Here is a 96,622-nt window from a genome sequence, read left to right on the forward strand (position 1 = left end):
CCGTTCGTGGCACAGTCCCCCTATGGGTTTGGTCAAGTGGGGGCTGGTCGAGGTTGGTAGGGAGTTTTGTCGCGGAGCATGGCGAATAGGACGTCGCAGCGGCGTCGAGCTAGGTAGATGAGGGCGGCGTTGTGGCGTTTGCCTTGGGCGCGCTGGCGGTCGTATTAGGCGCGGCTGACCGGGTCGGCCAGGGCGGCGAACGCGGCGAGGAAGAATGCGCGTTTGAGCTGCTTGTTGCCGCCGCGGGCGGGATGCTCGCCGCGGATACTGCTGCCGGATCGGCGGGTGACCGGCGCCAGTCCGGCATAGGCGGCCAGATGGCCCCGGGGTGGCGAACGAAGTGCCGTCACCGACCTCCAGCAAGATCCTCGCGGCGGTCCTGACGCCGATGCCGGGCATCGAGGTCAGGACCTCGGCAAGAGGGTGCGCATCAAGCATCCTGTCCACTTCGGCGGCGACCTGGTCCCGCTGTTGCAGCACGTCGCGAAGGCTGTCGGCCAGCCTCGGCAGGATCGTTTCGGCTGCGGCACTGCCCGGGACGACGACGGTCTGCTCGTCCAGCGCGGTCATGATCCGCTCGATCAGGCGTTCACCCATGCGCGGCGCGTTCTTGGTGGTGATCGAGAGCAGTTTGCGGCGGCCGGCCTTGCGCAGCCCGGCTGGTCCGCCGCAACGCGACAGCACCTCGAGGACGGCATGGTCCGGGCCGCGTCGGCGATCGCGTAGGCGTCGCGGGCGTCGGTCTTCGCGCTGCCGGGGTGCAGGTCGGCGATCCGGCGCATCGCCAGGCCGGGCAGGTAAGCGACCTGCAGGCCGCAGGCGCGAGCGACAGCGACCGGCAGTGCACCGATCGAGGCCGGCTGGTCGACTACGACCAGCACCGGGCCGTGCTTGGCGAGTTTGCCGAAGACCTGCCGCAGCTTCGCCTCGGTGTTAACCAGTGCGGCGTCGTGCAGCCGCTTGCCGCCCCGATCCAGAGCGACGGCGTGGTGACCGTCCTTACCGACATCGAGATCGAGGAACACCTGGTAGTCGTCGTGCACCGCATCGCCTCCCCGCGACATCGCCCGCTGGCACGATCGCCGATCTGGCGTCGACTGCCGGCAGCCACGTTACGAAGAGACCAACCCCAACCCTGCGGGCGGCCATGTCCCTATCAGCGGTCCATCGACGCCACCTGGCCCGGCGACAACACCCCCCGGATCATCCGTACGACAGGGGCGGTAAGTCATACCGGGCCGGGCGACCGAGCAGTCCCCGGCTGGGGACGATCAAAAAGGTAACGGGGCCAGCGCGCCCGGCGCCTCATCGCGGGTTTCGGACTCCACCCCATCGGAACCGAACGGAGTCGCATTGCAAGTTGTAATTGCCCACGATCGTTCGAATTTCCAACGCGCTCACATCCTCTGACGACGGCAGCTCTACGCCGTAGAAAGTCTTAACCGTTCGTGGATCCCATAGGTTCGCACCAAAAGTCAACGAATCCTGCTCGAACACCAGGCCCTTGACACCCAAAAACTCAAGGTAATACTCTCGGCCACTCCCACAGTCGACGAGAAGAAATGACAGAGTGGGCACGGAATCGCAGGTAAACGTCGCAGACAGCAGCATGGAGTCGTTGTACATGTCGACCACACCGTCTGGAGTATCACACTCGATGACCTCGATTCCGACAGCCCACGGCGCAAGTCCCACGAAGCTGAGCATCACTGTCACCTAAGCTTCCACCAGAGACGGAACAGGGACAACCATGACGTCGCCCTAACCGGGCCGAAGGCACCGAACGGCGAGGGCGAATTCGGATGCGGATTGCTGAGCCGAGGCTGCCGCTTCTGATGCGGCACCGGGACCTCCTGGCCGGTCTTCTTCTCGAAGTGAGGCCGGTTGTTCTTTGACGCCACATCGTACAAGGTGCGACCGTCACGGTCTTCGACGGGGATACGATTCTTGTCACCATTCATTTTCTTCAGGTACAGTCCGAACCGCTGCTTGAGACCCTGATTGTATGACCTGAATCTATCTAGGTATCCGCCACAATTGTGTACAAGCACCGGGATGTCGCCAGCAAGTACATAGTACGTGTGCAGGTCGTCAACGGTGAGGTTGTGGACGGTGGAAACATCGCCGTAGGCCTGAACGGCGCGGACCGTGACCCGGGTGCCGTCCGGACGCAGCAGTTCCATACCGGGCTTCAGCTGGTCGGCGTGAAGCCAGGTCTGCTCGTCGGCGACCCAGAACGGATGCCCGTCCGTGGCCGTCATCGTTCCGCCGTCGGTGCTGATCCGGACCAGATCTTTGTCGCCGTGGCCGGTGATCAACGCCGTCACCGGGCGGGCGCCCTGGTCACCGGTGACCGGATCGTCGGCCACGACCTCGTCGTCCAGTTCGATGTCCTCGATCGGCTTGGCGCTGCCGTCGGCCATCAGGACCCGGGTGCCCGGCAAGAAGCTGTTCGGCGTCAGGCAGGATTCGCCGACGTCCTCCGCCAGTTCCTTGACCGAACGACGCTCGGCCTGCCGCGCTCCGGTCTTCACCACGCCCTTGAGCGCGCCGGCCCCCCGAACAGCTGTCTTGGCCTGGCGGACGCCCGGGACCAGGCTGGCGACGCCGACCGCGCAGTTGAGGGCCTCGCCCTTCGCGCAACTCTTGGCGGTGTCGATCGCGCCGGCCACCGCCGCTACCGCACCGGCGGCCACCGCGACCACCTGGGCCGGTGGTGGCAGGAAGGCTGCGACGGTGGCGATCGTGCCGGCGACCGTGGCGATCGTGCCGGCGTTGTTGACGACGGCCTTGGCCGCGGTGGAAACGCCGCTGGCGACCGCGCTCGCCGCCTTCTTCAGGGCGCCCCAGAACAAGCCATCCGGGTCGGCGAAGGTGGTCGGGTTGTTGTTGGCGTAGGCGTACGGGTGCAGGCGCTGTGGGTCGTACTCGTCGACCTCGGGGTCTACCGAGATGAAAGCGCCGATGCGCGGGTCGTAGAAGCGAGCGCCCAGCAGGGTCAGGCCGTTCGGGTCCGCCACTCCGCCGACGAAGCCCTTCTGGCCGGCCGGCCACGGTGCCTGGGTGGAGCGGGCGTTGCCGTACGGGTCGTTGTATTTGATCGTGTCGACTCGGGTTACCGCGTTGACCGCCCAGGTCGCGGAGTCCTGGGCATCCGACGCCAGCCAGATGATGTCGCCCTTTTTGCTGGTCGAGTCGGTGCGGGAGGCGATCGTGTCGCCGGCGTGCTCGTAGTAGCGGGTCGCGGTGGTCCCGGACGTCGGGGTGGTCGTGTATTCATGGCCGTAGACGAAGACGGTGGCCGCACCGTTGGGGTCGACGCGGGCGATGCGGTTGCCGTCGACGTCGTACACCATGGTGGTGTCGCCCTCGGGGGCGTTGATCTTCGTCAGCTTGCCGTGCGGGCTCCAGGTGAAGGTCTCGGTGCGGTCGCCGACCTTGCGGTAGGTGAGGTTGCCACGGGTGTCGTAGTCGTAGTGGTCGACCTGGTCACCCGTGGTGACGGTGCGGGCCGCGTGCGAGCCGTCCTGGTAGTGGTAGTCGGAGACCGCGCCGGTCAGGTGATCGGTGACCCGGTCGCGCGAGCCGTGCTGGTCGAAGGACCAGGATTTCCAGTACGGCGCCTTACCGCCGGCCGCCGCGGTGCCGCAGGTGGCCGACGCTTGGGACCAGGCTTGGGTGAGGCGTCGCAGGTAGTCGTAGTCGAAGCACTGCACGTCCTGCTCACCGGCGCGCGGGGCGTCGTCGGCGTCCTGCGGCTGGTTCGCGATGGACCGGACGTTGCCGGCGTCGTCGTACGAGTACTTGAGCGCGGCGACGTTGGTGACGCTGGCGTCCCGATCGAAGTAGAAGCCGGTCAGCCGGCGGGTCACGTCGTCGTACGTGTAGGTCTGGTAGGTCTGCGGTGCGGCCGCGCCGAGGGTCCGGCTCAGCGTCTCCCCGTACGGCGAGAAGGTGGCCGCGTTGACGTAGGTGCGGACCGTGCCGGATGGCGACGACGTGCCCGCGAGTTTGACGACGTTGCCCAGGTCGTCGTAGGTGCGGGTGACGATCTCCCGCTCCATCGGGCCGACCTTCGGCTCGCTGGTACGCCACGGCAGACCGTTGACCGTGTACGAACCGGTCCGCGTGTACGTGCCGGCCAGCGCGGTCAGGCCCGGCATGGCGGGAACGACCGACCGGTCGTCGATGACCTGATACGCGTCGTTGTACTCGTAGATCTGCCGACTGAACGTGTAGCCGTTGACGATCGAGGTCGTCTTGGTCAGCTGGCCCTTGGCGAGAGTGTCGTACTCCCAGGTCGCGGCCTTGACACCGTTGAAGTAACGCTCGATCTGCCGGCCCAGGTCGTCGTACGTGGTGGCGACGACGTCGCCGTTGGCGTCGGTCGACTTCACCACGTCGTCGGCGTTGTTGTACTCGACCGTCGTGGCGCCCTTGTCCGGGTCGGTCGTCTTGACCTCGCGGCCGCGCAGGTCGTACTCGTACTTCCAGGTGAACTCGCCCTTGGCCACCGTGGCCAGGTCACCGCGCGGGGTGTACGTGTACGTCGTGGCGTCGTAGTCGCCGGTGGGCGCCGCCCCGTGGAACTCCCGCTTCTCGACGACATCGCCGTCGGCGTTCTCGATCTCGACGGTCGGGGTGCCCCCGGCCGGCGGGGTCACCGCCGTCTGCCAGCCCGCCGCGTTGCCGCCGTAAGCGGTGGTGGTCGCCCACTTGCGCGTGTTGTGCGACCAGAGAGCCTCCTCGACCACCCGGCCGAGCCGGTCGTAGGTCGAGACCGTGCGGTTGCGGTCCTCCCCCGGCGTGACCTCCACCAGAGCGTTCCCGGGCGAGCCGGAGAAGTAGTTCTGGTCCGACTCGTAGTCGACCTGGCCGCGGTCGTTGTAACCGGTAGTGGTGACCAGGCGGGCGCCGCCGAGCGCATCCTCCTGGGTCTGCACCGAGCGGTAGAGCGAGTCGAACAGGCCGATCTCGGTGACGTAGTTGCTGTTCGGGCCGAGCCGCTTGGTGGTGACGGCGAGCGGGCCGTCGTTGCGGACCAGGTAGCCGAACTCCAGGTTGGGGGTGGCGGTGGCCTTGGCCCGACCGGGCAACCACACCTTGGCGAGCCGGCCCACGGCGTCGTGGGTCAGGTCGGTGCGTTTGTTGTTGGCGTCGAGAATCGAGGCGGGTTCGGCCCAAGCCGGGTTCTGGTCGGTGACGATCTTGTGACCGAGCGGGTTGACGGTGGTGGTCTGGGTGACCGGGCCGGGGCCGGCCGGCACGTACGCCGTGGTGGTGACCTTGCCGAGCGCATCGGTGGCGCTGGTGACGCGACCGAGGGCGTCGTAACCGGTGCCGGACGTGGTCGCGTAGGTGGACCCGTTGCTCAGCGTGTCTTCCCTGGTCGGGTGGCCCTTGGTGGGTGCCGCGCCGAACGTGTCGGAACCGTCGTAGAACGTCCTGACGTCCGAGACGACGTCCGCGGGCCGCGAGGCCGTCTCGGTGCAGGCCTTGGCCACCGTCTCGGTGCGGGACACGAGGCCGCGCAACCACGGGTCACTACTTCCGACGTACGTATAACGGGTGCACTTCTCGTCGCCTGCCTTTGCCGTGTCGCCGAGGTCGTTCGACGTCTCGGCCAGGCCCTCGTCGTTGTAGTCGGTGCGCACCTCGGTCTGCCGCCAGACCCCTGCGGCGATCAGCTTCCGGGCCCGCTGCACGCTGGGCGCGATCCGGAATGCCTGGTCACTTCCGCCGGTGCGGTCCCGCTCGGCGGTTTTCTTGATCCAGTACGCGGTGATCGACGTTTCCGCCACCGCGCTGCCGTCGAGGCTGGTCTCCTCCAGGGTGGAGCCGGCCAGGGCCTGGTGGTCGGCGTACGTGGCACCGGTGCTGTCGGTGACCTGAACATTGCGCTTGGTGCCGTCGGGCAGTGGCTGGTCGTCGAGGCCGCGGTAGAAGCGCTTGCGCGTGGCCAGTACCTTGCCGGTGTCGGTCTGCCCGACCAGCGTGGTGACCTGGGTATAGCCGCGCCACTGGCTGTAGGTGCGGTACTTCTTCTTGGTCAGCTCGGCGTCATCCCAGCCCCACAGAACCGTGGTGCCGCCGCCGTCGGCGGAGTACTGGTAGCGGGTCAGGATCGGCGGCTGGTTGGCGGTCCGCTCGGACTGGGTGATCTCGGTGACCACGTACTTACGGAACCAGTCCATGGTGGGCTCGTAGTAGCCCTCCGGCGTCCAGTACACCGGGTAGCAGAGCCGGGCATTGCTCTGCGGGGTGGGCAGATCGCCGTAGTCGCAGTCCGGGGCGGAATAGCTGACCGTGATGTCGGCGCCGGACTCGGTGCGAACATTCTGGACTCGCCAGCGGGAGAACAGCTGGGCGCCGGCGATCGCGTTCACCTGGTTGGTCAGCTCGACACCGGTGAAGACCACCGGCGGGTCGGTGATGGTGCCGCCGACCAGACCGGCATGGGTGATCTGCTTCAGCCACAGCGACGCCGAGTGGGCCGCCTTGGGTGCCTTGAACTCGTGGTCGAGCGTCCACGACTCGACCGGCGAGAACGCCGTCCCCGACCGTACCTCGGTCTGGATCTTGGTCAGTCTTTTGATCGAGAAGAACGTGGGCGCGAGCTTGTCGGTGCAGGGTTCGGCCGCGCACTCCCGGTCCCAGGGCACGTCCGGCCAGTTCGCGGTGACCGGCTTGCCGTCGGTGTAGCAGGAGGTCGCGAAGCAGCGGTCGGCGGTGCTGAACACGACCCGCGCGGTGGCCGCGACGTCGGAGTAGGCGGTGTTCAAGCCGTACTCGATGCGGTCGAGGTTGCCGCCCCGGTCGAACGCGACCCGGTTGTCCTTGGCCCCGGCGGCGCCGTAGTGGCCGGTCTCCTTGGTGTAGTAGTAGCGGGTCATGTTGCCGTCGGTGTCGACCTGCTTGTCCAGCAGCCAGCGCCAGGCCTGGGCGCACGACGAGTCCTTGAACGCCGTCGCGTGGCAGGACTCGCCGTCGTGGTTGCCGAAGACCGGCACGGTCCAGCGCGAGTTGGCGGTGCCCGGCTCGGCGGCGAAGTAGTTCTTGGTGCCGTCCGGGGTGGTGATAACCCAGCGCTCGGTGGTGGCGGCGTCCTTGGTGGCGGCCGCACCGGCGAACTCAACCTTCCAGTTGCCGTCCTGCGCCGGGCGCCAGGCTCCGGTCGCGTCGTCCTTGACCAGGCCGACGTTGGCGCCGCCGAGCGAGACCGTGATGTTCGGGGAGGTCCCCTTCCAGCACTGGTCGGCGGTCTTGGAGTCCTTGTTGTTGGGGTCCTTGTCGGCGACCTTGTCCAGGTCCTCCGAGCAGGTGGCGTAGGTGCGCTCGACGAAACCGGGCGAGTAGTCCCAGCCGTCGCCGGCCCAGGACGCCTGGTTGTTACGGCCCGCGGTGCGCCCGTCGACCATCTGCGAGGAGTAGTTGAGCGCGATCTCCGGGGTCGGGCCTTCGGCCGGTGGCAGCCGGATCGCGTTGGTGTAGGTGAACGCGCCCGAACTGTCGCCGGCCGACCAACTGCCGGACGCCTGCAGGTCACTGGCCTTGTAGTCGCCCTCGCCCGACTCGTCGGTGGCGGCCACGGCCACCAGCGTGGTGGCGGCCGACACCGACAGCGTGGCCGACAGCGTGGACGTGCCGGCGTCGCGCTCGGTACCGACCGGCGTGGTTGCCTGGCAGTCGGAGCGCTCCGGCGTGCTGAGCGCACAGCCCGGCAGGGTGACCAGGCCGAGCCGGCTGGCCCAGTCACCGCCGTACAGGCCGGCGAACTCGTCGTAGCCCAACGAGGCGTCGACCTCGCCCGGCCCGTCCGCGGTGATCGTGAGGGCCGGACCGCTCAGGCCCAGGCTGGTGGACTGCTCCTGGGGCAACGTCGACACCCATACGCGATCGGGGGTCTTCTTGCCCGGCACCGCCGCAACCGTGACCTTCATGGCCCCGGCCTTCCCGGTAGCCGACCGCCGGTTGGCGGAGGCCAGACTGAGATCCACCGATCCCGTTGCCGGCCAGCCCGCGGTGGAGCCGGTCCAGTGGCCGCCGTCATCGGCCAGCGGCACCACCGTGGTCCGGGCCGTGTGGGCATCGGTCGCGGCCACCTGATCCACCGCGCGGCTGCCGGACAGCTCCGGCGCCACCCAGTGGTAGATGAGGAAAGACGTTGCCATCAGGGCCGACACACTCAAGGCCAGTCGGCGACGGGCCGGGGAGAAGACGTTTCGCTGCTGTGACATCGAAGACTCCGTCAGATCGTCGCGCGGTCAGGCCGAGGCGAGGTTGGCGACGATGTCGCCCTCGACGGCATTGGTCCAGATCCGGGTGTCGTCAATGAGGCCGCCGAGATAGCCGGACAACTGGCCACCCTTGGTGGCGGCACAGCCGATGGTCAGCGGGCCGTCCGCGTGCCAGGTCACGGGCGGCCCAGCGACATCGGCTGCGCCTTGACGGACACCGTTCACGTACAGGCGAAGCGAGTTCGTCCCGAGGTCGTAGGTCGCCGCGAGATGGGTCCACGCGCCTGGCTCCGCCGCTGCGTCGGAACGCACTTCGGAGAGCGTCGTGCTCCCGTCGCTGTGTGGCATCACGAACCGCCAGCGGGCCGCCGTGCCGTCGTACTCGAGCCGGAAGGCCTGCCCGGCCGCACCGGACTGGGCCAGCAGAGTGCGGGTGCCACCGAGTTCGTCGAGCAGCACCCAGGTCGCGACCGTGAAAGAGCCGTCGGTGCGGACCGCCGGCCCGGACGACGCGGCACACGAATTGCCGGTCAGGTCGAGGCTCAGCGAGCTGTCCGGGGTGTTGCCCCGGTCATCGCCCCATCCGTACTCGCCCGCGATGGTGAGGTCACGGTGGTTACCGGACAGGTCCTGCAGGTAGGTCGGCTCGTCGGAACTCGGACCGTCGAACGGCCAACGGCCCTCCAGTTTCACCGGCCTCTTGTTACCGCGCACCGCCGCGATATCCGCGTCGGTCAACGCGCCACGCCACACCTGCACGTCGGAGATGGCGCCGGCGACCAGGTCGGCCGGGCCGTCGTTGAACTTCGAGCAGCCGATCACCAGCGGGCCGGTGGCGTCCCAGAGGGCGGGGGCGCCGATCCGGGTGACCAGCTTGCCGTCGAAGTACAACGCCATCGTCCGGCTGGTCGCGTCGTAGACCGCGGCAAGGTGGATCCACTTGCCGACGTTCGCGGCGAACGAACCCTCTGCGGTATAGGCGTTGTACGCGGTGCTGTCGTTGCTGTCGCCGTTCTTCAGGTGAAAGGAGAAACGGCCATCGCGGGCGCCTAGATACCAGGAACCGATGTGCTGACCTTCCTGGCTGACGAAGGTCTGGAACTGGGCGTCGCCGCTGGTGATCCGGCCCCAGACCGCGACGCTGAACGACTCGTCGGTGTGAATCACCGAACGGGAGGTGCGGACACACTGGTCGGCGGTGTGGTTCATGTCGAGCGCCGAGTTGGTGTGGCCGAACTGGTCGTCGGTGTAGGTCGCGCCGTCCCGGACAGTAGCCGGGTTGTCCGCGACGACCAGGTTGGTTCCGGCGGGCCGCTCCTCATCCTGCTTGAATTCGAAAGCGGCGGCCGGCCCCGCGGGCAGCTCGGTGGCGGCCCGGCGGATCTGCTCCTCCGAGAGCAGCCCCTGCCACACACCCACGTTGTCGATCTCGCCGTTCATCTCGTAGCCGCCGAAGCCGGTGGAGCTGCCGGCGCAGCCGATCCGGAGGCCGTTACCGTTCCAGAAGCCGTTCGGCGCGGCCGCTTCGGCCGCGAGTGTTCCGTTGACGTAAAGACGCACCAGCTTCGCGACCGGGTCGGCGGTCATAGCGAGGTGCTGCCAGGTGTTCAACGGTGGGCTGGACGGGGCGATGGCGTTCAGCCAGCCCGGCGAGTCGGAGTCCGCCGTGGTGTACGAGACCTCCCATCTGTCCAGTAACGGGTTGTATTCGATCATCAGGCTGACCATCCGGTTGCCGGTGATCGCCGCAAGGGTGCGGTAATTGCTCTTGTCGTGGAGCTTTGCCCAGCCGGCGATGGTGAATTCGCCGTCGCTGCGGACCACCCCGCCGGTGCCCGTGCACCCCGCGCCGGTAACCCCGAGGGCCGCAGTCGGGTGACCGGCGCGGTCCGGCCCGAAGGTCGCGTCTCCATGCAGGGTGAGATCATGGCCGGCGCCGGAATCGTCCCGCGCGTCCTCGTTGAACCGGTACGCGGCGACCGGTTCAGCGGCGGTGATCCGCCCCGTGAAGAAGTTGAACTCGGTGCGGTCGGAGATGTTGCCGGCGTTGTCCCGCGCCCACACGTACACGCTGGTGCGCCCGGCCGCGACCGCGAAGCTGATGCTCGCGGTGCCGGTCGAGGTCACTGAGGCCTGCTCGGCGTCGACCCCGATCCCGTACGCGAAACGCTGCATACCCGAACCGGCATCGGAGGACGAGAACTCGAGGGTGACGGTGTCACCCTCCTTCGGCGCGCCCGTGGAGGTGCGCCGGACGTACGGCGCTGTCGGTTTGGTGGCGTCGACCCGGAAGTAGCAGGTGCCCGACCAGCCGGTCGAGTCGACGTTGTCGGTGCCGAGGACGTGCCAGTTGTAGGCGCCGTCGTTCAGGTTGCCGGTGGTCCAGCCCGCCTCGGTGTTGGCGGCGACGAAACCGGAGGTGTACGTGCTGGTGGTCGGCCCGGTCACGCCGAACTTGACCCGCACCGTGCCGTCGGCGTCGGCCGCCTTGCCGTACAGCAGCGGGGTGTTGTCGTTGATCCACGGCCCCGGCGAAGCGGAGCAGTTACCGCCCGGGCTGGTGCGGGTGGCCACCGGACTGGACGGCTTCGACTGGTACTCGGCGAGCAGTTTCACGTCACCGGGCTTGAGCTTGATCCAGTTGCCGCCGCTCTCGGTCGGCACCCGGAAACCGAAGCCGATGGCGGCCCCGTTCGCGTCCGCGACCGACTGCAGCTTGGTCTTGACGTCGGTGGTGAACTTGACCCAGTTCGGGTTCTGACCGCAGCTGCTGCCGTTCGCCTTGACCGTCACCGTCTGCAGGCTGTCCAGCCACTGACCGGACATACCGTCCCAGGTCGGGGTGTGCCCGTCGATCGTGCCGGTGTGCCACAGCGTCAGCGACTCACCCGCGCAGGACGCGCTGTGGGTGGCGTACGCCTCGACGCTCGGCGTGTTGATCACCCGCTTGCCCTTGAGCGCGGTGACGTTGAACTGGGTGACCGCGCGCCAGAGGTCACCGTTGTTGTCGTAGTTGGAGCCGACCCGGATGTCCTCCCGCGGCCAGGCGCTGCCCGACGTCCAGCTGGTGTCCGGGTTGCTGTCGTTCAGCGGCGCCCACTTGGCGTAGGCGCTCGAGTAGGTCGGGTCGATGTAGATCGGGTAGGCCGGTTTCCCGGCGAACAGCGCCGGATCGGCCTTGACCGTCAGCGTCCGGCCGGTCAGCGAAACCTTGACGTCGCGCGGCCGGGCCGCGTCGCCCGGGGTCCGTACATTGGCTTTCGCCCGCGAGTCCCACGCCGTTGCCCGCGCCGACCGGGCCAGCCGGCCGGACGGGCCGGCGATGGTCAGGACACCGGCCGACTCGGTCACGCCGGCCGTGCCACCGACCAGATACCGCGACTCGCGCACGGCCGGGTTGCCGGCCGCCGCGGCCGTCCGCACCACCAGCGTGTGCGAGAAACCACCGGCCGCCGCGCGGACGACCAGGTCGACGTCGGGATAGACGTTGGGGTAGGTGACCGTGTCGCCGGCCGGCACCCCGGCCGGCAGAGGCGTCGGCCAGGACAGGGAGAACTCGGCGCCGGCACCCCGATAGGTGGCGAACGGGCCCGACCCGCCGGCCGAGAACGCCACGTCGGCGGCCGCCTGCGGGCGGAACTTGCCGTCAGCGGCGAGCTGAAGCCGGGTGTCCACGGCGATCCACCGGCCGCCCCGCTGGACCCGCTGCGGCTCGGCGAACGCCTCCAGGACGAAGTTGCCGGACGGCAAGGCCGTGACCTTCGTCGTCTCGTCAGCCTCGGACAGCACCTCGACCGGCACATCGCAACGGATAGCGAGCTTCTGGGCGGCGAGCTCGTCGGCCGCGACCGCTTCCGGACACACCGCGGCTTGCGCGGGCGACGACAGAATGGTGCCGACGAGAACGGTAGAAAATGTGGACAGGACGATTAAGCCCGCAATTCGGGCATGCGCCGATAACACCGAGTGCTCCCCCGTGAAGCCTCAAGCAGACTATGTGGACACGGGGAAACCCACTGCGGCAAACAGCATCGGCACCCGATCGGCCCCGCTCGATCAAGTACGTGTATGTACGCTAGAGCGGAGTGATCAACTCAGTCAATGTCTAATTAGACATGCATCGGTCAGGCCGGCTGGGCGCGCCAGTAGGCGAGTGTGTCCGACAGCGTCTGCTCGATCGGGATCTCCGGGACCCAGCCGGTGTCCAGCCGGATCTTGGTGGCGTCCCCGCGCAGATCGGGGACGTCGGCCGGCCGCATGCGGGCCGGGTCCGGCTCCGTCCGGATCCGGGCCTCCGATGCCGTCAGCAGCAGGTCCAGGATCTCCTGCCCGGACCGGGACCGGCCGGTGCAGACGTTGTAGACCTCGCCGACCGTGCCCTTGGCCGCCAGCAGGATGTAGGCCCGCACGACGTCCCGGACGTCGGTGAAGTCGCGTTTGGAGCTCAGGTTGCCGACCCGCAGCACCTCTCCGCCGTCGCGCTCCAGCTCGGCGATCTGCTTGGTGAGGTCGGCGACCAGGTAACCCGGTTGCTGGCCCGGTCCGATGTGGTTGAAGGGCCGGGCGATGACGGATTCGACGCCCAGCTTCGCGTACATCGAGACCAGGTTCTCCTGGCCCACCTTGGCCACCGCGTACGGGCTCGGGAGGTCGAGCGGCGTGGACTCGTCCAGCGGCAGCCGCGCGGCGTCGGTCATGCCGTAGATCTGACCGCTGCTGACCACCACGATGCGCGGCTTGATGCGCAGGGCGAGGCAGGCCTGGAACAGGTTGATCTGCATCGCCAGGGTGGACGTCACCGCCACCACCGGTTCCTTGAACGACAGTGCCGGTGAGGCGAAGGCGGCCAGGTGGAAGATGGTCTCCGGCCGGAGTTCGTCCAGCAGGGCGACCACCGCGTCGTAATCGGTGAGGTCGGTCTGCCGGATATGGCCGTCCGCGCTTCCCGACAGGGAGGTGCCGTAGGCCTCCGCCTCACCCGCCTGCCGGAGCGCCGCCATGAGGTGGGCGCCGGCGAACCCGGTGGCCCCCGTCACCAGCGCCGTCATTGCGGCGCACCGTACTTGTTGATCACGGCCAGAAGTCGTCTCGCGCTCTCGTCCCAGTTCGAGGTCCGCGCGCGTTCCAGGCCCCGGCGGCGCAGCTCGGCGGCCAGAGCCGGATCACCGAGGACCTTCTCCAAATACATCACCAGGGAGTCGACGTCATAGGCGTCGACCAGCACGCCGGCGTCGCCGACGACCTCGGGCAGGGAGGAGTTGTTCGCCACGATAACCGGAGTGTTGCACGCCATGGCCTCCAGGGGCGGCATTCCGTACCCCTCGTACAACGACGGGTACACGAACACGGTCGCGCCGCTGTACAGCGCCGGGAGATCCTCGTCCGGGACGTAACCGGTGGTGATGATGTCCATGTGCTGCAGCTCGTCGAGCCGGTTCTTGATGTCCTGGTCGAGCCAGCCCTTGCCGCCCGCGAGCACCAGGGAGTGCGTCTCGCGCACCTCGGCCGGCAACTTCGCGTAGGCGTCCAGGATGCTCCGGATGTTCTTCCTCGGCTCCAGCGTCCCCGCATACAGGATGTAGGGCTTGGTGATCTTGTACTTCGCGGCTACCGCGTCGACCTCGTTCACGGGGCGCGGGTAGAAGAAGCTGTGGTCGATGGCCGGGCTGACGATCGAGATCTTGTCCGGATCGGTCCCGTAGAACTCGATGATCTCCCGCTTGGAGTTCTCCGAGATCGTGACGATGTGCTCGGACTTCTCGATGGTCAGCGGCACGTACCGGGTGAGGAACTCGCGATTGCGCCGGGCCACGTGCTCGGGGTGCAGCACGAAGGAGAGGTCGTAGATGATCGCGACCGCGCGGCTGCCCATCGGGAGCGGGTAGCGCACGAAATTGGGGAACAGGAACAGATCGGGCTTGCTGCCCAGCATGACGTCGATCGGCGGTGACGTCACCTTGCGGACGACCGCGTTGAACATCTTCAGGTGCATGTACCGGATGAAGCGGTAACTGAGCCGAGGAGACTCCGGGATGGGCCGGACGTCCGTTCCCTTCCCCAGGAAGGCGAACGAGAAGATCGTGTAGTGATTTTCCTCGTCCAGCCGGAAAAGGGCTTCGAGCAGGTTCTTCGTGTACTGGCCCACGCCCGTGCGCTGGCGGAAGAGGGGCGTTCCCTCGATGAACACTCTCAACGGCGCCACTGAACGGCCTCCCTGTCGTATCTGTTGATGGTGTGACGCCTACTGCTGAGCAGCATCCAGGTAGATCTGGTGGGTCGCCTCCGCGGTCGCCCGCCACGAGAACAGCGGCAGGCGCGCGCGTCCCCGGGCTGCCATCTCGGCCGCGAGTTCCGGCCTCGACAGCAGTTCGGCGATCTTCTGCGCCAGATCCCCGGCCGCGTGCGGGTCGAAGTACACAGCCGCGTCCCCGTACACCTCGGGCAGGCAGGTCGCGGTCGAGGAGACGACCGGCAGGCCCTGCGCCATGGCCTCCAGGCCCTGCAACCCGAATCCCTCGGACAGCGACGGGTAGACGTACATCGCGGAGTTCCGGTAAAGCCAGGTGAGCTGGCCGTCGCTGATGAAGCCGGGCATGACGACCCGGTCGGCCACGTTCAGCGACTCCGCCAGCGCGAGCAGGCCCTCCTGGTAATCGCCGGCCTTACCGGCCAGCACCAGCTTCACGTCCGGCCGGCTGCGCGCCACGAGGGCCAGGGCCTCGATCAGGACCCGGACATTCTTGTACGGGAAGTAGTTGCCGACGTAGAGAATGAGCGAGTCCGACGCCGACACACCGTCGAGAGTCTCCTCCCGGGCCTCGGTCAGCTCGGCCGAATCGGCGGCGATCCACACGGCCGAGACCTTGGCCGGGTCGAGACCGAAGCGTTCGATCAGCTGGTCCCGGACGTAACCGGTGTCCGTCACGATGCGCGTGGCGGTGGCCAGTTGCCGCTGGAAGATCAGGCGGAACGGGAGACGCTTGGCCTTGCCGGCGAGACGCTTCGGCAGCGATCCCCGGCTGGTGTCGAAGTCCAGCAGGGTGAGGTCGTGGACCGTGACCACCTTGGTGCCCCGGTAGAGGGCGGCCGCGTTGGGGGTCACGAAGTGCACGACGTCCGGCGCCAGGTCGCGGAGAACCTTGGGCAGCGTGGTCTGCTCGGCCGGCGAGTACGGGTCGATGTTGCACTCGACCCGCCGGAAGTTGGCCTCCTGCGGCTTCCACCGCGCCCAGTCGTCCTGGCGCATCAGAACCACGTACTCGTTGGTGCGGTCGATCGCCTCCAGCCCCTCCAGCAGAGCGGCGGTGTACCGGCCGATGCCGGTCCAGGACAGCATTCGCCCGTCGATCACGATTCTCATGCGGTCTTCGACCCAGCCGATCCGAGGTTGAGGATTGCGGTCTCTTCCAGCGCCGGGTTGAGGACGACGGTCTGGGCCAGGTCATCCGTGCGCCGGGACCGAGCCTGCTGCTCCCGCACCAGCCGCGCCCCGGCGATCAGCAGCCCGATGACCACCCAGGTGCGCAGCAGCGAGAACGACTGGAAGAAGTTGGCCTCGACGGCCATGCCCACCAGGGCGAACGCGTACGGGCTGGACGGATGGTCGAGCCGGGTCCGCACGACACCCCACAGCGCCCGCAGGATGAGCCAGAGAAGGGGCAGCGCCAGCAGGACGCCGACCAGACCCAGCTCGCTGAGGAAGGTCAGGTAGTCGTTGTTCACCGGCTGCAATGCGTTCGCCTCGGCCGGCGACGAGGTCGAGGTGCCGTCATGCAGCAGCAGGCGCGCGTTGTTGAACCCGACGCCGGTGAACAGGTGCTCCTTGATGATGTCGACGGTCGCGGGCCAGAGCTCGTACCGGGTCTGGGCCGACGGGTCGTTCACGTCCATGGCGTGCCCGGTGAACGAGCCGACCACGCCCGGCTTCACCGGCTCGCCCACGGGGGTGGACGGTGCGGAGGAGGGCGACGACGCGTCCGGCGCGGTGGCCGACGGGGCCGTCTCGGCCAGGCGGGCGTTGTGCTGGGCGCTGGCGAGCAGCAGCATCCCGGCCACCACCAGCAGGGTCAGCACGCCGGTGCGCACCAGGAAGAGCAGGGGACGCCAGGCCCGGCCGACGGCGATCAGCACGAGGACGGCCAGCCCCAGCCCCGCGATGGCGCCCCGGGACAGCGTGAGCAGGAACAGGGCGAGAGCCAGCACCAGCAGAACCTGCTCGAAGATCGAGGCCTTCCGGGTGCGCCAGTACCGGGTCAGCAGGATGCCGAGCGGCAGGAACATCCAGTGACCCAGATAGAGCGGCTCGAGCGAGAACGACTGCACCCGCGGGAACGGGTAGGCGCCGGTGGAGCTGTTGTACTGCGGGAGGAGCTGCGTCCAGGACTGGGAGAGGCCGTAGGCGTCACCGATGAACTGGAAGTAGCCGAGCGCCAGCACCACGACCAGCACCCACAGCACGACGTTCTCGAACATCTTGAGTTCGCGTTCGCGAATGTACTGCGCCAGCAGCCAGCCCCGCCCGAGTGCGAAGCAGAAGATCAACGACGCCAGGACCGCGACCTTGAAGTTGAAGGCGGTCAGGGCGGCCACCCCGACGGCGACGGCCAGCAGGCCGAACGCCAGGGCGATGCCGGTGCTCGGCCAGGCCCCGCCCTTCTTCCGAAGCCGATCCCAGGCCATGACCAGACCGCGCTGCAACAACAGCAGGAACGCGAGCAGTTCCTGCGGCGCGAGCCCGCGGCTGTCGACCAGCGAGACGTAGGGGAAGCTCGTCGCGAAGTGCGGCACCCGGTCCCAGGACATGATCACCGCGGTCAGTACGAGACCGGCCACGAACAGTGCGTCGGAAATGATCGCCGACCGACTGCGCCCCGAGGTTGGAACCGCCGAGCGAAGCTCTCGCACCATTGATTTCAACACTGCAGTCCAATCATCTCGCCGCAGCTCCGCTCCGGCGCAAGGGCAGCGCCGCCCGCAGGACTTCCTTGTCCTGCTCGGAGAACCCGCGCAAGGCGTACAGGGCGACCACATACACAGCGATGTAGACGGGCACTAGCCAAATGCTCCGATAGAACAGCATGCTGGCCGCCATGACCAGGCTCGCCAATATCGGGCGCCACAGGACGCGCCAGTACGGGAGCTCGAAGACGTGGCGATTGATCATTATCGTGCCGATCACGAGAACGATCAGTTGGGTGGCGACACTGGTGATCGCCGCCCCGGCCAGGCCGAACATCGGGATGAGGAGGAAATTGACGGAAACGTTGAAGACCACGCTGAGCAACGCGATGTAAGTGTTGAGCTGCGGCCGGGTGCTGGCGTGGAAGATATTGGCGGTGATGTGCGCGATGAACGTCGGAATCAGGCTGAAGCTCATCAATTGCAGGACCAGAATGCTGTCCGGGTACTTGCTGCCGTAGAACAGCGTGATGACCTGAGCGGCCAGTAACGACAGCCCGACCGCCAGCGGGAAGCACAGGTAGCTGAAGTACTTGACCGCCCGCATGGTCAGCGCGTGCGCCGCGGCCTTGTCCGAGTGCAGACGGGCCGAGGTCGCCGGCAACAGCACGCCGGCGAAGATGGCCGGCACGATCAGGAAGAGCTCGAAGATCCGGTACGCGGCCGAATATTCGCCGACCACGTCCGTCGTCTCGAACAGTCCCAGGATCAGGGTGTCCACCCGGTAGCTGATGGCCACCAGCACCGCCAGCGAGGCGAACGGCAGAGCCAGCTTCAGGAGGTTGGTGTACTCCTGGTTGGACGCGGGCCACTGGAAGTGGAAGAGCTTCCGGTAGCTGTTAACCGCCTTCATGTACAGCGCATTGACGATGGTCAGGGCGGATGTCATCGCGACGATGACCACGATGCCGTAGCCCAGCGCCAGCAGCAGCGCACCCAGACCGGTGGTCAGGAACGCGATGCCGATCCGGCCGTACGCGTCGTACTGCATGATCTCGTATCCGCGGAAGATCGAGGACATGCTCGTCGTGTACGCGGTCGTGATCAGCGTCAGGGCGCTGAGGATGTACATCCAGGTGAGGTCGGCCGGCATGTGCGATACCAGCACTACCGCGATGATGGCCAGGCTCGACAGGAAACCCACCGCGACCTTGATGACCAGCATCCCGGAACCGATGCGATTGATCGACTGCGGTTCGGCGGCGATCAATTTGACACCGAGGGTGCTGAAGCCGAAGTCCGTCAGGTTCGCGGCAATTGCCATAACCGACAGGACGAGAGCCTGCTTGCCGTACTCCCCGCTGCCGAGCGTCCGGGCCACCAGGACCAACTGGATCAGCAGCGTCGCGCGGGCGACGAACTCGGCCACGTACAACGCGGCCGCGTTCTTCAGGATTCGCCGGTTCTGGCTCATGCGGTGATGCGGTGGAAAGAGGTGCCGACGGCGAACATCGACCTCACCGAACGAGGCTGGTTGGCGGCACGAACTGTCGCGGAATCCGGGTGCTCTCGATCTGCAGGTCGTTCTCGACCATCATTTCCACGAGTTGCGGGAATGAGACCTCGGGCTCCCAGCCCAGGACCTTCTTGGCCTTGGTCGGGTCGCCGTGCAGGAGGTCGACCTCGGCCGGCCGCATGAATCGCTGGTCCTGCTTGACGTAGGGCTTCCAGTCCTCGATGCCGACCGCCGCGAAAGCGAGGTCGAGGAACTCGCCGATCGAGTGGGTCTCCCCGGTCGCCAGCACGTAGTCGTCCGGCTCGTCCTGCTGGAGCATCGCCCACATGCCGCGGACGTAGTCGCCGGCGAAACCCCAGTCCCGCTTCGAGTCGAGGTTGCCGAGCGAGAGCGAATCCTGCAGCCCCAGCTTGATCCGAGCCACCGCGCTGGTGATCTTCCGGGTCACGAACTCGTGGCCACGACGAGGGGATTCGTGGTTGAACAGGATGCCGCAGGAGGCGTGCAGGTTGTACGACTCGCGGTAGTTGACCGTCATGTGGTGCGCGTAGGCCTTGGCCACGCCGTACGGGCTGCGCGGGTGGAACGGGGTCAGCTCGGTCTGCGGGGTCTCCCGGACCTTGCCGAAGAGCTCACTCGTCGACGCCTGGTAATAGCGGATCCGGCCCTTGCCCTCGTCCACGATGCGGATCGCGTCGAGCAGGCGCAGTGCCCCTAGCCCGGTAATGTTTCCGGTGTGTTCCGGCTGCTTGAACGAGAACGCAACGAACGAAATGGCAGCGAGGTTGTAGACCTCGTCCGGCTGGCAGTAATTGACAGCCTCGACCAACGAGGTCATGTCGCCGAGATCGCCTTCGAGCAGCTCAACGGCCGGGAGCAATTGCTCGACCATTTCCCGCTTGGGGTTGTTCTGCCCTCGGATCAATCCGAAAACCTGATATCCCTTACCGACCAGAAGCTCGGCGAGATAGAGCCCGTCCTGGCCCGTGATGCCGGTAATCAGGGCCCGCTTCTGCACTGGTGCCATCCCCGCTGGTTCTCCGTCCGGTCGGTTCAATTCCTCGAATTGCGGCCCCGCCATTGGCACGGCAAGGCGCGGTCATGCTACGCGAAGTCTGTGATCCCATCTACCCGGGTCCCGACGGGCTGCCGTACCGGTTTGTGCAGTTCCTGACCTCGATCACGCCACGAGTGAGCGGGACAATCCGGGCTGTGACCGAACGCGTCCGGAGCCACCCCGGGCGGGGTGGGGTTCGGGCTACTCGTCCGTATTATTCGGTTTACGTATTTACCGGCACGCATGCCGAAATGGAACAGGCCCGGCTTCCCGGTCCCGGTCGGCATATTGTCCGAATCCGCGCCGCCGCAGGCCCCGGACCTCGGGCGGAGGCGACCGCCCGGTTGCCCCGTACGCCCCGATTCACCTTTGGGTGACAAACCTCACAAGCGGGTGACCGAGGAGTTCCGGCGATCGGTCGTCGGATGGCGCCGAAACTCACCCCTTGTCCAAACGGAACTTGCGATAGAGTCACGGAACTTACGAACCGCGACGCCGGGAGTTCTGAAGGCATGACGAGCACCGAGACCGCGACCGCCGGTCAAGCGGAGGGCGTGGCCGGCCGGGCCATCACCAACCCCGTGCTGACCGGGTTCCACCCCGACCCCTCGATCCTGCGGGTCGGCTCCGACTACTACATCGCCACCTCGACGTTCGAGTGGTTTCCCGGCGTGCGGCTGCACCACTCGACCAACCTGGTCGACTGGCGCCCGCTGGGCGGTGCCCTCGGCGAGACCCGGCTGCTCGACCTCACCGGGGCCGGCGACTCCGGCGGCGTGTGGGCGCCCAGCCTGACCTTCGCGCACGGCGAGTTCCACCTGCTCTACACCGACGTCTCGACGTTCGCGGGCGGTTACTGGGACCCGCAGAACTACTTGACGACCGCCAAGGAGATAACCGGTCCGTGGTCCGACCCGGTGGTGCTGCACGGTCGCGGCTTCGACGCCTCCCTGTTCCACGACGAGGACGGCGAGACCTACATGCTGTCGATGGTCGCCGACTGGCGCCCGGGCCGGAACCGCTTCGGCGGCATCTCGATCCAGCGCTACGACCGCGCGACGAAGACGCTGACCGGCGCCGAGCACATGATCTTCAAGGGCACCGAGGCGCGGGTCACCGAGGCACCCAACCTGTACCGCAAGGACGGCTGGTATTACCTGGTCACCGCCGAGGGCGGCACCAGCTGGACGCACCAGGTCACGGTCGCCCGGTCGAAGGACCTCCTCGGACCGTACGAGGCGGACCCGGCCGGCCCGCTGCTCACCTCGAACGGGCACCCCGAGCTGACCCTGCAGAAGGCCGGTCACGGCAGCCTGGTCGAGACCCCGGCCGGTCAGTGGTATCTGGCGCACCTCGTCGGCCGGCCGTACTCCACGCTCGGCCGCTGCGTGCTGGGCCGCGAGTCGGCGATCCAGGAGGTCACCTGGACCGAGGACGGCTGGCCGCGGATCGCCGGCGGCGTCCCGGCCGACATCGTGCCGGCCCCGCTCGGCGTGGCCGTGCCGGCCGGTCGCCCGGTTTCGACGGAGGATGCCGAGGACGACGACTTCGACGCCGAGAAGCTGGGCGTCAACTGGTCGACGCTGCGCCGCCCGGCCACGCCCGACTGGGTGTCGCTCACCGAGCGGCCGTCCCACCTGCGCGTCTACGGCGGGCAGTCGCCGATGACCCGGCTGCGGCCGAGCCTGGTCGCCCGCCGGGTGACCGCGCGCCGGCTCACCTTCGACGCGGTGATGGAGTTCCAGCCCCGCAACTACCGGCAGCTCGCCGGAATAACCGGCTACTACAACACCCGGAACTGGTATTACCTGTACGTCACGGCCGAGGACGACGGCACGCCGGTGCTGGGCATCCTCGCCTGCGACAGCGGCAAGGTCCGGGTGGTCCCGGACGTGCGCCGCGACCTGAGCGGTGTGTCCCGCCTGGCGCTGCGCCTGCGCTTCGACGGGCCCGAGCTGACCTTCGCGTACGCGACGGAGCCCGGCGCCGAGCCGAAGTGGGAGGACCTCGGACCGGCGTTCGACGCCACCACGCTGTCGGACGAGTACGCGGCCAGCGTCGTCGACGGCGAGCCCGAGGCGTGGGGCTTCACCGGGGCCTTCGTCGGCCTGTGGGTGCAGGACCTGGGGCGCGAGGGCGGTTTCGCCGACTTCGACCGCGCCACCTACAAGACCTCTGGGTGAAGAGGGGTGCCCGGGCCGGGCAGGGTGCGCCCGGCCCGGGTATTTAACCGAACACGTTCGTTACCATCACCCGGTGACCCCGCGCCCGGAGCCCGTCAGCCGCCGTGACCGTCCGGCGAAACCGCCGCTGAGCAGGGCCGGCATCGTCGAGGTGGGGCTGCGGATCATGCGCGCCGAGGGCCTCGAGAAGGCCACCATGCGGCGGCTGGCCGCCGAGCTGGACACCGGCCCGGCGTCGCTCTACGTCTACGTCGAGAACATGGCCGAGCTGCACGGAGCCCTGCTCGACGAGCTGCTCGCCGGCCTCGACCTCGAGCTGGAGCTGATCGACCTGCTGGTCGGCTACACCGAGCTGCTGCTCGGGCAGCCCGCGCTGGCCCGGTCGGTGCTGACGCTGCGCCCGGCCGGCCCACGCTACCTGCGGTTGATCGACGTCGTGCTGGGCCGCCTGCACGACCTCGGCGTACCGCCGCGCGCGGCCGCCTGGGGTGTCGACCTGCTTCTGCAGCAGGCCACCGCGGCGGCCGCCGAGCACGGCGCCGGCGACGACGACCGCGGGCAGGTGGCCGCGGTCCGCGATGCCGACCCGGCCGGCTATCCGCACATCCACACGGTCCGCGACGAGCTGTTCTCCGGAACCGGCGAGGAGCGCCTGCGCTGGGGATTCGCGGCGCTCCTCGACGGGCTCAGGCAGCGCTGACTACAACGCGGCCGCGGCGGCGCGACCCGCCTGGCGACCCGAGAAGAGGCAACCGCCCAGGAACGTACCCTCCAAGGAGCGGTAGCCATGCACCCCGCCGCCGCCGAAACCGGCGACCTCGCCGGCCGCGTAGAGGCCGGGGATCGCCGCGCCGGAAGCATCCAGCACCTGGCCCTGCAGGTTGGTCTGCAGGCCGCCGAGGGTCTTGCGGGTGAGGATGTTGAGGCGCACCGCGACCAGCGGCCCCTTGCTCGAGTCGAGCAGCTTGTGCGCGTCGGCGGTGCGGCTGAGTGAGTCGCCGATGTAGGACAGCGCGTTGCGGATGCCCATCACCTGGGCGTCCTTGCTGTACGTGTTGGTGATCTCGCGGTCCCGGGCGTCGATCTGCCGCTTCAGGTCGTCCAGGTCGATCAGGTTGGTGCCGGTGATCCGGTTCATCCCGGCGACCAGCTCGGGCAGCGTGTTGGCGACCACGAAGTCCTCGCCGTACTTCTCGAATTTCTGCACCGGTTCGGGCGTCTGCCAGATGCGGGACAGCAGCTGCCAGACGTTCTTGTTGGTGAGATCCGGGTTCTGCTCGGAGCCGGAAAGCGCGAACTCGGCGTCCACGATCTCCTGGGTGGCGACGAACCAGGAGTAGTCGTAGCCGGTCCCGGTGATCGTGCCGAGCGTGTGCAAGGTGTCGTAACCGGGGAAGTCGGGGGCGCTGAACCGCTTGCCCTTCGCGTCGAGCCACATCGAGGACGGTCCGGGCAGGATCCGGATGCCGTGGTTGGGCCAGATCGGCGCGTAGTTCTTGATGCCCTCGGTGTAGTGCCACATCCGGTCGGGGTTGACGATCCGGCCGCCGGCCGTCTGGGTGATCGCCAGCATCCGGCCGTCCACGTGGGCCGGCACGCCGGTGATCATCTTGGTGGGGGCCTTGCCCAGGCGGGCCGGCCAGTTCTGCCGGATCAGGTCGTGGTTGGCGCCGATACCGCCGGACGTCACGATCACGACGGGGGCGCGCAGTTCGAAACTGCCGACCGCGGTGCGCGAGCTGGGCGTGCCGCGTGCGGCGGTGCTGGGTTCGAGGATCGCTCCGCGTACGCCGGTGACCGCTCCACCGGTCTTGACCACCTCGTCCACCCGGTGCCGGAACTTGAAGACCACCTTCCCGGCGGCCACCCCGGCGCGGACCTTCTTCTCGAACGGTTCCATGACGGCCGGCCCGGTGCCCCACGTCACGTGGAAGCGGGGCACCGAGTTGCCGTGTCCGGTGGCCAGTCCCCCGCCGCGCTCCGCCCAGCCGACGATCGGGAACCACTGCACACCGAGACCGGACAGCCAGGACCGCTTCTCACCGGCCGCGAACTCCACGTACGCTCGCGCCCACTTGGCCGCCCAGTAGTCCTGGCCGGCCGGATCGTCCACCCCGCGGTCGAACCCGGCCGTGCCCTGCCAGTCCTGCCAGGCCAGGTCGACCGAGTCCTTGATGCCCATCAGCCGCTGCTCGGCGGAGTCCACCAGGAACAGCCCGCCGAACGACCAGAACGCCTGCCCGCCGAGGCCGGCCTCCGGTTCCTGGTCGAGCAGCAGCACCTTGCGCCCGGCCGCGACCAGCTCGGACGTGGCGACCAGCCCCGCCAGCCCACCACCGACGACGATCGCGTCGGCGTCGTAGGCGGCCGCGGCCCCGAAGGCGGGCGACGCGACCTGGGCGACGGCGGTCGCGGCCACCGCACCACCGGCGACCGCCAGTGCTCGGCGACGACTGATACCTGACTCCATGTGCCCTCCCGGGGGCCGGTGACGTGGACCACATGGAAGCAGTTCGATCGATCGCGGCGATAGTCGCCGATCGCCAAGCCGGGGCCGACTCGTTGTAGCGTCCGGACATGATCGTGAACTGGAGCGCCACCGAGCTGTCCGCGGCCATCCGCCGCAAGGACGTCAGCTGCGTCGAGGTGATGACCGCCTACCTGGACCAGATCGAGCGCCTCAACCCGTCGGTGAACGCGATCGTCGCCCTGCGGCCGCGCTCTTCTCTGCTGCGCGCGGCCGCCGCCGCCGACCAGGCCGAGCCCACCGGCTGGATGCACGGCTTCCCGTTCGCGGTGAAAGACCTCGCCGACGCGGCCGGCCTGCCGACCAGCGCCGGCTTCTTCCGCGACCCACCGCCGGCCGTCGCCGACTCACTGCACGTCGCCCGGATCCGCGCGGCCGGCGCCATCGTCATCGGCAAGACCAATGTGCCCGAGTTCGGGCTCGGCTCGCACACCTACAACAACGTCTACGGCACCACGCTGAACGCCTACGACCAGACCCGTTCGGCCGGCGGCAGCAGCGGCGGCGCGGCGGTCGCGGTGGCGTTGCGGATGCTGCCGGTGGCCGACGGCAGCGACTTCATGGGCTCGCTGCGCAACCCGCCCGGCTGGAACAACGTGCTCGGCCTGCGCCCGTCGGTGGGCCGGGTGCCGAGCATCGCCGACGAGGTCTTCGTGGCCCAGTCCGGCGTGGAGGGCCCGATCGCCCGCACCGCGACCGACCTGGCGGCCCTGCTGCAGACGATGTCCGGCTACCACCCCCGCGCGCCGCTGTCCCTGCCCGACGCGTCCTTCACGTCGCTGTCCGCCGACGTCCGCGGGCGGAAGGTGGCCTGGCTCGGCGACCTCGGCGGCTACCTCCCGATGGAACCTGCGGTGCTGCAGGTGACCCGGGCCGCGCTGTCCGATTTCGCCGGCCTGGGCATCACCGTCACCGAGGCCCTCCCCGACTTCCCGCTCGAGGACCTCTGGCCGACGTGGCTGACGCTGCGGCACTGGCTGGCCGGCTCGGACGCTCCCGCACCCATCGAAACCCTCAAACCCGAGCTTGTGTACGAGCTGGACGGCGCCCGTGGCCTGACCGCAGCCGACGTGCTAGCGGGTTCGGTCCGGCGCAGCGCCCTGTACCAGGCATTCCGCAAGCTTTTCGAGACGTACGACTACGCGGTGCTCCCGACCGCCCAGGTAATGCCGTTCGACGCGGGTTCGCACTGGCCATCCCGCATCGGCGAGGTAGAGATGTCGTCCTACCACCGCTGGATGGAGGTCAGCACCCTGGCCACCCTGATCAACGCCCCGGCCCTGGCGATGCCGGCCGGCTTCAGCACCGACGGCCTGCCGATCGGCCTGCAGGTGATAGGCCGCAACCACGACGACCGCTCCCTGCTGGAGCTGGCCCTGGCCTGGGAGCACCAGACCGCCTGGGTAGACCGAGTACCCCCACCCCTGCTGACCTAGATCCACCCACAGCGCCCACCAGCCACCGCGGGCGCATCGCCCGCGCAGCCGTGGCGCTTATTGGCCTTGGGTTACGCCCTGGGTGTGGCCGGGGGCGATCGACGCCTGCACGACCAGGGCGGCGGCGCCGATGCTTGCGGCGTCTCGGGGCTGGGCGGACAGTTCGACGACTACCTCGTGGCGGTGCCGGGCGTGGGCGGTCTCGGCCAGGTGGGTGCGCAGGCGGCGGGCGTAGATCGAGCCGGCTATCGCTACGCCGGGGCCGGTCAGAACCAGGCGGCCCAGGTCCAGCAGGTTGACCATCGAGGTCACCGCCGCGGCCAGGTAACCCGCTGCGGCGTCGATCACCTGGAAGGCCTCGGCGTTGCCGCTGACCGCGGCTCGGGCGATCGTGTCGTAGCCGGCGCCGGCCAGGGACGGGACGGCTCGGGCCGCCTCCACCGTGGCGGCCATCGACGCGTAGCGCTCTACGCAGCCTCGATTGCCGCACGGGCACGGGCGGCCGTCGTAGGCGATGGACAGGTGGCCCAGTTCGCCGGCGTCGAAGCTCGCGCCGCGGAAGAGGGCTCCGCCGAAGACCAGGCCGGCGCCGATTCCCTGGGAAAGATAGACGCTTCCGAACGCTTGCTCCCGGGAGACCCGGCGGCTCCAGAATTCGCCCAGCGCGGCGGCCGCCGCGTCGTTCTCCACCAGGATCGGAATGCGCAGACTGTCGGCCAGCGCCGAGCGCACGGCTCCCCATTCCGGGGCGGTGGGCGCCACGATCGCGAGGCCCTCGACTCGGTCCCGGGGCAGGTCGAGACCGGCCGTGAAGTCGTCGAAACGGCCGGCCAGGAACGTTTCCAGGGGGCCGGGACCGAGCGCGACCACCTCGCGGCCGACCACCCCGCCGGTCAGGTCGACGGCCACGCAGGTGACGGTTTCCGGGCCGACCTGGAAACCGATGCCGAAACGGTTCGCCGGGCGGATCGCGAGCAGTTTTCGGGGCTTTCCGCGAATGGAGTCGACCGAGCCGGTCTCGTGGATGACACCGTCGGCGATGAGGTCGCGGACGATGTTGGAGATGGACGCCTGGGTGAGGCCGGTCAGTTCGGCCAGTTCGACCCGGCTGATCGAGGTGGCCGATCGGATCACGTCGACGACGAGGGCACGGCTGCCCGGCCCGGCTACCGGCGTTTCTCGACGTGCCATGCCCGTACAGTATCGCTGGTGAATGGAGCGCAGCGGCGGGTCGGGCTCGTTCTGGCGCGCGCCGCGCGGGTGCTGGGCGAGGAGGCCTACTACCACGAATTTCTCGACGGGCTTGAGCGCGTGCTCACCCCGGCGGGGGTCTCGGTGCTGGTCAAGGTGGTCACCGACCGGGCGGCCGAGGCCGAGACGTACGAGCGGTGGGCGGCCCGGCAGGAGATCGACGGGGTGATCCTGGTCGACCTGCTGCCGGACGACGACCGGGTCGCGCTGGTCGGGCGGCTCGGCCTGCCGGCGGTGGTGCTCGGCGCGCCGTCGACCGCGTCGGGGCTGCCGACGGTGTGGACCGACGACGCCGGCTGGGCGCGGGAGGCGATCCGGTTCCTCGCCGAGCGCGGGCACGAGGTGATCGGGCACATCAGCGGGCCGCTCGCGTTCGCGCACACCCAGCTGCGCCAGGCCGGGGCCGATGAGGAGGCGGCGGCGCGCGGGGTGACGCTGCTGCGGGCCGGCGGCGACTACTCGTACGAGTCGGGGGCGGCCGCGACCGGGGAGCTGTTGGCGAGAAAGCCGACCGCGATCGTCTGCGACAGCGACGTGATGGCGGTCGCCGCCCTCGACACCCTGCGCGGGCACGACCTGGCCGTACCGGGCGACGTGTCGGTGGTGGCCTGGGACGATTCGGCGCTCTGCCAGCTGGCCGTGCCGGCGCTGTCGGCGATGAGCCACGACGTGAGCCGGATCGGCGAGCTGGCGGCGTCCGCACTGCTCGACGCGATGGCCGGGGCGGCCCCGGCCGTCTACGAGGCACCGGCCGCCCACATCGTCGTGCGGGAGAGCACGCGCTAGAAAAAGCCTGCTCAGCAAGGGGAGAACGCAGTCTACCGAGTGCTTAAATTATTAATCTAAGCTTGACATGGCGGCAACAGCCGTCCCATGCTGGCCCGCAACCCCCACCCGAACGACACAGACGGGCAACCGGCATGAATAGACGGCATCTCCTCGGCATGGCCGCCACGCTCACCCTCGTCGCCGGAAGCGCCGGCTGCACCGGCGGCGCGAGCGACGAGGCCGAGCAGGGCGGCGGCGCGATCACCGGCGCGATCACGGTGCTGACCAACCGCACCGACCTGGTCGACACCGCGCTCCCGGCGTACGCGAAGGCGTTCGAGGCGAAATACCCGGGCACCAAGGTCAGCTTCGAGGGCGTCACCAACTACGAGGGTGACGTCACCACCCAGCTCAGCGGCGGCGACTACGGCGACGTCCTGCTGATCCCCAACACGGTCACGGTCGACCAGCTGTCCCAGTTCTTCGAACCGCTCGGCAGCGTCGACGCGCTCAAGGCGAAATTCCGATTCACCGACGAGAAGGCCTACGACGGTCAGGTCTACGGCCTCTCGGTGGGCGGCGTGGCCAGCGGCGTAGTGGTGAACAAGCGGGTCTGGGCCGACGCCGGGATCACCGCTCCCCCGAAGACACCCGAGGAGTTCCTGGCCGGCCTGCGAGCGATCAAGGCGAAGACGCAGGCGACGCCGTTCTACACCAACTACAAGGACGGCTGGCCGCTGAGCATCTTCAACAGTCAGCGGGCGATCCTCGCCGACCCGGCGATCAACGAGAAGTTCCCGGCCGACCCGGCGCCCTGGCAGCCCGGCAAGATCGAGTACGTCACGGACGGCCTGCTCTACGACATCGTGCACGCCGGTCTCAGCGAGAAGGACCCGCTGACGACCAACTGGGAGGGCTCCAAGCCGATGCTCGCGAGCGGCAAGGTGGCGACCATGCTCCTGGGTTCGTGGGCCGTCCCGCAGATGAAGGCGCCCGACGACGTCGCGTTCTGGCCGTTCCCGTACCAGAGCGGCGGGAAGTTCCACTCCCGCATCGAGGGCGACTACAAGGCCGGCGTCGCCCGGACCAGCAAGAACAAGGCGACCGCGCGGGCCTTCCTGGACTGGTACGTCACCGACTCCGGCTTCGCCCGCGACCAGCAGGCCATCCCGACCGCGGTCGACCAACCGCTGCCGCCGGCCCTGCAGGACTTCCGGAACACCGGCGTCGAGCTGCTCGAGATCCCCGCGGCGACGACCAACGCCGGCAAGGAGGACATGATCATCAAGGACTCCGAGATCGACCTGACCGGCAACATCTACCGGCAGAAGCTCATCGACATCGCCCGCGGCGCGGCCAAGGGCGACAAGGAGTCGTACTTCGCCGAGCTGAACAAGCGGTGGGCCGCATCCCAGGCCCGGGTCATGAAGTGAAGCCCTGGCTCTACGTCGCCCCGGCGCTGGCCCTGCTGATCACCTTCACCTACGTGCCGGTGGTGAACATGATCTGGTACAGCTTCCACTACTGGGACGGGCTGTCCACGGTGATGGAACCGGCCGGCTGGGACAACTACGTCCGGGTCTTCACCGACGAACGCTACTGGCAGGTCTTCCGGGTCAGCCTCTACTACTTCGGGGCGTCGTTCGCCCAGATCGCGATCGCCCTCTACTTCGCGACCGTGCTGTCGTTCAGCACCCGGTTCCGCAACCTGTTCAAGGGCATCCTGTTCTTTCCATATCTGCTCAACGGGGTCGCCGTCGGGTTCGTCTTCCTCTATCTGTTCCAGCCCGGCGGCACCCTGGACACCATCCTCGGCGGCCACACCCCGCTGTGGCTCGGTGATCCGGACGTCGCGAACTTCTCCCTGGCCGGCACGTCGGTGTGGCGGTTCACCGGGCTGAACTTCGTGCTCTTCCTGGGGGCGATCCAGTCCATCCCGGGCGAGATCTACGAGGCCGCCGAGATCGACGGCGCGAACCGCTGGCACCAGTTCCGGCACATCATCGCGCCCGGGATCCGCCGGATCATCAGTCTCTCGGTGATCCTGGCGATCTCCGGCAGCCTGAGCGTCTTCGAGATCCCGTTCATCATGACCGGCGGCGCGAACGACACCCGCACATTCGTCATCCAGGCCTACGACACGGCCTTCCAGTTCCGGCAGATCGGGCTGGCCTCGGCGATGGCCGTCGTGCTGCTGCTCATCGTGCTGGCGGTCACCTGGTTGCAGCGGCTGCTGCTGCCCGACGAGGAGGTGGCGCTGTCGTGAGAAGCGTCCCGAAATACCTCTCGCTGATCGTCGCGAGCGTGATCGTGCTGGTCCCGATGGTGGTGGTGCTGTTCGCGGCGTTCAAGACGCACGCCGAGTACAACTCCACCGGACCGCTGACGCCGCCGCGCGACTGGCTCAACCTCGACAACTTCGCGACCGCGTGGACGAACGGGCACATGCTGCGCGGCTTCTGGAACACCACGATCATCCTGGCGATCTCGCTGACCGGCACGGTATTCGTCGGCACTCTGGCGGCGTACGCAATCAGTCGTTTTGCCTTTGCTCTCAAGCGTGTCGTCCTGGGGCTGTTCCTGGTGGCGGCGCTGGTGCCCGGGGTGACCACGCAGGTGGCGACGTTCCAGATCGTCAAGTCGATGGGCCTGGTCAACAGCCTGTGGTCGGCGATCGTGCTGTTCCTCGGCACCGACATCGTCTCGATCTACATCTTCATCCAGTTCATGCAGTCGATCCCGAAGAGCCTCGATGCGGCCGCGATGATCGACGGTGCCGGCCGGTTCACCGTCTATCGGCGGATCATCCTGCCGCTGATGCGCCCGGCCATCGCCACCGTCGTGATCATCAAGGGCATCGCGATCTACAACGAGTTCTACATCCCGTTCCTCTACCTGCGCTCGCCCGACCTGAGCGTCATCTCGACGGCGCTGTTCCGCTTCAAGGGCCCCTACGGCGCGCAGTGGGAGACGATCGCCGCCTGCACCATGATCGTCATCCTGCCGACCGTCGTGATCTTCCTGCTGCTCCAGCGCTTCATCTACAACGGCATCACCGCCGGAGCGACAAAGTGAAAGGATCTTCGATGGATCTCGCCGGCGGTTGGACGCTGTCTGGCCCTCTCACCACCGACGCCGTCGTTCCGGGTTGCGTGCACACCGACCTGTTGAACGCCGGGCTGATCCCCGACCCGTTCCTCGACGACAACGAGAAAGCGGTCGCCTGGGTGGGCCGGGCCGACTGGACCTACACCCGGGACATCGCCTGGGACGGGCCCCGGCCCGACCGCATCGACCTGGTCTTCGAGGGCCTCGACACGGTCGCGGACATCTCGCTCGACGGCGTCGCGCTGGGCGCGACCCGCAACATGCACCGAGGCTATCGCTTCGACGTCACCGACTTCGTCGATGCCACCCCGCGGCCCCTCGCGGTGAAATTCACGTCCGCCTACACCGAGGCCGATCGCGTACGGGCGGAGCTCGGTCCCCGCCCCAACGCCTATCCCGAGCCGTTCAACTTCGTCCGCAAGATGGCCTGCAGTTTCGGCTGGGACTGGGGCCCGACGCTGGTTACGGCCGGCATCTGGCGCCCGGTGCGACTAGAAGGCTGGAGCACGGCCCGGCTGCGGTCGGTGCGCGCGCTCACCACCCGCCACGGTCTCGACCTGCGCCTCGCCGTGGAGCGCACCCGGCCCCAGCCCCTGAAGGCCCGGATCCGGCTGGACGGCAACGAGATCGCGACCGTCCCGGTCCACGGCGACGACGCCACCTGGACGGCCGAGATCCCCGGCGTCGCGCCGTGGAGCCCGGACGACCCGGCGCTGCACGACCTGAGCGTGGTGCTGCTCGACGGCGATCTCGAACTCGACCGCTGGGAACGGCGGATCGGTTTCCGCACGGTCGAGATCGACACCACCGGCGGCGGTTTCGTCTTCCACCTCAACGGCTCGCCGACGCTGATCAAGGGGGTCAACTGGATCCCCGACGACATCTTCCCGTCCCGGATGACCCGCGCGCGATACCGGCAGCGGCTCGGTGAGGCGGCTGCGGCCGGCGTCAACCTCGTGCGCGTCTGGGGCGGCGGCATCTACGAGAGCCGCGACTTCTACGAGGTCTGCGACGAGCTCGGGCTGATGGTGTGGCAGGACTTCCTGTTCGCGTGCGCCTGCTACCCGGAGGAGGAGCCGTTCTACTCCGAGGTGGTGGCCGAGGCGCGGGAGAACGTGGTGCGGCTGTCGTCGCACCCGAGCCTGGTGGCCTGGAACGGCAACAACGAAAACCTTTGGCTGTACGGGGCCGGTGGCTGGGACAAGCAGCCGGGCGGCGACCGGAGCTGGGGTTCGCGGTACTACCTGTCCACCCTCCCGTCCATCGTCGCCGAGCTCGACCCGTCGCGTCCCTACATGGCGGGCAGCCCCTGGTCGGGTTCGTGGGAGCACGAGCCGAACTCGGTCGACCACGGCACCTTCCACTCCTGGGAGGTCTGGAACCGCGAGGACTACCTCCACTACCGCGACTCGGCGCCGCGGTTCGTGGCCGAGTTCGGCTGGCAGGCCCCGCCGGCCTGGCGCACGCTGCGCGACGCGGTGTCCGACGACCCGTTGCTGCCCGACTCCCCCGGCGTGCTGCACCACCAGAAGGCCGAGGACGGCAACGGCAAGCTGGCCCGCGGCCTGGCCCCGCACTTCCCGCCGCCGGCGTCGGCCGAGGCGTGGCACTACCTGACCCAGCTCAACCAGGTACGGGCGATCCGCACCGGCATCACCCACTGGCGATCACACTGGCCGCACACCGCCGGCACGATCCTGTGGCAACTGAACGACCTGTGGCCGGTCACGTCCTGGTCCGCGATCGACGGCGCCGGCCGGTACAAGCCGCTCTACTTCGAACTGCGGCAGCTCTATGCGGCGCGCACGCTGTCGTTCCAGCCGCGCTCGGGTGGGCTGGTCGTGGCGGTGGCCAACGACAGCGATGTCCCCTGGACCGGCCGGCTGAACATCGACCTGGCCTCTTCATACGATATTTCGGAAATATCGGTCTCTGTGGCGCCGCGAACCGTGGCGTTGGTCCCCGTGCCGGACCGGCCGGTCGCATCGGAATTCCTCGTCGCCCGGCTCGACGGTGTCCGTGATCTCTGGTTCGCCGTCGAGGACAAGGACTTCCGGTATGCCGACGCCGGCCTCACGGTCACCGCGGAACCCGTCGACGGCGGGCTCGACGTGCTGGTGCACGCGGCCGGTCTGGCCCGCGATCTGCTGCTGCAGCCGGACCGGATCCATCCCGAGGCCGTCGTCGACCGCGGGTTCGTGACGCTGCTGCCCGGCGAGTCGGCCACCTTCTCCGTTCGCGCACCGGTCGAGCTCGATGCCGGCCTGGTCAAAGCCCCGTGGGTCCTCACCGATCTGGCGACGGCCCTGCGGTCGTAAGGAAAGTCCGTCCCCCAACGGAGGTACGCATGAAGATCCCCCGCCCGGCCCTGGCCGTCGGCGCCGCTGTGGTGCTGCTCGGCGCGGGCATGGTCACCAGAGCCTCGACCGCCGAGGCGTTCGCGGCCACCCCCAAGGCCACCGTGATCAACTACCTGAAGTCGATCACCGGCACGTCGATCGTGTCCGGTCAGCACAACAAGGAGCCGGCCACCTCGCCCGGCCAATACACCCAGCAGGTGCACGACGTCACCGGGCAGTGGCCGGGCCTGTGGGGCGGCGACATGATGTTCCGCTCCGACGACATCGCCAACCGGCAGCGCGTGATCGACCAGGCCAAGACCGAGTGGAAGAACGGCTCGCTGGTCGCGCTGACCTGGCACGCCTGCTCCCCCACGGTCGGCCGCACCTGCGAGTTCGACGGCGGCGTCAAGACGAGCATCACCGCCGCCCAGTTCCAGCAGATCGTCACCGGCGGCACCGCACTGAACACCACCTGGCGCAGCCGGATGGCCGAGGTCGTGCCCTACCTGAAGCAGCTCAAGGACGCCGGCATCCCGGTGCTGTGGCGCCCGTTCCACGAGATGAACGAGACGTGGAACTGGTGGGGCGGCCGCCCCGGTACCAACGGCGGCGCCAAGATCTACCAACAGATGAGGGACTACTTCGACAGCCAGGGCCTGGACAACCTGATCTGGGTGTGGAACGTCCAGGACAACCCGGCCGGCGGCTGGTCGCAGTACTACCCCGGCAGCAACTATGTGGACGTGGTCTCGCTGGACGCCTGGTACAAGAACTACCCGTCCACCGCGGACTACCAGCAGATCCAGTCGATAGCGGCGGGCAAGCCGATCGCGATCGCCGAGATGGGCAAGCTGCCCGACGCGAGCCTGCTGACCGGCCAGCCCCGCTGGGCGTACTTCATGATCTGGTCCGAACAGCTGCGCGGCAACAACACGAACGCCGAGATCCAGGCGGCCTACTTCCACCCGCGGGTCCTGAACCAGGGCGAGGTCCACTTCTGAGCCGAGGCCGCCCGGGGCGAAGGCGCCGGGCGGCCCGCCGAGTCTCTGTCGAGGATCCGACTCGGTGCCCAGGCCCGGCTGCCAGCAGGATGGCGAGGTGCGAAACAACTCGCGGCTCCCGTCGGCGGCGATCGCCGTGGTCGGTGCGGCTCTCGCGGTCTACGCCACCAGCGTGGGGGTGGGCAGCCCGATCCGATGGATCGGGTTCGTGGCGGCAACCGCCGTGTCTCTCCTCGGGATGTGGTTCTCCAGATCCTGGCGTGCCCGGCAAGAGCGCACGCCGTGGGACCTCGATATCGCCATGACCCAGCTGGCCGATGCCGAGCGGAACCGTACCGAAGCCGATCGGCGCGGCCGGGACCAGGAGGCGAGCCTGGTCAAGGCTTTCTGGCGCGGTCAGTCGGGCCGGCTCGGCCCTCGGCGGCCGCTCAAACTGCACGACGATCCGGGCACGCAGATGGTCCATGAGTTCCGGCAACTGTCGTCGCGGCGCATGTGCATCCTCGGCGCGGCCGGCTCGGGAAAGTCGACGCTGGCGCTGGCGCTCATCGAGGGTCTGCTGCGGGAACGGCAGCCCGACGAGCCGGTGCCGGTCCTGCTGCCGCTGGCGGGCTGGGATCCGCGTTCGGAGCCGCTCGAGGCCTGGATCAGCCGCCGGCTGGCCGAGTTGTTCCCCGTGCTGGTCGCGTCCGGCGAGCAGACGGCGTCGATGCTGGTGTCGGACGGCCGGGTGCTGCCCGTGCTCGACGGCCTCGACGAGCTCCCGGCCGATCTGCGGACCGCGGCCCTGGCCCGCCTGGCCGGTTCCCGCCTGGCCCGGCGCCCGTACGTGCTGACCAGCCGAACCGAGGCGTTCGACCAAGCGATGGAATCGACCGGCTACCCGCTGGACATGGCGATCCTCGAACTGCGGCCGATCACCCCGCGTGCGGTCGCCGGCTACCTGAGCCGGCATCAAAGTGCGGACGATCGACGCTGGGATCCGGTGCTGCTGGAACTGACCAGCCATCCGCACGGGCTGCTCGCGCAAGCGCTCTCCGCGCCGTGGGCGGCATACGCCATGCGCATGGCCTACTCGGGTCGCTCCACAGATCCGGCCGAACTGGTGGACTACGACCGGTTCCCCTCGGCCGCGGCGATGGAGGGCCATCTGCTCGACGTCTGGCTCGACAGCCTGGTCGACGGTCCCAGGACGGATGTGGTGCGCCGGGGTCGGGCACGATTCGAGCCGGCCGCGACCCGGCATTGGCTGGCCTGGCTGGCGAACCACATGCGGGACACCGGGCAGCGGCAGGTCGCCTGGTGGGATCTCGGACGGACGCTGCCCAGGCCTCTCCGGCTGGGCACCTATGCGGTTCCTCTTACCGCCCTTCTGTTATTTCTCGACCAGCGGGTCGGCGTGGCGGTCGTGATCACGGCGGCCCTGACCATTCCCCTCGATCAGGCCCGCGGACCGGAACCGCGCCAGCTGACTCGACCGGCTCTCCGGCGAGGTGTTCTCCGCACGGCCGCCGGGCTCGGCGCCGCTGTCGCCCTGGTCACATTCCTGACCCTGGTGCTCCGGCCGTTGCCGATCCGTCCATGGGCGCTGGCCCTGGCGATGGTGCCGGTGCTCGTCGCCGCGATCCTGTACGTAATTGCGGACAGCGTCACCGTCCCGGTGAAGGAGCCCGGCGGAACCTTCACGGAGCAGCTGCACCGCGACCGCCGCGCACTCTGGACCCGGGCTGCTGCCGCCGCCACGGCGGCCGGCGCGTGGACCTCGGCCATGGTGGTGGACACCCTCTCGCACCGCGTGCTGACCGTCTGCGTGGCCGCCGCAGCCACATTCCTGATCGTGGCGATGACGGGCAACGCCTCCGGGCCGTTCGGGATCGCCCGGATCTGGCTGGCTCTTCACGGCCGCATGCCCTGGCGGCTGATCACCTTCATCGCGCACGCCAACACCATCGGCGTGCTGCGGTCGGAGGCCGGGCACATCGAGTTTCGCTACGCCAGCCTGCAGGACATGCTCGCCTCGCCGCAGGCAGTCGATCGCGGGCCGGCCATCGAACCGGCGCTGGCCCGCGCGATTGTCGAAGAGGTGTGCGTACTGCCCGAGGTGGCGGTGCGGCTCGCCGCGGACGACTCGGCCCGTAACGAGATCGAGGATCGGGCTCGAATGATCCTCGCTGAGCGCCCGGATGAGGTGCTCGGCCGGGGCCAGGAGGACCTGGCCCGCTATCGGCTCGCCCACAATCGGTTGGTGCTTGCCGTCGGACGGCCGGGCTGGACCCGGCTCGCCCCGATGTACCGGATCGTGGCCTGGCTCTCGCTGTCGCTGGCCGTCCTCGGGGCGGGACTGCGGTTCCTGCCCCGCCTCGGGTTCGCCGTGGTCTCGGCGGTGGCACTGGTCGGTGCCGCCGTCCTACTCACCCGGGCCCTGCGGCACCGGCGGCGGCTGTCCACATCGGTGAAGCGGGCGCCGCGATGGTGGGACGCGGGGTGGCCGGTGCTGGCCGCGATCGTCGCCGGGATCGCCTTCGCCGTACCGGAGAGGCACGCACATGGCCCGGCGGTTCTGGTCGTCCTGTTCGTCGTCGCCGTCTGCTGGCCGCTGGCCGTCGTCGCGTTGCTGCTGAGCCGGCCGCACGAGCGGGTTCAGCGACGGTTGGCGGGCGACGACCCGACCTACTGGCCGGATGCGCCCGGCACCGGGCAGCTGCGCACGGCCGCGGAGCAAGCACGACAGGACTGGATCACGGCACTCGCCCGGTTCGGGGTGATGCCCTTGCTGCGCTACGAGCTGGCCGCGAACACCGACCTGTTCAGCACCGTGCTGCCCCGGTTCGACCCGAGCCGCCTCGGTGGGGTCAGCCGGGTCGACCAGCTCGTCGAGACCGCGGCGACCCGGCAACTCAGCCGCTATCTGCGGGATCTGAGCAGCGTCAGCGTCGGGATCAGCGGCTCGCGCGGAGCGGGCAAGAGCACGGTGCTGCAGCGGTTCTGCACCGCCCAGTTCACCCGGACCACGGAGGACCTGTTGCTGCTGGTGCCGGCGCCGACGGCGTACGACCGGCGAGAGTTCTTGATCCACCTGTTCGCGGAGATCTGCGAGAAGGTGGTGGGCGATGACGACAGCGACCGGCCACCGCGGCGACGGGTTCTGGGCGCGGCGACCCGGGCGCTACCCGGCGCGCTCGTCGTCGGCGGCCTGGTCACGGCGTTGCTGGCCTGGGCCTGGCCTCGGGTCGTGTCGACCGCGCAGCTGTTCGCCATGGGCAACCGCACGGCGGTCATCGTCGGCGGGCTGGCCGCCACCGCCCTCGGCCTCGCCCTGGCGCTGCTGGGCAGCCGCAGCGGGGACCGCACCGCGCAGCGCTCGGTCACCACCCAGCAGATGGCGGCCGCTCAGCTGCGCCGGCTGCGCTACCAGCTCAGCACCACGGCCATTCGCGGCGGCAAGATCGGGCTGGCGGCCGGCGCGGAGTTCAACGCTTCGGCGAACACCCAGCGGACCGAACTGCAGCGCAGTTACCCCGAGCTGGTGGCCGACTTCCGCGAACTGCTGCAACAGGTCGCGCTCGAGCGCCGCAGCGTCGGCCGCCGGGTCATCATCGGAATCGACGAACTGGACAAGATCGCCTCGGCCGCCGACGCGGAGCGTTTTCTCAACGACCTCAAGGTCATCTTCGGCATTCCGGGTTGCTACTTCCTGGTCGCCGTGTCCGACGACGCGCTGGTGGCGTTCGACCGGCGGGCGCTGGCCGTGCGCACCACGTTCGACAGCGCCTTCGATCAGATCATCTCGGTGCCGCCGCTGGCTCTCGACGAGGCCCGCGAGCTGCTGAGCCTGCGCGGGGTCTTCCTGCCCGAGCCGTACCTGTGGTTGTGCCACGCCCTGTCCGGCGGGCTGCCCCGGGACCTGCTCCGGTCGGTTCTTCAACTCGCCACGACGTCGACCGACCAGCACGACGATCTGCCGGTGCTGGCCCTCAGACTGATCGAGAGCGACGTCCGGTCGGTCTTGCGCGCGCAGCTGCATCAGGCCGAGGTCTCGGCCGACCTCGAGCGGCCCGTGGTGACCGCATGGCTGGCCCTGGGCGCCGACGGTGAGACGTCCAGCGCGATTTTGGAACGGATGGCCGAGTCGGCGCCGGTGCTCGATGCCAAGAGCACCCTGACGCACCTGGTCGCCCAGTCGTGCGGCTACGCCCGCTACGCGGCGACCCTGATCCGCACCTTCGCCGACGAGGCGCCGGGCGCCGTCGACTGGCTGCGCGGGCAGGGCGCGAGCGTCGACCTGCTGGCATCGGCCCGGTCCCAGCTGTCGACCAGCACGGACTCGGCGCTGACCCGGGTGCAGCGGTTCCGCGAGAAGGCGCCGTTCCTCGCCGCGACGGCGCCCGCCGACGGCCAGGTCCAGGCGAACGGAGCAGCCGTTCCGCCGGGCCTCAACTGATCGCGCTCAGGCCTCGCCGAGGACGTGCTGGACGCCGGTGGTCACCGGGATTCCGGCGCCGGTGCTGCTTCCGGAGCGGCCGGTGCTGCTGCGAGCATCGCTCTGACCTCGGCGGCGTCGACGTTCGCGCCGAAGATCGGGGTGCCGGGCTCCATCCGTACGCCCGCGGTCAGGGGCCCGGCCACGACGGGGTCGAAACCGAGCCGGTCGACCAGGACCGACACCTCGTCGGTCTGGTCGCCGGCGATCGCGATCGCCTTGCGCCCAGGCGTTCCGGCCGGACGGGCGCCCTCCTCCAGGTCGTGATAGCCCATGTGGTTGAAGGCTTTCACGACTCGCGAGCCGGGCAGGAACGCCTGCACCAGCGAACTGGAGTCGGCGAGGTCGTCGCGGACGCCGTCGACCTCCCACCAGTAGTTCATGGCGTCGACGACCAGCTTGCCGCGCAACTGCTCGGCCGGGATCGTGCGGAACTTGCCGAGGGGCAGCGCGAGGATCACGATGTCGGACCGCTCGGCCGCCTCGGCCGCCGTCACCACCTTGGCGCCGGGGGTCAGCACCTCGACGATGAGCCGGATCTTCGCGGGGTCGCCGGAGCCGGCCATCAGGACCTCGTAGCCGGCGGCCAGCGCGAGCCGGGCCAGCACCGTGCCGACCTTGCCCGCGCCGAGAATGCCGATCGTGGTCATCTCAACCCGCCAGGATGTCGCGGACCATGGGCATCACCTTCGTGCCGAAGAGTTCGACCGCGCGCATCCGCGCGGCGGCCGGCTGGGCTCCGGCGGTGTAGATCAGATCGAAGCGGCCCACGCCGAGTTTGTCCACCGCGCGGGCGATCTTGCGGGCGACCGTCTCCGGCGCGCCGATGTACAGCGAGCCGTGCTCGACCTCGGAGAGGAACTCCTCGCGGCGCAGCGGCGGCCAGCCGCGCAGGGCGCCGATCCGGTCGCGCATCACCTTGTACGGGGCGTAGAAGATCTCCTTCGCCTCCTCGTCGGTGTCCGCCACGAAGCCGGGCGAGTGCATGCCGACCGGCAGCGCGGTCGTCCCGAGTTGCTCGGCGGCCCGCCGGTACAGATCGACGTAGGGAGCGAAGCGGGCCGGGTCGCCGCCGATGATGGCCAGCATCATCGGCAGGCCGTAACGCGCGGTGCGAACCACCGACTGGGGTGAGCCGCCGACGCCGACCCAGGTGGGCAGCCGGCCGGACTCGGTCTTCGGGAACACGTCGGCCTCGTCCAGCGCGGCGCGGGTGGTGCCGCTCCAGGTGACCGGTTTCTCGTCGAGCAGCCGCACGAACAGGTCGAGCTTCTCCTCGAACAGCACGTCGTAGTCGCTCATGTCGTACCCGAACAGCGGGAACGACTCGGTGAAGGACCCACGCCCGAGAATCACCTCGGCGCGACCGTTGGACAGCGCGTCCACGGTCGCGAACCGCTGGAACACCCGCACCGGGTCGTCCGAGCTCAGCACGGTGACACCGGAGGCGAGCCGGATGCGGTCGGTCTTCCCGGCGATGCCGGCCAGCACGGTCTCCGGCGTGGAGATCGAGTACTCCGGGCGGTGGTGCTCGCCGAGCGCGATCACGTCGACGCCGAGCTCGTCGGCAACCACCGCCTCGTCCACCACCTGGCGGATCGCGGCGGCGTGCGACGTTCCCGCCGGAACGTCGCCGAAGGTGTCGAGGCCGAACTGCAGGTCTGTCATGTCACCCCTCCTATGATTGACACGTCAACCACAGGGGGTGGGAGTTTATGCCCGGGTCACGGAGACTGCCGTCACGTCCGGAACTGGACGTGTGGCGCGACTTCATCGAGACCACCGAGGCGCTGCGCACCCGGATCGGCGGCCGCCTGCTGCACGACACCGGCCTGTCGACCGGCGACTACACCGTGCTGCTCGCCCTCAGCGAGGCCCCCGGCCGGCGCGTGCGCTCCTCCGAGCTGGCCGCCGGCATCGGCTGGGAACGCAGCCGGCTGTCCCACCACCTGGCCCGGATGGAACGCCGCGACCTGATCACCCGCGAGGGCCACACCACCGACAGCCGCGGCGCCGTGGTGGTCCTGGCCCCGGCCGGCGCCGCGGCGTTCCAGGCGGCCACCGTCCCGCACCTGCGGGCCGTGCGCGAACTCTTCGTCGACGCCCTGACCCCGGCCCAGCTGACCGCGGCGGGTGAGATCGCCGCCGCGCTACGGGAGCATCTGCGGTTACCGTGACGACGTGGATGCCGCGGAACTCGCCGAACGGTTCGGGCTGGGCCGCGCCGTGCGACTGTCCGACGGGGCGGTGGCCCGGGGCAAACAGGGCGAGGTGTGGCGGCTCGACACCGTGGACGGGCGCTGGGCGGTCAAGGTGCCGTTCCACCCGCCCGGTCCGGCCGGGGCCGAACTCCAGGAGGCGGCCTGCGCGGCCGGCGTTCCGGCACCCCGCATACGCCGTACGCTCGATGGTCAGATTTTCGCCCTGGTCGGTTCCCACCGGGTGCGGGTCTATGAGTGGGTCGATCTCGGGCGGCCGGATCCGATGGTGGATCCGGCCCTGGTCGGCGCGATCGTGGCCGCTGTCCACCGGGTGCGCCTGCCCGCAGATGGTCCGGTCGAGCCATGGCACACCGCCCCGGTCGGCGCTCTTGCCTGGGACGAGCTGATCGTGCGGTTGCGGGCGGCCGGCGCGCCGTTCGCGGGCCGGCTCGCCGATCTGCGCGACGAGCTGGTCGCCCTGGAGGCATGGCTGGAGCCGCCCGCCGACCTGCAGGCCTGCCATCGCGACCTGTGGGCCGACAACCTCCTGCCCACCCCGGGCGGCGGCCTGTGCGTGATCGACTGGGAGAACAGCGGGCCGGCCGACCCGAGCCAGGAACTGGCCTGCGTCCTGTTCGAGTTCGGGCGCTCCGACCCCGGGCGGGCGCGGGCGCTGACGTCCGCCTACGCCGAGGCGGGCGGGCCCGGGGCGGTCACCCGGGCCGGGCACTTCTCGATGCTGATCGCGCAGCTCGGGCACATCAACCAGCTGGCCGCCGAGCGCTGGCTCGAGGCGGACGACCGCGCGGGCGACGCGGAGTGGATCGCCGAAACCCTGGATGACCCGCACACACGGGAGCGTCTCGCGGCGCTGCTGCCCTAGACTCACCGGCATGCAGGGACGGAAGTCGATCCTCTCGTACAAGTCCGAAGGTTCTGTGCTCAGCCTCTGGTCGAACGGTTCGGTACTGTCGATCGGCTCGACCGGGTCGGCGCTGTCGATCGGGTCGATCGGGTCGTACGGCTCGATCCTCTCGATCGGGTCGTTCCTCAGCGTCGGTTCGGTGCTGTCGGCGGTCTCGATCGCCTCAGTTCTGGCGTGGCGCTCGCGCGGTGCTCTCCTGGCCGCCGGCACCCCCGGCGACCGTCGCCGCAAAGCTCGCAAGTAACCGCAGCGCGTCGGCCGCAGGCGTGCCCGGCTCGGCGCTGTAGGCGGTGAGGGTCAGGCCCGGGTCGGCCGGCATCGGCATGGCCTCGAAACCCAGCTCGAGCCGGCCCACCACCGGGTGGTGGAAATACTTCACGCCGGTGTGGTGCAGGCGCACGTTGTGCGCACCCCAGCGGGTGCGGAACTCGTCGCTGCGGGTGGCCAACTCGCCGATCAAGTCGGTCAGACCCTTGTCGTACGGATCCCGGCCCGCCTCGGTGCGCAGCAGCGCGACCGTGGTGTTGGCCGCCTCGTCCCAGCCCGGATAGAGCTGCTCGGCGCGCGGATCCAGGAAACAGAAACGGGCCAGGTTCACCGGTTCCGCTTCGAAGGCGTACGCGTAAAGGGCGCGCGCCAGGCGGTTGGCGGCGAGCACGTCGAGCCGGCCGTTACGGACGAACGCCGGCGCGTCGGTCATCGCGTCCAGCAGGTGCTGGGTGGCCGGGCGGACCTGCTGCTTGGCGGGGCGGCGGCGGCTTCGCGGGCGGGCGGCGGCACGAGCCAGGTCGTACAGGTGGGAACGCTCGGCCTCGTCGAGGCGCAGCGCACGGCAGAGGGCGTCCAGGACGCTGTCCGACACCCCGGACAGGTTGCCGCGCTCCAGCCGGGTGTAGTAGTCGGGGCTCACCCCGGCCAGCATCGCCACCTCGGCGCGGCGCAGCCCGGCGACCCGGCGGCTGCCGCCGAAGTCCGGCAGGCCGGCCTGCTCGGGGGTGATCCGGGCCCGCCGGGAGGCCAGGAACTCGCGAATGTCGTCCCGGTTGTCCACGTCACCCACGCTACGGTTTCGCCCCGCGGTGAAGGGGGTCCTGCCATTACCTGCTTCGCCAGGCACTCCCTACTGCCCGATCGGCCCGCTTTCATGGAGGACATGCGACAGGCAATCATCCACGCCCCGGGCGACGTCCGCGTCGAAGAGCGCGACCGCCCCACCGTCCTCAAGCCCACCGACGCGATCCTGCGGGTGTCGGCCGCCTGCGTGTGCGGCTCGGACCTGTGGCCGTGGCGCGGCATCGAACCGGTCGGTGACGCCCACGCCATGGGCCACGAGTACGCCGGGATCGTCGAGGAGGTCGGCAGCGAGGTCACCACGATCAGGCCGGGCCAGTTCGTCGTCGGTTCGTTCTTCGCCTCCGACAACACCTGCGAGATCTGCCGGGCCGGCTACCAGAGCCGCTGCGTGCACGCGGAGCTCGTCGGCGGCGCCCAGGGCGAATACCTGCGTGTCCCGCTCGCCGACGGCACCCTCGTGGCCACCCCCACGCTCCCCGACGACGACCTGATCCCGTCCCTGCTGACCGCCTCGGACGTGCTCGGCACCGGCTGGTTCGGCGCGGTCGCCGCCGAGGCCGGCCCCGGCCGGACGGTCGCGGTCGTCGGCGACGGCGCGGTCGGCCTGCTCGCCGTCCTCGCCGCCAAGCAGCTGGGCGCCGAGCGGATCATCGCGATGAGCCGGCACGCCACCCGGCAGGAGCTGGCCCTCGAGTTCGGCGCCACCGACATCGTCACCACCCGCGGCGACGCCGGGGTGGCCGAGATCAAGGACCTGACCGGCGGGCTCGGCGCGCACTCGGTGATCGAGGCGGTCGGCACCCAGGAATCGATGATGCAGGCCATCCGCGCGACCCGCCCCGGCGGCCACGTCGGCTACGTCGGCGTCGCCCACGGCGTCGAACTGCCCGGCATGGAACTGTTCTTCTCCGTCGTGCACCTGCACGGCGGCCCGGCCCCGGTACGGCGCTTCCTGCCCGACCTGATCGACCGGATCCTCCGGCGCGAGATCAACCCGGGCAAGGTCTTCGACCTGACGCTGTCGTTGGACGAAGCGGCCGAGGGTTACCGGGCCATGGACGAACGACGCGCGATCAAGACCCTGCTCAAGCCCTGAAGGTGGCTCCGATGGAACTCAAACCCGTAAGCCCTACGGTGAAGACGCCCGCCGCGTGGTTCACCGGCGACGTCTACCTGACACCGATCCACAGCGGCACCGGCCCGTCGCGGATGACCGTCGGGCTGGTGCGCTTCACCCCGGGTGCCCGCACCAACTGGCACTCGCACGCGGTCGGCCAGACGCTGCACGTCACCGAGGGCGTCGGCCTGGTCGGCACCCGGGACGGCACGGTGTTCCGGATCCACGCCGGCGAGACCGTCATCTGCCCACCGGGCGAGGACCACTGGCACGGCGCCGGCGCCGACACTTTCATGAGCCACCTGGCGATGCTGGAGGCCACCCCGGACGGCGGCGACCCCACCACCTGGCTGGAGCCGCTGACCGACGACGACTACCAGGCCGCCAACCGGGCCTGACGGTGGCCCTCGCGCCCGTGACCCGCAGTCTCACGCTCACCCGATCGCAGGTGGCCGGCGCCCGCGTGGACGGCCCGGTCAGCCTGCAGGACACCCACCTCGGCCGGCACGACGATCGCCCGCCGGCCGCCGACGGCCTGAAACGGAGAGCACCACAGAACGGGAAAGCATGATCGGCTCACTCATTTGGCTCCTCTCTGTGTCAAGACGTGGTCTGCATCGAGGTTCTAAGCTTGCTGTCGGCGGGTTCGGGAAGTGACTTCTCCGAAGAGCCGGTGTGGGGATGAGAGCCGGTCACGCTGGAGTTCGTTGACGTTCCCTGGTGTCCTCCCGAACCCGTCGCCATCGCCACGGTGGCGTCGTTGACCATCTGCCGGTAGACGATGTCGGACAGACGCCGTTTCAGCGCCCGCATCGCTTCCATCGACGTCTTCCCGGCTGCTTTCTTGCGGTCGAAGTAGGCGCGGCCTTCGGTCGGATTGCGCAGCTGGACGGTGGCCATGATGTGCAGGACCCGGTTGATCTGCCGGTTCCCGGCCCGCGACAGCCGGTGGCGGACCTGGTCGCCGGAGGATGCGTCGATCGGTGCGGTGCCGTTCCAGGAGGCGAAGTGCCCGCGGTCCGGGAAGCGGATGATCACACCGACTTCGATCAGCAGCCGGGCGGCGCCGGACGGGCCGATGCCGTGCAGGTCCATCAGCCTGGTGCCGGTAGCGGCGACCAGTTCCTTGAGCTCCTTGTCGGCCTGCTTGGACCGCTGGTAGACCCGCTCGAGGTCAGCGATCAGCTCCGCAGCCACCCGGCGGCGGGCCTTCCCCGCAGCGTCCGCGGCCGGACCGTGGCCAGCAAGACCTTGGCCTGAGCGGCGGACAGGCTCTTCTTCGCCCCACCGGGGACCAGCTCCAGCAGCAGTTGGTGCAGCTGCGACACCATCCGCGTGTGGTCGTCGCCGAGCGAGCGGCGCCGGTCGGCCAGGATCCGCAGCACGGCCAGCTGTTCATCGTTGACCAGCGGCCGCAGCCCCGCCATCCGGGTCCCGACCAGCGCGATGGAATGCGCATCGGTGGCGTCGGTCTTGCGGCCCTGTCCGGTCGCGAACACCCGTGCCCGGGCGGACAGCTTCGGGGGGACGTCGACGACCTGCTCGCCGTCGGCCAACAGTCGGGTGGCGATGTGCCGGCCGATGCCGTGGCAGCCCTCGACAGCCCAGATCCGGTCCGTCCACTGTTGGGCGTACTTGACCATCGCCCGGTAGCCGTCTCGGTCGGTGCCGAACCGGCCAGTGCCCAGGATGGTCTCGTCGCCGGCCATCACCTCGATGGTGGCGGAACGCTCGTGTGGATCCATGCCGATGACCACACGCTGCGACGGGCCCATATGCCCCTCCGTTGCTCGTCCGACGGGTTCGTCGAGCGGGGAGGGCATCGCTACTTTGAGCTGCGCAAACCTCTCTTGAGCCTCTCCCTGCCCTGTAGCGACGCCCGGGACTGCGCAGGCCAAATGAGAGCCACACCAAGGTGGGCAGCCGAAATGAGAGCGACAGCCCGGACGTCTAGACCGCAGCCTGGCCGGGCCGCGGTCCTAGGGCAATAAAACAAGTAGCCGAGATGAGTGCGTCGGATCATGTCAACAGCGTGCGCCATTTCCATGAATCCCGCGCCTTTCAGCGCAATCCCTCCAATAAGCTGGCTCCGGATGTCATCGAAGCATGTACGCGTATTTGGCGCATATTTTTACAGGTCACTCATCCGCCACCCCACTAACCTCGCGCCTTCATTAAGGGTGGCTGCGGGAGGCGGGCCGAAAACGTGAAAGTGCCCTCTGATCTGGGAAGATAGGACTTGTCGAGGGTAATATGCATCCGCCACGGAGGGCACTTTCCACATGCAGGTTGCCGGTCCCCGTCCGAAGATCGTTGCCGCTGCTGACGGTCAGGGTGTCGTCGGGCATGCTGGTGCCCGGCTGTTGGTGGTCGACCTCGCTACGCCGGTTCCGACACGTCACTGCCCCACGCGGTGCCGGTGTAGCCGAGCGTCGGATCGACACGCCAAACCGGATGTCGTGGTAGGCCCCGGGCGGGAAGACACCGGACGATGTCACGGGGTCATCGTCGCAACCCCGGCGCCGGGAGGACTAGATTTCGGGGCCCGCCGCCGCCGGCTGCGGCTGATCGGCGTCGTCGCATGATCCAGCTCGCATAGCAACCACTACCAGGCCGGGCGTGAACCCACCTACGAGTACGCCAGGAGATTCCCTTTGTTCGCGTCGGCCCAGGGCCCACCCGCGCGTCATCCGCCGCCTGGCGGGTTGACTGGCGCGCCGGTGATGGCCTCGGCCTCCTTCAGGAGGATGTCCAGTAGTGGAACGTTGTCGTCGTTGCTCAAAACAACACCGACCCAGCCGGTCTGCGGGTAGATGCTCCAGTCGGCGCCGATGCCAGGGCCCCCGCCACCGCGGCTGAACACCCACTGGCCGTTGACGATGCTGACCGGCATTGTGTACCCGTCGAATGACGTGGGATCCGGGCCGGGGAGCTTGGCCCCGGCGAACAATTCGGCCCAGGGCCGGTCCAGCACAGTGCCATTGCGCAGCGCTTCGGCGAATCGGAGCAGGTCCGGCGCGGTGGCGAAGCCGTCGCCCGAGGCGTGACCGATGAAGCTGCGGCCCGGATTCCTGCCTCGTGTATTCGGGTCCAGGCTGCTCTTGTCCAGGTGGCGGACGGCGTCCACCAAGCTTCCGTCGGCTTGCAGCATGTACGGGTGCGCGATGTGTTTGTCGGTGAGCCACTGGTCCCTGGTGTAGTACGCCGAGCCGGTCATGCCGGAACGCCCGAAGACATGCTCGTGCACGTAGTCCCAGAACGTCATACCGGACACGGTCTCGACAATCTGCGCGGCCATGGCCAGGCCGACGCCGGCACCGGGAAGGTGACCATTGGAGCCCGCACCGGGTACCCCCACCAGGGTCGCCTGCCGGGCCCACCGCTCGTTGTACTTGCGCACCTCCTCCCGGCTGTGGAAGACGCGTTGCCAATCCGGCATCGGAGCATCCATCCCGGAGGTCCCGGTGAGCAGGTGGTGGATGTTCACCCTCTCAGTGATCTCCGCACCAAGTCCCGTCAGGAATGTGCCCACCTTGTCCGACAGCGCCACCCTGCCCTGCTGCGCCAGCTGCAAGACGGCCACCGCCAAGAAGGGCTGGCTCGCCGAGGATAGGTTGAACGCGGTGCGCTCGTGGTTGCGGATCCCCTTTTCCCTGTCGGCCATGCCGTAGGCGCGCGACAGAACCGTCCGCCCGCGGTGCGACAGCATCACGACGCCGGAGAACTTGCCCTCGGCGGCCAGCTTCGCCACGTACCGGTCGTACGCTCCGCCGGGCCGGGTGTCCGGTGGGATCCGGGCGTGCCCGGACGAGTCGGCCGGGGGCGAGTCGGTATGGGTGAGCTTGGCGCTCGCCGGTGGCACTCCGGGCGCCGCCATGCCGGCGGCAGCGAGCCCGCCCCATTTGACAAGTCGTCGCCGGTCGATGCCCTCTTTCGGAACGGGAGCCGAGTCCATGATCACATGCCTTCCTGGTCAGCAGACCGGGCGCGCGGTGATGCGCTGTGGTCCATACCTCCACTGAAGACGAAGGACTGTTGCGAGGCCGTAAGCGATTTTGGATATGCCCGCAATACACCGGATTCCCGCCGGGGCTAGCCTCGCGCCTTCATTAAGGGTGGCTGCGGGAGGCGGGTCGAAGACATGAAAGTGCCCTCTGATCTGGGAAGATAGGACAACAGAAGATCAGCAAGCCGCCTCAACGGCCATGATCAACTGTTAGCGAAAGACCGTCAACTGAGCCCATGCCGTCCGCTCCGCCAGCCGGTGCTCCCATCGCTCATCGGTCAAGAGCAGCAGGTGCAACCACCAGTTCGCTTCCTGCGGTGTCGGCTGATGGTGGTCGAGCCACCGCCGACGCGCCTCCTCGTCCGACCGCAACAGCCGATCGAGTTCCCCGCCAGGGACCATCTCGTCTCGCACCGCGTCAACAGTGCCGCCGCGCACGACGAGAATCAAGAACGCGAACGCGGAGACGTCCCAGCAGCGACACGACGTCCTCGTTATCCGCTGGGCGAGAACAATCCGTTCGGGCGACGTGCCACGGCCGTCAGGGATCGGCTCGTCCTGTGGTCGATCGTCGGCGTGCCATGATCTCCCATGTGACGACCGAGCAGCCCTGGTTCATCGGTAGTTGGATCGGCGTGGTCGAACGGCCGGACACGGTTGACGAGGCAGTCGACCGGAACGACGAATACGCCGGTGTCGCTCTGCTCGCTCTGGTGCTTAACCATCCTGAATCCGCAGTCGTGCTGCCGCGGATCAAGCGGGCGCTCGCGTCACCCAACGCCCGGACGAGGGCCAACGCGCTGCAATCGTTAGGCCACTACGCCCGCCTGCACAGATCGATCGATGGCGAGTTGGTGAAGCGGCTGCGTTGTGCCTTGAATGACCGGACTCCACTACATCGCTCCCAAATCCGTGGTTACGCATTTCACGCGGCAAGCGATGTCGGCATGTTCGTGCGTCGGCGCGACCTTCCTCGGTGGTTGCGCCGACGGTATTCGGGGCCGCGTCATGAGACGAACCGATAGCGTCGTACGGATCATGCGTCGGGGCACTCATTTGCCGCAGAGAGGGGCGCGGGGGGTCGATGAGCATGTCGTCGCCGACCATGTCCTGCACCATGGTGCAGCGAGGTACGAAACTGGACGGGCGGGCGACCGACGTTGACCCGAGCAACGTCGGGACGCGCGATGACTTCGCCTGTTTCCTCTCAGCTGTGCTGGCTGACTTCCGGTCGACCGGAGAGGCCGAGTGGGAGAACGGCACCCTGGATCGCTTCTTCGACGGGGCTGGCGGCGGTCACCGACGCCCATGTTGTCCAAGCGTCGGAGCCTGATCAAGAGCAAGCCTCCTGGCACTTGTTCGCCGAGATCGTTCGGGCCGCATCCGGCTACGAGTAGGACGGCCTCATTTGCCGCCGTCCGTATGCGGACCGCTGCGTTGGCCCTACGTTGTTGGCATTCGGCTGTCTACGGCCTCTCGTTGGTCGTTTCCGCCCGTTGGTGTTCTTGGGCGCGCCAGGATGATGCGATGCGGCAAAGCGAGTGGGCGCGGCTGGCCAGGAGGTGGCTACTCCCAGCCCTGCCAGGTGCATGGGGTCACCGTGGGAGTCTGGTCTACCGCAAGCCTGTCGGATGGGTCTTGAGTTACGTGGTGGCGCACTCGCACACTGGCAGCAAGAAGTTCCACCTGATCGCCGGGACGCAACTGTTGGCGCAGCCCTCTGCCGGCCTGGTCCTCGACGTATCGCTGTACGTTCAACAAGCGACCCTGCCACACCTGAGTTCGACGGAGCTTCACACTCTGCGGGATTTGCCGACCGACACCAGCCAAGCCGAGACGGTGATGTCGGAATGCGCGGACGCCATCCTCACCGAGGCGGTGCCTTATCTCGACGAATACGGCACTCTCCAAGGTCAGGCTAACGCCCACGAAGCGCTCGTTGGCCACAATCCACTTAACAGTAACGCCCACCAGCGCCTTTGCTACATACGGCTGCTGCTAGGCGATATCCATGGCTGCCTTGCCGCCGCGGACGTCGCCCAGCGCACCGCCCGTGACGACGGACGCGACTGGGCACTTGAGATCGCTGACCGAGTCGATCAAATTGCCGACCTAGCGAGCCACAGCCTCAAAGGGCCGTCGACGTACTACGTGAAAACGTCTACCACACATGTACCCAGCTACACCTTCCGACTCGATGACCGCCGGACCGCGATGTTCTCGCCGACGTGCACTGATCTGCCGCCGAGCGGGCGCGTTCGCCAGCACGCAACGGTGACGCAAGGTGATCAGGAGCTTTGGTCCGTCAGTACACGCTCGTGCCGATGAGCGGATGCTCTGCGTCTACGAGGAACCCTCGAATGTCGCTACGGCCGCCTCCGCGGCCCTGCGAGTCGTCGACGACGCTGCAAGGAGAGACTGAGCCGTGATGACGATGAAGTGATCAGCCTGGCACGGCATCATCCAGTGCGCCTGCCACCACTGCTCATCGTCATGGAGATAGCTCAGCTCAAGGCTTGCGACGCCGTTGTCGTCTGACCTCCGGGTCAGGACGGACTGGCCGGGGGCGACCAGAGCCTCGGGATCCGACAGCCGTGCTCTCGGCACCGGCCCTTGCGTGAAGATCGTCGCTTCGCCCGGCCCTTGCAAATAGAAGGGCGTTTCATCGCCTGGGTCCTGCGGCGAGTTGATGGTGAACCCGACCGGCCACTGCACACTGAAGATAGACGTCTCTATCAGCCAATACGGGACGTCGAACCCGTCTGTCACATCGACGACGTCATTACCGTCAACTGGGTTGCCGGGATCAAACTTCACGTGCGCCAGCCCTGAGGGAGTCCAACGGGTCACGTGCACGATGTTCGAGCTCTCCCCTTCCCGCTCGAAGGAGTAGGGCCAGTTCGGGATAAGGGTTACCCCGAAGCCGTTCAGCCGGGCGAGTACATGGGCCACGACCTCAGCGTAGTCAATCTCCGCTGAGCGCCCGGCGACGGACAACCCAGCATCCGCTTCTGGCGCAGATAACGCGTGCCGATTCTGTACGGCCCGGCAGTCCAGGGAGCGGTCCGGCTTCCGGCGGTTGGTGGCTGCCTACCGGCTTGTCACCGCTGACTTGGCCGTCGTCATCCGCCGTAAAGGTGAGCGCGGTGGTCGACTTCGTGGTCTGGCTTACGCGAGAGGGACCCGTCGCCTGGCAGCCAGGCATCCGGTCAACGACCGGCTTCGAAGTGGCGAGGCTCAGGTAGGACAGCTGCCCCACCTCGCTGACCGTATTCGCGCACACCGTCGCCGACGCATCGATGTCAGGCTTCGCCGATAGGACGATCAACTGTATATTGGCGGCCATGGCGAGCATGCGGCGACCGAGCTTTCTGATCCTGTCGGCGCTCGCTCCGGCCCCGCTGCACGGGTACGCGGTGATCAAGGAAGTGGCGCGGCTGTCGGATGGCAGGACGCGCCTCGCCGCCGGCACGTTGTATGCGGCACTCGACCGGCTCAACGACGAAGGCCTCGTCGAGGTCGACCGTGAGGAGACTGTCGACGGCAGGCTCCGCCGCTACTACCGGCTGACCGATCCGGGCATCGCCGCACTGGTCGCCGAGGCCGAGCAGATGCGCCGCGACGCACGGATGGTCACCCAACGGCTGAGCGGAGCTCGCCCCGCCGGCGTTCCCCGCCCTGCCTGACTCGACCCTCGGTGCCATCGCCGACCCCTGAAGGGATCAACATGCCCGACGACATCCGCACCAGGCGTCTGGCCCGCAGGTACCGGCGGTGGCTGTTGGCCTACCCACGGACGTATCGGCACGAGCGTGGTCCGGAGATCCTCGCGACGCTGCTCGACGCCGCTGATCCCGGGCGATCGCGGCCGGCCGCACGCGAGGCCGCGCTGCTGCTGCGGCACGGCCTCGGCCGGCGTCTCGCCGAGTTCGGGCGCCGGGCGTTCGTGATCGCGGCGTTCGCGGCCGTGCTCGGTGGGCTGAGCGGGATCGCGCTCGGCTCGTGGCTGGCCTGGCGGGACGTGGACCCGATGGCCCCGGACAAGACCACAGCGATCGGCCTCGCGCCGACGGTCCTGCCGGTCCCCTTCGACGATCACGTCGACCAGTTCGGGCGGCGAACCTTCTGGAACCCGTACAGCAACAACACTCTGCACGGCGGTACCGGCGTGCGTGTCGGCCGGACCAGTGTGACCGGCATGATGCCCCCGCAAACCAGCGTGGAGCAGGTCGCCGCCGCCGTCACCCGGCAGATGCGCGCACACGGCTGGCAGGACGTGCACACCAGCGTCCAGCACCATGGTCCGCAGACTGCGCTCGCCGCGTTCGCCGAGGTGACCGGCGTGCGCACCGGCTATCTCGCCGCAGTGCAAATCACCCAGGCCGAGTCCAACCCGTCCGCTCTGAATCTCGACCTGATGTGGGCCGAGCCGCCCGGCCACCTGCGCGACACCATCGGCGGCGGACTGGCCGGAATCCTGTTCGGCGCTCTGTTCGGGCTTTACACCGCGAAGCGCATGCGCCGCTTCGAGCCCGGCCGGCAGCGGGCGTACTCGAGACTCTGCATCGGCGCGCTACTGATGCTCGCCCCGGCCTGTCTCGGCAACATCCCCACCTCGACCGGCTCCCTGCTGGCCAACACCCACCGCAACGGCCACGGTCCCTCGGTGTACTGGGGCGGTTTCGTGTTCTTCGGTGCCGAGCCGCTCGCCATCCTGTCACTGGTCCCGATCCTCGCGATCGTCGTCTGCTGCGTCTGGCCACAGCGGGCAACCGTCCGCACGCCCACCATCGCCTGAGATGCCGAGCCCCCTCTGGATCCTGCACCAGATCTCCAACGCCACGGCATAGCGACGAAACTCATCGGCCGCGATCCGATCGCTACGTGAGTGCCGAATGGGACACGCGATGAGTAGGTGAAGGTGCACTGTGGAGGCACGAATCCGTGAGGTCAGGCCGACCTGCAGGAGATATCACGGAGGTATGAGACCACTGCTGCTTCTGCTGGCCGTGCCGGTCCTGTTCGTCACCGGCTGCACGACCTCATCGCACCGCACAGCCACAGCCACAGCCACACCCACGACCGCGCCCGCTGCCCCGACGTCCGCAGCGAGCGCCTCCGCCGGCCCGGTGGACACCGGCACGCCGTCCGGCCCCGCAAGAACCGGCACGCCGTCCGGCCCTGCGAAACCCGGGTCGCCGACCGGCACGAAGAGCGGCGGGGGCGCCGCGGGGACTGCTACGCCCCGCTGCCACACCGGAGACCTCAAGCTGACGCTCGGCAAGCGCGGGGGCGACACCGCCACCAAGTTCCAGCCGCTGTACTTCACCAACGTCGCCCGTCACGCCTGCACGCTCCACGGCTTCCCGGGCGTGTCCGCGGTGGCGGGGGACGACCGGCACCAGGTCGGTGAGGCGCTCGACCGCGCCACGTTCAACCCGAAGGTGACACTGACCCTGGCGCCGGGCGACATCGCGTACGCGATTCTCGGCCTCCACGACGTCGGGATGTTCCCGGCCAGCCGATGCAAGCCGGTCAGCGTACGCGGGTATCGCGTGTACCCGCCCGACGAGACCAAGTCGGTCTTCGTCGCCAGTGCCACGAAGGTGTGCTCGGCGAAGGACGTCAACGTGGGCAACGTCGCGGCGATCTTGATACACCCCGTCGACTGATCCTCGCTCCAGGTCGCCGTGCAGGCACACCACCAGCACGACAGCGGCCGGCACGAGTCCACCGACGGCCGGTCGACAGGAGTGAACTTTGGTAGACAGGCGATCGACCTTGGGCTGATGCGCCGGATGGGCCGTTGCTGGAAGGTTGGCGCCATGACGGCCAACACCGGCGAACCGCGAAGACTTCGACGCACCGTCACCAACCCGGTGCTGCTCATTCTTCTCATCGCGCCGTTCTTCGGCGAGGGCCTGTCGGGCTCCACCCCGCCCCTGGATCTTCTGATGCCTGGGAACTTCGCTTTCATGGCCGCCCTGTACGGCTGCGGCGCACTCGTCTGTCGCGAGGTCGCCCATCGGTTCGGCTCAGGGTTCGCCGGCCTGGTCCTGCTAGGTGTCGCCTACGCCGTGTGGGAGGAGGCGCTGGTAGACCGATACTGGTTCTTCCCCCAGTTCTGGCAGGACTCCGGCGTCGGCACCTACAGCGTCGTGTGGCACACCAACGTGCTGCTCGCAGGTCACCTCACGGTGTTCCACGCAGCGATCAGCATCTGCGCATCGGTCCTCGTGGTCGAGTGGCTCGTTCCTCGGGCGAGATACCGTCCGTGGGTTGGTCGCCCAGGCCTCATTCTTGCTGGTCTGGTGCTCTCCGTGACACCGGTCGTCTACGGGGAGTTCGACCAGCGCCCGCCGACTACCGTCCTCGTCGCCGCTACGGCACTGCTCGCCGCGGTCGTGGTGACCGCTTGGCTGATCGGCCGCGGCCGACGCCCGGTTCCTTCACCGTTCGGCAGTGGTCGGCCCCCACCGCGGCGAGGCCTCGGATTGCTCGCCTTCACCTGCGTGTCCGCGCACTGGGTCCTGACCTACACGGTCGCGAAGACCGGACTGAGTTGGCCCCTCGGCGTAGCGCTGTCGATGCTTCCCGTTGCCGCCGGTGTCTTCCTGGTACGGCGTCTTGCGGTGACCGGTCCGCAGGGAAGCGACGGCGTCCGTGTCGTGGTCGGCCTACTCACGTTCTTCGTGCTCCTCGACCTGCTGGTCGCGCTGCTCGGCCGATACGACATGATCCTCAGCGCCATTTTGACCGCATGGCTCGCGCGACGACTGTACGCACGACGCGCCTCCATCGCGTTCGAGCCGGACGGCCATGCATCGGAACCCCCTTGACAGCACGGCGGGCGCGGCCCGCGGAACTACCGCGCATGCCGCCGCCGGGGCGAGGTCGGTGACGCACGGGGCGCTGGGTGCGCGTCAATGGCCGATTTGAGGGCACAGAAACAACGCCGACACGATGGTTCAGTTGTCCGGAGACGCGGGCAGCTGCCTGATCGGCGTGTTCTGGGCGGCGGCCAGCCACCATCGCCCTTCGCGTTCGATCAGCACGTAGAGCGCCATCTCGGAGAAGCCGTCCGCAGCGAGTGCCTGCCGGCGGATATGTGTCACGACGACGCCGGGCGCGGGCGCCAAGACCGACACGACTTCGAACCGTGAGGCCGGCGCCGAGGCCTCGGCCGGCGGCTTCGATCGGTCCATCAATCGATGATGAATCTCGTTCAACCCCTGGAACCCGGTCAGAGTCGCCCCGTACGGACTCCCCCAGAGGATGTCGGAGGCGAACCAGGCGTCGTAGACGTCGGCGTCCAAGGTATCGCCGCCTCGCTGCAACTGCGCCGCCAGATCTGCGGCGACCTTCTCTGCGGTCGGACCGGCCGCTGGGTCGTTCAGCACCACTCGCTGGGTGATCTCGGCCATCATCGGCTCCTGGTTATCGATGCGTTGCATGCCAGGGACGTTAAGAGTTCAACCAAGGTTGAGGTCAAGCTCGTTCCGCTACACCCTGGAGGTTCTCATCACGGTGCTGGATCAGCCGCGAGGAAGCACTCGGCTGAGGGCCAGCTTCGCGAAGCGGTCGGCGATGCGGCGGTGGGCGGCGGCGTCCGGGTGCAGAGCGTCGGGCAGCGGCAGGTCGGCGTGGTCGGCCTCGCCGTACAGGTCAAGGCCGTTGATGTAGTGCAGTTGAGGGTCGGTGGCGGCGCGCTGGGCCACGATCCGGGCGAGGTGCTCGCGGATCACCGTCAGGGTCAGCTTTCCGGCGGCCCGCTCGGCCGGGTCGCCGGTGGCCCGGAACCGCACCCGCCCCTCGCGCAGCGCCTCCGGGTCGAAGGCGCCCGGGCCCGGCGTGTCCTCGTGGATCGGGCAGTAGATCGGCGAGGCGACCAGCAGCGGCGTGTCCGGGTGGCCGTCCCGGATCGTGTCCAGGAAGCCGTGCACGGCCGGGACGAACGCGCGGAGCCGCATCACGTCGGTGTTCACCAGGTTGATGCCGATCTTGACGCTGATCACGTCGGCCGGGGTGTTGCGCAGGGTGCGGGCGGTGAACGGGTCGAGCAGGGCGCTACCGCTCAGACCCAGGTTGATCAGGTCGAGGCCGCTCTGCCGGGCGGCCAGCGCCGGCCAGGTGGTGGCCGGGCTCGCGGCGTTCGAGCCCTGGCTGATCGAGCTGCCGTGGTGCAGCCAGACCGGCCGGCTCGCCGGGGCCGCCTCGATCGGGGCGTCGGCCCGCAGCGCCACCAGGTCGGTCGCCTCGTTGTGCGGGAGCCAGATCTCCACCTCCTTGCCGGTGGCGGGCAGGCCGGTGAACGCGATCGTGCCCGGCTCACCGGCCCGGTGCTCGGTCGTGCCGGTGGCCATGTCGACGGTGTGGACGGTGCCGCCGGGGATGCTGCCCTGCGCGGTGAGCCGGCCGTCGACGAGCAGGTCGTAGACGCCGTCCGGGCGGGCCGGGACACCGCGGTAGGCCCAGCGGGTCGGCAGGGCGACCAGCTCGATCGCCGTGGCGGCGGTGCGGAACGCCAGGCGTACGCCCGAGGGTTGCGCCTCCACCATGGCCGGCTGGGGGTCCTGGGTCTGGGCGCGGGCCCAGGCCGGCAGCCGGTGCGGCCGCAGGCCGGACCCGGTGCGCTCCAGCTCGAGCGCGCCGCGCAGCAGGTCCGGGGTGATTTCGATGTCGTGCATGGTTCCCCTACTCATCGGGCCAGTGGCGCAGCAGCGCGTCGAGCGCGTCCATGGCACGGGACCAGGAGCGCTCCGAATCCGGCGAACTGTGGTCGAAGCCGCCGGCCAACTCCAGGCTCACGTAACCGTGGAAGGTCGCGCCGAGAAGGCGTACGGCATGGGTCTGTTCGGTCTCGGGCAGGTCGTAGCCGCGCAGGATCGCCCTGATCATCTCGGTGTGCCGGGGACCGGCACTGGCCGCGGCGGCGGCCGGGTCGAGCGGCATGCGGGCCGCGGCGTAGCGGCCCGGGTGGGCGCGGGCGTAGTCGCGGTAGACGTTGCCGAGCGCGGTCAGCGCGTCCTTGCCGGCCCGGCCGGCCAGCGCGGCCAGTCCGCGGTCGGCCAGCTCGGCCAGGGCCAGCCGGGCGATCCGGGTCTTGAGGTCGTGTGAGCCGGCCACATGCGCATAGAGGCTCGGCACGGACACCTCGAACCGCCGCGCCAGGGCCGACAGGCTCACCTGCTCGAACCCGGCCGCGTCGGCCAGCTCCGCCCCGGCCTCGACCAGCCGATCCGCGGTGATTCCGGCTCGCGCCATCGGCCACCTCCCGTTTCCTAGGCTATCTAAGCAAAAACCTAAAGGCTTTAGGAAGGCGTACGGCGGGTAAGCCCGATCACGTGCGAATGCGCTTCGACGGCTGGATCGCCGGCCTCGGTACGGCCACCGGAACCCGGCTCGTGCTCGGGCACTGGCCGGACTCACCGTTCGGCCCGGTCAGCGACGTCATGATCGAGCAGGCGGACGGCCACCGCGTGCTCCTCGCCCCGACCGAGGAGCTGGGCCGGTTCGTCGCCGACACCTACGCGTTCGACGAGGTGCGGGTGGTGCCGGTCGCGGTGAACCGGGCCGGACCGGCCTGGACCGTCACGGCCGGCCCGCTGACGCTGCGATTCACCACCGGCGGCCGCGGCGCGCTGGGCCGGCTGCTGCGCGCGGTGCCGCCACCGCTGGCGCGGCACCCGCTCTGGGTGCAGCTGATCGACCGGCCGGCCCGACTGCTACAGAGAGTCCGCACCTACGGCACCGCCGGAAACGGCCGCCGCGAGTGGTACGCGGTGCGGGACCTGCACCGGATCACGGCGGCCACCGCGGCGCTCGACGGCGTGGACCTGGGACCGCTCACCGACGTGGACCCGCCGGTGCGGTTCGGTTTCGGCTCGACGCCACGTTCCCCGGCGCTGGCCCGCGTCACGACAACGGTCCGGTCTTGAGCGCGCTTTCGGCCGTGGCCATCTCGGCGACGGCCGCCGCGCCCGCCGCCGACGACACCGCGGCCGCCCGCAGCGACGTGGCGGCACCCGGGTCCTGGGCGGCGGCGGGTGGTTTGGCGCCGGTCGTGCGCAGGGAGACCAGCCGGGAGAGCACGTCGAACCAGAACGGTGCGCCGAGCATCAGCAGCAGGGCCGTGACCAGCCAGCCGGCGACGTGCGACACCGTCCACGCCGCGTCGCTCCAGTGGGTGCCGTGCTCCCAGCCGACCGGCATGCCCAGGCCGGCCAGGTCCTGCACGGTCTGAACGTTCTTGGTGACCAGGCCGTCCCCGGTGGTGCTCTTCACGGCGGCCTGCTCGGCGGCGTCCAGGGCGGCCTGCCGGACGGCCGGCTGCTGCCACAGGGTCTGGGCGGTGTGGAAGGCCGAGACGTTGCCGGCCACGGCCAGGCCCAGCCCGACGAGGAACAGCACCCCGGTGGCCCACCGCTTGTAGGCGCCACTGAGCCGGCCCATCGTCTCGTCGTACCAGTTCTCCAGGGCCGCCTTCGCGTCCAGGGCGAGCGTCTCGCCGTCGGTCCTGAAGTTCTTCAGGCGCTTGTTCACGCCCTCGACCGGCGTCTCGGTGAGCCGGTCGGTCAACTCGTCGATGGCGTCCGCGAACGATCGGGCGGACAGGTAGGCCGGGCCGACGTCCTTGCGGAACCAGCGCCGGCCCCGGCTCGCCGCCATGTCCGCCGACGCGTAGATGGACGTGCCCTTGAACATCTTCAGGGCCTGCTCGGCGGCGTCGTCGAACGTCGTGCTGCCGCTGAGCATCTGGCCGATGGTCTGTTCGAGGTCCCGCGCGCGCTTGCGCAGCAGCCGCGACGTGCCCTCGACGATCGCCGAGGCCAGCGAGGCCACGACGAAGAAGACCAGGGCCAGACCGATCGTGGTTTCCAGTGCCAGTGAGCCGAACATGGGTGGACCGTAACGGTCCTAGTTGGAGAAGGCGAGATACAGAAGGGCGATCAGGGCAACCACCATCAGGGCGATGAGGCCACCGACGATCAGGGTCACCGCGGTGCCGCCGCCGTCCTTCTCGTACGGGATGTCCTCGTTGTCGTCGGCCACGGTGGAACCTCCTGCGTCCGGAAGTGAACGCCGGGAGGTTAACTATCAAGATCCGCTGTCGGCGAGGCTTCATTCCGCAGCGCGAAACGCGTCACCGGACGTCATCGGGTGGTCGCGGTCAGGACGCTGCGGACCAGCCGGCCGGCCCGGTGCAGTTCGGGCCCGGGGTAACGCATCGTCGAACCCAGCACGGCCAGGGCGCCGACCACCCGGCCGGAGACGTGCACCGGCACCGCGGCGCCGGACATGCCGGGCAGGAACTCGCCGGACTGGATGGCGTAGCCGCGCGCCCGGCTGGCCGCCACGTCGGCGGCCAGCGCGTCGGGGTCGACGATGGACGAGGTGGTGCGCGGCGTGAGCCGCAACTTCGGCACGACCGAGGCCAGGCCGGCCGGCGGCAGGCCGGAGAGTACGGCCTTGGCCAGGCAACCGGTGGCGATCGCATACCGGTGCCCGACCGGGGAGGTGGCCGCCGCCGGCTGTACGGGGTGCCGCTTGCCGATGATGAGCAGCGACAGTGACGTCCAGTCGACCTCGGCGATCAGCACGGTCTCGCCGGTCATCCGGGCCAGCTCGTCGGCGGCCGGCCCGGCCCGGTGGGTGATCGCCGAGCTGGCGGTGACCTGGCTGCCCAGTTCCAGCAGGCGCACCCCGAGAAGGTAGGCACCGTCCGGGTCCTGGCGCAGGAAACCCCGGTCGATCAGGGTGACGGCGAGCCGGCGGACACTCGGGCGGGGCAACCCGACCGCGTCGGCCAGCTCGGACAGGGTCAACCGGGGGTGCGCCGAGCTGAACGCGCTGAGGATGTCCAGCGCGCGCCCGACGGACCGAACCTCCCCGGTCACAGCTTGCGCGCCACCGCCCCGTACGCGTCGATGTGCTCGACCTCGCCCGGCTCCGGCCGCCACGACGTGATCTCGGTCAGCCCCGGTTCCACCAGCTCGAAGCCTTCGAAGCAGGTCAGCAGGGCGGCCGGGCTGCGCAGGATGTAGGGCACACCGCCGCTCTCGGCCAGTTTCTCGGCCCCCGCCACCACCGCGGGAGTGGTGTCGGTGCCGTCCCACAGCACGACGAAGCTGCCGGGCGCGGTCGCCGCCATGATCGTGCGGACGATCCGGTGGATCTCGTCGATGGACTGCTCGTAACCCATGACGCCCATGAACATGACCGCGACCGGCTGCGAGAAGTCGATCGTCGCGGCCGCCTGCTCGAGGATCGCCTCGGGGTCGTGGTAATCGGCCGGCACGTAGTTGGTGGCGCCCTCGGCGGTGGTGCCGCGCAGCAGGGCGCGGGCGTGCACGAGCACCATCGGGTCGTTGTCGACGTAGACGATGCGCGCGTCGGGCGCGATGCCCTGCGCGACCTCGTGGGTGTTCTGCATGGTGGGCAGGCCGGTGCCGACGTCGAGGAACTGGCGGATGCCCGCCTCGGCGGCCAGGTAGCGCACCACCCGGATGAGGAACTGCCGGGAGAAACGGGCCATCAGCGCGATCTCCGGGTAGACCGAGACGACCGCATCACCGGCCGCACGGTCGGCGGCGAAGTTGTCCTTGCCGCCCATCCAGTAGTTCCAGATCCGCGCGGCGTGCGGGATGTCGGCCTGGAGCTCTTTCGACAGGTCCTCGTCCGTCATGGCGCTCTTTCTATGTCACCGGCAAGATTTTGTCCAACGAGGACTCAGTGAACGCAGCGTACATATCCGGCCTCGGCCTTGCGGTAGTTCGTGTACCCGTCGTCGTAGTTGAGCGCCCACCGTCGCGCCCGGTCCGGCGCGGCCTCGGTGGAAGTCCAGTACCAGCCGTTCTTCACCGTGTTTGGAAATGCGTCGAGATCGATGGCGGGGGCCACCCGGGTCTCGTCGACGGTAGTGGAAAGTTCCCGCAGGGTGGGCAGCCGCATCCCAAGATCGGCACACTCCGTGTCGGCCGCGGCCGCGCTCATGGCCGACGACGACCCACTCCGCTGCCAGGTCAGCCCGGTCGCCGGATCAGTCACCTCGTCGCCCGAAATTTCGTACTTCGGCGGCCCATCGCCCGCGGCCGAGCGCACGCACCGGACCTGATACGAACCCGACTGATAGGCGCCGTTCGAGGCCAGCCCCTCGGAGAAATTGATGATCCAGGCCCGCAGCGGCTCCTTCGTGACGGCCCACGGCGACGACGTCCAGAAGAACTGCGCCGGCGTACCCGGAAAGGCGGTCCGGTCGATCGCCGGCCCCGACCGGGCCGGATCGATGATCGAGGTCAGCTCGATCCGGCTGGGCAGATGCCACCCGCCACCGTCCAGATCGAGCCCGGCGCAGTAGCTCTTGGCCTCGGTGAACGTGTGCGTCGAGGGCGCCACCGCCCGCTGCCACACCAGGCAGGTCGATTCGTCCCGCACGGTCCCGTTGCCCAGATCGCGGTAATCCGGCGACGCCACCATCGGCCAGCTCGCCCAGATCCGATCCAGTCCCGCTCCACAGCCCGCCTGGACGGCCTTCTTGTTCGCGGCCTTGGCGGCCTTCGGGGCCTTGGCAGCGGTCGGCGAAGGCTTCGCAGAAGAGGGAGTGGGCGAGGGCGACGAGGAAAGGGCCGGCACCGCCGACCTCGCGGCGGAGCCGGGCGCGGCCACGATCTGGGCGGTCGGCTGCGGCTCCGCGGCCGGCATTTGCGCGTACGCGAACCCGCCGCCCGCCAGCACGACGACCGCCGCAGCCGCCGCCAACAACGGGTTCGACCACACCGATTTGCCCACCGACCCACCGCCGCCGCCGACCGGCCCGCTGAGGGCGCCCGGCAGCCCGGCGGCGGCCAGCCCGGTCGGCACCGGGACCAGCGCGCAGCCCGCGAGCAACCGCTCGACGGCCACCTGCTGCCGCGACCGGGCGAGGCAGGCCGGGCAGTCCCGCACGTGCCGGTCGATCCGCTTGCGCCACAGCGGGCCGGGCCGCTCGTCCCACCCCGCGACGGCCTCGGCGAGGCCGGCACAGCGGGGCCGGGCGGCCAGGGCCGCCACGATCACCCGGGAACGGTCCAGCTGGGCGCGCATCCGCTGCACGCGGACCGCGGCGTACGCCATGGTGGTCCCCAAGGCCGCCGCGATCTCGCCGCGGGTCAGCTCGCCGGCGGCCTCCTGCCACCAGAGCGCAAGAACCGTCCGGTCCTCGTCGTCGAGCCAGCGCGCCGCCTCGGCCACCTGCCGCCGCTCGCCGGAGAGCCGCAGCCGCAGGATGGCGAGCTCCTCGAAGTCGGCAGCGCCGTCCGGCATCCGGTCGGCCACGACCGCCGGTGGCTCGGCCCGGTGGCGGCCGATCTGGTGCGTGGCGATGGTCAGCACCCAGGCCCGGAAACTCTCCGGCTGCCGCAGCGACTCGAGGTCGCGCACCACCCGCAGCATCGTCTCCTGCACGACGTCCTCGACGTCGGGATGCGTGCCGAGCGCCCGGCCGACCACGTTGTAGACCAGCGGCAGGCATCCCCGGACGAGTCGCTCGCGGGCCCGCCGGTCACCACGCTGCGCCGCGGCGACCACATCCCGTTCCCGCATCGCTTTCCCCTTTCGGCCGAGCGAGACTAAATTGCTTTTCACTCCCCTGTCAAACAGCGGTCGAATGGACACCAGGCAAATATCACTTTTGCTGCATTGGGTTCGTCACAACATCCTGACCAGCGGATACGGGTAATTATCGGCGGACTGACCGGCGTACGCAATTAAGATTTTCTTAAGGGCTTCGGCATTTTGTAATCACGCGAACGGACGGCATTTGCGCACGATCACAGCCGGGCGCCCTAAGGTAGGGACCATGGACCTGTTCAGCGAGGAGCGCTCGGCCGATGTGGTCGCCGCCAGCTTCGGCGAGACCGCCGATCCGAGGCTGCGGCAGGTGATGACGTCGCTGGTCAGGCACCTGCACGCGTTCGTGAAGGACGTCGAGCTGACCGAGGCCGAGTCGCCGCCGCGCGCGCTGGGCGAGTCGATCGCGCTCGACGAGAAGGGTACGCCGTGCCCGGTGTCCGGTCAGGTCACCGGCCCGGGCCGCGCCGCCGCGGCCGGCCTGGAAAATCCGTTCCGGACGCTGACCTTCGACATCGGGTTGCTGCGCTCATGATCGACGGGTTCACCTATTCGGCGCTGCCGATGCGGGTGGTGTTCGGGGCCGGGTCGCTGGCCGAGCTTCCCGCCGAGGTCTCGGCGCTCGGGCTCAGCCGCGTGCTCGTGCTGTGCGGTCCCCGGCAGGAAGACACGGCCAAGCAGATCGCGTCGTCGCTGGGCGACCGGGCCGTCGGCATCCTGCCCGAGGCGACGATGCACGTGCCGGCCGCGACCGCCGCGCGGGCCGTCGCGCTGGCCACCTCGCTCGGCGCCGACGGCTGCGTCGCGGTCGGCGGTGGTTCGTCGATCGGCCTGGGCAAGGCCGTCGCGAAAGAGCTGGGCCTGCCGGTGGTGGCGGTCCCGACGACGTACGCCGGTTCGGAGATGACGCCGGTCTGGGGCCTGACGTCGGACGGGGTGAAACGCACCGGCCGTGACCCGCGCGTGCTGCCGGTCAGCGTCGTCTACGACCCGGCCCTCACCGTCTCGATGCCCGCCTCGCTCTCGGTGACCAGCGGTTTCAACGCGATAGCCCACGCCGTCGAGGGTCTCTACGCCCCCGACGCGTCGCCGATCGTGTCGCTGATGGCCGCGGAGGGCGCCCGCTCGCTGGTGTCGGCCCTGCCCGGGGTGGTGGCCGACGGCAGCGACATGACCGCCCGCACGGCGGCGTCCTACGGCGCGTGGTTGTGCGGGGCGGTGCTCGGCGCCACCACGATGTCCCTGCACCACAAGCTGTGCCACGCCCTGGGCGGCACTCTCGGTCTGCCGCACGCGGAAACCCACACGGTGGTCCTGCCGCACGTGCTGGCGTTCAACGCACCGTTCGCACCGGCCGCGGTCACCGCGCTGAGCCGCGCCTTCGACACCTCCGACCCGGCCCGCTACCTGTGGGACCTGGCCGACAGCCTGAACGCCCCCGGCTCCCTGTGCGAGCTGGGCATGTCCTTCGCCGACATCGGCGAGATAGCCGACGCGGTGGTGGCCACCCCCTACGCCAACCCACGCCCGGTAACCCGCGACATCGTGGCGTCCCTGCTTCGGGCAGCCTGGGAGGGCGCCCTAACCTGACCCCGGGTTCCATTGTCGAGCGGCCGTAACATCGCTCAGTGACTTGACGTAGTACACCAGCGTCCAGGTCCAACCCGGCTGGTGTTCGCGGCCGACCTCGCGGTAGCCCAGGTCCTGGTAGAAGGCCATGGCCGCCGGCTGGTTGGTCGCCGTGTCCAGGTGCATCGACCGCAACCCGTCGGCCGTCGCGCGCCGTTCCAGCTCGGCCATCAGGGCACGCCCGATCCCGCGGCGCCGTGTCGCCGGATGCACCCGCACCCGGAGGACCTCGGCCCGCTCGCCGGCGTCCGGCCGGTAGCCGCCCATGCCGACGACATGTCCGTCCAGCTCCACGACGAGGAATTCCCCGCCGGTCGCTAGGAAGGTTCCTTCGATGTCGGCCAGATCGGGAAAATTGGCCGGCGCCTCGGCCGCCGCCGGCAACGGGATCGGGACGGCCGGGTCGGCTGTCTCACCGATGTTCGGCAGCGCGTTCAGCGCCCAGAGCACGCCGGCGTCCGTGTCGCGGAATCTTCGCACTGTCAGCACGCCGCCCAGGAAAGCACGTATCGGCTGGTGACGGTGTGACTACGCCGCGGGTGCGCACTGGAGTTGGGGCTCCGCGGTGACCAAAGTACCGGGCATGCCGACCACACAAGCCGACCCGATCGACGACCGCGAGACCCGGCGGCCGGACATGGAAGTGATGCTGCGCAGTCTCCCGGCTCCGCACCAGGAGATCATTGTTGCGACATATTTCGGCCACCGGACGGCACACCAGGCGGCGGAGCATCTCGGTCTCAGCCCGGCCGTGGCCAAGGCGCGACTCTACGAGGCGATGCGCAGCCTGTCCGGCATGGTGGACACCTGCTGGCCTGGTCCGGCCGAACCGTCCGTTGCGGGAAATACCGCTCGCCGGATCTGGCGAATGAATATTCCGAAACGCCGAACGGCGGCCCGCTGAAAATCAGTCGAGCCGCCGTTCGGGAGAGTCTGGATCAGACCGGGCGGATGTTCTCCGCCTGCAGGCCCTTCTGGCCCTGGGTGATGTCGAACTCCACCCGCTGGTTCTCCTCGAGGCTGCGGAAACCGCTCGACGCGATCGCGGAGAAGTGGGCGAAGACGTCAGCGCCGCCGTCGTCCTGGCTGATGAAGCCGAAACCCTTGTCGGCGTTGAACCACTTCACGGTACCTGTAGCCATGTCTGCTCCCTAGCAGGCCTTTCGAGATCGCACTGTGCGATCTCCTTGCCGCCGCGTTGATAACCCGCGTCGGAACCGACACGAAAAACGAAAAAGCGCCCGCCGGGTTTCAGATAACCCCATCAGGCGCCGAAAACGTCTACGGAAATCAAAACTGCAACGAGGCCAACCGTAGCACACAATCGGGGACGGGGTAGCGGATCGGCCTTCGGAGTGTCCGGCGCTAGGGAAACACCGAGATCGCGGCGGCCGGGCACATCGCCACGGCGTTCTCGACCAGTGGCAGCAGCACCGGCGGCGGGGCCGGGTCGAGCAGGACGACCACGCCGTCCTCGTCGCGCTGGTCGAACACCTCCGGCGCGGTCATCACGCACTGCCCGGCGCCGCAGCAGGCATCCTCGTCAACGGTGATCTCCACGGAGGTTCTCCTCACGGTCGAAACGATCGAATCACGGTCGAATCGATCGAACGGTCAGCAGGTCGGCGATCGCGTCGATCAGCAGGCGGCCGGTGCGCGGCCACGAGCCGGGCGGCGCGTTGCCGGCGGCCAGGTCGCGCTCGTGCTCGGCGCAGGTGTGCACGATGAGGTGGCCGACCATCTCGACCCGTGGCACGGCGACCGGGGGCACCACGGCCAGCAGGGCCTGCATGGCCCGGCTCATCGCGGGGGTCGAGGTGGCCGCCTGGATGGCCACCGTGCGCAGGACCGGGTCGATCAGGATCTGGGCCGAGCAGCGGGCGTACCAGCTCGGCGTGCCCAGGTCGGCGAGGTGCCGGGTGAGGGGCAGGACCACGGCGGCGATCAGGGCGCGCGGGTCGGTGCCGGCCCGGTCCAGCATCCGTGTGCGGAGCCGGTCCATCGGGACGGCATGGGTCCGGATGATCGCCGCGACCAGGTCGGCCTTGGTGCCGATGTGGTAGCCGACCGCCGAGTTGCTGCCCTGGCCAGCCGCCTCGGCGATCTGACGGTTGGAGACGGCATGCACGCCACGCTCGGCGAACAGCCTCTCCGCCGTACGCAGAAGAAGCGCTTGGGTCGCCGCGGCGTCGGACCGCACCCGCCGGCGCGGCGAAGCCGCGGCTACCACCGGACCGGAACCTTCTCGATGCCGCCGACCACCAGGCCCTCCCGGCGTCGGAGATCGCCGGGCTCGACGTCGAGCCGCAGGCCGGGCAGCCGATCGAGCAGAACGGCGAGGACCGTCTGCAGCTCGACGCGGGCGAGCGCCTGGCCGAGGCACGAGTGCGGGCCGGCGCCGAACGCGATGTGCGGGTTGGGCCGGCGGTCCAGCACCATCTCGCCGGCGTCGGCGAACGCGCAGGTGTCCCGGTTGGCGGAGGCGAGGTTGGTGATGACCGTGGTGCCGGCCGGGAGGGTCTCGCCGGCCACCTCGTACGGCTCGGAGAGGTAACGCGGGATGCCGATGTTGGGGTTGGCGTCGAAGCGCAGCGCCTCCTCGACGGCCGACGGGATGAGGCCGCGGTCGGCCAGCAGGGCCTCCCAGCGGGTGCGGTCGGCCAGCAGCATCGCGACCATCTTGCCGATCATGTTGGCGGTGGTCTCGTGGCCGGCGACCAGCAGGCCCTGGGCGGTGATGATCAGCTCGACCTCGGTGAGCCGGCCGTCCTGCGCGTCGACGATCGTGGCCAGCTCACTGAGCAGGTCGTCGCCGGGCTTCTCCCGCTTGCCGCGCACGTGGGCGGCCATGAACTCGTGGAATTCGCGAGCCGCCGTGTCCAGCTCGTCCTGCCGGAACTTGGTGAGGTTGAGCATGGCGTCGGACCAGTGTGCAAACCGGTCGCGGTGGTCGGCGGGGACGCCGAGCAGCTCGCAGATGACGAAGACGGGCAGCGGGAAGCCGAGGGCGGAGACCAGGTCGGCGGGTGGTTCCATCTCGTCGATCAGCTCGTGGGCGATCTCCTCGATGCGCGGGCGCAGCGCGTTGACCCGTTTGGCGGTGAACGACCGGCTCATCATCCGCCGCCAGCGCAGGTGGCCCTCGCCGCTGGTCATGTCGGAGACGAGGGACGCGTCGTTGAACACGCCGCCGCTCTCCGAGTCGGCGATGCGGGCGGCGCCGGGGCGGCTCAGGTTGTGGGTGAAGCGGGGGTCGGCGAGCAGGGTGCGCACGTCCTCATAGCGGGTGAGCAGCAGCGCCTCGTCGCCGCTGGCCATCCGAACGCGGGAGACCGGGCACTCGTCGCGCAGCCAGGCCCACTCCTCGGGCGGTTCCAGGGCGCTGGGCTGGGGAAACGGATAGTCCATTGGATTCTCCCGTGATCGACACAGTGACCGTCCTCAATGGAACCTAAGTCAAGTGACTGATCAACAGCAACCCCGATCATCCAGGCCGCCGTTCATTCTTTCGGTCAGACCATTTCGGAATTGCCGCCCTCCGCCGCTAAAAGCCATTTTTGTGTTGCTAGCAGATTTCGGCGGCCTCCTGGGATAGTCCCGGGATGGATCGCAAATGGATTTTCGCCGCCGGCGTGATCGCGGCCCTCATAGCGACGCAAGCCGGAACTCCGGCCCAGGCCTCGGCCGCCAAACCGGTACAGGTCACGTTCACGTTCGACGACGGCGTCGCGGACCAGCTGCAGGGGAAGCAACTGCTGGAGAAGTACGGCATGACCGGCACCTTCTTCATCAATTCCGCCCTCATCGGACTGTCCGGCCACATGACCCGCGCCGATCTCGACGCGCTCAAGGCGGCCGGGCACGAGATCGGCGGACATACCGCGACACATCAGAATCTGCCGGCCCTTTCCCCGACCGAACAGAACCGGCAGATCTGCCTGGATCGCAATACGCTGCTGTCCTGGGGATATGCGGTCACGTCGTTCGCGTACCCATTCGTGGAATTCGATTCAACGACGAAAACGATCGCGCAGACATGCGGATACAACTCGGCCCGCGCGGCCGGCGATCTGCGATCACCGTTCAGCTGTACGGACTGCCCGGTCGCCGAAACCGTGCCCCCGGCCGACCGCTGGGCGATCCGCACTCCCGACGACGTCGAGAGCAACTGGACCCTCGCGCAGCTCAAGAGCGTCGTCACCCGGGCCGAGGTCACCGGCGGATGGGTGCCGCTGAACCTGCACCACGTCTGCGCGGGCACCGGCTGCCCGGCCGAATCGGTCTCCCCCACCATCCTCGACCAGTTCCTGGCCTGGCTCCAGCCGCGATCCGCGCCCGGCATCCGCACCACCGTGCGGACCGTGCAGCAGGTGCTCGGCGGGGCGGTCAAACCCGCGGTGCCGCCGACCCCGGCACCGGCGCCGGGCGCATCGGGCGTCAACACGGTTCGCAATCCGTCGCTCGAGACCACCGACTGCTTCACCTCCGCCGGGTACGGCACCAACACGGTCACCACCACCCGGGTCAGCGACGCGCACACCGGTTCCTGGGCGTCGAGAATCGCCATGACCAGCCGCACCGACGGGGACGCCAAGCTGGTGCCGACCTTCGACCTCGGCCAGTGCTCGTCGCAGGTCGCGCCGGGCCGCACCTATCAGGCCAGCACCTGGTACAAATCGACGGTCCCGGTCTTCTTCACCCTCTACCAGCGCAACGCGATCGGGCAGTGGAGCTACTGGACGCAGAGCCCGCGGTTCGCCGCCGCCGGCGCCTGGACCAGGGCGGTCTGGCTGAGCCCGGTGCCGCCGGCCGGGGCGGTGGCGGCCAGTTTCGGGCTCACCATCGACAGCGTCGGCACCCTCACCGTGGACGACCACGGCTTCGCCGACACCACCGCCACACCCGCGCCGGTCGGGGTGAACGCCCTGGTCAACCCGTCACTGGAGACGGCCGGCGCGGACGGTTTCCCGCAGTGCTGGACCGGCACCGGCTACGGCACCAACACCCCCGTGTGGACCCGGGTCACCGACGCGTTCGACGGCACCTACGCCGAGCGCCTGCAGCTGACCAGCCGCACCGACGGGGACGCCAAGCTGATCCCCGGCTGGGATTCGGGCAACTGCGCTCCCCTGGTGCTGACCGGTCACACGTACACGTTGAGCGTCGCCTACAAGTCGGACGCGCCCACCTTCCTGACCCTGTACCGGCAGGACAGCGCCGGAAACTGGTCGTGGTGGACGCAGAGCCCCACGTTCGCGGCGGCCACCGCCTACACGACCGCAACCTGGACGACCCCGGCGGTTCCGGCCGGCACCAAGGCCGTCACGTTCGGCCTGACCCTGGACAGTGTCGGGCAGGTGACCACGGACAAATACTCGATGGTGGCAAACTGACGGCAATCCAGGGAGATCGATGTCACGAGTCTTCGAAGAGGGCCCTAGAGCTGCTTGTTGAAGATCAGGAAGTCGCAGGGGGTGGCCAGGTGGGGCGCCAGCGCCGGGTAGTCCTCGGCCAGGTCGGTGACGCGCACGACGCGGTAACCCGCCCGGGTGTACCACTCGCGCAGGAACTGCTTCACCGGGTGGGTCCAGGTCTTCGGCACAAGCAGTTCCAGCTGCATGGTGTGCAGTTCGAGATCGCGAGCCCAACCCTCGGCGTACGCCAGGAGGTTTCGCCCGATGCCGCCGCCGCGCCGCTTCGGGTGGGCCACCAGCATGCCGACCTCGCCCACGCTGTCCTCCGACGGCAGGCGGCAGACCCGCGCCACGCCGGTGATCTCGCCGTCCTCGCGGGCGACCACCAGCTCCCCCGTCGCGATGATTCGTGCGATCTCGGTGACGTCGGTGCGATCGGTCGGGGCGGCCCACAGGCCCTCCTCGGCGACCGCGTAGACCTCATTGACCAGGTCGGTGACGGTCGCCACGAAGGCAGCGTCGGAGGCGGCGGACGGTGCGGCGAAGGAAATCATGTCTTTCCCGAGTCGAGAATGGGGGCAGGTCAGCCCGGGTGCCCCGGCTCCGGGCCAGCGTAGCGGTCAGCCCCTCGACGATGGGGTCGTGCGGTCGTGATCCGGTTCACCTGGCGAGACCCTGAAGTTTTGAAAAAGCGGATTAGGTTAGCCTCACCTCATGAACAGGGAGGCCGCGCTCACCGGCGCTGATCTGACGCTCGCCTATGACGGCCGGACCGTCGTGCACGGGGCCGGCATCGAGCTGCGGGCCGCCACCGTCGTGGCGCTCATCGGGCCGAACGGGTCGGGCAAGTCGACGCTGCTGCGCTCGCTCGCCCGGCTGCACACGCCGCGGTCCGGCACCGTGGACCTCGGCGGGGAGGACGCGTTCGCGTTGCGCCCCAAGGACTTCGCCCGGCGGGTCACCCTGCTCACCCAGTCCCGGCCGACGCCCGGCGGGGTGCGGGTGCGCGACGTCGTCGCCTACGGACGGCACCCCTACCGCGGGCGCTTCGGCGCCGGCGACCCCGACGGCCCGGCGCAGGTGCAGCGGGCCATGGAGCTGACCGGCGTCGCCGAGATGGCCGACCGGGCCGTCGACGAGCTGTCCGGCGGCGAGCTCCAGCGGGTCTGGCTGGCCACCTGCCTCGCCCAGGACACCACCGTGGTGCTGCTCGACGAGCCCACCACCTTCCTCGACCTGCGCTACCAGATCGAGACCCTGGACATCGTGCGCGACCTCGCCGACTCGCACGGCGTCGCGGTCGGTGTCGTGCTGCACGACCTCGACCAGGCCGCCGCCGTCGCCGACCACCTGGTGCTGCTGCAGCAGGGCGTCGTGCGGGCCACCGGCGCACCCGCCGAGGTGCTCACCTCCGAGCTGCTCACCGAGATCTACGGCCTGCGCATCGACGTCCACGTCGACGCCGACGGTCACGTCCGCACCCGGCCGGTCGGCCGGCACCACACCCGAAAGGTCACCATTTAAATGGCCATCACCCGCCGCGCCTTCGCCACCTCGGCGGTCGCGCTCACCGCGATGCTGATCGCGGCCTGCGGCACCACCGAGGACACCACCGACACCGCCGCCCCGGCGTCGTCGGCGCCGGCCGGGCCGGTCGACCTCACCGACGAGCGCGGCACCGTCCACCTGGACGCGCCGGCCAAGAACGTCGTCTCCCTCGAGTGGGGTCTCACCGAGAACCTGGTCGCGCTCGGCGTGAAGCCGGTCGGCGAGGCCGACGTCAAGGGCTACAACATCTGGGACACCAGCGCGCCGATCGACGCCTCCACCCCGGACGTCGGCCAGCGCGGCGAGCCCAGCCTGGACGCCATCATCGCGCTCGACCCGGACCTGGTCGTCACCACCACCGACCTGCAGGAGACGGTGATCGCGCAGCTCGCCAAGAAGGTGCCGGTGCTCGCGCTGCGCGGCTCCGACGGCACCGATCCGATCGGCTACATGCGCAGGACCGTGACCACCCTGGCCAAGGCCACCGGCACCGAGGCGAAGGCCACCGAGCTGCTGGCCGGCTTCGACGCCAAGGTCGCCTCCGGCAAGGACGCCCTGGCCAAGGCGGGCAAGACCGGGGCGCCGTTCACCATGTCGGACGGCTGGGTCGACTCCGGCACCGTGTCGATCCGGATGTACACGCCGAACTCCTTCTTCGGCGGGATCGCCAAGGAGCTGGGCCTGGAGAACCAGTGGACGACCGGCGGCGACAAGGACTACGGCCTGGCCACCACCGACGTCGAGGGCCTCACCAAGGTCACCAACGCCCAGAACACGTTCGTCTACGTGGCCAACAAGTCCGACGGCGGCGACTTCACCGACAACCTGAAGAGCAACGCGGTGTGGAAGCAGCTGCCGTTCGTCACCGCGAACAAGGTCAAGCGCATCCCGGACGGCATCTGGATGTTCGGCGGACCGGCCTCGGCGAACCTCTACATCGACGCCCTCGTCACGGCGCTGACCGCCTGACATGACCAGCACGATCGCTCCCCCGGCCATTTCGAGGACCGGAAGAACCACTTCGAAGACGTACGGGATCATCGCCGTCTTCGCCGGTGCGGTCGTGCTGCTCGCCGTCCTGGCCGCGGTGCACCTCACCCAGGGCACCGCGAGCCTGGGCATCGGGGAACTGCTACGGGCTCTGTGGCCGTGGGGCGCGGACGACGGCAGCCGTTCGCAGGCGGTGGCCGTACTCGTGGCAAGCCGCCTCCCCCGCCTCGCCGCCGCCCTCCTCGTCGGCCTTGCCGTCGGCGTCGCCGGTGGCGTCCTGCAGTCGGTGGCCCGCAACCCGCTGGCCTCGCCGGACACGCTCGCGGTCAACGCCGGAGCGTACGTCTCGGTGGTGGCGGTGGCGGCCTTCGGCGTCTCGCTGCCGTTCTTCGCGGGCGGCCTGGTCGCGTTCATCGGTGGCCTGCTCGCCTCCGGGCTGGTGCTGCTGGTGGCCCGGGGCGGCGCGGCCGGCCCGACCCGCCTGGTGCTGGCCGGCTCCGCGGTGGCGCTCGCCCTGAACGCGCTCACCACCGTGCTGCTCATGCTGTTCCAGCAGAACACCGTCGGGCTGTTCGCGTGGGGCAGCGGCACCACCGTCCAGTCCGGATCGCACCAGGTCACCATGGCCGCCCCGATCATCGCCGCGGGCCTGGCCGCCACCGGTCTCCTGGCCCACCGGCTCGACGTGCTGGCGCTCGGCGACGACCCGGCCCGGGTCCTGGGTCTCGACGTCCGCCGGATCCGGGTGAGTGCGGTCGTCCTGGCCGTCCTGCTGGCCGCCATCTCGGTCACCGTGGCCGGTCCGATCGGCTTCGTCGGCCTGGCCGCGCCGGTCATCGCCCGGCTGATCGCCCGCCGCGTCCCCGGGCTCGGCGCCCACCTGCTGCTGCTCCCGTTCGCCGGGCTGGCCGGCGCAGTCATCGTGGTCGGCGCCGACGTGGTGCTGCGCCTGGCGTTGCCGCCGGACCGGGCCATCTCGGTGCCCACCGGCGTCGTCACCACCCTGCTCGGCGCGACCGTCCTGGTCTGGCTGGCCCGGCGGCTGCGCGACGGCGGACCGGCCGGGGTGCCGGCCCGCGGCGCGCACGGCTCGGTGCGCTCCCGCGGCTGGGTCACCGCGGTGGGCATCGTGCTGATCGTGGCCCTGGTCGCGGCGTTCGTCGCGGCGCTGCTGCTGGGCGACCGGATCGTGCTGCTCGGCGACGTAGTCAACTGGATCAAGGGCGACTCCGGCCGGACCGTCAGCTTCGTGCTCGACCAGCGCTGGCCACGGGTGCTCGCCGCGGTGCTCGGCGGCGCCGCCCTGGCCCTGGCCGGCGCGATCGTGCAGGCCGTCTGCCGCAACGCCCTGGCCGAGCCCAGCCTGCTGGGCGTCACCCCCGGCGCCGGGGTAGGCGCGGTCGCCACCGTCATGCTGCTGCCCGGCATCGGCGTCTGGCCGGTGATGGCCGCCGCCACGGTGGCCGCGCTGGGCACGTTCGCCCTGGTCTACTGGTTGGCCGCGGGCCGCGGCCCGGCATCCGACCGGATCGTCCTGATCGGCATCGGGGTCAGCGCCGCCGCCACTGCCACCACCACGCTGATCGTCGTCCTGGTCTCCCCGTGGAACGTGAACACGGCCCTGACCTGGCTGGCCGGCTCCACTTACGGCCGCACCACCGGCCAGATCGTGCCCGTGGCACTCGCCCTGCTGGTGGCGCTGCCGCTGGCCCTGACCGGAGCCCGCACCCTCGACCTGGTAGCCCTGGACGAGGACGTGCCGCGCCTGCTGGGCGTGCCATTGAGCCGGGCCCGCCTGGGCTTCCTGACCATCGCCGCGGTGCTGACCGCGGCCGCGGCGGTAGCGGTGGGCGCGCTCGCCTTCGTCGGTTTGGTCGCCCCGCACGCGGCCCGAGCGCTGGTGGGCGCCCGGCACAGCCGTTCGGTGCCGATAGCGGTAGGCCTGGGCGCGGTCCTGGTAAGCGTGGCCGACACGGTGGGCCGCACGGTGATCGCCCCGTCCTCCCTGGCCGCCGGCCTGGTGACGGCGTTGATCGGCGCCCCCTACTTCGTCTGGCTCCTCTGGCGAAGCCGCTCCACGGCCTGACCCACGGCAGCCCGAGCCACGCGGTCTCCTGATGCAACCGGCCCACCCGGTTCGCCGACCAACAACGGCAACGACCGACCGGTCCGACTTGGTCAAAACTATGGCCGGCCACCGTGATCACCTATGAGCGTCTGACGATTTGGTGCGCCGGTCAGCCTGACCACAAGGCATTGTCGTCGCCCGCCGATAATTGTAATTCCGCACTCCCGAATGACGCTACCCGAAAGCAAATCCTTCCTTCCTTCCCTTTACTTTTCGGGTGACGCCGGGTAGTTCAGCAGCGGCAATGCCGTCAGCGGACGGCCGGGTTCAACGGACGGCCGGGACGTCAGTGGTGCGCCGGTAGCGGGCGGTCGATGTCGTTCGCCGGGCTGCGCCGATCCGCCACCGTGGGCGGGCCCCGGTCCACCGCGTCGGCTCGACGCGGTCCGCGCCGTCCCCGCGGCCTGCTCTGCCCACGGCCGATGGTGTGCGCCCGGCGCGCAGAAGCAGCCGATGTCACTGCCACGGTCGGCCCTGTGGGCACGGTCCGGGCAGTGATATCCGCCCGGCGTGCGGGCTCGGCACACGCCGGGGCCTGCGGTCGGTGGCCGAGGGCGGCCTGATCGGCAAGGCTCGGCGGCTGCGCGCCGGGTGACGCCAGGCCGGCCTGCACTGGGACGTCACGCTCGGGTGACGGCCGCTGGGTCAAGGTGGCCTCGTCGAGCCAGAGCAGCGGCGGGACCGGCTCGGCCTCATCATGCAGGCCCAACTCGCCACACTCGCGGGAGCAGCCATGCAACCGGCATTGCTTGAGCGCGTGCCGCCGAGCAAGCGCCCACCGCCGCCGACGCGCATGCTCCCGCCAAAACTCCGCATTCGACGGCGAATAGTTACGCGCCCGGGTGCGATCACGCATCGCGGCGGTCACCGGCCGGGTGAATAGCTGAAGCTGCTGGTACCGCATAGGATATATTCTCTCGCGCCAAGAACGCCGTCCGCCAATAAGCGATCATGCCAACCTCGGAGCAATTTCAGAGCCTGGTTGATAAGTTGCGTGACCAATCAAAGAAACAATTCACTGTCGGGCGCCGAAGGCGGTTTCTATGCCGCAAATAGCGCTCGCAGGCCTACGGTGAGCTGTCACGGCCTTGACGACCACGCAGCCAGGACGTCCATATCGGCCGATGGGCTGCGCGGCCCGGCGCGTTTGCCGGGCCGCGCCCAGAGGCGGGCAGAGCAAAGGCCTCGGCGAGAATGCCGCCCGGGCGACAACGCCGAGCGGCACAGGCTGGCGACAGAGGCCGGCGGCCGGATCGCGGTGGTGGATTCCGCCGGGAGGGCCGGGAGGCACGGGCGGCGCCGATACGGAGAAGGAAGCGATGGTCAGCAGGTGGCGCCGGTCAGGGCGCCCTGCTGGAGAGTGATGTCTTCGCCGGTCAGGTGGATTCGTAGGCCGTCGGGTAGGACCTCGACGCCCGCGTAGGTCAGGCCCTCCGGGAGTTTCTGCAGTTCGTATGTTGTCTCCTGGGGGGCCACCTGGGCCAGGACGTTGGTGGCGGGGAAGCGTACGCCGAACATCTCGATCTGGTCGGGAGAGATGTCCAGGGTGCTGTCCTTGATCACCGGCTTGCCGTAGAGGACCACCGGGGTGTCCTTGCCGGAGCCGCCGGTTGCCGTCGCGGTCAGCAGGCCGCCCTCCGCGCTGAACAGGGTCGGGTTGCCGGGTGGCTGCTTCAGCACCGAGAACGGCTGGGTCGTGCTGCCGCCGATCACCACCTTGATGCCCTGCGGATCTACCGTCACCGAGCGGTAGCTCACCCCGGACGGCAGGGTCGGCAGGGTCTGTTGCAGGTCGTCCTGGTTGATCTGGTTCAGGACCAGCTTGCCCAGCGTGCTGTCCGGCTTGTGGTCGGCGCCCAGGATGTGCACCAGCTTCGGCACCAGGGTCAGCGCGCCGGGGCCCAGCACCGGCTGGGTGTGGATGGTCAGCGGGACGCCGATCGCGGTGGTGTTGATGCCCAGCAGGCCGTTCGCCGCCGAATAGGACACCGTGCGGCCGCCTACGTCGGTGGGCAGCGTGTTCAGGGCGGTGGTGGACACGCCGCCGATCTGGATGTGCACGCCGTCGGTGCGCGGGGTGATCGACTGGTAGCGGACTCCGGCCGGTAGCGGTGGCAGCTGCTGGCTGCGTACGCCCCCGGCCAGGTCGCCGACCTGGGAAGCCGGCAGCGATTTCCCGAAGATCTCCAACCGCTGCGGGACCGACTGTGCGGTCTCGCCGCGCAGCCGCATCTTCATGAACAGCTTGGCCTGCACGTTGTCGGCGGCCGCGGCCGGCATCGTCACGTCGACCGACAGGCCGCCGTCGCCGGCCTTGTGGTAGGTGCGTTTCGGCGTGCCCGCCGGCGTCGGCAGGTAGCCGAAGTTGACCGTGATGGTGGCGTCCATGCTGCCCACGTGGGTGCCGCCGGACGGCTGGGTGACGTCGCGCATGGTCGCGGTGAAGCGGGCGTGCGGCACGCCGCTCAGGGTCGCGTCGGGGACGATCAGCTTCACCTCGGTGAGGCGCTTGTGCAGCGCCTGCGGCACGAGCGGGCCGCCGCCGACGGTGACCTCGGTGCGCACGGCGGCCGCGTTCGGGCAGGAGACCTGGCTGCTGACCTGCTTGACGATCCGGTCGCGCAGGATGCCGTCGAGGATCGGCACGGGTACGGCGTACGCGAGCATGCCGGCCGCCAGGAGCAGCACGCCGCCGGTGACGGCCGCGGCGATCCAGCGACGGCGGGTGGGCCCGGCGAGGTGCAGCGGTCGATGGGTCTCCGGCTCCATCAGGGTCATGACTTTGTTTACGTGTCGGTAACCTCTCCGGGTTCACTGATAAGAACCTTTTCGGCACGCGGCGCGACTGAACCGGGTGGAGGAGGGCAGATGACCGACGAACCGCTGATCGTCCGCTGCCGGCTCGGCGAGCGCGCGGCCTTCGCCGAACTGATCCGGGCCTGGCACGACCCGGTGTGGAACTACGTGCGCCGGATGCTGGGCCCGGACCGGGCCGAGGACGTCGTCCAGGAGGTGTGGCTGGCGGTGTTCCGCGGCCTGCCGAGGCGCCGCTGTCGCTGCGGCGGCGGCTCGGCTACCTGGCCGTGCTGCTGGCCGGTCTGGGCGGTGCGGTACTGGTGGGAGCGCTCTGGGCGACCGAGCCGGCCCTGCCGGCCCACACCGCCACCGCGTTCGCCCTGCTCACCCTGGTCGGTCTGGGCTGGGCGGGGTACGGCGGATGGGCACTGACCCGCCGTACCCCGCTGTTCGCCCGCGACCGGGTGATCGCCGCCTGGATCGCGCTCGCCGCCTGGCTGGCCGGCGGGGCGGGGGTGGCCGTGCTGGCCGCTCTCCGCCACCGCCTCCCCGTTGGCCTGGCCCTGGTCGTCGGCGCGCTGGGCGTCGTCGCGGCGGCGAACCTGGTCGCCGCCCGCCGTCACCACCGCCTACTGCGGCACCAACTCGGCGACTGAGGCGGCGGGCACGGCGGTGGCCGGGCGCAGGACGGCCATGGTCACCGCCAGGCCGGCGGCAACCATGACGGCGGCGGCTACGAAGGCGGTTCGGTAGCCGGACTGGTCGGCGGCCAGCGTGGCCAGGACGGCGAGGCCCAGCGACGAGCCGACCTCGGCGGTGGTGTTGAAGACGCCGGAGGCCAGGCCGGCGTCGTCGGGGGTGGCGGAGGCCATCGCGAGCGACGCCAGGGCCGGGAACGCCAGGCCGCCGCCGACGCCCAGCAGCAGCATGGACGGCAGGACGTCGGCCAGATAGGAGCCGTCGGCCGGGGTGCGGGCGAAGTACAGCAGGCCCACGGTGACCAGGGCCAGGCCGGTGACGACCAGGCGCCGGGCACCGAAGCGGGCGATCAGCCGGTCGGTCCAGCGCAGGGACAGGCCACCCATCACCACGGTGACTGGCATGAAGGCCAGACCGATGCCCATCGCGTCGTAGCCAAGGACCTGCTGGACATAGAGGACACCGACGAAGAACATGCCGAACATGCCGGCCGCGCTCAGCAGCTGGGCCAGGTTGGCGCCGGTCAGGGTGCGGGAACGGAAGACACCCAAGGGCACGAGCGGGGTACGGGCGGTGGCCTCCCGTACCACGAAGGCGACCGCCAGGCCGGCAGCCAGCCACCAGGTCCAGCCGTACGGTGCCGGGGGTGAAACCACGCTGTAGACCGTGACCATCAGGGCCGCCGTGATCAACGCGGCGCCGGCGGCGTCGGCGCCCTGCCGCAGGCCGGGCCCGCGATCCGGGGCCAGGAGCCGCCATGCGGCGACGCCGGTCGCCACCCCTACCGGAACGTTCACGAAGAAGATCCAGTGCCAGCTGACGACCGACGTCAGCACGCCGCCGAGGAGCAGCCCGACCGCTCCCCCGGCGGAGGCCACGAAGCTGTAGACGCCGATGGCCTTGGCCTGTTCGCCCGGCCCGGGGAACATCGTCACGATCATGCCGAGGATGACCGACGACGTGGCGGCGCCGCCGACACCCTGCAGGAAGCGGGCCGCGATCAGCATCTCCTGGCTGGTCGCCAGGCCGCACAGCGCCGACGCGGCGGTGAACAGCACCAGGCCGCCGAGGAACATGCCCCGGCGGGACACCAGGTCACCGACCCGGCCGGCCAGCAGCAACAGGCTGCCGAACGGGATCAGATAAGCGTTGATCACCCAGGCCAGGCCGGACTGGCTGAACCCGAGTTCGTGCTGGATGGCGGGCAGGGCCACGTTCACGATGGTGACGTCCAGGATGATCATCAGCATCCCGGCGCAGAGCACGATCAGGGCGAGCCATCGGCGATCGGTCATCGTCTTCCTCCAGGTCATTACCATTCGCCAGGACAGACCTGGGCGCGGCGCGAAACTCATCGGCCTTGTGGCGATGAGTTCCGGCCGGGATGGTGGTCGGTACTCAATGAGGAGGTGGCGTCGTGGACACCGAGTTCGTTCAGCAGGCGGATCCGTATCGCCGGGAGCTGCTCGCGCACTGTTACCGGATGCTTGGGTCGGTCTACGACGCCGAGGACCTGGTGCAGGAGACGTACGTGCGGGCCTGGCGCTCGTACGACCGTTTCGAGGGCCGCTCGTCGATGCGCACCTGGCTGCACCGGATCGCCACCAACGCCTGCCTCAACGCCCTCGAGTCACGCACCCGCCGCCCGCTGCCGATCGGTCTCGGAGCGCCCAGTTCCGACCCGGCCGACGATCTGGTGGAGCAGCGTGAGGTGCCGTGGCTGGAGCCGGTGCCGGACGCGTTCCTCGACCCGGCCACGGTGGTGACCGGCCGGGAGAGCGTGCGGCTCGCGGTGATCGCGGCCATGCAGTCCCTGCCTCCCCGGCAGCGGGCGGTGCTGATCCTGCGGGACGTCCTGCAGTGGCCGGCCGCCGAGGTCGCCGAGATGCTCGACATGACGGTGGTCTCGGTGAACAGCGCCCTGCAGCGGGCCCGCACCCAGCCCGCCCTGAACGCTGACGAGGTCGCCGAGCCGGACGATGTCGCCGTGCGTGACCTGCTGGACCGGTTCGTGGCCGCGTTCGAGGACAAGAACATCCCGGCGATGGTCGACATCTTCACCAAGGACGCGGTGTGGGAGATGCCGCCGTTCACCGGGTGGTACCAGGGACCGGCCACCATCGCGCGGCTGATCGACACCCGCTGCCCGGCACGCGGTCCCGGCGACATGAAGCTGGTTCCGACCAGGGCGAACGGCCAGCACGCGTTCGGCCTCTACATGCGCGACGGGGACGTCTACCGGCCGTTCAACCTGCCGGTTCTCACCCTGACCAAGGACGGCGTCAGCCACGTGTCGAGCTTCTTCGACCTGCGCCTGTTCGAGACGTTCGGCCTGCCCGAATCCCTGCCGGTGACCTGATGGACGTGGCGCTGCGGGCCGGGGTGGCCGTGCTGGAACGGGCGGTCGCGTACTGCCTGGGCAGCCTGTCCCTGGTCACGCCGGCGCTGCTGGGCGCGCCCACGCCGTGTGCCGGCTGGGACCTGGAGTGCCTGCTGGAGCATCTGATCGATTCGATGGCGGCGCTGCGGGAGGCCGCCGAGGCCGGCCGGGTCACGCTGGCCGCTCCCCCGCCCTCCGGCGGGGTGATCCCGCTGGCGCGGGATCAGGCGGTGCTCCTGCTGGGCGCCTGGGTGTCAATTCGCGACAATTCACCCGTACGGGTGGACCGCGCGACCCTCAGCGCGCCTCTGGTCGCCGGTGCCGGAGCAATCGAGGTGGCCGCCCACGGGTGGGACATCGCCCGTGCGTGCGGTCACCTCCGGCCCATCCCGGCCGACCTGGCCGACGAACTGCTCGACCTGGCCGTCGTTCTCATCCGGCCGGGGGACCGCCCGGGCCGCTTCGCCCGCCCGCTCCACCTCGTGGGAGGCGGAACGGCGAGCGAGCGGCTACTGGCGTTCCTGGGCCGCTGAGGGCATCAGAACGGTGCTGGTCCCCGACCGGCGAGCGACATCAGGACCTGCGTGGCCAGGAGCTTGCGGACGCCGGTCACGGCGACCTCGCCCACCTGGTCATAGGGCAGTTCCAGGGACAGCCCGTCGGCCGCGTCGCGGACCTCCGCACTGACTTGGTCCGGACGGAAGGTGCCGCCCCAGCCGTCGATGCCGCCGCGCTGGTTGGTGCTGAGCGAAGCCATGCCGGATACGCGTGTGCCGTCGACGAGGGTCAGCCTCGCCGGACCGGAATAGGTCGTCATAGTCGTCAACGGTATCCGGCTCGGTCAGGTGCGTGCGGTCCGGATCTCGCCCACGCGATGCTGCGCGACCCCGGTGGCCACTCCGGCCACCAGGAGCACCGCCAGCAGAGCGAGGAGGACCGGCGGGCGAAGATCCACCAACAGAAGACCGACAGCGAGGGGTACGCCGAGGCCGGGCCAGAGCAGCGCGGGGCGGATCTGCCGGGACAGCCCGGCCTGGATCACCGTGGCGCTGAGCAGGTATCCGGCGACTCCCGCGGCGAGCACGACCCGCGTCCCGGCCGACAGATGATCCTCGGCCCCGTGCAGGATGGCGTGCTCCAGGCCGACCGCCACCGCGGCCAGGCTGATCGCGACCGGCAGGTGCGCGTACACGTAGAAGTCGTGCACGCCCTGCCGGGTCCGATCATGGCCCTCCATCAGCAGCCGGCGTTTCGCCGCGCCGCCGGACAGATCGAAGTACGACCACCAGAGCGCCGCGATTGCGACGAAGGCGAGCGTCGCGGTCAGCACCACCCCGCCCGTCCAGCCACCGTCGTGCACACCGGTCACCGCGGCCGCCACCGACTCGCCCAGCACCAGGATGACGAACAGGCCGAAACGTTCCGGCAGATGCTCCATGTGCAGCGGCAGGGCGTCCTTGAGCCGCGCGGACAGGGTGGGTCCCAGCAGGTCCACCGCGACCCCCACACCCCACAGCACATAGCGGGCCGGACCCGGCACGGCCAGCGAGACCGCCCAGAAGACGGCACCGGCCGCGTGCCCGATCAGGTAGGGCCGCACGGTCGGCCGGGCGTCCGGCACGTGCCACCAGGCCCGCAGATAGCCGGCGATGAGCACCAGCCGCAGCAGCACGTAGGCCAGCGCGAACCACCGGCTCCCGGGCTTACCGACCTGGTCGATGGACGCCGCCATGCCGATCACGGCGGCCATCCCGACCAGCATGAGCAGCCGGAACACCGCGTCGTCGGTGTCGAACCGGTTGGCGTACAGGGCGGTGCCGGCCCAGGCCCACCACCCCACCGCCAGCACGGCGGCGAAGGTCAGGCCGCCGACCCAGGTCTCGTCCTTGGCCAGCAGGTCGGCGCACCGGGCGACGAACAGCACGAAGGCCAGGTCGAAGAAGAGCTCCAGCCGGGTGGCCGACCGGTTCGTGTCCTGGTTGTGTTCGGGCGGCCGGACGATCTCCCGCTCTTCCGCGTCTTCTCGATCAAGCTCGGCCATCTCGTCCCGCGTGGCACCCATGACCCTCACAGTGCCCACCTCGGCCCGCTTGATGTCAGGTGGCGACGGTGACCTTCACCCCGCCGGAGAGCAGGGAGTCGTGCAGCTCCAGACGGGTCAGCTCGACCTGCTCCGGAACGTCGAAGACCAGCTTGCCGGCCACCCGCTCGCCCGGGTCGAGCTTCTGCAGGAACGTCTGGGTGTCGTGATTGGCGTAGACGCCGGCGATCTCGTCGTTGCCGAACTCGGTGCCGGCCGCGTCGAACGCCTTCTGCGCGCGGCCGAGGAAGTACTGCGAGCCGTCGGCGATGTTCCGCACCGACAGGCTGACCACGCAATACTTGCCCTTCGCGGTGCGCTCCAGGTGCTCCAGCCCGACCTTCGACCGGGAACAGTCCACCCGGGAGACCACGAACTCGAACTTGCCGTCGCGCACCGCGTCACCGACCCCCGGCGGCGGCTTGCGGCTGGGCGTGGCCTTCGGCTTCGCGCCGGCCGCGGTGGCCGTGGCGGCGGCCGGCTCCTGACCGCCGTAACGATGCGCCGCCAGCCCGGCCAGGAACAGAACGGCCACCGCACCGCATGCGAACAGAACGGCGAGCAGCGGGTTCAGCGGCGCCCTGCGCTGCGTCTGACGGTCCTGCGACATGGGCCCGGCCCCCTTCCCTCCCTAACTGTCAGGCAGCGGGCCGGGCTGAACCACCGATTTCGCCGGATCAGCGACGGGCTGCGCGTGATCGGACAAGTGCGACACATTCCGCCGGACTCTCCACGTGGGCGTTGTGCCCCAGCCCCGCCAGCGTGACGACCGGAACACCCAGCCGGGCGAGCTGCTCGTCGGTGTTCATCGGGTCGTGCTCCCCGCGGGCGAGACTGACCGGCGCCGCCGACCGCGCCACCAGCCCCGCCATGTCCGGCGCGCCCACCCCGAAAGCGCGCGGGTCCAGCGCGAGCCGCCATCGGCCGTCCTGCTCGCGAACGCCCTCCTGGACCGCCGCGTCGTCCTCGGCCAGCAGGCCGGCCAACCCGGACACCCGCAGGTGCCGCGCGACCGCCTCGTCCCGCGACCCGAACCAGCCCACCGACCGCGCGGCCAGCGCCCGCGCGCGGCTCAGCTCCTCGTCACTCCAGGCGACCTTGATGCCCAGCCCGACCACCGCCGCCACCGGGGCCCGCGCGGCCAGTTCCAGCGCCACCACCCCGCCGAGCGAGTGCCCCAGCACGACGGTGCCCGGCTCCACCAGCGGCCGCACCGCCGCGGCCAGCGCCTCGAACGTGTACTCCGGCAGCGCCGCCGACCCGCCGTGCCCCGGCAGGTCGGGCGCCAGCCACCGCCCGGACCAGCGCTGCGCGAGCACCGGCCCCCACTCGGCCCAGACCCCGCCGGAGGCACCCAGCCCGTGCAGCAACAGCAGCAGTGGCTCGCCGTCCCCGCCACCTCGCACCCGCAGATCCACGACCATCGTCAAAGTCTGCCATCCCTGCCGGGCGCCGGACCGGCGTCGCTACGCTCTCTCCTATGACGACCCTTGCCAGCCGTACGATCTCGGCACTGCGCAGCGAGCACGACGACCTTGCCCGCCTGGTTCCCTCGCTCTCCGCCGAGCAGCTCAGCGGACCGTCCGGCGCGTCCGACTGGACCGTTGCCGACGTTCTCTCGCACCTCGGCAGTGGCGCGGAGATCACGCTGGCCGGTTTCCGGGCCGCCCTCGGTGATGCGGAGGCTCCGGGGCCGGACTTCAACCAGAGCGTGTGGGACCGGTGGAACGCGCTGAGCCCGCAGGAGCAGGCGGCCGGCTGGGTCGGGTCGGACGAGGCGCTGGTCGCGGCACTCGAGGCGGTGCCGGAGTCGCGGCACGACGACCTGCCGGTCAAGCTCGGGTTCCTGCCCGAGCCGCTGCCGCTGGCCGGGTTCACCGCGATGCGGCTGAGCGAGGTGGTTCCGCACGGCTGGGACGTCCGGGCCGGTGTCGACCCGGCGGCGGCGCTCACCGAGCCGTCGGCGCAGCTGCTCGCGGAGCACCTCAGCGGGGGGATCGGCTTCCTGCTCGGCTTCATCGGCAAGCCGGCCGAGGTCCGCGAGAACGCCGTGATCGAGATCAGCAAGACGCCGTACCGGATCGTTTTGGACGACGCGGCCCGGCTCACCACCGAGACCCTGCCGGCGAGCGCGACGTTCGCCGGGCCGCTGGAGGCGGCGGTGCGGCTGATCTACGGCCGGCTGGGCCCGCGCTTCACGCCGGCCGGCGTCGAGGTGTCCGGCAACATCACGCTCGACGAGCTGCGCACCGCCTTCCCCGGTTTCTGACCAGCTCGCGGCGAGCTACGGCCGGTCGTCCAGCTCGTCCTCCCAGAAACGACGGAGTACGGCGGGCAGGTCGCCGCGCAGCGCCGCGCGCACCGGCTCCAGCTCGGCGGCGGTCAGCGGCAGGGCGGGGAAGGACCGGCCGACCGCGGCCGCGAAGGCCGAGCCGCGCCGGGCCAGCGACGGTGCCGCCTCGACGTACGCGGTGAGGTAGGGCGCCACGAGGTCCCGCTGGGACAGCGACCACAGTCCGTCGGCGAGCGCGCGGAAACGGCGTACGGAAATGTCGGGGTCACCGGTCATCTCCGCCCACGCCGCCGATTTCGCCTCGGCCGTAGGCCGGGCGGCCAGCGCGGTGGCCGCGCCGAGCTCGCCGGTGGCCGTGCCGTCCCGCCGCCGTTCGGCCTCGATCTCCTTCTCGTCGAGGTCGCCGAGCTCGGCCAGCCGGTGCACGACGGCCCAGCGGAGCCGCGGGTCGAGCGGCAGCCCTTCGCCGGCCAGCCGGCGGCGCAGCATCGCGGTGTCGCTCGTGCTCCAGGCCAGGCCGCCGGCCAGGGCCACCGCGCGTTGCTCGTCCGGCTCGCCATCGATCGCGCAGGCCGCGGCGATCACGTCCAGCGCCGGTGGCAGGACGCCGCGCCGCACGTCGTGCCGGGTCCGGTCGAGGGCGGCGGTGATCAGAGTGGGTGACGGCTCGCCCGGCAGCTGCCGGGCGAGCAGGGAGAGGTCCAGGGCGGCCGTCCACAGCACCGCCCGCACCAGCGGGTCGGGCAGGCCGGCGAGGCCGTCCGAGACGGCCGCGCGGGAGAACGGGTCCAGCTCGAGGCGGGCGAAGGTCTCGCCGTACGCGTTGGGCACCACCGCCAGGCCGGCCCACTCCGGCAGCTCCAGCGGCTCGCCGGCCAGGTCGACCAGCCGCGAGCCGACCGGTTCCAGCGAGGCCGTGTACGCCGCGACGGTGAACCGGTGCGGCCGGACCCCGTCCCGGGTCAGCACCGGCACGTCGCCGCGGCGGGTGACCCGGATCGTGTCGTGCCCGGACCGCCGCAGCCACACCCCGGCCCAGCCGCGCACGTCGCGCGGGGAGGCCGCGTCGAGCGCCGACAGCAGGTCCTCCAGGGTGGCGTTGGCGAACCGGTGCCGGTTGAGGTGCTCGTTCACGCCGGCCAGGAAGTCCCGCTCCCCCATCCAGGTGACCAACTGGCGCAGGACCGCGTTGCCCTTGCCGTACGAAATGCTGTCGAAGTTGTTCGTCCCGGCGTCGACGTCGGGCACATCCTCTGCGGCCGGTGCCACCGGATGAGTGGATCGGCGCAGGTCGGCGCGGTAGGCGCCGGGTTTGAAGGCCGCCTCGAACGACACCCGGGCGCCGGTGAAGCCGGCCGCGGTCTCGGCCACCTCGAAGCCCATGTACTCGGCGAACGACTCGTTGAGCCAGGCGTCCTCCCACCACACCGGGGTGACCAGGTTGGCGAACCACATGTGCGACATCTCGTGCGCGATCACCATGGCCCGGTGCCGGCGGTCGTCGTCGGTGACCCGGCCGCGCGGCAGCATCGACTCGTTGAACGTGACGCAGCCCGGGTTCTCCATCGCACCCCAGTTGAGCTCGGGCACGAAGACCTGGTCGTACGAGTCGAACGGGAACGGCTCGTCGAAGATCACGGCGTAGTGGTCGAAGCACGCCTCGGTCACCCGCCGCAGCTCCCCGGCGTCCCGGTCCAGCTCGGCGGCCAGCGACCGGCGGGCGTGCCAGCCCATCGGCACACCGCGGTGCTCCCAGCGCACCGAGTGGTAGGGCCCGGCGACGACGGTGAACAGGTCGCACGGGATGGGCGGGGTGGTGGCGAGCTCGTGTCCGTTCGACAGGACCGTCCACGCCGGGTCGGCGGCCACGCTCAGCGTGATCGGTGCCTTCAGGTCGAGCTGGTCGAAGCAGGCGAACAGGCGCTGGGTGATGTCCAGGCCGAGGTACGCGCCGACGTACCGCTCGCCGTCCACCGGGTCGGTGAAGGTGTGCAGCCCCTCGCCGTCGGTGACGTACCGCAGCCGGGCGTCCACGACCACCTCGTGCCGCCCGGCGGTCAGGCCGTCGAGGGGAATCCGGCGCCCGTCGTAGGCCGGGGTGACTACCTCGCCGTCGATCGTCACGTGGAGCGAGAGGGCCCGGTGCAACTCCAGGAACGTGGAGCCGCCGCTCGTGCGGAACCGCACGGTGACCCGGCTGCGGAAGTCCTCGGTGGCGGTGACGTCGAGCGCGAGGTCGTAGGAGACCTCGGACAGCAGGGCGGCGCGGGCGCGGGCTTCGTCCAGAGTCAGTGACACCCGCCTATTCTCTCCGCATGAAACGCGCGCTCGGTGTCGTCGCCCTCACCTACCTGGTGGCCGGGCTGGCCGCCTGGGCGTTCGCCGCCGCGGTCGACGGCCCGCACCCGCTGGTGATCACGCTCGGCGCCGATCTGGTCGCCACCGTCGTCGTGTTCGCGGCGAGCCTGATCGTCGCCAACGCGAGCCTCTACGACCCGTACTGGAGTGTCGCCCCGCCGGTGATCGTCCTGGCCTGGGTGCTGGGGCGGGACGAGATCACCGGGCGGCAGCTGGTCGTGCTGGCGCTGGTGCTGATCTGGGCGGTCCGGCTCACCGCCAACTGGCTGCGGTCGTGGCGCGGTCTGGACCACGAGGACTGGCGGTACGTCCAGATGCGCGAGCAGCGGCCGTCCTGGCTGCCGTGGTGGCTGGTGAATCTGGCCGGCATCCAGGTCATGCCGACGCTGGTGGTCTTCACCGGGCTGCTCGCGGTGTGGCCCGCGGTGACCGTCACCGACCGGCCGCTGGGCTGGCTGGACGCCCTGGCCGTGCTGGTGACCGGCGGCGCCGTGCTGCTCGAGGCGGTCGCCGACCGGCAGATGCACCGCTTCTCGGGTGACCCGGCCAACCGCGGCCGGATCATCGACCGGGGTCTGTGGCGGTTTTCGCGCCACCCCAACTACCTGGGCGAGATCGGCTTCTGGTGGGGCCTGTGGCTGTTCGGCCTGGCCGCCGCACCGGGCTGGTGGTGGACGGTAGCCGGCCCGATCGTCATGGTGCTGCTCTTCGCGCTGGTGAGCGTGCCGCTGATGGACCGCCGCTCGCTGGCCCGCCGCCCGGCCTACGCCGAGCACATGAGCCATGTCCCGGCCCTGCTCCCGTGGCCGGGCTGGACCAGGAACGGCCCAGCCCGGCGACAGAGATAGCGTCAGCGCAGGGCGTACGCGCGGATCACCGTCTGGGACACCGTGTTGCCCTTGGTGTCGGTGGAGGCGACCCGCAGGGACGCGAAGCCGGCGCCGCGCGGGTGGTGGACCGTCGCCACCCGGTGGTTGCCGGAGCCGCGCACGTCGGCCCGCTGCCACGTCTTGCCGTCGTCGTACGAGACCTCGACCTTGACCGACTTCGCGGTGCCGGCCGTCGAGCCGGGCTGCTGCTCGACGGTCACCGGGATCTCGAAGCGGCGGCCGGCCGTGGCCGCGTTGTGGTCGTCCAGGTTCGGGCTGAACCGGACCGTGGACAGGGCCAGCCGCTGGTAGCCCTCCGCCGGTGCGTGGCCGGACTTGAACGTCCAGGTGCCGCTCACCGAGGTGGAGAACAGGTGCGGCGCACTGCGGGTGGCCGACACCTCCAGGCGGTACTTCGCGGTGGCGGCCGGCAGGTCGTACTCGCCGCCCTCACCGATCTTGGTGCTGCCCTGGTAGAGCTCCGAGGTGTAGCTGTCCGTCGTGGAGAAGCCGGGGTGGCCGGCTCCGTCGCCGAACAGCGACGGGTAGGCGCTCAGGTGGTCACCCTGCCGGGTCACCCAGTCACCTTCCCACAACGGCTGGGTCACGTTCGGCCCGAAGACCGCCGTGTTCCAGTCCTGGTGGTAGGTGCGGCCGGCGCGCAGCGGGGCGCGGGCGCCGAGCTGCTCGCTGATCAGCTCCGGGAAGTCGTCGCCGACCGCCGGCAGCTGCTGGTAGAAGTCGGTGGACCACTGCGACTCGGTGTTGACGTACTCGGTGCGGTGGAACGGCAGGGAGAACGGCAGCGCCACGGACCAGCCGCCGCTGTTCTCGGTGTACTGGGCGAAGTTGGCCTTGGCGCCCTCGGCCCCGGTGGCGGCCACCGCGTAGTCGGCCTTGATCGTGGCCAGGTCCCGCAGGCGCGGCGCCTTGTTCAGCCCGTTGAACATCTTGCCGGGCTGGAAGTACGCCAGGTCGGTGGTCCACGGGCTGTTGCGGTAGGTGCCGTCGGCGCCCGGGTCGGCGAACGACCCGTTCACGCTGGCCAGGAAGAAGTCCTTGGACACCGGGGTGGCCGGTGCCGCGGACAGCTGGTCGAAGGTCAGGCCGAGCGCGCTCGCCCCGATGCCGAAGTCCTCGCCGGTCCAGTCGGCGTTGATCGCGGCCAGCACCGTGCCCGCGTTCGCCTGCGGTGCCTTGACCTTGATCGGTTTGGCCAGGCGGCCGTCGAACGTGATCGTGGCTGCCTTGTCGACGACGAACTCGCTGATGGTCAGCATCGCGGTCGACTCGGTCTCGGCGTTGTTGATCCAGACGAACGCGCCGTAGCGGCCCTTCGGCAACCGGACCGTCTCGGAGCCCTGCGCCTGGTAGACGTCGAAGCTCTGGAACGTGTCGAGGTTGAACAGGCCCGCGTAGTGGTCGAGCGACGGCGTACCGTCCGGGTTGATGGTGTTGACCGTGACGTCGTAGCTCTCGACCTCGCGGTCGACGCCCAGCGGCGTGGTCACCTTGAGATCGCCGGCGGTCGCCACCAGGTAACCGCTGAGCAGGCCGTCCGACAGCGACGGCGAGCTGGTGTCGGCGGTGACCGTGGTGGAGGCCGTGCCGCCGGCCGGGACGGTCAGCTGCGTGGCCGCGACCGTGAACGGCGCACCCGGCGCGGACAGCGCCAGCGTGACCGCCGCCGTACCGGAATTGCGGTAGGTGATGGTCTTGGTGACCGGCTGGTCGTCACCGTGCGGCCAGATCGCCAGGCCGAAGCTGAGGCTGCCCTCGTCGGCGGCGACCGTCTGGGTGATCTCCCGGGCCACGTCGACCCGGCCGGCACCCTGTTCGAAGGCGTCGAAGCCCTCGATCGTCTTGGCCGAGCCCATCAGCGTGCTCTTGCGCAGCTTCGACGACCAGGCCGGGTGCTCCTGGGTCAGGATCGCGGCCGCGCCGGCCACGTGCGGGGTGGCCATCGAGGTGCCGGAGAGCGCCACGTAGCCGTCGACCGGGGCCGGGTCGCCGATGAAACCGTTCTTGGCCTTGGCCGCCACGATGTCCACGCCGGGCGCGGTGATGTCCGGCTTGATGGCGTGGTCACCGGCCCGGGGGCCGGTGCTGGAGAAGTACGCCAGCTGGTCGTCGCGGTCGACGGCGCCGACCGAGAGCGCGGCGTCGGCGGTGGACGGTGAACCGGCTGTGTTCGGGCCGGCGTTGCCGGACGCGATCACGAACAGCGTGTTGAACTGCGCGGTCAGGTCGTTGACGGCCTGCTCGAGCGGGTCGATCTCGGGGGTGTCGCCACCGCCGAGGCTCATGTTGATCACCGGCGCGCGCTCGGCCGCCCAGGCCATGCCGGCCAGGATCGCCGAGTCGTCACAGAACTCGGTTTCGCACACCTTGCCGATGAGCAGCTTGGCGCCGGGGGCGACGCCCTTGTAGCGGCCGCCCGACGCGGCACCGGAACCGGCGATGATCGAGGCGACGTGGGTGCCGTGCCCGACCTCGTCGTCGGCGGTCGGCGCGGTGGTGAAGTTCTCCGCGGCGACGATCTTCCCGGCCAGGTCGGGGTGGGTCGCGTCGATGCCGGTGTCGAGGATGGCGACCGTGACACCGGTGCCGTCGTAGCCGGCCTGCCAGGCGGTGGGCGCCCCGATCTGCGGCACGCTGTGGTCGAGGCTGACCTTGCGCTTGCCGTCCAGCCAAACCCGCTGCAGGCCCGGCTTGAGCGAGCGCGCGTTGGCCGTACCGCTGGTCAGGGACGACCAGAGGGTGGCCCGCTCGGCCAGGTTGGCCCGTGCGGCCAGGGTGCCGACCGACGCGATGTCGCGGGTCACCCGCGCACCACCGGCGGTGAGCGCGCTGCGTGCGCCGCTTGCGCTGTTCTTGGGGTACGAGATGAGCAGTCGAAGGTCGCCCCCACCCTGCGCGGCGAGCTCGGTGAGGTCGAACAGCCGCTTGTCGAGACGTCCCGCGCGCAGGAGCGCGAGCGCGTCGGTCGGGATGACGTAGCGGTGGCCCTGGATCGTCTGGCTCAGGAAGCGGATCTTGCTGCGACCCGGTCCGGGCTGGACGGTCGCGCCCTTGCCGTGCGTGGTGACCCGGTCGCCGGTGAGCAGCGTGACCGAGATGGGTTTCTGTGCTGTCGGCGTTCCGGTGGTCGTGGACGGTGCGGCTGCCGCCGGTGCCTGCATTGCCCCGAGAACCAGGGCTGAGGTGAGCAGTACGGCGGACAGTCTTCGTCGACGCATCTGGGTGCCTCCCCGTGCCGGGACCGTCCCGGCTCCGGGATAGACACTTGCAAATCAGCGCAACCTGCCACACGTCATATTTAAGAAAACGTTTTCCTTCGAGGCACTTCGATCCATTGACGCGCACGGCCGCCTCTCCGTAACGTGGCCGAAACCCCCGGGTTTCATCGCGATCGATGAGGTGGACCGAGTTGAGAAAAGCTTTTCCGGTAATCACTCTGATGAGTTTGCTGGTCGTCGCACCGGCGTCCGCGGCCTCGGCGGCGACCCCGGCACCGGTGGTCGCCTACACCTTCGACGCCGACGATCCGGCGACCGGCGTGATCGCCGACTCGTCCGGCCACGGCCTCGACGGCACGCTGGTCAACTCCTCGACGGCGGTGTTCGCCGACGGTGCCCTGCAACTCCCCGGGGGTGCACCGACATCGAACGGCGCGTACGTCACGCTGCCGAAGGCCATCCTGGACGGCCGCACCGACCTCACCCTGTCGATCCGGGTGAAGTGGGACGGCACCCTCGCGCCCTGGCAGTGGATCTACGCGCTCGGCAAGGACACCACCAGCCGGCTGTTCACCACGCCGTACAGCGGCGACGGCAAACTCCTCACCGGGGTGGCCGCGAACGTCGCCGGGGCCGGGGCCGAGGTGATCGGCTCGGCCGCGCTGCCCGCCGATGCCTGGAAGACCATCACGGTCACGCTCGACACGGCGGCCGGCCGCCTCACCACGTACCTGGACGGCGCCGCCGTCTCCTCGGCCGCCACCACGGTCACCGCGGGTGGGCTCGTCGACGCCGCCACCACGTCGTCCGGCTACCTCGGCAAGTCGTTCTACGCCGACCCGCTCTTCGACGGCGCGATCGACGACTTCCGGGTCTGGGACACCGCGCTGACCGCGGCGCAGGTCGCCACGGAGGTCGGCGGGACGCCCACGGTCACCGGGATCGCGCAGACCGCCTTCACCGTCGGCACCACGATCGGCACCGCGCCGGCCCTGCCGGCGAGCGTTCGCGGCACCTTCTCCGACGGGTACGACCGGGACGTGCCTCTGGTCTGGGCCACCGTCGACCCGGCGAAGTACGCCCAGCGCGGCACGTTCACCGTGACCGGCACCGCGGCCGGGACCGCCGTCACCGCCACGGTCACCGTCATCCGCGAGGGCGAGATGACCATCGACCTCGGCAAGTCGACCGGGAAGTTCCACGGTGGCGCGTCCGGGTCGCTCTACGGGCTGTACGGCGAAGGCGTGCCGACCAACAACCTGATCGAGGGCATGAACCTGCGCACCGTGTCGACCAAGGCGCAGGACGGGCCGCAGCACCCCGGGGCCGACGCGCTCGAGGTGGTCAAGCCGCTCGCCGACAGCACCGACGGGGACGTCTACATCTACATGACCGACATCCACCGCGGCTTCCCGTACCAGTGGCCGGGCAGCACGCCGGCCGAGAAGCTGTCGCTGTTCGAGCAGAAGATCGCCGTACAGGTGGATCAGGTTTTGACGTTGCCGTCGAAGTACCAGGACAACATCGTGTTCGTGCCGTTCAACGAGCCCGAGGGCAACATGTTCGGCACCGGCGAGTGGAGCTACAACGGGGTTTCCTGGCTGGCCGACCCGGCCGACTACTTCCGGGCCTGGGACGAGGTCTACCACCTGATCAAGGGCAAGATGCCGGCCGCGCGGATCGCCGGCCCCAACACCAGCGTCCTGTTCGACCAGGTCAAGGGCTTCCTCCAGCATGCCGACGCGGCCGGCACCCTGCCCGACGTGATCACCTGGCACGAGCTGAGCCACCCCGAGGCGGTGCGCGAGAGCGTCGCCGAGTACCGCGAGTGGGAGGCTGCGTTGCTGCCCGGAAAACATCTTCCGATCAACATCAACGAGTACGCCTTCAACTACCACACCTCGGTACCGGGCCAGATGATCCAGTGGATCTCGGCGATCGAGGAGTCCAAGGTCGACGCGGACATCGCGTACTGGAACATCGACGGCAACATCTCCGACTCGGCCGTGCAGGCCAACCGGGGCAACGGCCAGTGGTGGCTGTTCAACGCGTACGGGCAGATGACCGGTAACACCGTGGCGGTCACGCCGCCGTATCCCGGCCAGAACTACACGCTGCAGGGCGTCGCCACCCTCGATCGGGCCAAGCAGCAGGCCCGGGCCATCATCGGCGGTGCCGCCGGTCGCAGCTACCTGCAGTTCACGAACGTGCCCGCCGCCTTCGGCCGGAAGGTCCACGCCACGGTACGGGAGATCCCGTGGACCGGGCAGATCGGCGACTCGGCCCAGCCGCGCCTGCTGACCGAGAAGGACGTAGCGGTCAGCGGAGGGACGGCGGCGGTCGAGCTGTCCGGGCTCACCGAGTCGTCGGCTTACGAGATCGTGCTCTCCCCCGGCCCGGCCGGCTCCCGGGCCACCCCGCAGTGGACCGGCTCCTACGAGGCCGAGGCGGCGGTCTACACCGGCGGCGGCTACAGCAAGAACGGGCCCGAGGGCTCGACCGCGGACGTGTCGAAGTTCTACACCTCCGGCGGGTACGACGTGGGCGGCCTGCGTACCGGCAGCGACGGCGTCCTCACCTTCGACGTCGACGTGCCGGTCACCGGCCAGTACGACCTGTCGGTCTTCGCCAACTCGCTCAACACCTACCCCCAGGTGCGGGAGCAGGGGCCGACCAACGTGTTCCTGCGCGTCGACGGGGCCGCCGAGCAGGAGCTGTTCCTGCCGCTCGGCTACAAGTGGGTGGTCTGGGACCACACCGACACCACCGTCCAGCTGACCGCCGGGAAGCACACCATCGCCCTGGCCGCCAGGAGCCTCGACGGCACCCGGGCCACCAAGGGCGACACGATCCTCGACCGGATCACCCTGGCCCTGCCCCGCCCGGCCACCTCCACCTACGAGGCCGAACTCGCCGATCTCGACCGAGGGCTGCCCCGGGCCGGTGGTGCCGCGCTGGTCCGCGGCGGCACCGCGACGTTCTGGGTCTACTCCAAGGCCGACGCCGAATCCACGCTCGACCTGCGCGTCAAGGCCGGCACGGCGAAGCTGGCCGTCAACGGGGTGGACGTCGGCTCCGGCAAGGTGGCGGTGTCGCTGTCCGGCGGCATCAACAAGGTCACCGCTACGGCGACCACCCTGGCCGCCGTGATCGATCGGCTGGACGTCACGCCGACCAGCACCCTGCCGGTCACCACGGTCGAGGCCGAGAGCGGCGGGGGCACCGTCGTGGCGAAGAGTCTCGCCAGTGGCGGCCGGGCGGTGACCGGCATCAGCGGGGCCGACACGCTGACCGTCACCGTGCCCGCTTCGCAGGCCGGCCGGTACGCCCTGCGGATCCGCTACTCCAACCCCGAGCAGGCCGAGGCCACCCACTACAACCCCGACCCGCTCGCCCGGCACGCCGACATCGCGATCAACGGCGGCGCGGCGAAACGGGTGCTGTTCCCACACAGCTTCCACGACAACAACTTCTGGGAGCTCACCGTCCCGGTCCAGCTGAAGAAGGGCAACAACACGATCCGGTTCTCCTCGGCCGAACTACCCAACTTCGACGGCACCACGTACGCGTCGAACGTGTGGCCGGACATCCTGCTCCGCTCGGCGTACGCCCCGGTCCTCGATCGGGTGACGGTGACCCCCTACAGCAGGCAAAGTCACTGATCCGACCGGCCTCGTCCGCACCCGGGGCACCGTCCCCGGGTGTATACGTGGGGTGTTCGTCAATGTCCCCACAGTGACGAGATTGAGGTGCAACGTGACGGTTCCCTTCGAGAAGCTGAAGTTCTTCGATTGCTATGTGGATCAGGTCGGCCCGATCGAGGACGGCTCGATCGCGATCCTCCTGTCCGACGTCCAGGGCGAGTTCACCCAGGTCTGGTTCGGGGTGCTGGAGAACATCCGGCAGGAGGTGCTGCAGACGGCACTGGCCGCCGTGCAGAACAACCTGACCTGCGGGGTAGCGCTGACCGGAACAGAACCGGACAGCATCCTCTACCGCATCCACGCCACGAACGCGGCGGCGAAGGGCGGCCGGGGCCGCTACTAGCAGGTCGGCGGTCCCCGGCGCTCGAATCCGCCGGGGGCCCGCCGATGAGTTTCGGGCGCCGCGCCGGTCTACCCTCGCGACGACACCCGAACGAAGGGATCACCGCCATGGCGAAGATCATCTCCACCCTGTTCATCTCGGCCGACGGGGTGGCCGAGATCGACCCGGACTGGCACTTCCCCTACTTCGACGAGAACATGGGGCGCGCGGTCGAGGAGGACTATCAGACCGCTGACGTGCTTCTCATCGGGCGCGAGACCTACGACAGCTTCGCCGGGGCGTGGCCCGGGCGGGAGGAAGCCGGCGGTGAGGACGCCGGGTTCGCCAAGCAGCTCGGCGACGTTCGTAAGGTGGTCGTCTCGCGGCAACCGCTGGAGTTCACCTGGCGCAGCTCCGAACTGATCGACGGCGACCTGGTCGAGGCGGCCGCCGCCCTCAAGGCCGACCCCGGCGTCAAGGGCATCCTCATCCCCGGCTCGATCTCGGTGGTGCGGCAGCTGCTCGCGGCCGACCTGATCGACGAGTTGCGCCTGCTCGTGCACCCGGTCGCCGCCCGCAAGGGCCGCCGGCTGTTCGACGACGGCGACACCGCGTACCACCTTCGGGTCGCCGCCACCGAGGCGTTCCCGACCGGGGTCATCCGGGTGATCTACACGCCGGCCGAGAACCCGGCCAAGGTCGGGTACGACGAGATCAAGGACCGCACGCCGGGCAACGCGTAACACCGCCGAAACGGTTGCCGTTGATCCTGCACCGATGAATCGGCGCGGCCACATCATCGTCTGCGGGCTCGACGACGTCGGGCTGCGCACGGTCGAGCAGCTCCACCTCGCCGGGGTCCAGGTCGTCGTCGTGGAGGACGACGCCGATCCGCGACTGGTCCGGGTGGTGCGCGGCTGGGGCGTACCGATCGTGGTCGGCAGTCCCCGGCTCATCGAGACGCTCGACGAGGCCGGCCTGGCCGGCGCCGCGGCGGTCATCTGCGTGCTCGCCGACGACCTGCACACCATCGAGGCGGCCCTGCTGACCCGGGAGAACCGCCCCGGGTTGCGGATCGTGGTGCAGTTGCGCAACCCGGCGGTCGGCCGCGCCCTGTCCGCCCTGTCGATCTCCGTACTGGACGTGGCCGGCCTGTCCGCGCCGTCCCTGGTCGAATCGTGTCTGGGCACCGGCACCCACGACCTGGACCTGGACGGCCACCCGTTCGTGGCGACCCAGGTGGTCGCGGACACCGGCGGCCGGCTGCGCTCGCGGTTCGGTTCGCTCGCCCCGCTCGCGGTGACCGGGGCCGACGGCGGCGACATGGTGGTCTGTCCCGGACGGGACCACCGGGTGCGCCCCGGCGACCTGGTCACCCTCTTCGGCACGGCCGCCGAACTGGCCGAGGCCGGCCTGCGCAGCCGGCCCGCCGGCCCGCC

At 69.6% G+C, this 96,622-nt stretch carries 79 protein-coding genes and 1 pseudogene; 38 read left to right on the forward strand and 42 right to left on the reverse strand.

All coding sequences use genetic code 11. The features are described from left to right. Positions 1–32: 32 nt before the first annotated feature. The 10 genes and pseudogenes from Ato02nite_RS35865 to gmd form a co-directional block, all read right to left on the reverse strand. A pseudogene (locus Ato02nite_RS35865) lies at positions 33–1,064 on the reverse strand (IS110 family transposase). Between the two features lie 241 nt (positions 1,065–1,305). Then, positions 1,306–1,707, reverse strand: coding sequence for a hypothetical protein (locus Ato02nite_RS35870; protein ID WP_213011134.1), 402 nt, complete (start codon positions 1,705–1,707; stop codon positions 1,306–1,308). Between the two features lie 5 nt (positions 1,708–1,712). Then, positions 1,713–8,237 (reverse strand): polymorphic toxin-type HINT domain-containing protein, encoded by a 6,525-nt coding sequence (locus Ato02nite_RS35875; RefSeq protein WP_213011135.1) that lies wholly within the window; start codon positions 8,235–8,237, stop codon positions 1,713–1,715. Positions 8,238–8,264: 27 nt separating this feature from the next. Beyond that, the gene (locus Ato02nite_RS35880) at positions 8,265–12,101 is read right to left on the reverse strand and encodes a LamG domain-containing protein (protein WP_213011136.1); all 3,837 of its coding nucleotides are present in this window, start codon (positions 12,099–12,101) and stop codon (positions 8,265–8,267) included. A gap of 260 nt (positions 12,102–12,361) precedes the next feature. After that, on the reverse strand, positions 12,362–13,285 hold the full coding sequence (locus tag Ato02nite_RS35885) for a GDP-mannose 4,6-dehydratase (protein WP_213011137.1): 924 nt from the start codon (positions 13,283–13,285) through the stop codon (positions 12,362–12,364). Beyond that, a complete protein-coding gene (locus tag Ato02nite_RS35890) occupies positions 13,282–14,439 on the reverse strand; it encodes a glycosyltransferase family 4 protein (RefSeq protein WP_213011138.1) in 1,158 nt (385 codons plus the stop codon). Before Ato02nite_RS35890 ends, Ato02nite_RS35885 begins: the two co-directional genes overlap by 4 nt. Before the next feature lie 39 nt (positions 14,440–14,478). Next, a complete protein-coding gene (locus Ato02nite_RS35895; protein ID WP_213011139.1) occupies positions 14,479–15,597 on the reverse strand; it encodes a glycosyltransferase family 4 protein in 1,119 nt (372 codons plus the stop codon). Beyond that, positions 15,594–17,069, reverse strand: coding sequence for an O-antigen ligase family protein (locus Ato02nite_RS35900; RefSeq protein ID WP_213011140.1), 1,476 nt, complete (start codon positions 17,067–17,069; stop codon positions 15,594–15,596). Before Ato02nite_RS35900 ends, Ato02nite_RS35895 begins: the two co-directional genes overlap by 4 nt. A 97-nt stretch (positions 17,070–17,166) precedes the next feature. Further along, positions 17,167–18,609 (reverse strand): flippase, encoded by a 1,443-nt coding sequence (locus Ato02nite_RS35905; RefSeq protein ID WP_213011141.1) that lies wholly within the window; start codon positions 18,607–18,609, stop codon positions 17,167–17,169. Positions 18,610–18,652: 43 nt separating this feature from the next. After that, on the reverse strand, positions 18,653–19,678 hold the full coding sequence (gene gmd / locus Ato02nite_RS35910) for a GDP-mannose 4,6-dehydratase (RefSeq protein ID WP_213011142.1): 1,026 nt from the start codon (positions 19,676–19,678) through the stop codon (positions 18,653–18,655). A 542-nt stretch (positions 19,679–20,220) separates the two neighbouring features. Between gmd and Ato02nite_RS35915 the strand changes: the two genes are divergently transcribed. Together Ato02nite_RS35915 and Ato02nite_RS35920 are read left to right on the forward strand one after the other, a co-directional pair. After that, the gene (locus Ato02nite_RS35915; protein WP_213011143.1) at positions 20,221–21,891 is read left to right on the forward strand and encodes a glycoside hydrolase family 43 protein; all 1,671 of its coding nucleotides are present in this window, start codon (positions 20,221–20,223) and stop codon (positions 21,889–21,891) included. A gap of 73 nt (positions 21,892–21,964) precedes the next feature. Then, positions 21,965–22,591, forward strand: coding sequence for a TetR/AcrR family transcriptional regulator (locus Ato02nite_RS35920; RefSeq protein WP_213011144.1), 627 nt, complete (start codon positions 21,965–21,967; stop codon positions 22,589–22,591). On the opposite strand, the gene Ato02nite_RS35925 is transcribed toward Ato02nite_RS35920, so the two are convergent. Next, on the reverse strand, positions 22,592–24,361 hold the full coding sequence (locus Ato02nite_RS35925; protein WP_213011145.1) for an FAD-binding dehydrogenase: 1,770 nt from the start codon (positions 24,359–24,361) through the stop codon (positions 22,592–22,594). A gap of 107 nt (positions 24,362–24,468) precedes the next feature. Here Ato02nite_RS35925 and Ato02nite_RS35930 point away from each other — a divergent pair, with 107 nt between their 5' ends. Continuing rightward, entirely contained in the window at positions 24,469–25,854 is a 1,386-nt protein-coding gene (locus tag Ato02nite_RS35930; protein ID WP_213011146.1) for an amidase, read from the forward strand. Positions 25,855–25,911: 57 nt separating this feature from the next. On the opposite strand, the gene Ato02nite_RS35935 is transcribed toward Ato02nite_RS35930, so the two are convergent. After that, positions 25,912–27,045 (reverse strand): ROK family transcriptional regulator, encoded by a 1,134-nt coding sequence (locus Ato02nite_RS35935; RefSeq protein ID WP_213011147.1) that lies wholly within the window; start codon positions 27,043–27,045, stop codon positions 25,912–25,914. Between the two features lie 18 nt (positions 27,046–27,063). Between Ato02nite_RS35935 and Ato02nite_RS35940 the strand changes: the two genes are divergently transcribed. From Ato02nite_RS35940 to Ato02nite_RS35970, 7 genes are all read left to right on the forward strand, one after another. Then, positions 27,064–27,891, forward strand: coding sequence for a LacI family DNA-binding transcriptional regulator (locus Ato02nite_RS35940; RefSeq protein WP_213011148.1), 828 nt, complete (start codon positions 27,064–27,066; stop codon positions 27,889–27,891). Positions 27,892–28,025: 134 nt separating this feature from the next. After that, complete coding sequence (locus Ato02nite_RS35945) at positions 28,026–29,306, forward strand: ABC transporter substrate-binding protein (RefSeq protein WP_213011149.1); 1,281 nt, start codon at positions 28,026–28,028, stop codon at positions 29,304–29,306. Further along, complete coding sequence (locus Ato02nite_RS35950) at positions 29,303–30,139, forward strand: carbohydrate ABC transporter permease (protein ID WP_246607877.1); 837 nt, start codon at positions 29,303–29,305, stop codon at positions 30,137–30,139. Before Ato02nite_RS35945 ends, Ato02nite_RS35950 begins: the two co-directional genes overlap by 4 nt. Next, positions 30,136–30,948 carry a carbohydrate ABC transporter permease gene (locus Ato02nite_RS35955; RefSeq protein ID WP_213011151.1) on the forward strand — a complete coding sequence of 271 codons (813 nt, stop codon included), beginning with the start codon at positions 30,136–30,138 and terminating at the stop codon, positions 30,946–30,948. The genes Ato02nite_RS35950 and Ato02nite_RS35955 overlap by 4 nt, the downstream gene beginning before the upstream one ends. An 11-nt stretch (positions 30,949–30,959) precedes the next feature. Beyond that, complete coding sequence (locus tag Ato02nite_RS35960) at positions 30,960–33,299, forward strand: glycoside hydrolase family 2 protein (RefSeq protein ID WP_213011152.1); 2,340 nt, start codon at positions 30,960–30,962, stop codon at positions 33,297–33,299. A 29-nt stretch (positions 33,300–33,328) separates the two neighbouring features. Next, the gene (locus Ato02nite_RS35965; RefSeq protein ID WP_213011153.1) at positions 33,329–34,324 is read left to right on the forward strand and encodes a glycosyl hydrolase; all 996 of its coding nucleotides are present in this window, start codon (positions 33,329–33,331) and stop codon (positions 34,322–34,324) included. 97 nt (positions 34,325–34,421) lie between these two features. Continuing rightward, entirely contained in the window at positions 34,422–38,765 is a 4,344-nt protein-coding gene (locus Ato02nite_RS35970) for an NACHT domain-containing protein (protein ID WP_213011154.1), read from the forward strand. Between the two features lie 41 nt (positions 38,766–38,806). Here the strand turns inward: Ato02nite_RS35970 and Ato02nite_RS35975 are convergent, their stop codons facing one another. Both Ato02nite_RS35975 and Ato02nite_RS35980 read right to left on the reverse strand, forming a co-directional pair. Further along, positions 38,807–39,454, reverse strand: a complete 648-nt coding sequence (locus tag Ato02nite_RS35975) for an NADPH-dependent F420 reductase (protein ID WP_213011155.1) — start codon at positions 39,452–39,454, stop codon at positions 38,807–38,809. Position 39,455: 1 nt separating this feature from the next. After that, on the reverse strand, positions 39,456–40,472 hold the full coding sequence (locus Ato02nite_RS35980) for an LLM class flavin-dependent oxidoreductase (protein WP_213011156.1): 1,017 nt from the start codon (positions 40,470–40,472) through the stop codon (positions 39,456–39,458). A gap of 47 nt (positions 40,473–40,519) precedes the next feature. On the opposite strand from Ato02nite_RS35980, the gene Ato02nite_RS35985 reads away from it, so the two are divergent. Both Ato02nite_RS35985 and Ato02nite_RS35990 read left to right on the forward strand, forming a co-directional pair. Continuing rightward, the gene (locus Ato02nite_RS35985) at positions 40,520–40,981 is read left to right on the forward strand and encodes a MarR family winged helix-turn-helix transcriptional regulator (RefSeq protein ID WP_213011157.1); all 462 of its coding nucleotides are present in this window, start codon (positions 40,520–40,522) and stop codon (positions 40,979–40,981) included. A 4-nt stretch (positions 40,982–40,985) separates the two neighbouring features. Continuing rightward, the gene (locus tag Ato02nite_RS35990) at positions 40,986–41,888 is read left to right on the forward strand and encodes a phosphotransferase enzyme family protein (RefSeq protein WP_213011158.1); all 903 of its coding nucleotides are present in this window, start codon (positions 40,986–40,988) and stop codon (positions 41,886–41,888) included. Positions 41,889–42,093: 205 nt separating this feature from the next. Here the strand turns inward: Ato02nite_RS35990 and Ato02nite_RS35995 are convergent, their stop codons facing one another. Further along, positions 42,094–42,981 (reverse strand): helix-turn-helix transcriptional regulator, encoded by an 888-nt coding sequence (locus Ato02nite_RS35995; RefSeq protein WP_213011159.1) that lies wholly within the window; start codon positions 42,979–42,981, stop codon positions 42,094–42,096. Between the two features lie 102 nt (positions 42,982–43,083). Between Ato02nite_RS35995 and Ato02nite_RS36000 the strand changes: the two genes are divergently transcribed. Genes Ato02nite_RS36000 through Ato02nite_RS36010 form a run of 3 tightly spaced genes read left to right on the forward strand, consistent with a single transcriptional unit; the run spans position 43,084 to position 44,692 of the window. Continuing rightward, positions 43,084–44,100 carry a zinc-dependent alcohol dehydrogenase family protein gene (locus Ato02nite_RS36000; RefSeq protein WP_213011160.1) on the forward strand — a complete coding sequence of 339 codons (1,017 nt, stop codon included), beginning with the start codon at positions 43,084–43,086 and terminating at the stop codon, positions 44,098–44,100. An 11-nt stretch (positions 44,101–44,111) separates the two neighbouring features. Then, positions 44,112–44,519 (forward strand): (R)-mandelonitrile lyase, encoded by a 408-nt coding sequence (locus Ato02nite_RS36005; RefSeq protein WP_213011161.1) that lies wholly within the window; start codon positions 44,112–44,114, stop codon positions 44,517–44,519. 17 nt (positions 44,520–44,536) lie between these two features. Then, entirely contained in the window at positions 44,537–44,692 is a 156-nt protein-coding gene (locus tag Ato02nite_RS36010) for a hypothetical protein (RefSeq protein WP_213011162.1), read from the forward strand. Positions 44,693–44,721: 29 nt separating this feature from the next. Here Ato02nite_RS36010 and Ato02nite_RS52030 read toward each other — a convergent pair whose 3' ends face one another. The 4 genes from Ato02nite_RS52030 to Ato02nite_RS36025 all read right to left on the reverse strand — a co-directional run bounded on the left by Ato02nite_RS52030 (position 44,722) and on the right by Ato02nite_RS36025 (position 48,577). Then, the gene (locus Ato02nite_RS52030) at positions 44,722–45,318 is read right to left on the reverse strand and encodes a transposase (RefSeq protein ID WP_246607878.1); all 597 of its coding nucleotides are present in this window, start codon (positions 45,316–45,318) and stop codon (positions 44,722–44,724) included. Then, entirely contained in the window at positions 45,303–45,866 is a 564-nt protein-coding gene (locus tag Ato02nite_RS52035; RefSeq protein WP_246607879.1) for an IS110 family transposase, read from the reverse strand. Before Ato02nite_RS52035 ends, Ato02nite_RS52030 begins: the two co-directional genes overlap by 16 nt. Before the next feature lie 941 nt (positions 45,867–46,807). Continuing rightward, entirely contained in the window at positions 46,808–48,076 is a 1,269-nt protein-coding gene (locus Ato02nite_RS36020) for a serine hydrolase domain-containing protein (RefSeq protein WP_213011202.1), read from the reverse strand. A 261-nt stretch (positions 48,077–48,337) separates the two neighbouring features. Next, positions 48,338–48,577 (reverse strand): hypothetical protein, encoded by a 240-nt coding sequence (locus Ato02nite_RS36025; RefSeq protein WP_213011163.1) that lies wholly within the window; start codon positions 48,575–48,577, stop codon positions 48,338–48,340. 143 nt (positions 48,578–48,720) lie between these two features. Here Ato02nite_RS36025 and Ato02nite_RS36030 point away from each other — a divergent pair, with 143 nt between their 5' ends. Next, a complete protein-coding gene (locus tag Ato02nite_RS36030; protein ID WP_213011164.1) occupies positions 48,721–49,152 on the forward strand; it encodes a hypothetical protein in 432 nt (143 codons plus the stop codon). 613 nt (positions 49,153–49,765) lie between these two features. Continuing rightward, positions 49,766–50,455: a hypothetical protein gene (locus tag Ato02nite_RS36035; protein WP_213011165.1), complete on the forward strand. Its 690-nt coding sequence runs from the start codon at positions 49,766–49,768 to the stop codon at positions 50,453–50,455. 15 nt (positions 50,456–50,470) lie between these two features. On the opposite strand, the gene Ato02nite_RS36040 is transcribed toward Ato02nite_RS36035, so the two are convergent. Next, positions 50,471–51,079 (reverse strand): hypothetical protein, encoded by a 609-nt coding sequence (locus Ato02nite_RS36040; RefSeq protein ID WP_213011166.1) that lies wholly within the window; start codon positions 51,077–51,079, stop codon positions 50,471–50,473. Positions 51,080–51,471: 392 nt separating this feature from the next. On the opposite strand from Ato02nite_RS36040, the gene Ato02nite_RS36045 reads away from it, so the two are divergent. The 4 genes from Ato02nite_RS36045 to Ato02nite_RS36060 all read left to right on the forward strand — a co-directional run bounded on the left by Ato02nite_RS36045 (position 51,472) and on the right by Ato02nite_RS36060 (position 54,966). Next, positions 51,472–51,813 carry a PadR family transcriptional regulator gene (locus Ato02nite_RS36045; RefSeq protein ID WP_246607880.1) on the forward strand — a complete coding sequence of 114 codons (342 nt, stop codon included), beginning with the start codon at positions 51,472–51,474 and terminating at the stop codon, positions 51,811–51,813. Positions 51,814–51,854: 41 nt separating this feature from the next. Then, the gene (locus tag Ato02nite_RS36050; RefSeq protein WP_213011167.1) at positions 51,855–52,925 is read left to right on the forward strand and encodes a hypothetical protein; all 1,071 of its coding nucleotides are present in this window, start codon (positions 51,855–51,857) and stop codon (positions 52,923–52,925) included. 184 nt (positions 52,926–53,109) lie between these two features. Next, positions 53,110–53,799, forward strand: coding sequence for a DUF4232 domain-containing protein (locus Ato02nite_RS36055; protein WP_213011168.1), 690 nt, complete (start codon positions 53,110–53,112; stop codon positions 53,797–53,799). A 153-nt stretch (positions 53,800–53,952) separates the two neighbouring features. Further along, complete coding sequence (locus tag Ato02nite_RS36060) at positions 53,953–54,966, forward strand: hypothetical protein (protein ID WP_246607881.1); 1,014 nt, start codon at positions 53,953–53,955, stop codon at positions 54,964–54,966. Between the two features lie 129 nt (positions 54,967–55,095). On the opposite strand, the gene Ato02nite_RS36065 is transcribed toward Ato02nite_RS36060, so the two are convergent. From Ato02nite_RS36065 to Ato02nite_RS36075, 3 genes are all read right to left on the reverse strand, one after another. After that, a complete protein-coding gene (locus tag Ato02nite_RS36065) occupies positions 55,096–55,581 on the reverse strand; it encodes a DUF4440 domain-containing protein (RefSeq protein WP_246607882.1) in 486 nt (161 codons plus the stop codon). Positions 55,582–55,662: 81 nt separating this feature from the next. Then, entirely contained in the window at positions 55,663–56,814 is a 1,152-nt protein-coding gene (locus Ato02nite_RS36070; protein WP_246607883.1) for an SGNH/GDSL hydrolase family protein, read from the reverse strand. A 7-nt stretch (positions 56,815–56,821) separates the two neighbouring features. After that, complete coding sequence (locus Ato02nite_RS36075) at positions 56,822–57,391, reverse strand: TetR/AcrR family transcriptional regulator (protein WP_213011170.1); 570 nt, start codon at positions 57,389–57,391, stop codon at positions 56,822–56,824. An 80-nt stretch (positions 57,392–57,471) separates the two neighbouring features. On the opposite strand from Ato02nite_RS36075, the gene Ato02nite_RS36080 reads away from it, so the two are divergent. Next, entirely contained in the window at positions 57,472–58,065 is a 594-nt protein-coding gene (locus tag Ato02nite_RS36080) for a hypothetical protein (protein WP_213011171.1), read from the forward strand. Here the strand turns inward: Ato02nite_RS36080 and Ato02nite_RS36085 are convergent. From Ato02nite_RS36085 to Ato02nite_RS36100, 5 genes are all read right to left on the reverse strand, one after another. Beyond that, on the reverse strand, positions 58,043–59,026 hold the full coding sequence (locus Ato02nite_RS36085) for an MLKL N-termimal domain-containing protein (protein WP_213011172.1): 984 nt from the start codon (positions 59,024–59,026) through the stop codon (positions 58,043–58,045). The genes Ato02nite_RS36080 and Ato02nite_RS36085 overlap by 23 nt on opposite strands. Positions 59,027–59,044: 18 nt before the next feature. Continuing rightward, positions 59,045–59,179 carry a hypothetical protein gene (locus Ato02nite_RS52670; protein ID WP_281419878.1) on the reverse strand — a complete coding sequence of 45 codons (135 nt, stop codon included), beginning with the start codon at positions 59,177–59,179 and terminating at the stop codon, positions 59,045–59,047. A gap of 101 nt (positions 59,180–59,280) precedes the next feature. Continuing rightward, positions 59,281–60,024 (reverse strand): IclR family transcriptional regulator, encoded by a 744-nt coding sequence (locus Ato02nite_RS36090; protein ID WP_213011173.1) that lies wholly within the window; start codon positions 60,022–60,024, stop codon positions 59,281–59,283. After that, entirely contained in the window at positions 60,021–60,812 is a 792-nt protein-coding gene (locus Ato02nite_RS36095; RefSeq protein WP_213011174.1) for an SAM-dependent methyltransferase, read from the reverse strand. Before Ato02nite_RS36095 ends, Ato02nite_RS36090 begins: the two co-directional genes overlap by 4 nt. A gap of 44 nt (positions 60,813–60,856) precedes the next feature. Beyond that, positions 60,857–62,707, reverse strand: coding sequence for a sigma-70 family RNA polymerase sigma factor (locus Ato02nite_RS36100; protein WP_213011175.1), 1,851 nt, complete (start codon positions 62,705–62,707; stop codon positions 60,857–60,859). Between the two features lie 256 nt (positions 62,708–62,963). Here Ato02nite_RS36100 and Ato02nite_RS36105 point away from each other — a divergent pair, with 256 nt between their 5' ends. Both Ato02nite_RS36105 and Ato02nite_RS36110 read left to right on the forward strand, forming a co-directional pair. Continuing rightward, the gene (locus Ato02nite_RS36105) at positions 62,964–63,269 is read left to right on the forward strand and encodes a dioxygenase (RefSeq protein ID WP_246607884.1); all 306 of its coding nucleotides are present in this window, start codon (positions 62,964–62,966) and stop codon (positions 63,267–63,269) included. Next, the gene (locus Ato02nite_RS36110) at positions 63,266–64,324 is read left to right on the forward strand and encodes a maleylacetate reductase (protein ID WP_213011176.1); all 1,059 of its coding nucleotides are present in this window, start codon (positions 63,266–63,268) and stop codon (positions 64,322–64,324) included. The genes Ato02nite_RS36105 and Ato02nite_RS36110 overlap by 4 nt, the downstream gene beginning before the upstream one ends. Here Ato02nite_RS36110 and Ato02nite_RS36115 read toward each other — a convergent pair. Beyond that, the gene (locus Ato02nite_RS36115) at positions 64,316–64,852 is read right to left on the reverse strand and encodes a GNAT family N-acetyltransferase (protein WP_213011177.1); all 537 of its coding nucleotides are present in this window, start codon (positions 64,850–64,852) and stop codon (positions 64,316–64,318) included. The two genes, Ato02nite_RS36110 and Ato02nite_RS36115, sit on opposite strands and share 9 nt — an antisense overlap. A 94-nt stretch (positions 64,853–64,946) precedes the next feature. Between Ato02nite_RS36115 and Ato02nite_RS36120 the strand changes: the two genes are divergently transcribed. Then, a complete protein-coding gene (locus Ato02nite_RS36120; RefSeq protein WP_246607885.1) occupies positions 64,947–65,267 on the forward strand; it encodes a sigma factor-like helix-turn-helix DNA-binding protein in 321 nt (106 codons plus the stop codon). Positions 65,268–65,301: 34 nt separating this feature from the next. On the opposite strand, the gene Ato02nite_RS36125 is transcribed toward Ato02nite_RS36120, so the two are convergent. The 4 genes from Ato02nite_RS36125 to Ato02nite_RS36140 all read right to left on the reverse strand — a co-directional run bounded on the left by Ato02nite_RS36125 (position 65,302) and on the right by Ato02nite_RS36140 (position 67,771). After that, on the reverse strand, positions 65,302–65,505 hold the full coding sequence (locus Ato02nite_RS36125; RefSeq protein ID WP_203813290.1) for a cold-shock protein: 204 nt from the start codon (positions 65,503–65,505) through the stop codon (positions 65,302–65,304). 223 nt (positions 65,506–65,728) lie between these two features. Then, positions 65,729–65,923, reverse strand: coding sequence for a ferredoxin (locus Ato02nite_RS36130; protein WP_213011178.1), 195 nt, complete (start codon positions 65,921–65,923; stop codon positions 65,729–65,731). 31 nt (positions 65,924–65,954) lie between these two features. Next, positions 65,955–66,593, reverse strand: coding sequence for a TetR/AcrR family transcriptional regulator (locus Ato02nite_RS36135; RefSeq protein ID WP_246607886.1), 639 nt, complete (start codon positions 66,591–66,593; stop codon positions 65,955–65,957). Beyond that, positions 66,587–67,771: a cytochrome P450 gene (locus tag Ato02nite_RS36140; RefSeq protein ID WP_213011179.1), complete on the reverse strand. Its 1,185-nt coding sequence runs from the start codon at positions 67,769–67,771 to the stop codon at positions 66,587–66,589. The genes Ato02nite_RS36135 and Ato02nite_RS36140 overlap by 7 nt, the downstream gene beginning before the upstream one ends. Positions 67,772–67,965: 194 nt before the next feature. On the opposite strand from Ato02nite_RS36140, the gene Ato02nite_RS36145 reads away from it, so the two are divergent. Continuing rightward, entirely contained in the window at positions 67,966–69,756 is a 1,791-nt protein-coding gene (locus Ato02nite_RS36145) for a polysaccharide deacetylase family protein (protein WP_213011180.1), read from the forward strand. A 44-nt stretch (positions 69,757–69,800) separates the two neighbouring features. Here Ato02nite_RS36145 and Ato02nite_RS36150 read toward each other — a convergent pair whose 3' ends face one another. Next, entirely contained in the window at positions 69,801–70,331 is a 531-nt protein-coding gene (locus Ato02nite_RS36150; protein ID WP_213011181.1) for a GNAT family N-acetyltransferase, read from the reverse strand. 160 nt (positions 70,332–70,491) lie between these two features. Between Ato02nite_RS36150 and Ato02nite_RS36155 the strand changes: the two genes are divergently transcribed. Genes Ato02nite_RS36155 through Ato02nite_RS36165 form a run of 3 tightly spaced genes read left to right on the forward strand, consistent with a single transcriptional unit; the run spans position 70,492 to position 74,401 of the window. Beyond that, entirely contained in the window at positions 70,492–71,301 is an 810-nt protein-coding gene (locus Ato02nite_RS36155) for an ABC transporter ATP-binding protein (RefSeq protein ID WP_213011182.1), read from the forward strand. Further along, positions 71,302–72,294, forward strand: coding sequence for an ABC transporter substrate-binding protein (locus tag Ato02nite_RS36160; RefSeq protein ID WP_213011183.1), 993 nt, complete (start codon positions 71,302–71,304; stop codon positions 72,292–72,294). It begins immediately after the preceding gene. Position 72,295: 1 nt separating this feature from the next. Next, positions 72,296–74,401, forward strand: coding sequence for an iron ABC transporter permease (locus tag Ato02nite_RS36165; RefSeq protein WP_213011184.1), 2,106 nt, complete (start codon positions 72,296–72,298; stop codon positions 74,399–74,401). A 1,365-nt stretch (positions 74,402–75,766) separates the two neighbouring features. Here Ato02nite_RS36165 and Ato02nite_RS36170 read toward each other — a convergent pair. Further along, positions 75,767–77,221: an LmeA family phospholipid-binding protein gene (locus tag Ato02nite_RS36170; protein ID WP_213011185.1), complete on the reverse strand. Its 1,455-nt coding sequence runs from the start codon at positions 77,219–77,221 to the stop codon at positions 75,767–75,769. A 236-nt stretch (positions 77,222–77,457) separates the two neighbouring features. Here Ato02nite_RS36170 and Ato02nite_RS52045 point away from each other — a divergent pair, with 236 nt between their 5' ends. Next, entirely contained in the window at positions 77,458–77,895 is a 438-nt protein-coding gene (locus Ato02nite_RS52045) for a hypothetical protein (protein ID WP_246607888.1), read from the forward strand. On the opposite strand, the gene Ato02nite_RS36180 is transcribed toward Ato02nite_RS52045, so the two are convergent. Then, positions 77,869–79,233 carry an MFS transporter gene (locus Ato02nite_RS36180; RefSeq protein ID WP_213011187.1) on the reverse strand — a complete coding sequence of 455 codons (1,365 nt, stop codon included), beginning with the start codon at positions 79,231–79,233 and terminating at the stop codon, positions 77,869–77,871. The two genes, Ato02nite_RS52045 and Ato02nite_RS36180, sit on opposite strands and share 27 nt — an antisense overlap. Before the next feature lie 122 nt (positions 79,234–79,355). Between Ato02nite_RS36180 and Ato02nite_RS36185 the strand changes: the two genes are divergently transcribed. After that, positions 79,356–80,297: a sigma-70 family RNA polymerase sigma factor gene (locus Ato02nite_RS36185; RefSeq protein ID WP_213011188.1), complete on the forward strand. Its 942-nt coding sequence runs from the start codon at positions 79,356–79,358 to the stop codon at positions 80,295–80,297. Continuing rightward, a complete protein-coding gene (locus tag Ato02nite_RS36190) occupies positions 80,297–80,851 on the forward strand; it encodes a TIGR03086 family metal-binding protein (RefSeq protein WP_213011189.1) in 555 nt (184 codons plus the stop codon). Before Ato02nite_RS36185 ends, Ato02nite_RS36190 begins: the two co-directional genes overlap by 1 nt. Positions 80,852–80,856: 5 nt before the next feature. Here Ato02nite_RS36190 and Ato02nite_RS36195 read toward each other — a convergent pair whose 3' ends face one another. The 4 genes from Ato02nite_RS36195 to Ato02nite_RS36210 form a co-directional block, all read right to left on the reverse strand. Beyond that, complete coding sequence (locus Ato02nite_RS36195) at positions 80,857–81,135, reverse strand: hypothetical protein (RefSeq protein ID WP_213011190.1); 279 nt, start codon at positions 81,133–81,135, stop codon at positions 80,857–80,859. A 24-nt stretch (positions 81,136–81,159) separates the two neighbouring features. Further along, positions 81,160–82,380 (reverse strand): low temperature requirement protein A, encoded by a 1,221-nt coding sequence (locus Ato02nite_RS36200; RefSeq protein ID WP_213011191.1) that lies wholly within the window; start codon positions 82,378–82,380, stop codon positions 81,160–81,162. Between the two features lie 34 nt (positions 82,381–82,414). Beyond that, positions 82,415–83,008 (reverse strand): DUF4352 domain-containing protein, encoded by a 594-nt coding sequence (locus Ato02nite_RS36205; protein ID WP_213011192.1) that lies wholly within the window; start codon positions 83,006–83,008, stop codon positions 82,415–82,417. Between the two features lie 67 nt (positions 83,009–83,075). Beyond that, positions 83,076–83,822 carry an alpha/beta fold hydrolase gene (locus Ato02nite_RS36210; protein ID WP_213011193.1) on the reverse strand — a complete coding sequence of 249 codons (747 nt, stop codon included), beginning with the start codon at positions 83,820–83,822 and terminating at the stop codon, positions 83,076–83,078. Positions 83,823–83,878: 56 nt separating this feature from the next. On the opposite strand from Ato02nite_RS36210, the gene Ato02nite_RS36215 reads away from it, so the two are divergent. After that, positions 83,879–84,667, forward strand: a complete 789-nt coding sequence (locus Ato02nite_RS36215; RefSeq protein ID WP_213011194.1) for a maleylpyruvate isomerase family mycothiol-dependent enzyme — start codon at positions 83,879–83,881, stop codon at positions 84,665–84,667. A 15-nt stretch (positions 84,668–84,682) separates the two neighbouring features. On the opposite strand, the gene pepN is transcribed toward Ato02nite_RS36215, so the two are convergent. Then, the gene (pepN, locus tag Ato02nite_RS36220) at positions 84,683–86,989 is read right to left on the reverse strand and encodes an aminopeptidase N (RefSeq protein ID WP_213011195.1); all 2,307 of its coding nucleotides are present in this window, start codon (positions 86,987–86,989) and stop codon (positions 84,683–84,685) included. 17 nt (positions 86,990–87,006) lie between these two features. Between pepN and Ato02nite_RS36225 the strand changes: the two genes are divergently transcribed. Continuing rightward, positions 87,007–87,897, forward strand: coding sequence for a DUF1295 domain-containing protein (locus Ato02nite_RS36225; RefSeq protein WP_213011196.1), 891 nt, complete (start codon positions 87,007–87,009; stop codon positions 87,895–87,897). Between the two features lie 2 nt (positions 87,898–87,899). On the opposite strand, the gene Ato02nite_RS36230 is transcribed toward Ato02nite_RS36225, so the two are convergent. Further along, on the reverse strand, positions 87,900–91,157 hold the full coding sequence (locus Ato02nite_RS36230; protein ID WP_213011197.1) for a S8 family serine peptidase: 3,258 nt from the start codon (positions 91,155–91,157) through the stop codon (positions 87,900–87,902). A gap of 221 nt (positions 91,158–91,378) precedes the next feature. Between Ato02nite_RS36230 and Ato02nite_RS36235 the strand changes: the two genes are divergently transcribed. The 4 genes from Ato02nite_RS36235 to Ato02nite_RS36250 form a co-directional block, all read left to right on the forward strand. Then, complete coding sequence (locus tag Ato02nite_RS36235; RefSeq protein ID WP_246607887.1) at positions 91,379–94,819, forward strand: LamG-like jellyroll fold domain-containing protein; 3,441 nt, start codon at positions 91,379–91,381, stop codon at positions 94,817–94,819. 94 nt (positions 94,820–94,913) lie between these two features. Then, the gene (locus Ato02nite_RS36240) at positions 94,914–95,204 is read left to right on the forward strand and encodes a hypothetical protein (RefSeq protein WP_213011199.1); all 291 of its coding nucleotides are present in this window, start codon (positions 94,914–94,916) and stop codon (positions 95,202–95,204) included. Between the two features lie 107 nt (positions 95,205–95,311). Further along, positions 95,312–95,926 carry a dihydrofolate reductase family protein gene (locus Ato02nite_RS36245; RefSeq protein WP_213011200.1) on the forward strand — a complete coding sequence of 205 codons (615 nt, stop codon included), beginning with the start codon at positions 95,312–95,314 and terminating at the stop codon, positions 95,924–95,926. A gap of 34 nt (positions 95,927–95,960) precedes the next feature. After that, positions 95,961–96,622, forward strand: a 662-nt coding sequence (locus Ato02nite_RS36250) for an NAD-binding protein (RefSeq protein WP_213011201.1), incomplete at its 3' end; no start/stop codon positions are given.

The organism is Paractinoplanes toevensis, assembly GCF_018332695.1.
Classification (GTDB): Bacteria; Actinomycetota; Actinomycetes; order Mycobacteriales; family Micromonosporaceae; genus Actinoplanes; species Actinoplanes toevensis.

Bases quoted from the DNA above. Each gene is read 5' to 3' on its own strand.
- Ato02nite_RS35870 (WP_213011134.1), bottom strand. From the start codon at position 1,707: ATGCTCAGCTTCGTGGGACTTGCGCCGTGGGCTGTCGGAATCGAGGTC.
- Ato02nite_RS35875 (WP_213011135.1), bottom strand. From the start codon at position 8,237: ATGTCACAGCAGCGAAACGTCTTCTCCCCGGCCCGTCGCCGACTGGCC.
- Ato02nite_RS35885 (WP_213011137.1), bottom strand. From the start codon at position 13,285: ATGACGGCGCTGGTGACGGGGGCCACCGGGTTCGCCGGCGCCCACCTC.
- Ato02nite_RS35895 (WP_213011139.1), bottom strand. From the start codon at position 15,597: ATGAGAATCGTGATCGACGGGCGAATGCTGTCCTGGACCGGCATCGGC.
- Ato02nite_RS35905 (WP_213011141.1), bottom strand. From the start codon at position 18,609: ATGAGCCAGAACCGGCGAATCCTGAAGAACGCGGCCGCGTTGTACGTG.
- gmd (WP_213011142.1), bottom strand. From the start codon at position 19,678: ATGGCACCAGTGCAGAAGCGGGCCCTGATTACCGGCATCACGGGCCAG.
- Ato02nite_RS35915 (WP_213011143.1), top strand. From the start codon at position 20,221: ATGACGAGCACCGAGACCGCGACCGCCGGTCAAGCGGAGGGCGTGGCC.
- Ato02nite_RS35925 (WP_213011145.1), bottom strand. From the start codon at position 24,361: ATGGAGTCAGGTATCAGTCGTCGCCGAGCACTGGCGGTCGCCGGTGGT.
- Ato02nite_RS35930 (WP_213011146.1), top strand. From the start codon at position 24,469: ATGATCGTGAACTGGAGCGCCACCGAGCTGTCCGCGGCCATCCGCCGC.
- Ato02nite_RS35935 (WP_213011147.1), bottom strand. From the start codon at position 27,045: ATGGCACGTCGAGAAACGCCGGTAGCCGGGCCGGGCAGCCGTGCCCTC.
- Ato02nite_RS35945 (WP_213011149.1), top strand. From the start codon at position 28,026: ATGAATAGACGGCATCTCCTCGGCATGGCCGCCACGCTCACCCTCGTC.
- Ato02nite_RS35960 (WP_213011152.1), top strand. From the start codon at position 30,960: ATGGATCTCGCCGGCGGTTGGACGCTGTCTGGCCCTCTCACCACCGAC.
- Ato02nite_RS35965 (WP_213011153.1), top strand. From the start codon at position 33,329: ATGAAGATCCCCCGCCCGGCCCTGGCCGTCGGCGCCGCTGTGGTGCTG.
- Ato02nite_RS35975 (WP_213011155.1), bottom strand. From the start codon at position 39,454: ATGACCACGATCGGCATTCTCGGCGCGGGCAAGGTCGGCACGGTGCTG.
- Ato02nite_RS35980 (WP_213011156.1), bottom strand. From the start codon at position 40,472: ATGACAGACCTGCAGTTCGGCCTCGACACCTTCGGCGACGTTCCGGCG.
- Ato02nite_RS35985 (WP_213011157.1), top strand. From the start codon at position 40,520: ATGCCCGGGTCACGGAGACTGCCGTCACGTCCGGAACTGGACGTGTGG.
- Ato02nite_RS36000 (WP_213011160.1), top strand. From the start codon at position 43,084: ATGCGACAGGCAATCATCCACGCCCCGGGCGACGTCCGCGTCGAAGAG.
- Ato02nite_RS36005 (WP_213011161.1), top strand. From the start codon at position 44,112: ATGGAACTCAAACCCGTAAGCCCTACGGTGAAGACGCCCGCCGCGTGG.
- Ato02nite_RS52035 (WP_246607879.1), bottom strand. From the start codon at position 45,866: ATGGATCCACACGAGCGTTCCGCCACCATCGAGGTGATGGCCGGCGAC.
- Ato02nite_RS36020 (WP_213011202.1), bottom strand. From the start codon at position 48,076: ATGGACTCGGCTCCCGTTCCGAAAGAGGGCATCGACCGGCGACGACTT.
- Ato02nite_RS36045 (WP_246607880.1), top strand. From the start codon at position 51,472: ATGGCGAGCATGCGGCGACCGAGCTTTCTGATCCTGTCGGCGCTCGCT.
- Ato02nite_RS36050 (WP_213011167.1), top strand. From the start codon at position 51,855: ATGCCCGACGACATCCGCACCAGGCGTCTGGCCCGCAGGTACCGGCGG.
- Ato02nite_RS36055 (WP_213011168.1), top strand. From the start codon at position 53,110: ATGAGACCACTGCTGCTTCTGCTGGCCGTGCCGGTCCTGTTCGTCACC.
- Ato02nite_RS36060 (WP_246607881.1), top strand. From the start codon at position 53,953: ATGACGGCCAACACCGGCGAACCGCGAAGACTTCGACGCACCGTCACC.
- Ato02nite_RS36065 (WP_246607882.1), bottom strand. From the start codon at position 55,581: ATGCAACGCATCGATAACCAGGAGCCGATGATGGCCGAGATCACCCAG.
- Ato02nite_RS36070 (WP_246607883.1), bottom strand. From the start codon at position 56,814: ATGCACGACATCGAAATCACCCCGGACCTGCTGCGCGGCGCGCTCGAG.
- Ato02nite_RS36075 (WP_213011170.1), bottom strand. From the start codon at position 57,391: ATGGCGCGAGCCGGAATCACCGCGGATCGGCTGGTCGAGGCCGGGGCG.
- Ato02nite_RS36085 (WP_213011172.1), bottom strand. From the start codon at position 59,026: ATGTTCGGCTCACTGGCACTGGAAACCACGATCGGTCTGGCCCTGGTC.
- Ato02nite_RS36095 (WP_213011174.1), bottom strand. From the start codon at position 60,812: ATGACGGACGAGGACCTGTCGAAAGAGCTCCAGGCCGACATCCCGCAC.
- Ato02nite_RS36100 (WP_213011175.1), bottom strand. From the start codon at position 62,707: ATGCGGGAACGGGATGTGGTCGCCGCGGCGCAGCGTGGTGACCGGCGG.
- Ato02nite_RS36105 (WP_246607884.1), top strand. From the start codon at position 62,964: ATGGACCTGTTCAGCGAGGAGCGCTCGGCCGATGTGGTCGCCGCCAGC.
- Ato02nite_RS36110 (WP_213011176.1), top strand. From the start codon at position 63,266: ATGATCGACGGGTTCACCTATTCGGCGCTGCCGATGCGGGTGGTGTTC.
- Ato02nite_RS36120 (WP_246607885.1), top strand. From the start codon at position 64,947: ATGCCGACCACACAAGCCGACCCGATCGACGACCGCGAGACCCGGCGG.
- Ato02nite_RS36125 (WP_203813290.1), bottom strand. From the start codon at position 65,505: ATGGCTACAGGTACCGTGAAGTGGTTCAACGCCGACAAGGGTTTCGGC.
- Ato02nite_RS36140 (WP_213011179.1), bottom strand. From the start codon at position 67,771: ATGGACTATCCGTTTCCCCAGCCCAGCGCCCTGGAACCGCCCGAGGAG.
- Ato02nite_RS36145 (WP_213011180.1), top strand. From the start codon at position 67,966: ATGGATCGCAAATGGATTTTCGCCGCCGGCGTGATCGCGGCCCTCATA.
- Ato02nite_RS36150 (WP_213011181.1), bottom strand. From the start codon at position 70,331: ATGATTTCCTTCGCCGCACCGTCCGCCGCCTCCGACGCTGCCTTCGTG.
- Ato02nite_RS36155 (WP_213011182.1), top strand. From the start codon at position 70,492: ATGAACAGGGAGGCCGCGCTCACCGGCGCTGATCTGACGCTCGCCTAT.
- Ato02nite_RS36160 (WP_213011183.1), top strand. From the start codon at position 71,302: ATGGCCATCACCCGCCGCGCCTTCGCCACCTCGGCGGTCGCGCTCACC.
- Ato02nite_RS36165 (WP_213011184.1), top strand. From the start codon at position 72,296: ATGACCAGCACGATCGCTCCCCCGGCCATTTCGAGGACCGGAAGAACC.
- Ato02nite_RS36170 (WP_213011185.1), bottom strand. From the start codon at position 77,221: ATGACCCTGATGGAGCCGGAGACCCATCGACCGCTGCACCTCGCCGGG.
- Ato02nite_RS36180 (WP_213011187.1), bottom strand. From the start codon at position 79,233: ATGACCGATCGCCGATGGCTCGCCCTGATCGTGCTCTGCGCCGGGATG.
- Ato02nite_RS36190 (WP_213011189.1), top strand. From the start codon at position 80,297: ATGGACGTGGCGCTGCGGGCCGGGGTGGCCGTGCTGGAACGGGCGGTC.
- Ato02nite_RS36195 (WP_213011190.1), bottom strand. From the start codon at position 81,135: ATGACGACCTATTCCGGTCCGGCGAGGCTGACCCTCGTCGACGGCACA.
- Ato02nite_RS36200 (WP_213011191.1), bottom strand. From the start codon at position 82,380: ATGGGTGCCACGCGGGACGAGATGGCCGAGCTTGATCGAGAAGACGCG.
- Ato02nite_RS36205 (WP_213011192.1), bottom strand. From the start codon at position 83,008: ATGTCGCAGGACCGTCAGACGCAGCGCAGGGCGCCGCTGAACCCGCTG.
- Ato02nite_RS36210 (WP_213011193.1), bottom strand. From the start codon at position 83,822: ATGGTCGTGGATCTGCGGGTGCGAGGTGGCGGGGACGGCGAGCCACTG.
- Ato02nite_RS36215 (WP_213011194.1), top strand. From the start codon at position 83,879: ATGACGACCCTTGCCAGCCGTACGATCTCGGCACTGCGCAGCGAGCAC.
- Ato02nite_RS36225 (WP_213011196.1), top strand. From the start codon at position 87,007: ATGAAACGCGCGCTCGGTGTCGTCGCCCTCACCTACCTGGTGGCCGGG.
- Ato02nite_RS36230 (WP_213011197.1), bottom strand. From the start codon at position 91,157: ATGCGTCGACGAAGACTGTCCGCCGTACTGCTCACCTCAGCCCTGGTT.
- Ato02nite_RS36235 (WP_246607887.1), top strand. From the start codon at position 91,379: ATGAGTTTGCTGGTCGTCGCACCGGCGTCCGCGGCCTCGGCGGCGACC.
- Ato02nite_RS36245 (WP_213011200.1), top strand. From the start codon at position 95,312: ATGGCGAAGATCATCTCCACCCTGTTCATCTCGGCCGACGGGGTGGCC.